The organism is Brevundimonas sp. NPDC092305 (assembly GCF_044755415.1).
GTDB lineage: Bacteria > Pseudomonadota > Alphaproteobacteria > Caulobacterales > Caulobacteraceae > Brevundimonas.
This window is the reverse complement of the sequence record NZ_JBIVQY010000001.1, coordinates 1,722,237-1,833,674: the sequence shown is the minus strand read 5'-3', so window position 1 is coordinate 1,833,674 and position 111,438 is coordinate 1,722,237. Positions and strand designations below refer to the sequence as shown.

Below are 111,438 nucleotides of genomic sequence, written 5' to 3'. Positions count from 1 at the left end.
AAGCGGCCGCCCAGCATCCACTCGATCTCGCCCTCCGCGTCGCGGCGGTTGGGGCTGATGGCCACGCCCTTGCCGGCGGCCAGACCGTCGGCCTTGATCACATAGGGGGGCTTGAACACGTCCAGCGCCTGACGCGCCTCATGCAGCCGCTCATAGACGCCATAGCCGGCGGTCGGGATGTCGTGCCGCTCCATGAAGACCTTGGAGAAGGCCTTGGAGGTCTCCAGCTGGGCCGCCTTGGCGCTAGGGCCGAAGCAGGGAATGCCGGCGGCGTTCAGCATATCGGCGAGGCCACGCTCCAGCGCCGTCTCGGGGCCCACCACGACGAGGTCTGCCTTCATCTCACGCGCGAAGGCGGACATCCGTTCGGCGTCGGTGACCTTGATGTCCACCAACTCGCCCAGCTTTTCCATGCCGGGGTTGCCGGGGGCGATCACCAGCCGGGTCAGCAGGGGCGATTGCGCGATCTTCCACGCCAGCGCGTGCTCGCGCCCTCCGGAACCGACCAGCAGGATGTTCATGGACAGGCGCATTACCGCGCGTGCGAAGGGCGTCAACCCGTTGTGCGTCGTTATCCCGCCACGAGGGCCGAAATCACGTAAACCACAGCGCCCAGCAGGACGATCACGCCGATGATGAGCCACGGGCTGACGGACGGGCTGTCGCTACGGCGGCCCAGCCGTTCCTCGCGCGGATCGCGGTCTTCGGGATCGGTATATTTGGGATCGGCCATGTCTTGCCAACGATCCCCGACGACAGGACGTTCCCCCCGGACGGTTGGCCCGCTAGTCTGGCGGCATGACTGACGACTACGTCTTCGAAGGCCCGTCCGAGCCGGCTGCGGCGCGCGACAACAATCCGCCCCTGTCTATCTCGGAGCTGTCGTTCGCCCTGAAGCGGACGCTGGAGGACCGGTTCGGGCATGTGCGGCTGCGGGGCGAGATATCCAAGGTCAATCGCCACGCTTCGGGCCATGTCTATCTGACCCTGACGGACGACAAGGCCTGCATCGACGGCGTGATCTGGAAAGGCTCCGTCCGGGCGCTGGGCGCCCAGCCGGATACCGGGCTTGAAGTGATCGTCACCGGCAAGATCACCAGCTATCCGGCGCGGTCGTCGTATCAGATCGTCATCGAAACCATGGAGGCCGCCGGCGCGGGGGCCTTGCTGGCGCAGCTCGAGCGGCTGAAGGCGAAGCTGGCGGGGGAGGGGCTGTTCGAACCCGGTCGCAAGCAGCCCATCCCGGCCTTCCCGCGCGTCATCGGGGTGGTGACAAGCCCCACCGGCGCCGTGATCCGCGACATCCTGCACCGCATCTCCGAACGCTGGCCCTGCCGCGTCGTGGTCTGGCCGTGTGTGGTGCAGGGCGATGCGGCGGCCGGGCAGGTCGCGGCCGCCGTGCGCGGCTTCGACGCCATGACGCCTGACGGACCGATCCCTCGGCCGGACGTGGTCATCGTCGCCCGGGGCGGCGGCTCGGTCGAGGATCTGTGGGCCTTCAATGACGAAGCGCTGGCCCGCACCGTCGCCGCCGCGTCCATTCCGATCATCTCGGCCGTGGGGCATGAGACCGACACGACCCTGATCGACTTCGTCTCGGACAGGCGGGCGCCGACCCCGACCGGCGCCGCCGAGGTCGCGACGCCGGTGCTGGCCGATTTGCGCTACGCCATCGCCGATCTGGACAGCCGTCTGGCGCGGGCGGGCGGGCGGTTGCTGGAAGACCGTCGCACACGTCTGCGCGCTGTCGCTCGCGGCTTGCCTGTTCGGCCCGAGGACTTGCTGGCGTTGCCACAACAACGGCTCGATCTGGCGGGCAGCCGGCTGGCCTCGGGCCTGCATCGCAATGTGGCGGTGCACGAGCGTCAGTTCACGGCGGTGTCGGCGCGCCTATCCGACGTTCTGCTGCGCCGGGCGATGGAGAGACGTCGCGATCGCCTGTCGGCATTCAGCGATCGCTTCGCTCCGGCAATGGACCGACGGCTGGCGCAGGACTCAGCCCGGCTGGCGGCGCTGTCTCGCGCGCTCACGACCCTCGATCCAAAGCGGCCCAAGCCGGGCTTCGCGCGGGTGGAGGCCGAGGATGGCGCCATGATCGCCTCAGCGGCCGCACTCGCTGACGGGCAGGCCGTGCGGCTGGTGTTCGCCGACGGTGGTCGCAGAGCGCGGATCGAGGATGACGCCGGATCGACTGTTCCGACACCCCGGCCTCGTCCGACCCCGCCCCGCTCCAGGCCGGCCGGTTCGGATCAGGGCGATCTGTTCTAGCGTCGGCGGTTTCGCTAGAAGGCGGGCATGACCGACGCGACGACCGGAATGGCGACCCTGCACTACGGAGAAGGCGAATTCGCCGTGCTCAAGCCCGGCCGATTCGTCCTTTGCGCCGTTTCGGGCAAGACGATCCCGCTCGAAGCCTTGCGCTACTGGTCCCACAATCTGCAGGAAGCCTATGCCGGCCCGGCCGAGGCTTTCCAGCGTCTTGGCCAGCAACCCTGACGCGCTGACACCGGGCGCGTCGCCCGTCCCCGCAACTTTCGAGCGAGTCCGGTCGAACGGAGTCGCCTGAACGGCGGTCAGTCATGGACGGAACGGCAAAGCCCTCCTACTCTTCCCGAATCGCCATCTGTTCCGGCCGCCTGCCTCTCCATGTCATCGCTCCAAGCTATTCAGGTCCTGCTGGTTGACGACAACCAGCACATGCGGGCCATCACCTCGGCCGTTCTCGGGTCGGCCGGAATGCGCAAGGTCATAGAGGCGACAGACGGCTCTTCCGCGCTGGAGATGCTGCGCGAGCACGCCATCGATCTGGCGATCGTCGACTTCAACATGTTCCCGCTGGATGGGGTGGAGTTCACCCGTCTGGTCCGCAACAGCCCGGACAGCGCTAACCCCTATTTGCCGATCATCATGATGACCGGCCACTCGGAAAAGAGCCGCGTCTACGAGGCGCGCGACGCCGGCGTGACCGAGTTCGTGGTCAAGCCGATCACGGCCAAGGCGGTGCTCGACCGCATCCAGGCGGTCATCTGGCGACCGCGCCCGTTTGTCAAAACGGAGTCCTACTTCGGGCCTGACCGCCGCCGGCAGGCGAACCCGAACTACAAGGGGCCGATGCGGCGCTCTACCGATCAGTCTTCAGGGCCAGCAGGCGGCAGCGCGGCATAGACCTTGTCTGGCCACCGTTTGTGGACCCAGAACCAGTCGACGGGATGCTCGCGCACCCGATCCTCGACAAAGCTCGTCACCGCCTGAACCCCGCGTTTAATATCCGCCGCCCGATCGCCGGTCGGGACCAGCGAGATCGGCTCGTGGGCCGTCACGCGAAAGCGCACGCCCGGCAGACGCACCACCGACATGGGCTGCAGCACCGTGCCGAAGCGCAGGGCCAGGCGGCTGGGCCCCGGCGCGGCGTTGACCGGCTGACCGAAGAACTCGACCTCGGGGCCTTCGGAAAACTTCTGGTCATTCATCAGGGCGACCGACTCGCCGCGCGCCATTCCGGCCAGCAGTTCGCGCGCGCCATCCCCGCCTTTGGGCGCGAACAGCTTGACCCCGTACCGCGCCCGCGCGGCCCGGATCTGGGCGTCGACATAGGGGTTGTTCGCCGCGCGATAGGTGACTTGCACGGTGAGGCCGCTATCGACCAATACCGCCGCCATCGTTTCGATGTTGGCCATGTGGCCTGAGACGAACACCACCGGCGTGCCCGACGCCCGGATCGCTTCCAGCCGTTTAGCGCCGACGATGTCGATCCTTCCGGATGCGGGCGTGAGCCGGTCCATGATCGTCGTCTCGGCGAAGCTGCGGCCGGTCTGCTCCCACGCCGCCCGCGCCAGTCGTTCGCGCTCCGAGGATTCCATGTCCGGGAAGGCGATACGCAGATTGCGGATGACCGTCCGGTGAGTGCCGGTTCGCGGCCCCAGCGTCTTCAGCAGCCAGCCGCCGAGGTTGGACGCCCCCTCGACACTCAGCAGTCGAAGAAATTGGGTCAGGCCCGCGAAGGCGATCGCCTCAAGCCGCCAGCCGAGGTCCTGACCGAATGAGACCTTGCCTTCACCAGGCAATGGTCAGTCCGCCGTCGACCACAAGCGTCTGGCCAGTGACGTAAGCCGCGGCCGGACTGCACAGATAGACGGCCGTGCCCGCAATCTCGTCCGGCTGGCCGATGCGCTTCATCGGATTGGGCTCGACCGTCTTTTCGAGAATGGCCGGGTTCTCCCAGAGATATTTGGCGAAGTCGGTCTGGATCAGGCCTGGCGCGATGCAGTTCACCCGCACGTTTGACGGGCCGTACTCGACCGCCAGATTGCGGACCAGCTGCATGTCCGCCGCCTTGGAGACGTTGTAGGCGCCGATCAGGGCGTTGCCGCGCAGACCGCCGATCGACGAGATGACCAGGATCGCTCCATCCTTACGCTCCAGCATCTGCGGCGCGACCATCTGGATCAGCCAGTGATTGGCCAGCACATTGTTGTGGAAGATCTTCTCGAACTGCTCATCGGCGATGCCCGACATGGGCCCGGCGTAGGGGTTGGACGCCGCGTTGCAGACGAGGATGTCGATCCGGCCAAAGGCGGCGTTGGTCTCATCGACCAGTCGCTGCAGGTCGCTCTTGGATGAGATGCTCGCAGGAATGACGATGGCGCGACCTTCGCCGTGCTTCGCGTTGATCGCGTCGGCGACCTCCTGACAGGCGTCCGCCTTGCGGGACGAGACGACCACCCGGGCGCCATGCTCGGCCAGCCGCTCGGCGATGGCGCGACCGATGCCGCGGGACGAGCCGGTGATGACGGCGACCTTGCCGGTCAGGTCGAACAATTCCATGCGTTTCCCCGTCTCTTCTGTCGTTGTCTCTGGCGGTACAGCCTAGATAGCCCGATACTCGGCCGATTCCATCCGGGAAGGCCGAAACTCCGTCTTCATGCGCACGCTCACCCAGGGCTTCCTGTTCTTCGGCTACCTGTTCCTGGCGATGACCGTCGGGACCTTCATCTGGCGCGCCGGTCTGGGACTGGGCGCCGGAGCCGCGGGCGCGATCGGGGCGCTGGGTCTGCTGGCCGCTGTGCACACCTTCCTTTCCGCGCGCGCCGACAAGGCTGCGCTGCGAAAGGAGATCGCGCAGGTCCGCGAGGCGCACCGCCTCCTGGCCGATGCGATGGAGTCGACACAGGGCGCCTTGACCGAACTGGCCGAAGCCATTGAGGCCGGCGCCCTCAGCTCCACCGAAGCCCTGACCGGCGAGGTTCGCATGCTGGAGACGCTGGTCCAGCAGATGGGCGACTCCATCGAGCACCGGCTGTCGAAGCCTGACCCGGTAAACCCGTACGAAGCCCGGCATCTGGCGCAGTCGAACACCCTTCTGCAGACCATCCACGACGCCCTCGCCGAAAACCGCGTCGACCTCTACCTCCAGCCAGTGGTCAGCCTGCCGCAGCGGCGCACGGTGTTCTACGAAAGCTTCACCCGCCTGCGCGCCGCCGATGATCGCATCATGATGCCGGCCGAGTACCTGTCGGTCGCCGAGGACGAGGGTCTGGTCGCCTCCATCGACAACCTGCTGCTCTTCCGTTGCGCCCAGATCGTGCGGCGGCTGGCGCGACAGGATCGCAAGGTCGGGGTGTTCTGCAACATCGCCCTGTCGTCCCTGGCCGACGAGACCTTCTTCCGCCAGTTCCTCGATTTCCTCAGCGAGAACCGCGACTTGAACCAGGCGCTGATCTTCGAGCTTGGTCAGGCGGCGTTCGACGCACGCGGCGCGGTCGAGGCGCGGAACATGGCCAAGCTGGCGGACCTCGGCTTCCGCTTCTCGATCGACAAAACCCAGACGTTGGACCTCGATTTCGCCGACCTGCAGCGGTCGGACGTCAAATTCCTCAAGGTGTCGGCCGACCTGCTGATCGAACAGCTTCTCGACCTCGATGGCGGCCCGAGTGTGCCGTCGCTGCGCGATATCCATCCGTCGGACTTCGCCGCTCTGACCCGCCGCTACGGCATCGAGGTCATCGCCGAAAAGGTCGAGGCCGAGCGTCAGATCGTCGATGTTCTCGAACTCGACATCGGTCTGGGACAGGGACACCTGTTCGGCGAGCCCCGGGCCATCAAGGAAGACGTGCTGGCCGAGACCGATCCGCCCGCCAACTTCCTGCGCTCCAGCCTGCGCACCGCCGAGCGTCGCCGGTTCGGCTGAACTTGACGGTCCACGGACGGACTTAAGCTCTACCGTCGTCGAACAGCGCCAAAACAATCACTGAACCGTCAGCGTTCCGCCAACGTCCGCGCTGGCCGACCTCGGTTATCGCTTCCCCACATTCGATGCAGGGGGATCGCACATGACCGAGCAGATGCCGACCGGCCGTCACAGCGACGGCGATTTCGACCTCAACACCTCCAACAATCCGACCTTCGGCAGCATCGTGGATGCCCGCCAGTCGCGACGGGCGATGCTGGGCGGCATGATCGCCGTGGCCGGCCTGTTCGGTCTGTCGGCCTGTAGCGATGACGAGGCGCCGGCGTCGACCATCGAAGCCGGGCAGGCTGGCGCCAGCGCCACTGGCAAACTGGTCACCCTGTCGGGAACCAGCTCGAACTCGATCCGCACCTTCTGGACGCAGGTTTCAGGGCCAACCGCGGTGCTGAGCAGCACCGAAGGCGCCTCGGTGACCTTCATCGCGCCCGCCGTCACCGCCGCTACGCCTCTGGTGTTCCGCTTCCACGCTGCCAACAGCGAAGGCCAGATCATCACCGCGGATACGACGGTCACCGTAAGCCCGGCGACGCTCGACTTCACCGCCGTGCCGAAGAACCTGAACGACATCGTGACCGTGCCCGCGGGCTATACCGTCAGCGTCCTGTATCGCCTCGGCGACCCGATCACGGCCGGAACGCCCGCGTTCCTGAACAACGGCACGGACGCCAACTACGCCGCCCGTGCCGGCGACCACCACGACGGCATGGCCTATTTCGGTCTGGCGGCGACCGGCTCGGTCCGCGAGGACGGCAACTCGACCCGCGGTCTGCTGGTGATGAATCACGAGAATATCTCGGACCAGTATCTGCACGTCGCCGGCCCGACGAACACCGCCGGCGTCCGCCCTGAAGCCGAGGCGCTGAAGGAGATCGAGTGTCACGGCGTCAGCGTCATCGAGGTTTCGCGCGAAACCGCCGGCTGGAGCTACAATCAGGCATCGACCTTCAATCGCCGCATCACGCCAAACACGCCGATGGCGATCAACGGCCCCGCTCGTGGCGACGCCCAACTGCGCACCGTCTATTCGCCCACCGGCGTCGCCGGGCGCGGCACGATCAACAACTGCGCAAATGGCTATGCGCCCTGGGGCAGCTATCTGACCTGCGAGGAAAATTGGGCGGGCTACTTCCGCCGGCCGACAAGCGACAACGCCAACCGAACCCTCAAACAGGCGACGGCGCTCGCCCGCTACGGCGTGACGAGCACGACCGGCGCCAGCTCCTGGTCCACGGTCGTTCCGTCGACCGCCGGCGACACCCGCTTCGCCAAGTGGAACGCCACCGCACAGGCTGGCCTGGCCGCCGACGGGACCGGCGACTTCCGCAACGAGCCGAACCAGTACGGCTGGATCGTCGAGATCGACCCCTATGACCCCGCCTCCACGCCGCGCAAGCGGACGGCGCTGGGCCGGATGGGTCACGAAGGCGCCTGGCCCTCAAACTTCGTCGCCGGTCAGCGTCCCGCCTTCTACATGGGCGACGACAGCCGCAACGAGTATTTCTACAAGTTCGTCTCGGCCACGCCGTGGGACGCGGCGGACGCCCAGCGCAGCGATCGCCTCGCCATGGGCGACAAGTATCTGGACAACGGCACGCTCTACGTCGCGCGCTTCGATGCGACCGGGCAGGGCGTGTGGCTTCCGCTGGTCTTCGGGCAGGGCAACATCACCGCGGCCAACCCGACCTACGCCTTCGCCAATCAGGCGGACGTGCTGATCAACACCCGTCTGGCCGCCGACGCGGCGGGCGGGACCAAGATGGATCGTCCCGAGTGGGCGGCCGTGAACCCGGCGAATGGCGAGGTCTATCTGACCCTGACCAACACCAACGCCGCCTCGCGCCCGCTGGCCCAGACCGACGCGGCCAACCCGCGTCACTACAACGACCCCAAGGGCGCCTCGGCCCAGTACGGAAACCCGAACGGCCATATCATCCGTCTGCGCGAGACGGGTGACCGGGCCGACGCCACGACCTTTACGTGGGACATTTACGCCTTCGGCGCGGGGTCCGACCTGAACGCCGCCAATATCAACCTGTCAGGCCTCGACCCTACGAATGACTTCTCCAGCCCGGACGGCCTCTGGTTCTCGCGCGCTTCGAACCCGGGCGGACAGCTGTCGCCGCTGCTCTGGATTCAGACCGACGACGGCGCCTTCACGGATCAGACCAACTGCATGATGCTGGCCGCCCTGCCGGGCCGTGTCGGCGACGGCGGCGCCCGCACCCTCACCAACACCGACTCGACCGGCGCCACCCGCAGTCAGGCCACTATCGTGGGCCGGACGCCGGGCCTTTCCCTGAAGCGGTTCCTTGTCGGTCCGAAGGAATGCGAGATCACCGGCATCGAATCGACGCCGGACGGCCGCACCCTCTTCGTCAACATCCAGCATCCAGGTGAAGGCGGCAGCCCTGCGAGCCCGACCTCGATCTGGCCCGCCAGCCAATCGGGCGCGACCACGCCGTCGCGGCCGCGTTCGGCCACGATCGTGATCACCAAGAACGACGGCGGACTGGTCGGTCTCTGAGAGACAGCGGAGCGGCCCGGCCCGCCGGGCCGCTTTTCCTACCAACGTCGATCGTCGCGCCAGTACACCCGCTCACGGCCGTACCGATAATCGCGGTTGTAGCCGCCGAAGCCGTAGCCGCAGGGATCGTCCTCGGCGGACAGCTGGTTGCCCAGCAGGGCGCCGGCCGCCGCGCCGATCGCGGCCCCGCGTTCGCGATCTCCCGGGCCGGCGACCGCTGCGCCGATCACCCCGCCGAGAAATGCGCCAGAGGCCGTCGCCCGGTCGCGGTTGCGCTGATAGTCGCGCTCGCAGGCCGACGCATAGCCGTCAGTCGTCGCACAGGCGGTCAGAGTCACACCGGCGGCCGCCAGCGCGGTCATAGCCATCAGTCGTCGCATTACAGTTCTCCCACAGGGCCCCGCTGTCGAACTCCGTGCCCGGCCTTCCCGTTCCGAAGCCCAGACGCTATCTCCGGCGCATGAGCCTTCCCCATGCCCTGACCGGCCTCTCCGAGATCGCCGGCGACTACGACATCCTGCTGTGCGACATCTGGGGCGTGATCCATAACGGTCGGGAAAGCTGGCCCGAGGCCTGCGACGCCCTGACCCGGTTCAACCGGGCGGGCGGACATGTGGTCCTCATCTCCAACTCGCCCCGGCCCACGCCCGGCGTGGTGACGCAGCTGGACGCTCTGAAGGTCCCGCGCGAGAGCTGGAAGGCGGTGGTCACCTCTGGCGACGCCACACGGGCGGAACTGGCGAAGCGGGCGCCGGGACCAGCGTGGATCATCGGCCCCGATCGGGACTGGCCGCTCTATGAAGGACTGGGTCTCGAGACGGTCGACAGCGCATCCGACGCCGCCTTCATCTCGGTCACCGGGCCCGTCGATGACGAGGTGGAGACGCCCGAAGACTATCGCGATCGTCTGGCTGAGGGCGCGGCGCGGGATCTTGAACTGATCTGCGCCAACCCCGACCGTGTGGTCCAGCGCGGAGACAAGCTGATCTATTGCGGGGGTTCGCTGGCCGACCTGTACGAGAGCCTTGGCGGTCGCGTGACCATGGCGGGAAAGCCGTTTGGTCCGATCTATGAACTGGCTCTGTCCGAGGCTGAGACCTTGCTGGGGCGGCCTGCGGACCGGTCCCGCGTGCTCTGCATCGGAGACGGAGTCGTGACTGACGTGCTGGGCGCCAACCGCCAAGCGCTGGACTGTCTGTTCATCGCGCAGGGCATCCACGGCGACGCCGCGCGAGGCGCCGACGGACGGCTCGACCCGGCGAAGGCCGCCGATCTGCTCAAGGCCGAGACCACCTACGCCCGATACGCCGCACTCGATCTGGCGTGGTGAGGATGGTCATTCTGTCGCACCGGCGCTAACACCGGTCCATGGTTGATTTGGTCGGACAGCACCCCTCGGGCGGATATATTCTCGAGGAACTTCACGTCGGCATGGCGGCCGAAAAGGTCATCGTCGCCACGGAGGCGCGTATCCGGCTGTTCGCCGAGGCGTCCGACGACTTCAATCCTGTGCACCTGGACGAAGCGTTCGCGTCGAAGACCGCCTATCGCGGAAGGATTGCGCACGGCCTGCTGAGTGCGTCGTTCGGATCGGCCGTGGTCGGGACCATCCTGCCGGGCGCGGGCTCGATCTATGTGTCCCAGACCCTGCAGTTCCACCTGCCGGTCCGCATCGACGACGTCGTCACGATCCGGATCACCGTCGTTTCGGTCGAGCCCGAGAGCGCGCGGGTCGAGCTTAACTGCGAAGGCTTCGTCGACGGCAAGCTGATCATGGACGGCATCGCCACCGTCCGCGTGCCCCGTCGCCGCAAGCCGTCCAGCCGTTGATCGACGTCGTCACAGACTGGCGCGCCCTGCCTGACGGGCTGAAGGGCGCTGCCGTCGCTATCGGCGCCTTCGACGGGGTTCACCGGGGGCATCAGGCCGTGATCGGCGAGGCGAGGGCGGCGGCCGACCGGCTGGGCGCGCCGCTGGGCGTGGTCAGCTTCGATCCGCATCCCCGCCGCTGGTTCCAGCCCGACGCGGCGCCCTTTCGGCTGATGACGCCGGCCCAGATGGCGCGCGCCGTGCAGCCGCTGGGCGTGGACCGTCTCTATCTGCTGCCTTTTGACGCCGAGATGGCGGCGATGTCCGACGATGATTTCGCCCGACAGGTGCTGGCTGACGGTCTGGGCGTGCGTCACGCGGCCGTCGGCTTCGACTTCACCTACGGCAAGGGCCGCACCGGTTCGCCCGAGGGACTACGCCGGCAGGGAGAAGGAATGGGTTTCACCGTCTCGCGGGTCGATCGGGTGGACGACCCCGATGGTCTGAAGCTGTCGTCATCGGCCGTGCGCGAGGCGCTGAAGGCCGGCGACATGGCGCGCGGGGCGGCGATTCTTGGCCGTCCCTTCGCGATCGAGGGCGAGGTCGTTCACGGTGACAAGCGCGGTCGCACCATTGGCGTGCCGACGGCCAATGTGCCCATGGGCGACTACATGCGGCCCGCCTACGGGGTCTATGCCACCCGCACCCGCCTGCCGGACGGCCGTCTGATCGACGGCGTCGCCAATCTCGGCGTGCGACCGATGTACGAGCTGGACGCCCCGCTGCTCGAGGTCTGGCTGTTCGATTTCGAGGAGGAGCTCTACGGCCAGACGATCGAGACGCAGCTCATCGACTTCCTGCGGGGCGAGATGAAATTCGATGATCTGGATGCGCTGAAGGTGCAGATCGAGGCCGACGCCGCGGCCGCGCGTTCGGCCTTGGCCTAGGCCCAGGCGAATAGCAGCCGCCCTTCGCCCATCCGGTCGCGCAGGCGCGGCAGATCGGCGTGGCCAACCGAGAAGCAGCCATAGGACCGTCCCAGCTTGCCTTCGCGGGCGAGGAAGGCCGGGTCAGCGTAGTCGGCGCCGTGGATGATGATGGCGCGCTCGCGGGCCCGGTCGTTGGAATACTCCAGCCCGTCCAGCAGCACGTTCGGTCCCTGCTGGGCCCCCCAGCTGGCTCCGGCGGTCGCGAAGGCGCCAACCGAGGACATGTGGCTGTCGGGCGTGTTGCCGAACAGGGTCGGATAGCCGGTGTGCGTCGGATCGGAGCCGCGGCCGTGGCTGGTCCGCATCAGGGTGATCTGGCCGCCTTCGAGGTCGACCTCGTACAGCCGCTCTTCACCCGAGAATTTGGTGAAGTCGACCAGATACATGCGGTCGCGCTTGCTCACGCGATCCTTGTGGATGTCCAGCGCCGCCGTGGCGCGCTGCATCAACTCCTTGCGGACCTGACCACGGGGGTCGAGCAGGCGGGTCGAGTTCAGCTCGGCGGTGATCGCTTCGGGCGACTGGGCAGTCGTGGGGTCGAGGGCGGCGGTGTGAATGGCCGGAGTCGGCGGCGCCGGGATCGGCGAGACTAGGTTCGCAGCCATCTCGGGCTTCGCAGCGGTCGCGCAGCCCGACAGAAGGGCCGCGCCGCCAAGGATGAATCCACGTCTTGCTAGTCGCATGCGACGCCCTTCGCATGTTCACGAGAAGGGACGGTTTGTTCCAAAATGTTTCGCAGAAGACAACCTGAGCCTTGGTCTTCGACCGGGGTTGGCTAAGGTGCGGGACGATTTCGGGAGGGGTTTCGTGAAGAGCTTTGCAGGAATTCTGGCAGTTTTGGCCGCGCTGACGTCTGCGCCCGCCTTGGCGCAAAGCCCCTCGTCCGGGGGCCAAGCGAGTTCGGACCAGACCACGTTCGTTCAAGTGGGGCAGCTTCTGGCCGAGCCCGAACGGGGAATTGTGCAGCGCGATAAAACTCTCGTGATCAGAGGGAACCAGGTCGTCGAAATCCGCGAGGGCTTCGTCGGAGAGGGGCGGATCGTCGACCTGCGCGACTCATTCGTGCTGCCCGGCCTGATCGACAGCCACGTTCATCTGACCAGTCAGCAGAACCCGAACGGCCGGCTGGAAGAGGTCACGCAGTCCAACGCCGAACAGGCCTTTGTCGGGGCCCGCTACGCCCGTCGTACGCTGATGGCCGGCTTCACCACGGTGGCGGATCTGGGCGGATCGAACGAGTCGGTCTTCGCCCTGCGTGACGCCATCCGTCGCGGCGACGTACCCGGTCCTCGGGTGATCGCCTCAGGCTCGGCGGTGTCGGTCCACGGCGGTCATGGCGACATAAACGGTTACCGCGAGGACGTGATGCACATCCTGTCGCCCGAGAGCGTCTGCTCGGGCGTCGACGACTGCATGCGCGCCGTCCGCACCCAGGTTCGCGCCGGAGCCGACATCATCAAGATCACGGCCACGGGGGGCGTGCTGTCCAATACGGCCGCGGGTCTCGCCCAGCAGTTCTCCGACGAGGAGTTGGGCTCCATCGTCGCGGCCGGCCACCGCATGGGCCGTCAGGTCACCGCGCATGCCCACGGGGCGGACGGCATCAACAGTTTCCTGCGCGCGGGCGGCGACTCCATCGAGCACGGCACCTTCCTCGACGACGAGTCGATCCGGCTGATGCGGCGCGAGGGCGTGTGGCTGGTGCCGACCCTGCTGGCAGGCGATTTCGTTGCCCGCATCGCTTCCAGCCCCGACAACTTCTTCACCCCGGCCCAGTCCGCCAAGGCGCTGGAGGTCGGGCCCCGGATGGTCGACATGGCGCGTCGGGCACATGAAGGCGGCGTCCGGATTGCGTTCGGCACGGACACGGGCGTCTCGGCGCACGGAGACAATGCGCAGGAGTTCGCCCTGCTGGTGCGCGCCGGCCTGAGCCCGCTGGAGGCGATTCAGGCCGCAACAGCAGGGGCCGCGCAGCATCTCAGGATCACAGGCGAAGCAGGCCGGATCGCGACGGGCATGCCAGCCGATCTGATCGCGGTCAGCGGCGATCCGTTGAGCGATGTGACGGAGCTGGAGCGGGTGCGCTTCGTGATGAAGGCAGGCGTGATCTACCGTGAGGACTGATGCAGCAGGCGGGCGAACCCCGCCTCATCCTCGAAGGTCGCCTTCACCGGCCATGACGTAACCCGCTCGCGCCACTGCGGCGGCAGGCGGGACCAGTCTTTCTCGGTGGTGATCAGTCGGGCCCCGAACTGGTCGGCGCGTTCCGCGAGCCAGCTCAGGTCCTCGTCCCGGAAGGCGGCGTGGTCGGGGAAGGGGGCGAAGTCGGCCAGACTAGCGCCGGCGGCCTTCAGGGACCGTTCCACCTTCCACGGCTTGGCGATGCCCGCGAAGCCGACGAGCGGGCCGGTCGGCGGCGGATTTGCGGGCTCCAGACGGGCGATGAAGACGGGCAGGGCGCCAAAGGTCTCCACCAGCTCCGGGTCAACCTCCGCGAGATCCGCCGGCATCAAAATCACGACCGCATCGGCCCGTGCGAGCCCGGCCTTCAGCGGCTCGCGCATCGGGCCCGACGGAAAGACCGAGCCGTCACCGAACGGCCACTCGTCGTCCCGTGTTTCTCCGTCCACGACGATCAGGCTGAGCGTCTTCTTCAGCTTCGGGTTCTGGTGCCCGTCATCCAGCACCACCGCCTGCGCCCCATCGTCGGCCGCCGCCCTGGCCCCCGCGACCCGGTCCCGCGAAATCCACGCCGGGCTGTCGATCGCCAGCATCAACGGCTCGTCGCCAACATCCGCGGCGGTATGGACGGCCAGATCGACCCGCGTCGGCCCGTCCAGCTTGCCGCCATAGCCTCGCGACAGCGCGTGCGCCTCCACCCCGGCCGCCCGCATCAGCCGCAACACCTCACGCGCCACCGGCGTCTTGCCGGACCCGCCGACCGTCAGATTTCCCACCGAGATCACCGGTACGCCCGGATCGATCGGCGCCGTCGAGGCGATCCTCCGCGCCGTCACGCCCGCCCAGACCCAGGACAACGGCTTCAGCAGCATCCGCGTCATCGCCGCATGCCTGCGGTCGCGCAGGTACCACCACTTCGGCGTCGACAGGCTCATCGGCGCGGCCTCGGCGGCAGCAGCGGCTCGATCGCGTCCATCAGCCGCTCCAGCCCCGACCCGGCCTCGGCGGCGGCGCGGCGACCGCGCTCGCCCATGGCCTTGGCCGCGTCCTCGTCGGCCAGCAGGGGCGTGATCACCTCGGGTAGATCATAGGGCCCGCGCACGACGGTCAGCCCGCCCGCCCGAACCAGCGCCTCGGTCACCGCCGCCCAGTTGGTCATGTCGGGCCCCGTGATCGCCGGCTTGCCCAGCCGCGCCGGCTCCAGCGGATTGTGCCCGCCCACCGGCGGTTTGTTCAGCGCCTGCGAGAACGACCCGCCCATCACCACCACGTCCGCCAGCCGCAGGAACAACCCCATCTCGCCCAAGGTGTCGGCGATATAGAGATCGGTTTCGGCGTTCAGCTGCTGCCCCTGCGACCGCATGGCGAAGCGATAGCCCTCGCCGGCCAGTTCCGCGGCGATCCCCGCACTGCGCTCCGGATGGCGCGGGACGAGGATCAGGCACAGCCGCTCGGCCAGATGATCGAGCGCCCGGACAAGGGCGATCTCCTCGCCGTCATGGGTGCTGGCCGCGACGATCACCGGCCGGTCGCCGATGGCCGCGCTCAGTCGCGTGAAGGCCGCTCCGTCATGCGGCGGCGCATCGCCCGCCAGCTTCAGGTTCACCTGGCCATCGATACGCGCGCCGAGGCTCTCCAGCCGCATGGCCGAGCCTTCGTCCTGCGGCAGGACCAGATCGAACGCCGAAAGCACCCGCCGCACCGCGCCGGGGAAGCGGCGCCACCCGGCGACCGTCTTGTCCGTGATCCGCGCACTGGCCAGCACCAGCTTCACGCCACGCCGATGAGCCTCAAGGATCAGGTTAGGCCACAGCTCGCTCTCGACGAAGATCGCCATTGTCGGCCGCCAGTGATCGAGAAAGGCGCGAACCGTCTCGGGCCCGTCCACCGGCGCATACTGGTGGATCACGCCTGCCGGCAGCCTCCGCGCCAGCAGGCTGGCCGAGGTCACCGTGCCGGACGTGACGAGGATCGCCACATCCGGCCGCCGCGCCCTCAACTGCTCGATCACAGGCAGTAGCGACAGCGTCTCACCCACGCTGACCCCGTGCAGCCAGACCAGCTCGGCCGCCGGCCGCGCGACCGAGGCGACGCCCAGGCGTTCGTCCACGCGGACCGGGTCCTCCTTGCCCTTGCGCGCACGGGCGTCCAGCAGGCGTGGAGCCAGCGGCTCCAGCATCCGGGTCAGCAGGCGGTAAAGGATCAGGGCCGGGCTCATCTAGATGCGTTCCAGCCCGCTCAGCGCGTCGGCCCGCGCCTCTACCGCATTCAGCCGTTCGGTCCAGTCTGCGGCGACCTCGGCCAGTTCCGCATCCGGCGGATAGTCAGCCACGTCCCACACGATCGCGCCCTTGCCGAATGGCAGGGGCAGCACGGCCCGGTCCCAGCTGCCCAACCGGATCGCCGGATTGCAGGACATGCCGATGAACAGCGTCGGCGCCTTCGAGAGCTTGGCGAGCAGGGGCAGGCCCTCGGCCATTTCCCGTACTGGACCGCGCGGACCGTCCGGCGTGATCGCCAGCGCCCCCACCTTGAGCTGTTTCAGTCCATCCCGCAGCGCCTGCGTCCCGCCCTTGGCGCGGTCGGCCTTGTCCTTGTTGGAAGAGGAGCCGCGGATGGCGGGGAAACCCTGCCGCGCCACCGCCTTGGCGATGAACTGGCCGTCCGGGCTGAGTGAGATCAGCGCCTTGGCCGACTGCGCCCGATCCAGCGGCCAGCAGGCCGGCGACAGACCGATGCGCGAATGCCAGAAGGCGCACAGGACCCCGCCGCCCCGTTTCCACACCGCCTCGGCCACGGCCTCGTTCTCGTAGGTCCAGCGGATGGTCGCGAAACAGAACCGCATCCACGCCGCCAGCAGCCAGGCGAGGATCGCCTGAACGACCGGATTTCGTAGCGGCCTCACGAGACGGCGGCCACGACGTCGCCGTCCAGCGACTGTTGCCTGGCCAGTCGGGCATACAGACCGCCCTTCTTCACCAGCGCCGCGTGGGAGCCCTGCTCCACGATGCGACCGGCCTCGACGACATAGATGCGGTCAGCGTTTCGCACGGTCGACAGGCGGTGGGCGATCATCAGCGTCGCGCGGCCGGCCATCAGCCGTTCCAGGGCCGTCTGCACCAGCGCCTCGCTCTCGGTGTCGAGGGCGGAAGTCGCCTCGTCCAGCAGCAGGATCGGCGCATCCTTCAGGAAGGCCCGGGCGATGGCGATGCGCTGGCGCTGACCGCCGGACAGCCGCAGGCCGGCCTCGCCGGCGCGGGTGGCGTAGCCGTCGGGCAGGGCGGCGATGAAGTCGTGGGCTGCCGCGGACTTCGCGGCTTCGACGATGTCCTCGGCGGTCGCGCCGGGCCGGCCGTAGGCGATGTTGGCGGCGATGGTGTCGTCGAACAGGAAGGGCTCCTGCGTCACCAGTGCGATGCCCGCGCGCAGGTCATTCAGCTTCAGGTCGCGCACGTCGCGCCCGTTCAGAGTCACTGCGCCCGATGTGACGTCGTAAAAGCGCGGGAGCAGACTCAGGATCGTCGACTTGCCGCCGCCCGAGGGTCCGACGAGGGCGACGGTCTCGCCCGGCTTCACCGTCAGGGACACGTCCGACAGGGTCGGCGCTCCCCCCGCCGACGCAGGCGCATAGGCGAAGCTGACGCCCTCCAGCGCGACGGTCACGGGGCCGGGGGATAGCGGCGCGGCGTCGGCGGCCTCGCGGATTTCGGGCTGGATATCGAGGGCGTTGAACAGGCGGCGCGCCGCGGTGAAGCCCTCGGTCATCACGGTCTGCAGATTGGTCACCTGCCGCAGCGACTGGCCCGCCGCCATCAGCAGGCCGATGAAGGCCGCGAAGGCGCCCACGCTCATATCGCCCTGCTGCGCCCGCCAGCCGGCGTAGCCCATCACGGCCGCGACGATGATCATCGCCACCAGATTGGAGAAGGGCCCGGCGAAGGCGCGGCTGTCGGCGCTCTTGATCACATGACGCTGCCGGCGGGACACGACCTCGCCCACGCGGGCCTCTTCGGCCGCCTCGCGGTTCTCGATCTTGATCAGGCGGACGCCGTCGAGATTTTCCATCAGGGCGGTGGAGAGGTTTTCGGTCTCCTTCATCGCGCCGGTGGTGGCCTTGCGCGTCCGCTTGGAGAACCGGCGCAGCACCAGTGTCACCAGCGGCACGCCCAGCAGCACGATCAGCGTCAGCCGCCAGTCGATGAAGGCCATGGCCACGATCACTGCGAACAGGGTGATGCTGTGCTGGGTGTAGTTGACCACCCCGTTGGTGAAAGCCTCGCGCACCAGATTGGCGTCGAACAGCACGCTGGAGACGAACGAGCCCGAGTGCTGGCTGCGCAGACGCGCGAGATCGGCCCGGATCATCGCCCCGAACAGCCGCACCTGAATGTCGCCGACGATGCCGTGGCCCAGCCGGTTCACCAGCGCGGCCTGCCCCAGCGAGGCCAGCGTCCAGACGATGGCCACGCCGATGATGGCCAGCGGGATGGCGGTCAGCGCCTGGCCGGGCGCGATGTCGATGAAGCCCCACAGCTTCATGGGCGCGTCCTGCTGCAGGAAGAGCCCGTTGATCGCGGGCTCCAGCAGCTTAAGCGTCAGGGCTGAAAGTCCGCCCGCCAGAGCCGCGCACAGCATCGACAGGAATAGGGCCGACCGGTGATGCGAGAGATAGTCGCGCCAGATCCGCGCCAGCAGCGGGCGCAGAGGCTCCTTCTCGTCATGCGCGGCGGGCGTAGTCATCCGTCCGAGGTCGGACGGCGCGGGTCTCAAGTCAAGCCGGGATGACAGGCTCCGCTATTCCTTGAGGGCTTCGCCGGTGTCCGCATCGGTGATCAGGGTCGTTCCCGCGGCGCCGTCGATCTTGCGGGCCGGAGCGACGGTCGGGTTCGAAGGGTACCGGGCGCCGTCGAAAGCCAGCAACGCCTCGTGCGGTTCGGCCCCGCCGCCGCTTACGCCGACGGCGATATCGGGCCGTCCATTGGTCCGGGTTTCCAGAACCCTGATCGGCGCCTGTACGACCGTGACTTCGCCGAGCACGGCGAACGGATCGCCCTGCCGGCCGAGAATCAGAAGGTTGCAACCGCCGCTTCCGCAATATTCCGGACCGATCAGATAGACGAGCGTGAGTTGGTCGTCGCCTTCGCCGGTGGTTTTGGCGACGTAACGAAGCGGAGCCATTGCGTCAGCTGTGCGGGCCTCAAGGAAGGGTCTGAGTGCGGGATCCTCCACAGCTGCCGACGCCGCGGGCGCCTGTGCTGGCGTCGCCGCACCCGGTGCAGGGACAACCGCCTTCTTAGACGGCTCCGACGCTGGCTGACACGCGGTGATCGCGATCAGGCCCGCGGCGGCTAAAGGGATCAGGCTGGGTTTCATCGTCTGTTCTCCTTGTCGGTCAGAAGTATAGGTCATGGGGCGCAAATCCGCATCTGATGACGCAGCCGCCTCCAGACGCTATCTCCCCCTTATGTCCCGCTACGATCTTTCCACCCCCGGCGGCCGGTTCAAGACGCGGTGGGACTATGTCTGGAAGGATCACGCCTTTCTGCGCCGGTGGTTCATGAACGCCCACTGGCTTGGCCCGGACCTCGTCCGCACCAACCAGCCCTCGCCAAGACAGCTGGCGTTCTGGAAGTCGCAGGGGATCAGGACGGTCATCAACCTGCGTGGTGCTCGGGACGAGGCCTATTATGCGCTGGAGAAGGACGCCTGCGCGCGCCTGGGCCTGACGCTGATCGACGCGCCGCTCGACAGCCGCGATCCGCCCCAGCGGGACCGAATTCACCGGGCGCGGGAGCTGTTCCGCACGATCGAATATCCGGTGCTGATCCACTGCAAGTCCGGGGCGGACCGGGCAGGGATGATGGCGGTGCTGTATCGCCACTTCCATCTGGGCGAGCCGATCTCTCAGGCGATGAGTCAGCTGTCGAAGAAATACCTGCACCACCGCGAAGGTCTGACCGGCGTGCTGGACTACACCCTCGAGAAATACGTCGACGAAATCGAGCCGACCGGCGTCAGCTTCATCGACTGGATCGACAGCGACGCCTATGATCCCAAGGCGATCCGGGCGGAGTTCAAGGCCGGATGGTGGGGCACGATCCTGACCGACAGGCTGTTGCGGCGGGAGTAGGCCTCAGCCCCACGGGCCGCTTTTGTCGCCGGGCGTCGGCGCGCCCTGTTCGGCGGCGATCTCGGCGTCACGCCGGGCTTTGCGGTCAGCTTCCCAGCCCCGAAAGAAGCGGGCCCAGTTCCGCTCGCCGCGCCAGGCCATCACCCAGATGACCAGCGCGGTCAGCAGGGTGATCAGCCCAAATATCTCCTCGGGGGCGAGGGTGCGTCCGAACAGGGTCAAGGGGTGGTCAATCCTTGTTTGGCAGATCCGTCCGGGCGGGCTGGCCGGGCGTTACCGGGTCGTTCCAGCCGGTGTCGCCGTCTTGCGGCAGAACGCGCTCGGCCGGCGCTGCGGTCTTCTTGCGCGTGGCGAAATAGACGACCACCGCGGCGACGATCAACAGACCCAGAACGATAAGGGCGGTGGACATGGCGTTTCTCCGTCAGCGTTGCCGTTACCGACAAAGCGCGTCAGAGGCCGCGAGGGTTCCGGTCAGGCGTGTCCGTCGCCGTCCGGATCGATCAGCCGGTGCGCATGCAGGATGAAATACCGCATGTGGGCGTTGTCGACGGTCGCCTGCGCGCGGGCCTTCCAGGCCTTGCGGGCCTCGTCATAGTTCGGGAAGGCGCCGACGAACTCGACCTGCGACAGGTCGCGGAACTCCGCGCCGCCCAGCTGGCGCAGTTCGCCGCCGATCACGAGGTGGAGCAGTTGGGGAGAGTCGGTCATGGGCGCGGTCCGGGGCTGACAGGCGCGAGGGGAATAGACGCCGTGCGCCGCGCAATCAACGGGTGAAGCGCCGGCGCGGCGCAGATCAGGCTGGTTTGCCGCGGGTCCGGCTGGTTGAAAAGCCATGGCCGACCGTGATGATCGCTGACTCTGGCGCCCGCTTCAGTGGCGATCAGGGCGCCCGCACAGACGTCCCAGTCCCACTTGGGAGTCAGGGCGATGGCCGCGTCGAACGCCCCCGCGGCCACCAGCGCCATCCGGTACGCGATGGCGTTCCGCTTCTCGAACCGCATGGGGGGCCACGGTTCTGGCCACAGCGGCCCTTCCATCAGCCGCGCATCGGCCAGCACCGAGGCGTCGTCCAGATCGTCGGTGTCGGAGGCGGAGATCGGCTTGCCGTTCAGCGTCGCTCCGCCGCCCGATACCGCCTCGAAGGTCTCGTTCAGCGCAGGCGCATGGATGACGGCCGCGACCGGCCGCCCGTCCTCGACAACGGCGACGGGGATGCACCACCACGGCTTGCCCTTCATATAGGCCGCCGTGCCGTCGATCGGGTCGACCACGAACAGGCGACGCCTCGACAGGCGGTCGGGCGTATCGGCCGTCTCCTCCGACAGCCAGCCGTAGTCCGGCCGCGCGGAGAGCAGCGTGGCCTTGAGCATCGCGTCGACCGCCAGATCGGCGTTGGTGACGGGCGAGCCGCCCGGCTTGGCATGGATGTTCAGGCCCAGCTCGCGCTCCGCCAGCGCCAGTTCACCCGCCAGGAGGGCCGCCTCGCGGATCAGCTTCAGGTCGGCGGCGAGATCGATCATTTGCCCGCGATGGCGACGGCGTCGAACAGCAGCGACGGACTGTTGAATCCGCCCCTAAACTCAAGATCCGAACCGCGCTGCAGGCGGGCGTACAGGTCGATCAGCTTCCCGGCCACGGTGACCTCGCTGACCGGGTAGGCGATCTGACCGTCCTCGAACCAGAAGCCCGACACCCCCGCAGACCAGTCGCCGGTATTGGCGTTCAGCGACGGGCCGAACATCGAGGTGATCAGCAGGCCGGCCCCCGCGTCGGCCATCAGCCCGGCGAGATCGCGCTCACCCGGCTCGAGATGCAGGTTGTGGGTCGAGACTCCCGGCGGTCCCGCCAGCCCGCGCGAGGCATGGCCGGTCGACTCCAGCCCCAGCTGGGCCGCGGCGGCGCTGTTCAGCAGCCAGGTCGTCAGCACCCCGTCCTCGACCAACGCCCGTTTCGACACCTCGACACCCTCGTCGTCGAAGGGGGTGGAGCCCAAGCCGCGCTTGCGGAAGGGATCGTCGATCAGATCGACTCCCTCGGGCAAGACCCGCTGACCCAGCTTGTCTTTCAGGAACGAGACCCCTCGCGCGATCGACGGCCCGCCGATGGCGCCGACCAGCGGCGACAGCACCTGCGTCGCGACCCTGTTCTCGAAGATCACAGGGGCGGTGGTCGAGGCGATCTTGCGCGGTCCGGTGCGGGCGACGGCGCGTCGGCCGGCCTCGGCGCCGATGGAACGTGCGTCCGGCAGGTCGGACAGGTGGCGGGTCGAGCGGTGCTCGCCGCCCCGCTCCATCGCCCCGTCCTTCTGGGCGATCACGCCGACGCCCAGAGAGAAGATCGACCCGTGATAGGCGCCCTCGAACCCGTGCGAGGTCACCAGCCGCCAGTGGCCTGTCGAGGTCGAGGCGTGCCCGCCCTCCGACCGAACCACGCCGGGCACGGCGAGCGCGACCTCTTCCGCTTCGGCGGCGACGGTCTGCAGTTCGTCGGCGGAGCGCTCCGAGGCGTCGAACAGGTCGAGCTCGGCATGCGGGCCGCGCGCCAGCCGTTCCTCCGGCGCCAGACCGGCGTAGGGATCCTCCGGCGCCAGCCGCGCCATGGCGACGGCGCGTTCGACCAGTCGCGCACGGGTGGCGTCCGACAGATCAGACGCCGACACCGTCGCCTGCCGCCGGCCAACGAAGACGCGCAGGCCCAGATCGCGGCTCTCCTCGCGCTCGACATCCTCCAGCGCGCCGGTCCGCACCCCGACGGACAGGGCCGCGCGCTCTGCGGAGACCGCCTCGGCCGCGTCGGCGCCGGCCCTCAGCGCGGCGGCGACCAGATCGGACAGGATTTCGGAAGGGGAGGCGGCGTCGCGGGGCGAAGTCATGCCCCGATATGGCGGAGCGGCTCGCGACCCGCAACCGGCCTCAGACGGCGAAGACCGCCATCAGAAGCAGCACCGACGCCGCGATCAAAGGCAGCCACGTCAGCATCATGCCCACGATCCGCGCCCAGTTGGGGGCTTTCATCGTCAGGCCCAGCGGATGCACCAGCCGTCCGACGAAGAAGGTGACGCCGATGGCGTGCACCTCGGTCGCCGTAGACCCCAGCGCCGCCAGCAGGATCAGGGCGCCGATCGCAAGCGGCGTATACTCCGCCGCATTGCCGAAACTGCGCGTCAGCACGGTCATCGGCTCCAGCCCGCCATCGCCGAGCGACACTCGATGGGTCCGCCGGGCGAGCATCACCCGGACAGACAGGATCACCATCAGAAGTATCAGAAGGGCCGTCCACAGACCCGCCGCCTGGTACGCGCTCATCACCCCTCCCGCCCGATCGGATAAAGCCGATAGCGGTCATCATAGAACGGCGTCCGCTCGTAGAACCACTGCAATCGCGCGTCGCCACTGGCCGCGAACTCGGGTTCCGCCGCCAGTTTCGCCTCGAACTCGGCCTTCAGCGCCGGATCGGCCGCCAGCATGCGCTCGGCCAGAGGGGCGATGGCATAGCCCTCGATGTATTCCACCCGGCTCAGCACCTCCGGGAACAGGCCCCAGGCGAAAAAGCTCTCGCTCGACTGCGGCTCCAGCAGCAGGACGACGATGTCGCCCAGCGGCTGGTCGGTCGGCACCCGCACCGATCCCGCCGGGAAGGTCCAGTCGCGCGTCTCCGGCGTCACCTGCGTGACCGAAATCTGGACGTGGCCCTCGTTGGCGCGCGTCGCCAGCTTTGGATCGTCGAGCTTCAACATCTCCACGTTGACGACACGCGGTTCCGCCAGCGTCTGCATCGCCACGCCGTGCGCCCGGAGCCGCTCGATGATGTCCGTCCGGTACGACGGCACCCAGTAGGCCTCGGGCCGCTTCAGCGTCAGGGTCGAGTGCGAGCCGTAGAACGGCAGACGCCACAGCTCCGGATCGGCCTCGCCCGACCAGCGGATTTCGCGCCGCCCGGACGCGGGACTGTCGTACGTCTCGTACCGGATGCCCTTGAATTCTCTCGTCGAGGACGGCTCCGGGTCCTGTGCGAAGTTGGCGAGGATTTCCGCGGGCCTCAGCGCGCTGTCCGAAGCCGTCGCCGCACGCAGGTCGGCCCCCTTTTCGGCCAGCAGGCGCAGGCTCTCCTCGAGGAAAACGTAGGTCCCCAGCACCCGCTGCTCATGCGGCTTCAGGCTGTGGTTCTCGATCAGGATCGTCGGCACATGCGCCGCCGCGCCCCAGCCGTTCGAGAACCGCTCGCCCAGCCCGCCGTCGTTCAGACCGGCGCGCGGATTTTCGTCGTCCTGCCCGAACACCAGCTCACCCGGGATGTGGCCCTGACCCTCCAGCGCCGCGTTCATCGCCGGCTTCAGCACGCTGTCCAGCCAGGCCGAGGCGGCAGGCGAGCGCGAGAAGGCGCCGTTCTCGCCATTGAAGCCGTAAGTGACGTCGTATTGGTAATCCATGCCGTCGGTGACGTGGATATCGATGTACAGGTCCGGCCGGTACTTCAGGATCAGCCCGCGCACCGCCCGCATCTCGGGCTGGTCCAGCTTCAGGTAGTCGCGGTTCAGGTTCTGGTTGGTCGCCGTGTTGCGCCAGCCCTGAATGCGCGGACCACGCTGATTGGGTCGCGAGTAGGCTGAAGCCCGTTCGTGGCCATCCACCGACAGGATCGGGATCAGGATCAGGTTCACCCGGTCCAGCAAGGCGTCCTTGCCGTAGAAGGCGATGTCGCGCAGCAGCATCATGCCCGCGTCCTTGCCGTCGATCTCGCCCGGGTGGATGCCCGCCTGCGCCAGCAGCACCGGCTTGGATGGATCGAAGGTCGCGCCGTCTTTCGACGCGATCACCGCATAGATCGGTCGGCCCTCGGGAGATGTCCCGAACTGCTCGATGCGGATCAGGTCCGAGGCGGCGTCCAGCCGGTCGAACCATGCGCGGGTGTCGACGTAGTTCGGGCTGAAATCATGGGCGGCGTCAGCCTCGAAGGCCGTCACCCATGGGTCCGAGGCTCCGCGCAGCAAGGCCATGCTGGCCCCGTCCCACGGCGGTGCGGGCGGCAGGAAGGGCTGGTCCCACGGGGCGGCGTTGGGAACGGACTGGGACATGACAGGACTCGACGACAGGACCGCGGCCAACGCGGCGAGGATGAGGGCGGAGCGCATGGCGCCGTTCATCCGCCCTCCGACGCGGACTGGCAAGCCGTCATCCGGTCGGCGGCGACCAGCCTCCGGCCGCGACCAGATGGATCGCAGACTGGGAGACGGACCAAACGCTGTAGGCCAGAACCACCAGCAGGCTGCCGATCACCGCCGGCCGCCACGGCGCGAAAGCGGCGGTGGCGGTGGTGAAGAAGAAGACGGCGAACCCGAACCAGAGACGCGGCGTCGACAGGGCCGCGAACCCGGCGTCCACCCTCATCAGCCACATAAACAGCAGGCCCACGATCAGATTGGCCGCCATGATGCAGCCGAACACCAGCCGCCGGTGCTTCCAGAAATGCTCGTCCAGATCGATGCGATCATGCACGCCCTCGGCCGACACCCGCGGGAAGGTCACGCTGGCGGCGGTGTAGAAGACGCCCGCGATGATCAGACCGACGATCAGCAGGGCGTGATTGAACGGCGCGCCCCGGAAGATGCCCCAGGCCTGATTCCAGAACGTCGCCACATCCAGCGCCACGAACGCCGCCAACAAGGGCGTCAGCCAGCCGAACCGAACGCGCTCCCGTTCATGCAGCACCCGTGCGAACCCGCCGACCAGCTCTGCGACCGACAGGCCCAAAAGCAGGCCGTAGAAGCTGAAGAAGAACTCGAACGCGCTCATTGGATGGTCTCGGCCCTGACGTGCGCCAGCGGCGATTGTGGAGAGGGCGGCGAGACCACCGTGTAGACTGCGATGTAGAGATACAGCACCACGTGCAGGCCGAGGGCGACCGCGAACAGCCAGCGCCGCTTCGTCCACGCCGCCAGACCGACAAGCACGACATAGACGCCGATGAAGAGCCCGTAGGTTGCGACTATGAGCTGGCCGTTCTCACGGGCGAAGTTGACGGCCAGCTGCGCTGCCCCGCCCAGCAGATTGGCGAGGATCAGAAGGATCAGCACCGTCCGCTTGTGCGTCCAGAAATGCTCATCGAGCGACAGGTCTGCGTCCGTCTCGTCGGGAAAGACCAGTGATGCGGCGATGAAATAGACGACAGCGATCAACAGCCCGCCGACCAGCAGGCCATAGCTGAAAGGCAGCCCGCGGAAGTTGACCCACGCCGCGTCCCAGAAGGTGGCGATGTCCAGCGCCACAAAGGTCGCCAGCAGGGGCGTCAGCCACCCGACCTTTATGGCCTTGCGATGCTTGAACGCCCGCGCCGCACCGGTCGCCAGCACCGCCACCGACAGGCCCAGCAGCAGGCCATAGAAGCTGAAGAAGAACTCGAACGTGCTCACATGGCCCCCGGCGAATCGTCAAGCGAAGCCATATTGCCATATCGGCGATCTGTCTCGCGCGAGCGCGGGATCAGGGCGTGGTCCGCTCCGCGAGCGCTTTTCCGGCCGCCTCCTCAATCCAGCGCGTTCCCGACCATCCTGTGTTGAACAACGCGATCACCGTGGCGTCCTGATCTGGAAACCTGCGGAAGGTGCTGACGTAGCCGTTCACTCCGCCAGTATGGCCATGACTGGGAACTCCGGCTCGCTCCGAGACCATGAGCCCCAGACCGTAGGCCGATCCCGGGTTCGCGGCGGAGGTCGGCACGGATGACTTGATCATCAAGTCCCATGTTTCGGCGCGAACAATTCGGTTTCCGCGAATGGCCCGGTCCAGCGCGATCATGTCTTCCAGCGTCGCATGCACTGCCCCCGCCCCGAGTTGCACGAAGCTACGGCTTACCGCGGCCTCGCGTGGGCCGCTCTTGTCTTCGCGGTTCCACCCCGAAGCCAGCCGCGGGTCGGACTGGCTAGTCAGATTCCCTTCGACCCGACCGCCCAGTTCGACGATTGCGCCCTTCATTCCGGCGGGTGCGAAAACCCGATCCTCGAGCACCTTGTCGAAACTCCTGCCGTCCACCCGGGCGGCCGCATGGGCGAGAAGTTCATAACCGAAGTTGTTGTACCGCCACGTCGCGCCCGGAGGTGTCGACGGCAGAGTTTCCGCGATCGCCCGTTCCCGAAGCAGGGCCTGCATCGCGGTCGCATGATCCAGCCCGAAATGGCCCGCCAGCTCGTTCGTGTGATCGCCCAGACCGGAGGTGTGGTTCAGCAGATGTCGGATCGTGACTGTGGACCAGCCTACCGGCGCCTCCGGAAGGTAGCGAACGAGCGGAGCATCCAGCTCCATCCGGCCCTTCTCGACAAGGCTCATCACCGCCAGCGCCGTGAGCAGTTTGCTGGTCGAGAAGATCTTGTACCGCGCGGTCCGGGTTGTCTCCAGGCCGCACCCGAAAAAGTAGGCCGTCAGGCCACTGACCTGGACCGCGACCAGCCCTTCGAACTCGCCAGCATCACACTGGCGCTGCACCTCTTCACCAAACTCGGCGAAGCCGTGTTCCTGCGCTGAAGCCGGGACTGCCAGCGCAAGCGTCATGGCGAGGGTGCAAATTCTGATCCGGTTACGCATTTCGACCTCCCACTGGAGGAGGAGAGGCGACGCAATGGTCGCTCCAAGGCAAGCCTGCTGGTCGAAATCTGGTCGCTTTCGGTGCGCCAGGCGTCGTTCAGCGTTTCCAGATCGGCGTTCCGTCACCCGGCAATCCGAGGCGACCCCAAATCTCCGACACCCGATCGACCACGGCGTCGTCCATGCGGATTTCGTCGCCCCATTCCCGCTTCGTCTCAGGCGGCCATTTGTCGGTGGCGTCGAGGCCGATCTTGGAGCCGAGGCCGCTCTCGGGGCTGGCGAAGTCGAGGTAGTCGATGGGGGTGTTCTCGATGACGGTGATGTCGCGCGCGGGGTCCATCTTGGTCGAGATCGCCCACATGACCTGCTTCCAGTCGCGGGCGTCAATGTCGTCGTCCACGACGATGACCCACTTGGTGTACATGAACTGGCGCAGATAGCTCCAGACGCCCAGCATCACGCGCTTGGCGTGGCCGGGGTAGGCCTTCTTCATCGATACCACGGCGATGCGGTAGCTGCAGCCTTCCGGCGGCAGCCAGAAGTCGGTGATCTCGGGGAACTGCTGGCGGAGCAGGGGGATGAAGACCTCGTTCAGCGCCTCGCCCAGCACCGACGGCTCGTCGGGCGGGCGGCCGGTGAAGGTGGTCAGATAGATGGGGTCGCGCCGCATCGTGATGGCGGAGACCTGAAAGACCGGAAAGGTCTCGACCGAGTTGTAGTAGCCGGTGTGGTCGCCGTAGGGACCCTCGGGCGCGTGCTCGTCCAGCAGGACATGGCCTTCCAGCACGATCTCGGCGTTGGCCGGGACCATCAGCGGCACGGTCTTGCACGGGACAAGCTCGGCCTTGGCCCCGCGAAGCAGGCCGGCGAACTGGTATTCCGACAGGGTGTCCGGCACCGGCGTGACCGCCGCCAGAATGGTGCCGGGGTCGGCGCCAAGGACAATGGCGCAGGGCAGGGGTTCTTTCGATCCGGCCTTCCTGTGCCGGGCATAGTGCTGGGCGCCGCCGCGGTGCGCCAGCCAGCGCATGATCGCCTTGTCCTTGCCCAGCACCTGCATGCGATAGATGCCGAGGTTGAAGTCGTCCTCGCGCGCGTCCGACGGGCCCTTTGTCACGACGAGGCCCCAGGTGATCAGCGGCGCCGGCTCGCCGGGCCAGCAGCCCTGAACGGGCAGGGAGGTCAGGTCGATCTGGTCGCCCTGCAGCACCACCTGCTGGACCGGCGCGGATTTCACCACCTTCGGCCGCATCGCCATGACCGTCTGCATCAGCGGCAGCATCTCCATGGCGTCGCCCAGACCGCGTGGAGGGGTCGGATTGCGCAGGAAGGCCAGCAGTTCGCCGACCTCGCGCAACTCGGCGGCGGTCGTCCGGGTCTTCTTTTCCATGGTCACGCCCATGGCGACCCGCTTCACCGTGCCAAAAAGGTTGGCGAGGCAGGGGATCGGGCTGATCGAGCCGTCGGGCATGACCGGCTTCTCGAAGATCACCGCCGGGCCGCCGTTGCGCAGCAGGCGGGTCTGGATTTCGGTCATCTCGAGATGGGTAGAGACCGGCTCGGTCACCCGCACCAGCTCGCCCTCGGCTTCGAGGATGTCGATGAAATCGCGCAGGGACTTGTAGGCCATGGCCTCGCTTAAGCGGCGGCGAGCGTCCTGTCACGCCGTCCGAAGGCGCGATCGATCGCCGCGATGACCAATCCCGCAATCAGGAAGAACGCCAGCATCACCCCCGCCCAGAAAGCCGCCTTCGCCAGACCCAGCTCTGGCACGTTCATGAACCAGTAGGGCCACCAGCCCGAGGCGTAGCCGTGGATCAGGGTCCAGCCGGTGTAGATCAGCGGCATGGACAGCCATTTTACCGGGTCGATCCAGCGCAGCCGGCCCTTCGGCGTGAACAACAGCCAGTCGAGTACGAAGGCGGCGGGCATCACGTAGTGCAACAGGCCGTTCGAGATGAAGAGCAGGCCCTGCGGATCCCAGACGTGCGACAGCAGGAAGTGGTAGGTGACGCCGACCACGGCGATGTACATGGCGATCGCCGCGCGCACGCCTTCGCTGGCGGTCCATCGCCCGAAGGCGCTGTTCGGCGCCACGACCGGGCCGGTCAGGGCCAGCGCGACCACCAGATTGGTCAGGATTGTGAAGTAGCTGAAGAAGTTCAGCGTCAGCTCGCCCGCGCCAATGGCGGGATTGCCGGTGATCGTCAGCCAGTACTGCAGGCCGATGGCGAACCAGCCGACCAGGGCGAAGATGGCGCGGTACGCTCTCGCCGCCCCCTCGCGGGCCATCAGTACGCTCTCGTGTCCGATTGCAGCGCCCAGATCGGCAGGCGCAGGGCCCGCGTCGCGGCGCCGATGGCCAGACTGTCCAGGTGGGCGCGCCCGGCCTCGGCGCGTCGTTCTTCTTCAGGGGTGATGTCCAGCAGGCGCGCCATGTCTTCCACGCTCCAGCCGCGCTGTTCGCGCCACCGCTTCAGCCTCGCGCCGACCGCCGCATCCAGCGGATCGACGCCGGGAAATCCCAGCACCGAACCCATCCGCGTACCTCCGAACGGGCGGCCTCTAGTCGGGCCGCCTCACGCCCATTCTTCATCCCATTTGAACGCGGGATCAATCCAGTCTCCAAGACGGCCATCGGGACGGGCCAGCGCATGGATGCGATCCATGTCCTCGTCGGTCAGGGCGAAGTCGAAGATGTCAAAGCTTTCCTCGGCCCGGCTGACCTTGGTGGTGCGGGGAATGGCGATGACGTCTTGCTGGATCAGCCAGCGCAGGGTGACCTGACCGGCGCTCTTGCCATAGGCGTCGCCGATTTCTTTGAGCGTCGGATCGTCTGCGATCTTGCCCTGCGCCAGCGGGGACCACGCGGTGATCGACGAGCCCAGATCCCTGGCCGCCTTCAGCAGCTTCGTCAGCTTGAGGTAGGGGTGATACTCGACCTGATTGGTGACCAGCTTCGCCTTCGACAGCGACTGCGCCTGACGGAATTCCTCCGACGGGAAGTTCGACAGGCCGATGGTCTTCGTCAGTCCCTGATCCTTCGCCTCATTCAACGCGTCCAGCGTCGCCTCGAAGGTCGGCTGGGTCTTCGGCCAGTGGAGCAGCAGCAGGTCTGGCGTGAAGCCCAGACTTTCTGCCGACTCCTTCGCCTGTTTCAGCAGGGCGTCGCGCTCGAAATGCGCCACCCAGATCTTGGTGGTCAGCCAGATGTCGTCGCGGGCCACAGTCCCCGCCTCGATGGCGTCCCGGATGCCGTCCCCGACCGCCGCCTCGTTGTGATAGATCCACGCCGTGTCGATGTGGCGATAACCGATGCGCAAGGCCTCCGCGACCATGCGCCGGGCGTCCGCAGGCTCGAGGTTCCACGTGCCGAACCCCAGCAGGGGGATGGCGTGGCCGTCGACGGTGATCACAGGTTGGTCGGTCATGGCAGGCTCCGGACGGCGTTCGACAGGGGAGCGGCATACCTATGCCGTGGGTTCCATCGTTCAAGGCGGCCTTGGACAGTTCGTCGGCTTCGGCTAAAGCGCCGCCATGACCGATCTTCCCGACCGCCTCTCCGTCGACCCCGACAGCCCGTTCTACAACGCTGACGTTCTGCAACAGAACGTGGGCATCCGCTTCAAGGGCGAGGAAAAGACCAACGTGGAGGAATACTGCGTCTCCGAAGGCTGGGTCCGTCTCGCCGTCGGCAACCGCGTCGATCGTCGCGGCAAGGCCCTGACGGTCAAGCTGCAGGGCCCGGTCGAGCCCTACATCAAGAGCGAATAAGCCGGCTTCACCGGTACCGCCCTCCGGTCTAGGGTCCGCCTCCTGTCTGAGTCCGGAGCCGCCATGCGCCTGTCTGTCCGTCTTCTCGCCGCCAGCGCGCTCGCGCTTGCCGTCGCCCCTCCCGTACTGGCGCAGGACGCGCAGACGATCCAGCGCGCGCAGACGATCCGCGACGCCGCGATGCGCGAGAACATCGCCATGGACTACGTCACCCAGCTGACGACCCGTTTCGGCGCACGCCCGGCCGGCTCGCCGTCGGAACAGGCGGCCGCGGCCTGGGCGGCCGACTACATGCGCGCCCACGGCTTCCGGAACGTCCGGATCGAGGAGTTTTCGCTGGTTGGCTGGGATCGGGGCGAGGAGAGCGCCATGATCATGGGCGATCATCCCCAGCGTCTGGTCGTCGCCGCGCTCGGCCACTCGCCAGCCACGCCCGCGGACGGGGTCGAGGCGCCGGTCGTCTGGTTCAACAGCCTTGAGACCCTGAACGCCGCGCCGGCCGGCTCGCTGGCGGGCAAGATCGCCTATGTCGACGCCGGCCAGATGGTGCGGATGCAGGACGGTTCCGGCTATGGCCTGCTGTCGCGCATCCGCGGCGCAGGCCCGGCCGCGGCGAAAAGCAAGGGCGCGGTCGCCTTCCTGATGCGCTCGGCGGGCACAGACGAGCACCGCATGCCCCACACCGGCACAACCCGCTACGTCGACGGACAGCCGACCATCCCCAGCTTCGCCCTGTCGGCCCCGGACGCGGACCAACTGACCCGTCTGGCCGAGCTGGACACCGCGCCGGTGGTGCGTCTGACCTCGACGGCCCGCACCTACCAGACCGTCAGCCAGAACGTCATCGGCGACATCCCCGGCCGCTCGCGTCCGGACGAGGTCATCGTGCTGGGCTCTCACATGGACAGCTGGGACCTCGGCACCGGCGCCTTCGACGACGGCGCGGGGGGAGGGATCACCCTCGCGGCCGCCAAGGCCATCGCCGAGAGCGGTCGTCGCCCGGCCCGCACCGTGCGCGTCGTCCTGTACGGTTCGGAAGAAGTCGCCCAGCCCACCGACACCGGCAACGGCGGCGGCGCCTACCTGCGCGGCGTGCAGCAGGCGGGCGCGCTGGAGAAACACATCATCGCCGGCGAGAGCGACTTCGGCGCAGATAACATCTACGCCCTGCGCCTGCCGCCCGGAGGCCAGAACAGCGACTTCGCCCGCGCCGCGGCGCAGGTGCTGTATCCGATCGGTGTCCTGTCCTCGGCCACGCCCGAACTGCACGGCGGCGTCGACATCGGCCCGCTGGCCGGCGCGGGTGTTCCCGTCTTCGGTCTGGCGCAGGACGGCACGCGCTACTTCGACCTGCATCACACCGCCGACGACACCTTGGACAAGCTGGACCCCAAACAGGTCAGCCAGAACGTCGCCGCCTGGGCCGGTCTGGTGTGGCTGATCGCCGACAGCGACGTCGACTTCCGCGCCCTGCGCGCGGCCGCTCCGGCGACGGAGGCCCACTGACGATCCGCGAGCGTGGCGAAATTGGCAGACGCAGGAGACTTAAAATCTCTCGACCTAGGTCATGCGGGTTCGAGTCCCGCCGCTCGCACCATCGGCACACATAAAAATGGGCGGCTCGTCGGAGCCGCCCGTTTCTCATTGGCGTGCAGGCATTCCTAGAAGCGGAACACGGCGCCCACGCTGTAGACCATCGGTCCGATCTCGGCCTGACCGACGACCGGGGCTCCGGCCAGCGGCGGGCCGGCGGCGGGGCTGACGTTGCCGGTGGCGGTGGTCTCCAGCCAGCCCTTCTTTGCCTCAACGAAGAAGCCGTAGCTGTCGTTGACCATCAGGTCCGCGCCCAGTTCGACGACCGGGGCGATGTCGTTCTCCATCTCGACGTCGGTCAGGATCGAATCCTTGGTCGAGAACATGATCATGTAGGTGGCGCCCAGTCCGACGTAGGGGCGGAACCAGCCGGTGGTCAGGGGCTGGTACTGCACCGTCAGGGCGGACGGACCATATTTGACCTCGGCCAGCTTGCCGAAGGCCGCCGCCGTACCGCCGCCGCTGGCGTCGATCTCGGGCGGCAGGCCCAGCGTGGCCACGACGGCGAACTTGTCCGTTAGTCGGCGGCCCAGTTGCACGACCGGGGTCCAGTGCGGATCAGTCGCCAGACTGGCCCCGGCGAACGGAGCGCCGCCCACGGTCAGGGACAGGGTGTCGTCGAGTTCGAGGCGGGCGGCCCCGGCCCGCAACAGCCACTTGCCGTCGCCGTTCAGCGCCAGTGGCGTGACCGTCTTCGTCGGGCCGAAGCGCCATGTTCCGCCGACCTGCACCGTCATCGGGTCCAGCTTGGAGTCCGCATACAGCGGAGCGCCCAGCAGAATGCCGCTGCCGTCCGCGCGATACCAGGCCTTCTTCAGCTCGACGAAGACGCCGAACTGGTCCGTCAGGGCGACGTCGACGCCGCCCTGGATCATCGGGCCGTGGCTGTCCTCGATGCGGAAGTTCTGGCCGAAGCCGTCAACGTTTCCGGTCGTGTTCTGATAGACATAGCCCGCGCCGATATAGGGAGACAGGCGCTGGCCCCGCATCGGGTGCCATGTCGCCGAAACCGAGGTCGTCTGGAAGGCGTCCACGCCCAGATCGGGCAGGCCGGTCAGGCTGCCGCCCGGATAATTGTGGGTCTCGGCTTCCTCGGTCAACGAGGCCTCGATCGCGATCTTGTCGGTCACGAACCAGCCGGCGGTCACCGCCAGCGGGCGCACGACGTTGGTGGTGTAGTCCGAGCCGGGCGCGAAGGCGCCGTTCGAATAGACGTCGCCTTGGTCAGCCAGATGGGTCCAGGTCTGGCCCAGACGCACATAGCCGTCATGCTCGACCGACTGCGCGGCGACGACGCCCGGCGCGACCATGGCGCCGACGCTTGCGAGCAGTACGGCTCCGGTAGAATGATTACGCATCAAGAACACACCCCTGTTGCCCCGGCATAACACTGGGGCCTGAATGTCCGGTTAAATCAGGCCGCCGAGGACCGGAGCAGGACTGAAGGCGCCGCCTCCAGATTTACGCGCACAGGCGCACGATCAAGGGTTGTGACGTCGTCGAACGCCCGCACCGTGGGGATCGGCGTCGCCATCAGCTCGTTTAGCGACAAGCGGCCGGCCGTGATGGCTTCGTCCTCGGCCTGTGCGGCGACGATCGAACTGGTCAGGCGGTGAACCGTGTCTGCAATGTCACGATGGCTGTGGTTGGCCATGACCTGAAGACGGAAGCGGGCGCGCCCCTTGGGCACCGCCGGAAACTCCACCAGATTGGCCAGCAGGCCGTTAGAGGGCAGATGGCGGCTGCTGAGGCGGGCAAGGCTCTCGCGCCCCATCTTCACGCAGACGATCGGCGACGGGTCGCCGTAGACCTCGAGCCCGCTGTTCGCCAGCAGTTCGCGCAGCAGGGTGATGTTGCCCATCAGCTTCTGGCGCAGCTGACGCCCTTCCTCGGACGCCACGATATCGAAGCACTTGCCCACGATCGCGGCCTGCGCCGGCGACAGGGCGTTCGAGAAGGTGTTGGGCGAGGAATAGTAGCGCAGATACTCCTTCACCGCGCGGCTGCGGCAGGCCACGAAGCCGCCGTTCGACGCGAAGGTCTTGGAGAAGGCGCCCATGATCACGTCGACCTTGCCGATCATGTTCTGGATCCCGATGTGACCCTGTCCGGCGTCGCCCAGCGAGCCGAGATCGTGCGCCACGTCGACCACGAGGGTGGCGTTGAACTCGTGCGCAAGCTCCTGCAGGCCCTCGATGTCCGGCGTGTCGGAGTCCATCGAGAACAGGCCCTCGGTCACCAGCAGGATGCCGTTGGTCGTGTCCTTTGCGCGGATCTTGGCCAGCTTCTCCCGGGCCATGTCCAGGCTGTTGTGACGGAACAGGTGGACGTTCTTCGTGGCCGCCGCGGCACCTTCCTGCAGACAGGCGTGGGCCAGTACGTCCATGACGATGTGATCGCTGGACCGGACCAGTCCCTTGATCACGCCAAAGCCTGCGGCCCACCCCGTGGGGAAGAGGGCGACATGCTCGGCCTTCAGGAAGTCGCCGATCTTGCGCTCCAACTCAAGCGACAGCGAGGTGTTGCCGACCAGCGCGGGGGAGCCGGCGCTGTGCACGCCAAACTTCATGATGGTCTCGATGGCGACGTCGCGCACCTCGGGGTGTGACGACAGGCTGAGGTAGTCCTGCGAGGCGAAGTTCACGCCCTCGAACAGTTCACCCTCGTCCGTGCGCGCCTGACATTTGCTGTGCGGTCCATGCTCGGTCGAGCGACCCAGCGGCCAGACCCCGGACTGACGGCGCGCCTGCTGCCAGTCATAGAAGGCGCTTACGCGGTCAAGTAGATTGGCGCCGGCAATATAGCGGAAATCCCGCATACTACCTTCAAGAGCACTGAATGACTGGGCGTTCTTCTCGACCACGTCAGATACCACCGGTCTATATCTATTGGTATGCTACAATACAGGCGTGGCGATAAAACCCGGTTAAGCGGCAGCCTTTACAATGTGTTTCTCGATCTTCTCGACGAGGTCGTTGAGAGACACCGGCTTGGTTTCGAAATCGACGCAGCCGACCTCCATGCTGCGCCGACGGTCGCTTTCCAGCGCATGAGCGGTCAGGGCGATCACGGGGATGTGGCGAGTGCGTTCGTCGGCCTGAAGGATTAACGTCGCCTCCCACCCGTCCATGGCGCCCAGCGCCACGTCCATCAGGATGACGTCCGGCGTCAGCTCACGCGCGGCCTCGATCCCCGTCGGGCCGTCGACGGCCGAATGGACGGCGTAGCCCTTCCGTTCGAGGCGCCGGGTCAGCATGTCCCGGTTCATCTCGTTGTCTTCGACGATCAGCACGGTGGTCATGGGCGAACTCGCTTGACGCTACAGGGTAATCAGGCGGCGACGCGCAGGGCGTCGGGCTCAGCATGGGCCGGCGCGGTCAGGGTGAAGACCCGGCGGCCGTCGGCGCCGCGCGACGCGGTTACGTCGCCGCCGATCAGCTGGGCGAACTTCAGGCTCAGCGCCAGGCTGATGCCGGCGCCGCCGTATTTTGTCGCGCTCGCGTCAGAGGCAGCGGCGAAGGCGTCGAACAGGCTGGCGTCGTCTCCGCCCGCCATCTGATCAGCCGGATCGGATACCCGAACCGACAGGTCACCGCCCTCGTGACTGACGTCCATCAGGACCACGCCGCCCGGGCCCTCCGCGGTCACGCCATTGACCAGGTGTCCGATCGCCTTGCCAAGCGCCTGCCAGTCCATCCGCAACTCGGTGTCGTGCTCCGGCAGGCTGACTTCGATCGCGTAGTTCCGGGTCTCGGCCGTCGTCTTCAGGTCCGCGATCAACGCGCCGATAGCGTGGGACAGGCTGTCCGGCTGGGCTTGCACAGGCATCTTGCCCGCTTCGATCTTCGAAAAGTCCAGGATGTCGTCGACCAGCCCCAGAAGCTGGGCGCCCGCCGTGTGGATCTTCTGCACATCGCGCGACAGGGCCTCGTCGCCGTCGTCCTCGGCATCGTCGAGCAGCAGCTGGCTGTAACCTATCACGGCGTTCAGCGGCGTGCGCAACTCGTGGCTCATCGAGGCCACGAAATCGGCCTTGGCCGCCGTCGCCATTTCGGCCGACTGGGTCAGGTTGCGCAGGTTGTCGGCGGCGGCGACCAGATCGCCGAGCTGCCGTTCGAACTCGGTCTGCTCACGGAAGACGTTGGCGAAGTAGATCGCCATCATGGCCACATAGATTGAGGCCGACACGATCGAGATGATGCCGATGATCTGGAACTCATCGAGGTTCACCGCCGGGAATGGATAGCCGGTCACCACCAGCCAGGCGAAGACGCTGAAGCAGGCGACGATCTGGGTCAGGATAACCGCGCGTGTCAGTCCTGTGGCCGGCAGATACAGGAACGACAGCACCGGTATCACCAGCGTCCACGGCAGGAATGGGGAATAGATTCCGCCGTAACTGAAACAGGCCCATAGAATGCAGAAATTCAGGTTGGTGATCGAAAGCAGGGCCAGCGTCCGGTAGGCCTTCGTGTACCGAAGCACGAACGGATAGACCCAGAAGGCCGTCACCGAGACGAGGAAGGTCCAGAAGCGGAAGTCCGCCGGAATCCCGTTGATGAAGTACAGATACAGCGGGATGACATTGCCCAGGAACGGCCCGAACACGTGGCTGATCATGAACATGCGGGCGCGGCGGTGCGTATCCGGCTGGACCTGCAGCTCCATGGGAATGAAGTAGTCGAGGAAGGCGCCGAGACCGAGCTTGCGGTCCGCGTCGTTGTTCTGCACTGGCCGGCTCCGTCGTCGCTCTCCGCACGCCGGGCGCACGGATGTCGGTATCGCAGAGTGCTAACGGCGTGGCGGTTAATATCGACTAAAATTGATGGCGTCTTGGCCTCGCGAATACGTATTGAGGTGATGTTTACCACAATCATTATCCACGTTTCTTCTCAAAATCGGCCCGATTAACTCAGACTTATGACTTGCGTCGTACAGAGCCTGTCGAATTCGGGGGCGCTTCGATGCTGGCGACGGTTGGCCGGGCCATAGATTATTTCATTCCCGAGCGCGTGCGTCGGGACCAGTCCGACCTGATGAAGGTGCGCACCTTCATCTTCCTGCACCTGATGGGCCCGGCGATGGGCCAGTCGGTGATCCTGTTCCTGTGGCGCGCATCGGTCGACGTGCACTGGCAGTTCTGGCTGCTGGAAGCGGCGGTGACGTCTTTCTGGATCATCCCGTTCCTTGTGAAACGGTCGTCCAGCCTCGTCGTCCCGGCCTTTCTGTCCGTGCAGGTGCTGGTATTCATCAGCCTGTTCGGCTCGTTCCACTACGGCGGCATCAGCTCGCCCTTCCTGCCATGGTCGCTGATCGCGTTGCAGCTGGGCTTCTTCTATCTGGCCGAACGCACCCGGCTGGTGCTGGGCGGAGTGGCGGTCCAGCTGGTCGCCTTCATGGCGGCGCGTCTGGTGATCGGCGACTTCCCGGAACTGGTCCCCCTGACCAGCCTGAAATACGTGAACCTGATCTCGATTGTCGCGGCGCTGATCTACATCACCCTGCTGTCGATCTATTATGAGACCGTCATGCGGGCGAGCGCGGGGCTGGAAAAGTCCATGCTCGAGCATCAGGCCCAGGCCGACGGACTGCGCGAGGCGATGAAGAAGGCCGAACTGGCCAGCCAGCAGAAGTCCATCTTCCTCGCCAAGATGAGCCACGAGTTGCGCACCCCCCTGAATGCCGTGATAGGCTACAGCGAGATGCTGCGCGACGACCTCGAGGACACGCCGGCCAACAGCCAGCGCGCCGACGATCTGGACCGGATCAACTCCGCCGGCCGCCACCTGCTGGGTCTGGTCACCGACGTGCTGGACCTGTCGCGGATCGAGGCCAATCGTCTGGAAGTCGCCATCGAACCGGTGGCCATCGCGCCTCTGGTTCGCGACGTCATGGCCACTGCGGCGCCCTTGATCTCGAAGAAGGACAACCGGCTGATCCTGCAGATGCCGAACGACCCCGGTGTGGTCGGCGTCGACGGGATGAAGCTGCGTCAGTCGCTTCTGAACCTGCTCAGCAACGCCGCCAAGTTCACATCGCGTGGCCGCATCACTCTGACCGTCATCAAGCGTCGGACGGGCGGCATGGATCGTCTGATCTTCGAGGTGCGCGACACAGGCATCGGCATGAGCGAGGACGGGCTGAAGAAGCTCTTCAAGGCGTTCAGCCAGGCCGAGGACGACACGTCCCAGAAGTTCGGCGGCACCGGGCTGGGCCTCGCCCTGACCCAGCGCTTCTGTACGCTAATGGGCGGCGCGATCTCAGTTGAATCGAAGCTCGGTCAAGGCTCGGCCTTCACCATCGATATCCCGTGTCGGCCGGTCGACGTTCCCGTCGCGGAGGCCGCGAGCGCCTGATGGCCCAATCCTCTGACATTCTCGGCGGACGCCGTCGCGGCTTCCGCCTGTCGGTCGCGCGCCGGCTGGCCCTGTGGACCGGTGGTCTGAACGCGGTCGCGGGCGTCGCCGCGCTGGCTCTGTTTGCGGCTTTGAGGCCCGAGGTTCTCGGCGCCCTGACGCTGCTCGTCGTCTCAATCGTATGGCTGGGCGTGTCCTGCGTGGCGGGCGGGATCGCCGCTTGGCGCCTGTCGGCCCTGTTCGCCCGTCCGGGTGACACCCTGCTGGCGTTGAAGCGGATCGAGGGCGACACCGCGCCCGTCGACCGCAATGCTCTGGAGGGCGCCTATCGGGGTCTCGACGATCTGCTGGTCCGCGCCGCGCATGAGCGTCAGGGCCGCATCAACGAACTGGTCCGCGCCCGTGAGGCCGCCCGCGCCGAAAGCGAGGCCAAGGCCGGCTTCCTCGCGGGCATGAGCCACGAACTTCGCACGCCGCTGAACGCCATTATCGGCTACGCCATGCTGCTGTCCGAGGACGCCGCGGACCAAGGCAGTCCAGCCTCTATCCGCGACCTCGCCCGCATCCTGCAGTCCAGCCGCCACCTGCTGCGCCTGATCAACGACATCCTCGATATGTCCCGTCTCGACGCAGGCGAGGTCGCGTTCGAGCGCGCCGTGGTCGACGTCCAGAGCGTGGTGGAAGCCGTCGCATCTACCGTGGAGGCCGGCGAGGCCGGCGGCCTGATCGTATCGGTCGCGCCCAACGCGCGCGTCATGCTGGGCGACGCCATGCGCCTGCGCCAGTGCCTGATCGGTCTGGCGGGTCATGTCGTCGAGGCCAGCCGCGACAAGACTCCAGCCCTGTCAGTGGTGCTGGCCGATGGCGACGAGGGCCGCATCCAGTTCCGCCTCTACGATCCCGAGGGCCGCCTGCTTGCCGCCGCGCTGTCCGTTCAGGACGGAGAGGGCGGAGCGTCGAGGGGCGCCCTGAACGCCGGCGCCCTTGCGGTTACCGTCACCCGTCGTCTCGCCGGCCTGATGGGCGGCTCCCTGATCCAGGAGCCTCACGGGGACGGCTGCGTTTTCGTGCTGACCCTGCCGATGAACTCGGTCGCCGGCCACGACGTCGCGCCGGCCGCTGTCGTCGACGCACCGGTTGCACCGGCCTCGAACGCGTCCTTTGCGCGCACAGTACTGGTCGTGGACGACGACGACGCCACGCGGGACCTGCTGAAGCGCTGGCTGGGTGCGCAGGGCTATCGCGTGCTGACCGCGTCCAATGGTCCGCAAGGCCTGGCGCTAGCGCGCAGCCAGCGCCCGAACTTCATGGTGCTGGACATCTTCATGCCCGGCCAGTCGGGCTATGAGGTTCTGGCGGAGATGAAGAGCGATCCGGACCTGTCCGGCATCCCGGTCATTGTCGCCTCCAGCGACGACAACCGCCGTCTGGGTCTGGCCGCCGGCGCCGCCGAGGTGCTGGTCAAGCCGCTCTCCCGCGATCGCCTGCGCGATACGCTCGACATTCTCGGCCGTCAGGTGCCCGGCGACATACTGGTCGTCGATGACGACGAAGATGTTCGCGAGATCGTCCAGCGTTACGCCGGTCAGGCCGGCCTGACCGTCCGCCTCGCCGCCAATGGCGAGGAGGGATTGGCCATGGCCCGCCAGCACACGCCGGGCGCTATCGTGCTGGACCTGTGCATGCCCGAGGTCGACGGCTTCGCCATGATGGAATCGCTGTCCAGGGATCCATCGCTCAAGACCGTACCGGTCATGGTGCTCTCCCAACTGGACCTGAGCGTGCAGGAACATGCGCGCATCCGTGAGGCGGGCCACGTCTTCCATCCGAAATGGAAGGCCTCGCCGCTTCAGATTGTAGAAAACATCAAGACCATGGTCCGCCAATGAGCGACGTCCCCGCCCATACCCAGCGACGCATCCTCATCGTCGACGACATCGAGGACAACCGCTTCGTCCTCGACCGCCATCTGAAACGCGCCGGTTTCGCGACCGAGATGTCCGAGGACGGCATGTCCGCCCTGCGCATGATCGCCGCCTCGCCGCCGGACGTGGTCTTGCTGGACTGGATGATGCCCGGCCTGTCAGGTCTGGAGACCCTTCAGACCATCCGCGAGAAGCACGACGAGAACCTTCTGCCGGTCATCATGTGCACCGCCATCGGCGAGGAGAGCTCGGTGGTCGTCGCCATCAAGGCCGGCGCCAACGACTTCGTCATGAAGCCGATCAGCTTCCCCATTCTCATGGCCCGCCTGAAGTCCCAGCTGGCGCGCAAGGACGCGGTCGACGCCTTACGGCGCGAGAATAGCAACCTCGAGAATACTCTGGTGCAACGCACGCGTGATTTGATGAACTCGCAGCGAGACAACTGAGCGTCTCGGTTCGCGCATAAGTAATTTCTAAATCGCTCGACGGTAATGATCCCGTTGTGAACGCCCTGCTCAAACACCTCCGCGCCGACGGCGACCGCAAGTACAAGGTCATCATCGCCGGCTATCTCGTAGTCCTGCTGGCCATTGGTCTGGCGCTGGCCCTGGGCGATGCGGGGCGGATGGCGCCTGTCGCAGTCGCTCTTGTGGGCGTTTGCGTGGTCGCCTCGATCGGCCTGTTCGCCGCCAACCATCTGGCGCTGGCGATCGAGAACCACCGGCTGTCGAAGGAAGGCCGCAACCTCGACATCAAGGCCCACAGCGATCCGCTGACCGGGCTGATGAACCGCGTCGCCTTCAACAACGTATTGGCCGAGCACAGCAAGGCGCATTCGCTGGGCGAACTGGCGATCCTGTTCTTCGATCTCAACCGGTTCAAGGAGGTCAACGACAGCCTCGGGCACCGCGCGGGCGACGTTCTGCTGGCCGAGGTCGCGGCCGTCATGACCGAGAATCTGCCCGGCGCCGTCGCCGTGGCCCGCATGGGCGGCGACGAGTTCGCCGCCATCCTGCCCGTCACGCCCGAGGTCACCCCCGAGGCCTGCGCCACCGCCATTTCGGATGCGTTGCGCCAGCCTTTTCTGATCGAGGGCCATCTGGTCCAGAGCGGCTCGTCCATTGGCATCGCCTACGGCAACCTTGCCTATGACGACGGCGACGATCTGCTGAAGCGTGCTGATCTGGCCATGTACGAGGCCAAGACCGCCGGGTTGAACGGCTACCGGATTTTCGACGACGTGATGGAAGAGCGGATGTCCTCGCGCGTGAACATCCGCGCCGAGCTGACGAAGGCGCTGGACAACGACGAACTGGCCCTGTGCTTCCAGCCGCTGGTCAGCGCCCGCACCGGCGAACTGAAAAGCGTCGAGGCGCTGCTGCGCTGGAACTCGCCGCGTCTTGGCATCGTCTCGCCCACCCTTCTCATCCCGATCGCGGAAGAGAGCGGCCAGATCATCGAGTTGAGCCACTGGGTGCTGGATCGAGCGCTACTCGCTATCAAGCAGCTGGGCGACGTGCCGGTCGGCATCAACATCTCGCCTGTCCATTTTCGCCATAACCAGTTCGCCACAATGGTTGCGGACAAACTGCTGGCCGCCGGCATCCGGCCCGAGCTGCTCTACATCGAGATCACCGAGGGCGTTCTGATCTCGCACATGGAGGCGGCCAGAAAGACCATTTCCGCCCTGCGCAACATGGGCATCCGTGTCTACCTGGACGACTTCGGCACCGGCTACTCCAGCCTGTCATACCTGCAGAACTTCGAGTTCGACGGGATGAAGATCGACAAGTCCTTCCTGCGCAATCTCGGCGAACGCCAGCAGGCGACCCAGATCATGCGGTCGGTCATCGATCTGGGCCACAGCCTGAACCTGCAGGTCGTCGCCGAGGGCATCCAGTCCGACTGGCAGGCGCGCCTGCTGCAACTGCTGAACTGCGACCTGTTGCAGGGTTTCCACTTCGCAACGCCCATGTCGCTGGACGAGCTGATCGTCTATCGCGCGGCCCAGGCGGATGCGGTCGTGGCCGCCGCCGAAGAGCCCCTTCCGGCTCCGGAGCTGGCCCGACTGGTCGGCTGACGACCGTCACAGAACCATGATGACCGCGGTGACCGGATCGCGATAAACGCAGCGCCTCTATCGGGGTGTGCATGTGATGCGTGAGCTTCAACTGGATCGTCGGGGCGTCCTTGGCGCCGGCGCGGCGGCGGCGGCATTCAGCGGTTTCGCGCAGGCGGTGCGCGCGCAGACGGCGCCGACGCAGAACTCCGAAACCTATGTCAACGAAGTCCCCGGCTACGGCGCGCTGGTTTCTGACCCGAACGGCCTGCTCGATCTGCCGGACGGCTTCACCTACCACGTAGTCTCGCAAGGCGGCGAGACGATGGACGACGGTCTGCTGGTCCCGGGCCAGTTCGACGGCATGGGCTGCTTCCCCCTAGAAGGCTCTCTGGTCGCTCTGGTCCGGAATCACGAACTCAAGGCCTCGTCTCGCACCCACGGCAACTGGGGTCCGGGCGGCCTGAACCGCGAACGCCTGCACCTGCTCGACAAGACGAAGGCCTACGACCTCGACAAGCAGGGCCGGCCCCTGCCGGGCGGCACGACGACCGTCGTCTACGACCTGCAGACACGGAAGGTCGTCCGTCAATTCCTCAGCCTCGCCGGCACCTCGACCAACTGCGCTGGCGGCCAGACGCCGTGGGGCAGCTGGCTGACCTGCGAGGAATGCGAGGACACGCCCGCTAGCACCAACGTCAGCCGCGAGCATGGCTGGGTGTTCGAGGTCCCCGCCAGCGCCGCCGGCCTGGTCGACCCCGTGCCGCTCAAGGCCATGGGCCGGTTCGATCACGAGGCTGTCTGCATCGATCCGCGCTCGGGCGTCGTCTACCTGACCGAGGACAAGGAAGAGGGCCTCTTCTACCGCTTCATCCCTAACGTGCGTGACCGGCTGGTCGAAGGCGGCAAGCTGCAGGCGCTGGTCATCAAGGACTCGCCCGGCGCGAATACCTCGAACAACAAGGACCGCTTCTGGGCCGTCGGCGACTGGCGGGACGCGGAGTGGATCGATCTCGAAGACGTCGAGAGCCCCAACGGCGACCTGCGCATGCGTGGCCGGGCCGCCGGCGCGGCGATCTTTAACGGGGGCGAAGGCATACACTGGGGCGCGGACGAACTCTACTTCACCGCCAAGGACGGCGGCCCGATCGAGCGCGGGCAAATCCTCCGCTACATCCCCTCGACCGACGGTCACACCGGCCGCATCCAGCTGTTCCTTGAGTCCGAAGACGAGAAGGTCTGGAACATGGGCGACAACCTGACGGTCGCGCCGTGGGGCCATCTGATCGTCTGCGAGGACAACTATTCGGCCCAGATCCGAAACCACCTGAAGGGCGTCACGCCGGACGGCAAGTCCTACACGATCGCCCGCAACGCCTTTCAGGGCAACTCCGAGTTCGCCGGCTGTTGCTTCTCGCCCGACGCCTCGGTCCTGTTCGTCAACATCCAGTTCCCCGGCATTACCCTCGCCATCACAGGTCCCTGGGATCGCCTGACGACGGCATAAACTCGTGTTTCGCGGCCGGGAGCAGCCTTACCCGGCGCGCATTTCACAGGCACAAGGGGCCTGACGCTCCCCATAAGGCCAGTGAGATCATGAAAAGAGCCCGGCGCGCCCGCATCGTCGCGACCCTTGGACCCGCCAGCCGCGCCCCGGGCACGGTCAAGGCCCTTGCCCTTGCCGGGGTGGACGTCTTTCGTCTGAACTTCAGCCACGGCAGCCACGAGGATCACGCGGCCGCTCTCAAGGCCGTCCGCGGCGCCGAGATCGCACTGAAGCGCCCGCTGGGCGTACTCGCCGACCTGCAGGGTCCCAAGCTGCGTCTCGGCAAGTTTGCAAACGTCGAGATCGACGTGAAGCCCGGCCACACCATGCGCTTCGACCTCGACCCAACCCCGGGTGATGAGACGCGGGTGCAGATGCCGCATCCGGAAATCTTCAAGGCCCTGCGCACCGGTATGCTGCTGCTTCTCGACGACGGCCGGGTGCGCCTTCGCGTGGGCGAGCGTCACGATACCTGGGCCGATGTCACGGTCGAGAGCGGCTCCAAACTGTCGGATCGCAAGGGCGTCGCCGTGCCCGAGGCCGTGATTCCCGTCTCGGCCCTGACTCCCAAGGACCGCGAGGACCTCGCATTCGCCCTGCGCATCGGCGTCGACTGGGTCGCCCTCAGCTTTGTCCAGAAGGCCGAGGACATGGCCGAGCTGAAACAGCTGGTTAAGGGCAAGGCCGCCTGTCTCGCCAAGATCGAGAAGCCGCAGGCTCTGGCCCAGCTGGACAGCATCCTCGACTACTGCGACGGCGTCATGGTCGCCCGCGGCGATCTGGGCGTCGAACTGGAACCCGAAGAGGTGCCGGTCGCGCAGAAGCAGATCATCCGCGCCGCCCGCCAGCGCGGCGTGCCCGTGATCGTCGCCACCCAGATGCTGGAGTCGATGACGTCCTCGCCTGCACCGACCCGCGCGGAGGCCTCCGACGTCGCCAACGCCGTCTATGAGGGGGCGGACGCCATGATGCTGTCGGCCGAGACGGCGTCGGGCCAGTATCCGCTCGAAGCCGTCGGCATCATGAACCGCATCATCGAGCGGGTCGAAAACGATCCGATGTGGCCGGGCCTGATGGACGCCGAGCACGCCGGCATGGACGACATCGACGCCGACGCCCTCGTCGCCGCGGCCCGCAAAGCCGCCGAGGCCCAGTCGACGGCCTGCATCGTCGTGTTCACGACACTTGGCGGCACCGCCCGCCGCATGGCCCGCGAGCGGCCGCTGCAGCCGGTGCTGGCCCTCACGCCCAACCCGGATACCGCCCGGCGACTGGCGCTGGTCTGGGGACTGGAGACCCGTCTCGGCAAGGAGCCCGCGTCGCTGGAGGATGTCACCGACGACGCGATCCAGAGCGCCATGGCCAACGAGCTCGCCGAGCCCGGCCAGCGCATCCTCATCCTCGCCGGCACCCCCTTCGGCGCCCCGGGGGCTGCGAATCTCCTCCGTCTGGCCCATGCTCCGGCCAAGGCGAAGGGCAAGCGCTAGGCTCGCTCCGCCCGGAAGGGTCGGGATGATCAAATACATCGGCTCCAAGCGCGCTCTGCTGGGCCATGTGACCTCGGCGATCGCCGCCGCGCTGCCCGACGGCGGGACGGTCTGCGACCTGTTCTCCGGCACCGCGCGCGTGGGTCACGCCCTGAAGCGGCAAGGCTTTGATGTCTGGTCCAACGACCACAACGCCTACGCCCACACCCTTGCGACGGCCTATGTGCAAGCAGACCGGGACCGCTGGCTGGACAGGGCGGAGGCCGTCCTCGCTGAACTCCGCACCGTCGCCCCGCAGGCCGGCTGGTTCACCCAGGCCTACAGCCACGACGCCCGCTTCTTCACGGCGGAAAACGGCGCCCGTATCGACGCCATCCGCGATCGCATCGCCGCCCTGTCGCTTGAGCCTGAACTGGAGGCGATCGCCTTGGTCAGCCTTATGGAGGCGGCCGACCGCGTCGACTCCACCGCCGGCCTGCAGATGGCCTACATGAAGTCATGGGCGGCCCGGGCGCTGAAGCCGCTGGAGCTCCGCATGCCCGACATCCTGCCGGGGCAGGGGAGGGCGACCCGCCGCGACGCCGTCGAACTGGCGCCCGAGGTCGAGGCCGACCTCGTCTATCTGGACCCGCCCTACAACCAGCATTCCTACCTCGGGAATTACCACTGCTGGGAAAGCCTGATCCTGTGGGACAAGCCCCAGACCTACGGCGTCGCGAACAAGCGCATCGACGTCCGCACCCGCAAGTCAGCCTTCAATTCCAAGCCTGGTATCGGCCCGGCGTTGAAGGCGGTGATCGAGGGGCTGCGCGCGCCGAACCTCGTCGTCTCGTTCAACGACGAGGGCTATCTGTCCCGCGATCAGTTGACCGCCATGCTGTCGACCCGCGGCGAGGTGCAGGTGATCGAGATTCAGCACCCGCGTTACGTTGGCGCGAAGATCGGCATCCATAATCCCAAGGGCGAAAAGGTCGGCTCGGTGGGGCGGCTGAAGAACGTCGAATACCTGTTCGTCGTGTCCGACAGGCGGGTATCGCTGGCCGATGCGGCCTGAGTCCGGAACAGTACACAGCGTTCGCCGTTATCGAGGCATGGAAACCCTGCCGCTGACCCCTGACCAGCGCCTGCACGGCGTACGCACCTACGGCCGCGTCGCCCGCAACCTCGACATCGTCGCCTGGCGCGCGCCGGGCGCGATGCGGTTCGAAAGCCGGCCCGCGAACGACTTGCATGTTCACCGCGAAGCAGCGGGGCCCGGGCTTTCGGATATCCCGCACTGGATGATTGTCGTGGTCGGCGCCGTTGCAGTCGCCGTGGTCGGCGCGCTGCTGGGCGGAATGCTGGCGGTCTAGCCTTCCAGCAACGCCCGGATCGGCGCCCAGGCGCGCCGGTGCGCGGGGCATGGCCCCAGCGCCTTCAACGCTTCCTGATGGATCGGCGCGTTGTAGCCCTTGTGGCTGGCGAAGCCGTAGCCCGGGTACACCCCGTCCAGCTCGACCATCAGTCGATCCCGCGCCGTCTTGGCGAGGATAGAGGCCGCGCCGATAGACAGCGACAGCCCATCGCCGCCGACGACCGTCTGGACGTCGCAAGGCAGTTTGAAGCGATAGTTGCCGTCCACGAGCGCCGCGACCGGCTGAACGCCCAGCGCCTCGATCGCCCGGCACATGGCCAGTCCGGTCGCGTGGAGGATGTTCAACTCGGCGATCTCCTCGACCGAGGCGAATCCCACGCCCCACGCCACGGCGCGGGCCTTGATCTCGATCTCCAGCGCCTCACGCCTCGCCGCCGTCAGCGCCTTGGAATCATCGATGCCTGCGGGCAGGTCGTTCGGGTTCAGGATCACCGCCGCCGCCGACACCGGTCCGGCCCACGGCCCGCGCCCGGCTTCATCCACGCCGCACACCGGCCCGCCGGACGACTGGACCAGCAGGCTTTCCAGCGCCAGCGTCGGAAAGGCCCGGGCGGGCGCCTTCGGTCTGCTTTTCGATTTCGGAGACGCGGTCACCCGCGCTTCATGGCCTGAATTTCCCGATGACGGAAGCACTCGACGCCATGATCGTTGACCATGCCCACAGCCTGCATGAAGGCGTACACGATTACCGGCCCGCAGAAGGTAAAGCCACGCTTCTTCAAGGCCTTCGCCATGGCTTCGGATTCCGGCGTCGCCACCGGCCGCGCGTCGCTGTCCGGCCAGTGGTTGGTGATCGGCGCGCCGCCGACGAACGACCACAGCCATTCGCTGAAGTCCTCACCGCTCTCCTGCATCTCCAGCCAGATCCGCGCGCCCTTGATCGCGCTGTTGATCTTCGCCCGCGAGCGGATGATCCGCGCGTCGCCTAACAGCCTCTCGATATCGGCCTCGCCATAGGCCGCGATCTTCTCCGGATCGAACCCGTCGAAGGCGTCGCGCATCCCCTCGCGCTTCCTCAGGATGGTGATCCACGCCAGCCCGGCCTGAAACCCGTCCAGCACCAGCTTCTCCCACAGCGCCCGGCTGTCGTACTCGGGCACGCCCCACTCCTCGTCGTGATAGGCGACGTACAGCGGATCGATCCCGCACCAGGCGCAGCGATGGCGGGCTTTGGTCAGGCCCCCGCCAGAACCTTGCGCAGCTGGCTATGGATATCGGTATTGGCCGCGAGGATCTGCTTGCCCTGCTTGGGGTCGCCGTCGGCGTCGATCGTGGTCACCATGCCGCCGGCCTCGGTGACGAACAGGATGCCCGCCGCCACGTCCCACGGGTTCAGATTGCGCTCGTAATAGGCGTCGTACCGCCCCGCCGCGACCCAGGCGAAGTCCAGCGCCGCGCTGCCCAGACGGCGGATGCCCGCCACCCGCTGGCCGACCGCGTGGATGTCCTTGATCGCCTGCGCATGGCCGGTCTTGCCGATGAACGGCAGGCCGGTGGCGATCAGGCTTTCCGACAAATCCTTGCGGCCCGCGACGCGGATGCGGGTGTCGTTCAGATAGCAGCCCTTGCCCTTTTCGGCCCAGAACAGCTCGTTCATCACCGGGTTGTAGGTCACGCCCGCCACGATCTCGGACGATCCGTCCGGCGCGGTCCGCTGCAGGCCCACCGTTATGGCGAAGTGGGGCATGGCGTGCATGAAGTTGGTGGTGCCGTCGATCGGGTCGACGATCCAGGTGTGGGACTTGTCCGTCCCCTCGATCATGCCGCGCTCCTCGCCCAGGAAACCGTAACCCGGGCGGGCCTTCATCAGCAGTTCGTACAGGGTGTCCTCCGCCTTGATGTCCGCGGCGGTGACGAAGTCGCCGGGCCCCTTGCGCGACACCTGCAGGTTCGCGACCTCGCCGAAATCGCGCAGCATCGGGCGGGCGGTCTTGCGGACCGCGTCCATCATAACGGTGAGAAGGGCGGAGGCGAGGGCCATGGGAATCTCCTGGTCCGCATCTCCTGCAAAGGCGCGCGGCCCGGAGATGCGGAGAAGTTCAAACGCCGGGCTCCGTCATCGGAGCCGGATAGTCATTAGTCCGCGCGGCGGACGTATTCGCCGGTCGTGGTGTCGACGACGATCTTCTCGCCGGCTGACATGTACGGCGGGATCATGATGCGCACGCCGTTGTTGGCGATCGCGGGCTTGTAGGATGAAGAGGCGGTCTGGCCCTTCACGGTGGGCTCGGTCTCGACGACTTCCAGAGTCACCTGATCCGGCAGCGACAGGCCGATCGGACGATCCTCGTGACTCTCGATGACGACCTTCATGCCTTCCTGCAGATAGGGGATGCGATCGTCGCCGACCCAGTCCTTCTGCAGTTCGATCTGTTCGTAGTTCTCGTCGTTCATGAACACGAGGGAGTCGCCGCCGTCGTACAGGTACGAATAGTCGCGCTGTTCCAGCGTGACGCGCTCGACCTTGTCTTCCGAGCGGAAGCGTTCGTTCAGCTTGTTGCCGGTCTCGAGGTTCTTGGCCTCGACGTTGGCGAAGGCGCCGCCCTTGCCCGGCTTGACGTGGCTGGCCTTGGTGACGACCCAGAGGCCGCCATTCACTTGCAGGACCATGCCGGGCTTGATGGTGTTGCCGTTGATTTTCGCCATGAGATCTCGGAGGGGCTGAAAGCGCTGCCATCGCGGGCGCGCGAAGTGGCGCTGTCCCTAGAGTATGCCGGGCCTGCGGGCAAGGTCAGTGCACGGTCAGCCGGTCGTCCGAAACCTTGCGGTCGATGGCGTTCATCATCCGGGTTCCGCCGCCGATGGGCGAGGCCAGCTTGCCCGCATCGGGGTCCAGCCGCCGCGCTTCGTGGGCGAACGCCGCCGCCAGCCCGGCGGAGGCCATGGCCGCGCCGATCTGCATTGCTCGCCCCGCCGGTCGCGCCGCCAGCCACAGGGCGTTTACCGCCTGCGTCGCCGCCCACAGCGTCAGCGCGGCGTTCCGCCTCGGCTGCGAAGGCGCGTTCCACACGCGCACCGCAGACAGGCTGGTGGCCGAAAAGACGGCGGGGACGATCATGCTCATGGCTCCTCGCGGACGCTCGGTCACCGGTCGCGCGCCCTTGCGCAGGTCGGCGGCCGACACCCGCGGCGTCAGCGCCCGCTGCGCAAGAAACGTCGCCGCCAGCGCGAACCCCGCCGTAACCGCCACGCCAAGCAGCACATGGCCGAGGCTGCGATCTTCGCCGTTGACGAAGTCCAGCGCTGCGTCGCGTGCGTCGTCCATGAAGTCGTCGATGTCGGTCATTGGGGCGGCCCTTCCTGTTCATCGAACAATGGACCGCGCCGCGCTCCGGTTCCGCTACTCGTCGTCCGGCAGGGTCAGGTCCGCCGGATCGGCGTCATAGTCCAGCAGATCTCCTGGCCGACATCCCAGCGCCGCGCACAGCCGGGCCAGGGTGCGGAAGCGGATGCCTTTCACCTTGCCTGACCGAAACAGGGACAGCTGGGTCTCGCTCAGACCCACCTCCTGGGCGAGATCGCGAGCCTTGATCCCGCGCTTCACGATCAGGGCGTCCAGCGTCACGCGAACCGGCATCAGATCATCTCGTCCAGTTCGGCCTGCACCCGATCCGCCTGATCGATCACCCGCCCCAACAGGAACAGCGCGCCGCCGATCATGCCCAGCGTCATGCCCGCCACGTCGAAGTGCAGATAGCCGCCACGCGCCTCACCCATCAGCCGGATCAGGTTGCTGACCACGAACACGCTGACGACCCCGCCGACGCCGAGCGATAGGCCGACCCGACGCAAGGCGCGCGACAGAGTGGGCTGGATCAGTCGCCCCTTTGCCAGCTGGCCCAACGCCGACCCGATTGACCAGACGGCGAACAGATAGAACGCGCTGGGCAGACCCCACGTCGTCTGGGCCAACCATTGCACGGGCGTCGATCGGAAGTCGCCCCGCAACGCCAGCACGCCGGGTGCGATCACATACATGAGCGCCAGCAGGCTCCCGACGCTGACCACCATGAACACCGCCAGCCAGCGGAACTGCCCGCACATGCGCCGGAAACGGATGAGATCGGACTGGCTCAAAGCGGCCCCCAACGTGTCTGATCTTTAATCTTGACTTAAAGACGCACCGTTTGCAACTTTATCTAAGAGTTAAACGAACTGGACGCGCCGCCTATGACGCCTGCCATCGAGACCCACGCTCTCACCCGCCGCTTCGGGCGCCATCTGGCTGTCGACGCCGTGTCGATGACCGTGCCGGAACGCGCCGTCTACGGCTTCCTGGGCCGCAACGGGGCAGGGAAGACGACGACGCTGAAGATGCTGCTCGGCCTGATCCGCCCCGGCGGCGGCGCTGCCCGCATCTGCGGCCTCGATGTGGCCCGCGACCGGATGGCGGCGTCTCGCAAGGTGGGGGCGCTGCTGGAGGCGCACGGATTCTACGCCAACCTGACCGGCCGTGAGAATCTGGACCTGACCCGCACCCTGCTCGGCATCCCGGCGACCGAGGTCGACCGGGTGCTGGAGGTGGTCGAGATGCAGGCCAATGCCCGCCGCCGGGTCTCGGACTATTCGCTGGGCATGCGACAACGGCTCGGGCTGGCCCGGGCCATGCTGGGCGCGCCCCAGGTGCTGATCCTCGACGAGCCCACCAATGGCCTCGACCCCGACGGCATCGCCGACATGCGCCGCTTCCTCAAGAGCCTGCCCGACCGCACGGGCGCGACTGTCCTGCTCTCCAGCCACCTGCTCGGCGAGATCGAACAAACCGCCACTCACATCGGCATCGTCAATGAAGGCCGGCTGGTGCTGGAGGGCGAGCTCGCCCGCCTGAAAGCCGATCTCCGGCCCGAAATCGTCATCCGCACCGGAGACCAGACCCGGGCAGCCGGCGTCCTGCGCGCCCGTGACCTGACCCTGTCGGACGGCGAGGACGGTCTGATCGCGCGTCTCCGATCGGGCGACGACGCTGACCGCACGACCGCCGCTCTCAACCGCGCCCTCATCGAGGCCGGGATCGACGTCTTCGCTATCGGCCCGCGCGCCCGGTCGCTGGAAGGCATCTATCGCGATGTCGCCGCCCCTACCGTTCAAGCCCCGGAGACCGTCTGATGCTCGCCGTCCTGTCCGTTGAAGCGCGCAAGCTGAACCGCTCGCTGGCCGCCCTTCTGGCGCTGGCAGCCCCGACGCTGATCGCCATCTTCGTCTTCTTCAACATGCTTCGTGGCAAGGAAGCCGCGCCGTGGGACCTGTATATGCAGGGCTCGGTCGGCATCTGGGCTTTCTTCATGCTGCCCATGAGCGTCACAGCGCTGACCGCTCTCGTCGCTCACATGGAGCACGGCCCCCGGGCGTGGGATCACCTGCGCGCCCTGCCGGTGGCCCGCTGGAAGCTCTACGCCGCCAAGGCGATCTGCGTGCTTGTCGTCGTCGTGGCCATGAGCCTGCTCAACCTGCTGCTCACGTGGGGCGCGGTGTTGCTGGCCGCGACGATCAAGCCGGTGCTCTCGCCCACCGGCGTGTTCGACCTCGGCGTCCAGCTGATGCTGCTCGGCAAGGTCATGCTGGCGGCGACCCTGATGATCGCCATCCAGTTCTGGATCGCCATGCGGTTCGCCAGCTTCGTGCCGTCGCTGGCCGTCGGCATCGGCGGGACCTTCTTTTCGGTGGTCGCCACCGCGGCGAAACAGGGGGTGTTCTTCCCCTGGCAGATGCCGGTCAACATGCTGGCGACCGAGGCATGGCGAGTGCAGACCGCGCTCGCGCTGGGCGGGGGGCTCGGCGCGGTCGTGCTGATCCTCGCCGTGGTCCATCTGGCCCGGCGCGAGGTGCTCTAGTTGCCGGTGGCCGACTTGTCCGGGCTGATCTCGGTCATCGCGGACTGCAGATAGTTCTGCACACCCAGCTGTTCGATCAGCTTGTGCTGGGCCTCGAGAAAGTCGATGTGCTCCTCGGTGTCCGACAGGATACGCATGGCGATGTCGCGGCTGACGTAGTCCTTGGCGGCTTCGAACTGGGTCACGGCGGCCACGACGGTGTCGCGCGAGCCGAGCTCCAGCTGCAGGTCGGCGCCCAGGCATTCGATCGCGTTCTCGCCGATCTTCAGCTTGTGCAGGTCCTGCAGGTTAGGCAGTCCGTCGAGGAACAGCACGCGCTTGATCAGCATGTCGGCGTGCTTCATCTCGCCGATGCTTTCGTCGTAGATGATCTGGCCGAGGTGCTTCAGGCCCCAGCTCTCGAACATGCGAGCGTGCAGGAAATACTGGTTCACCGCCGTCAGTTCGTTGGTCAGGATCGCGTTCAGCGTCCGGATGATCGCGGGGTCGCCCTTCATGGCCCAGTCTCCAGTCGCGGCGGAGGAGTCGCCGTCTCAGGTGCTGGTCATAACACAGCAAAACGGCCTGTGTTCACTTGCGAACACTTATCACGACATTGAAATTGCGAGTAAAAATCGACCGCAGTTGCTGTTGCGACTGCTACTCAGCCGCCATCGCGAAGGACTGGCGGGTCTCCTGAATGATCTCGCGCATTTCGCAGACGCATTTGGCGCACTGGGCGGTGCACTGGTTGCGGGCGAAGACCTCGCGCGGACGGATCGCGCCCGCCTCGATGGCGGCGGCGACATCACGCTTGCGAAGACCGTTGCAGTTGCAGACGTACAAGAGACTCGCCCCGACTGAGAATGGTTCTCCATAGCAGGACGATTGTGGCGACTGCAAGTCGTTCTCAAACGGCCAGGCTTGCGGGATTGACGCAGGCCGCGGCCCGGCGCACCTCGCGGATATGGCCCGACCCGACATTCTCCCAGCCCGCCCGCCCTGCCAGCTCTACCTCATCACGCCGCCTGCGATCGCGGACCTGTCCGCCTTCGCGGAACGGCTGACCGAGGCGCTGGACGCAGGGCCCGTAGCGGCGCTGCAGATCAGGCTGAAGGATATCGATGACGCCGATGTGCTGGCGGCGGTTCAGGCGCTGAAGCCTTTGGCCGAGGCGAGGGGCGTCGCCGTGATCCTGAACGATCGGCCGGATCTCGCGGCCCGATCCGGCTGCGACGGCGTACATGTCGGTCAATCCGACGCCTCTGTCGCCGACGCCCGTCGGGTGATGGGGCCAAACGCCATGATAGGCGCGACCTGTCATGACAGTCGGGAACTGGCGATGGATGCGGCCGAGGCGGGGGCCGACTACGTCGCCTTCGGGGCCTTCTTCCCCACGTCAACCAAGGAGACGACGCATCGGCCGGAAGCCGAAATCCTGACCATCTGGCAGGAAACGGTCGAGGTCCCCTGCGTGGCCATTGGCGGGATCACGCCCGAAAACGCCGCTGATCTGGCCCGGGCCGGGGCGGACTTCGTAGCTGTCAGCGCGGCGGTCTGGGATCATCCACAGGGTCCGGCGGCCGCAGTTCGCCAGTTCAATCAGGTGCTTGCCGACGCTTTCTGACCTTCAGGGGATGTTAGGAAGGATCGTGTACGCCATCGGAACCAGTTTGCGTTCCGGAATCGATCATGACCATGAGCCGTGTCATCGGCACGCCAGAGCCGGCAGCGACCCGAAGGGTCGCGCCCGCTCGCGCGTCCGCCGGGGCGGGTGAGAACGACGCCGTCGCCTTCTTCCGCCAGCCGCTCGTTCCGGTACTGACCTGCATCGGCGTGCTGATCGTGATGGTGCTGTCCATCAAGTTCGGCCGCACCGCCGGCATGATTTCCGCCCTCTGGGGCGCCGGGGGGCTGGCCGCCGGCATGTGGCTGCGCAGCGGTCGTGGCCTTAGCTACGACATCTGCTTCGGCGGCCTGATCGCGGTCGGCATCGTCGCCGCCGAACTTCTCGTCGGCAACACAGCGGCCCAGACGGCCCTGTTCACGGTCGCCAATATGGCCGAGATCGTGACGGCGGTCTTTCTGGTCCGGCGCTTCACCCCGTACAGGCCAATGGCCACGGTGAAGGGCGCGATCCGCTTGCTCGTCATGGCCGGCGTTCTGGCGCCGCTGCCGGGCGCGATCATCGTGTCGGTCGGGCTGCAGCTGATGTCGGGCGGCGACCCCGCGGCGATGTTCCAGACCTGGTGGTTCGGCCACGCCCTCGGCTTCGCCGTCCTGATCCCGATGATCCTTGCGGCCGATCGCCGGTGGTGGGTCGAGACCCGCACCCTCGCCCGCCTCGCCGAATGGGCCGTGCTGTTCACGCTCCTGATCGGCGGCCTGTGGTTCGCCTATTTCGCCTCTTCAGCCCCGACCAGCTTCATCGTGCTTCCGGTCTTGATGATCATGGCCGCCCGTCTGCGCACGACGGGCGTGGCCCTCGGTCTTGTGCTGGTCGCGATCTTCCAGCTCACCGCTGTGGTTCAGGGCGCCCAGCCAAGCGACGACCTGCCGAACAAGGTCCTGCTAATCCAGCTGAACCTGATCTTCGCCTTCCTGCCCTTCATGCTGCTGTCGGTGCTGTTGAACGAGCGCGACGTGCTTGGCGAGAAGGCGGTTCAGGCGCAACGCCGGGCCGAGCGCGCGTCGCAGGCCAAATCCCGTCTGCTCGCCAACGTGGCTCACGAGATCAAGAGCCCCATCGGCGGCATCATCGGCATCGGCGACCTCTGGAAGTCAGGCCAGCTGGGCCCCGTCACCGCCACCCAGGACGAGATGGCCGGAATGCTGGTCGGCACCGCCCGCCAGATCGAGGGCCTCGCGCACGATCTGCTGGATGTGGCCCGCGCCGAGTCTGGCTCGGTCAAATACGAGCTTCGCCCCACCGACGTGGTCGGGGTGCTCGAGGACGTCAGCCGCGCCACCGCCATGCGCCCCGACGCACAAGGTCTGCGCTTCGACGTGTCAGGCGACGGTGAGGATCTGGTTGCGCTGGCCGACTCGCAGCGCCTCACCCAGGTCATCGCCAACCTCGCCACCAATGCTGTGAAGTACGGCTCCGACGGCGGCGTCGTGATCCTGAAAGCGATGCGCGCTGGAGCCTGCATTCGCGTTGAGGTTATCGACCACGGCGTCGGCCTGACCGCCGAGAAGCAGGCCCAGCTATTCGAGCCCTTCAACCGCCTCGGCCTCGAACGCTCGACGATCGAGGGCCACGGCATCGGTCTGGCCCTCGCCAAGAGCCTGATCGAGATGCAGGGCGGCTCCATCGGGGTCGAGTCCCAGCCCGGCCACGGCGCCACCTTCTGGCTCGAGCTCCCCGCCGCCTCCTGACGTTCAGCTTGCGGCGTTCCGCCGCGCGACCGATCGCATATGGACAAAGCTTTGGCGCAGGCGTAAGGCCCTACTATTCCTAGGGCTATTCAGGGGGTCCCGCCGTGGACGCCGACGCGCTTCTGCTCTCCCGCCTCCAGTTCGCCTTCACCGTTTCCTTCCACATCATCTTCCCCGCCTTCACGATCGGCCTCGCGGCCTTTCTGGCGGTGCTGGAAGGGCTTTGGCTGAAGACGCGGAACGAGGCGTTCAAGACCCTGTACCTGTTCTGGGTGAAAATCTTCGCGCTCAGCTTCGGCATGGGCGTCGTCTCGGGCGTGGTGCTCAGTTACCAGTTCGGCACCAACTGGTCAGAGTTCATCCGCCTGACCGGCGGCGTGATCGGGCCGCTGCTGGCCTATGAAGTCCTGACCGCCTTCTTCCTTGAGGCCTCCTTCCTCGGCGTCATGCTGTTCGGCTGGAAGAAGGTGGGCGAGAAGCTGCACTTCCTGTCCACCTGCCTCGTCGCCGTCGGCACCTCTATCTCCGCCTTCTGGATCCTGTCGGCCAACAGCTGGATGCAGACGCCGCAGGGTTTCGAGATCATGGCCGACGGTCGCTTCCAGGCGACCGATTTCATGCAGGTGATCTTCAACCCCAGCTTCCCGTCGCGCCTCGTGCACATGCTGCTGGCGGCCTTCCTGACCACGGCGCTGGTTGTCGGCGCGGCCTCCGCCTACCGCGTGCTGAAGGAGCGCCGCAGTCATACGAAAACATGGACCGAGAGCCGCATCGCACTGGTTATGGCCATCGGCATGATCGCCGTCGTCGCGCCGTTGCAACTGCTCGCCGGCCACTGGTCGGGCGAGGTGGCGCACAAGCATCAACCGTCAAAGACCGCCGCCATCGAGGGCTATTGGGAAACCCGCGCCGACCAGCCGTTGCACCTCTTCGGCATCCCCGACCGCGACGCGCAGAAGAACCACTTCGAGGTCTCGATCCCCGGCGTCGGCAACATGATACAGAACGTGCCGAAGGACGAGGTCATCAAGGGTCTCGACGCCTGGCCACGTGAGGACCAGCCCCCGCCGGTCATCCCCTTCTTCGCCTTCCGCATCATGGTCGGGCTGGGCCTGCTGATGATCGCGCTCGGCCTCGGCGGGGCCTGGCTGATCTGGCGCAAGCGGGTGTTCGACAGTCCGTGGTTCCTGCGCTTCTGCGTGGTCATGGGACCATCCGGCTTCATCGCCGTGCTGGCGGGCTGGATGGTGACAGAGGTCGGACGCCAGCCGTGGGTCGTGTATGGCGTGTTGCGCACGCGAGACGCCGTCTCTCCGGTCATCGCCAGTCAGGTGGCGACCAGCCTGATCGCCTACATCACCGTCTATTCGATCGTCTTCACCGCCGGCGCGATCTTCATCCTCCGCCTGATGGCCGAAGGACCGAAGGCGGTCGCCGCCGAACCCGCCCGTCAGGACCGGGCCCCCGGCTCGGCGCTGGCCGGCGCGCCCGATGACGAAGACGGGGGAGTGCTCTGATGGACCTGCCGCTGATCTGGGCCGGGCTGATCGCCACGGCCGTCCTGCTCTACGTCGTCCTCGACGGATTCGACCTCGGCGTCGGCATCCTGTTTCCGTTAGCGAAGTCGGCGGGCGAGCGGGATGTGATGATGAACACCATCGCCCCCGTCTGGGACGGCAACGAAACCTGGCTTGTGCTGGGGGGAGGGGGCCTGCTCGCCGCCTTCCCGCTGGCCTATTCCATCCTGATGCCGGCCCTCTATCTGCCGGTCCTGCTGATGCTGGCGGGCCTGATCCTGCGCGGCGTGGCGTTCGAGTTCCGCTTCCGCGCCCGCAAGCGGGGCCGCAAGTTCTGGACCCAGATGTTCGCCGCCGGCTCCATCCTGACCGCCATCGCGCAGGGACTGATCCTCGGCGGCTTCATTCAGGGCGTTACGGTCCAGAACGAGCGCTTCGCCGGTGGCCAGTTTGACTGGTTCACGCCCTATACGCTGCTGGTCTCCGCCGGCGTCGTGGCCGGCTACGCCCTGCTGGGCGGGGCCTGGCTGATGGCCAAGACGAAGGACAACCTGCACGGCGACGCCCGTCGCTGGACGCTGGTCAGCGCGGGTGTGGTCTCGGCCCTGCTGGTGGCCGTCAGCCTGGCCACGCTGGTCGTACACCATCGTATCGGCGTGAACTGGGGCATCGACCTGCCGGAATTCCAGATTCGCTGGGACCAGCTGGGACCGCGTCTTTTCATCCCGTTGATCGGTCTCGCCGGCCTGATCCTGATCATCGGGTCAGCCCTGCGCGGCTCGCACATGCGGCCCTTCATCGGCGCCCTGCTGGTTTTCCTGTCCGGCTATCTGGGTCTGGCGGTCAGCTTCATGCCCGACATCGTCCCCTATGGCATCGACTTCCGCCACGCGGCGGCGCCCGACAATGCGCTGGGCCTGATGCTGGTGGGGACGGTGGTCATCCTGCCGCTGATCCTCGCCTACACCGGCTGGGTTTACTGGGTGTTCCGGGGCAAGATCGACGAGGAGAGCGGCTATCAACATTGAACCCGTCCCCCCGCCCGAACCCGGCGAGGCGTCCGGCCCCCTTTGGCGCAAGCTGGCGTGGTTCGCCGGGCTCGCCGTCGCGGCCTCCGGCGTCACGGCGATCGTCGCCTATGTGCTCAGGGCCTTGCCGTTCTCGAACTGACCGGCGAAGGTCGCGGCCATGAAAGTTCTCGTCACCGCCGCCTCGCTCCTGCTCGTCACCGGCGCCGCACAGGCCCAGACCGCAACGTCCCCGGCGACCACACCGGTCCAGCAGCCCGCGCCGACAAGCAGCGTCACGCGTGACCTGAACAGTGGCCCGCCCGCCCCTGCGACCTATCTCGCCCCGGCTCCCGCGCCCCGCCCTGCCGCCCCGACGGCGACCGCGCCCGCCGCGCTGTCCACGCCGGCCCCGACGGCGTCGCCGCCTGCGAACCAACCTCGAGCGGCCACACCTGCCGCGACTCCCCCGTCCGCCTCGCCGCCGCGCACGTCGCCCCCGACCGCCACCCCGGCGCCCGGAGCCGCTGCGCCTGCGAGTCCAGCCCCGACGCCTCCCGCCGCCTCGTCGGCTGCGCCCACGACCGCACCCGCGCCTCGTGCGGCGACCCCGGCGCCGACCACGCCCCCGGCCTCAACCGCGCCCGCCCCCCGCGCCCCTGCCGCGACGACGTCGGCTCCCGTCGCAGCCCCGGCCCCTACACCCGCGCCCCCGCCGCCGTCCGCTTCGGCGCTGACGGTACTGGACGCCTCCGCCCGCGCCGCCCTGCCGTTCACTCTCGATCTGCCGCAGGGGTTTGAGCTGGTCACCGGCCGCCCCGGCCCCGACTTTCGCATCTACACCGTGCGTCGCGGCGACCGTTCGTTCGCCATGATCTACGCCGGCCCGGCCTCGCAGTTTCCGATCTACTCCGGCCAGATGGCGGAGGCCGGCGGCCGCGCCACCGTCGTCGTAGCCGAAGGTTCGGAACGTCACGCCGTCGAACACCTGTTCCAGCGTCAGACCGCCCCGCGCGAAATCCATGTCTGGACCATGTCGCTGGAAGGGGCCGACCGCGCCTTGGCCGAACGCATCGCCCAGTCGCTGGACGTCCGCTAGGACCGTCGAACCGGCGCGTCGGGCTCGCCCAGCCGGACGCCGCGCATCCCGGCGAAGACCAGCACTTCCTGACCCGGAGACGCCGCCCAGCGCCTCAGCGTCGCCTCATAGGGCGCGCGCCGCCAGTCATGCGGCCGCGTTGCGTCACATTCGACGATCAGTCGTTGGCCGCCCTGCTCGCTGTGCAGCACAAAGCCCGCCGTGCTCGGCTTCCAGTCGGCATCCAGCGCGTCGGTCAGCAGCCACAGGCAGTTGAACACCCGGCAGTCGTCCGGCCGGTCCGCATAGATCCGGCACCCGTCCGTCCTGCTGAAATGCCGGCACCACTTCCCGGCCGGCTTCTGCAGCGCGGTCACGCCCATCAGCTTGCAGCACAGGCCGCAGTCGCCGCAGCTCTTGCCCGGCTCGCTCAGTTTTCCGACCACACCGCCAGCACGTTCCCGGCCGGATCGCGGAAGTGGAAGCGTCGCCCGCCCGGAAACTCGAAGATCGGCTCCACGATCACGCCGCCGGCCGTCTCGACCCGCGACGCCATCGCTTCCAGATCGTGGGCGTAGAGGACGGGCAGGGGAGAGCCGCCGCGCTGCGCTTCGGAATCAAACCCGCCGTCCAATCCCTCTGAAAAGGCGCTGTAGCCCGGGCCGTAGTCCTGAAAGGTCCAGCCAAAGGCTTCGCCATAGAAGTCTCGCGTGGCGGTCATGTCGCCGCCCGGCATCTCCAGATAGTCCAGCTTGCCGTCTTCACGCATGTGTGTGCTCCCGTCGGAACGCCATCCGAAACCCACGCTTGCACGCGAAGTCAAACCGCGCAAACCTGCAAACGGTTCGCAATTGCAGGAGTCACCCATGATCGTCCTGAGCGCCGGATGCGCCGGCCTTGCCCGACTGATGGCGACAGAGCCACGTGATGACGGGCGGGGGTTTACCGGCTCAGCCAGCCCAGCCGTTCGCCCCACCGCAGCACCAGCTCCGGCCACACCTCGGCGGGCCTTCCCGCGATCAGCCTGATGCCGAAGCCGTGTCCGCCTTCCTGGAACAGGTGCGCCTCTGTCGTCACCCCGGCCGCCCTCAGGGTCGCCAGCAGCTGAAGGCTGTTCTCCGGCGGCACTGACGCGTCATCCAGCGCGTGGATCAGCATCGTCGGCGGCCGCCCGCGCCAGTCCATCTTCTCAAGCGAATAGCGCTCGATCTGCTCAGCGGACGGAGAGGGACCCAGCAATTCGGTCCGCGAACCGGCATGGACGAACGGGTCCGCCATCGTCGCGACCGGATAGAGCAGCACCGATACGTCGGGCCGATGCGAAACCATGTCCGCCTCATCCGCCGCCGCATAGGTCGCGTCAGCCCTCGCCGTCAGCAGCCCGGCCAGATGCCCGCCGGCCGACGCGCCCAACACGCCCACGCGCACCGGGTCCAGACCGTCCGCAGCCGCCCGCGTCCGGATCAGCCGTAGGGCGCGTTGCGCGTCCTGCAGCGACACATCCGCGCCCGCCGCCCATCCGTCTCCCGGCAGGCGATAGCGAAGCAGGAAGCATGTCACGCCCGCCGCCGCGAACGGTCGGGCGATATCCAGCCCCTCCTTGTCCACGACAGCCCATTTGTACCCGCCTCCCGGGATCAGCAGCATCGACGCCCCGTTTGGCCGCGCGGGCCGCATAACGGTCAGGATCGGGTCGGTCGTGTATTGGGCGAACCGGTCATGGAAGGACGGGTCGCGAGACCGCTCCGTCACCTGCGCCGTCACCGTCACCCGCTCGCCGCCGGGCGCGCCGTCCGGCCAAAGGCGGATCGTCTCCGTCGGATCGGGTGGAGCGACCTGGGTGCTCGACACCGGTGTCAACGCCTGCGCCGAAACCGGCGCTGCAGCCAAGGCGGCGAGCCCCAGCGCATCTCGTCTGTTCAGGGTCATGGGTAGCTCTCCTGAAGGGAGGTTATGGCGGCGGGGGCAGGGGGTGCAACGGTAGAGATCAAGCGCCGCTCGCATGGCTTGCCCCTTTCGCCCCGTCGCCGTAGAGACCAGACAAGGCCGCCGATATTCATCAGGTGGTGAAAACAATGAGGAAGCGATGCGGAAAATCTTCCCCGACGCGAACGCCGCGCTGGAGGGCCTGACGTTTGACGGCATGACCGTCATGTCCGGCGGCTTCGGCCTGTGCGGCATCCCCGAGAAACTCATCGCCGGTCTGCGCGACAGCGGCGTCAAGGGGATCACCGTCATCTCCAACAACGCCGGCGTCGACGGCTTCGGCCTCGGCCAGCTGCTGGAGACGAAGCAGATCGCGAAAATGATCTCGTCCTACGTCGGCGAGAACAAGGAGTTCGAGCGTCAGTACCTCGCTGGCGAGCTCCAGCTGGAGTTTAACCCGCAGGGCACCCTGGCCGAACGCATCCGGGCCGGCGGCGCGGGCATTCCCGCCTTCTTCACCGCCACCGGGGTCGGCACCCTGGTCGCCGAGGGCAAGGAAGTCCGCAATTTCGACGGCCGCGACTACGTCATGGAAACCGGCCTCGTCGCCGATCTCGCCATCGTCAAGGCGTGGAAGGCCGACGAGCGCGGCAACCTCGTCTTCCGCAAGACGGCCCGCAACTTCAATCCGATGATGGCCACGGCCGGCAAGGTCACCGTCGTCGAGGTCGAGCAGATCGTGCCTACGGGCTCGATCGACCCCGACCACATCCACACGCCCGGCATCTACGTCGACCGCATCGTCGAGACCGTGTCCGAGAAGCGCATCGAACAGCGCACGATCCGCCAGAGGGAGGCCGTCTGATGCCCCGCACCCGCGAACAACTGGCCGAACGCGCCGCGAAAGAGCTGCAGGACGGCTTCTACGTAAACCTCGGCATCGGCATTCCGACGCTGGTCGCCAACTACATCCCGGACGGCATGGAAGTGACCCTGCAGTCCGAGAACGGCATGCTGGGCATGGGACCCTTCCCGTATGACGACGAGGTCGACGCCGACCTCATCAACGCCGGAAAGCAGACCATCACCGAGATCCCCGAGAGCAGCTATTTCAGCTCCTCGGACAGCTTCGCCATGATCCGCGGCGGCCACATCAACCTGTCCATTCTCGGCGCCATGGAAGTGGCTGGGAACGGCGACATCGCCAACTGGATGATCCCGGGCAAGCTGGTGAAGGGCATGGGCGGCGCCATGGATCTGGTCGCCGGCGTCAAGCGCGTGGTCGTGGTCATGGATCACGCGAACAAGCACGGCCAGTCCAAGGTGCTGAAGGCCTGCACCCTGCCGCTGACGGGTACGGGCGTGGTCAGCCGCATCATCACCGACCTGTGCGTTTTCGACGTCAAGCCGGACGGCGCGGGTCTGGAACTGATCGAACTGGCCGACGGCGTCACGCTGGAGGAAGTCGCCTCGAAGACCGAGGCGACCTACACGGTGAAGGCGGGCCTGAACTAGTTCGCGTTCTGCTCGGTCCAGGCCACGATCTGGCTGTTCAGGTCGCTCGTGGCCCGATCGAACGCCTCGACGATGGCGCCCACGCGGTTCTCGCTCGCCGGTTGCTGGATGGTGAAGGTCCGTTCGGCCTTCACCTCTCGCCCGGGCAGGGCCAGCAGCTGCGCCCGCGCGCTGATCACCGCGGTCGGCGTGGCGCCTGGTGCGTCATAGCGGGCCTCGAAGGCGCGGATGTCGATGTCCAGCGTCTGGCCGCCCTGAACCACCTCTCGCGCCCCGATCGCCCGGACGCGGGTGGCCTGGGTCGCGAAGGCGTTCTCGAGGCTCTCGGAATAGAGGTCCTCGGCCGGCGAAACCCAGCGGGCGCCCTTGATGTAGGCCGTTTCCGTGCCGGTGACGCCGAGGATGCGGTCGCCTTCAACCGCGCTCGGGAACTCCACCCGTCGAAGCACGACCTGCGGTGTGTTCGGTCCGGGCTCAGCCGCAGGCGCGAGGCTGGGAGAGCCGAAGCGGTAGTTCTGGACCGGATCGGGCGAGGACAGCAGGGCGCAGCCGCCCAGGCTCGTGGTCGCGACAAGGGCGATCAGGGTCGAACGGATCATGGCTGCACCTCCATTTCCTTGGTCGGCGGTCGGCCGATGAAGTCCCGCGGGCTGGAGCGGATTTCGTCCACCAGTCCCTCCAGCGACCGTGTGGCCTCTTCCAGCCCGGCGATCGATTCCTGCAACTGCGGCAGGCCCGTCGTCGCGAAGTCGCTCAGCGGCCGCTCCAGCGTGTTGGCCGTCCGGTTAATGGAGCCGATGGCCTCCTGCGCGTCCTGCGCCGCCTTGTTGATGTTCGCCACGGCCTGCGTGCCATCGCCCTCGACGAGGCGTCGGGCGCTGGCGCCCAGCTTCTCGTACTCGGCGACCGCCGCGTTGGCTCGCGTCAGCGCCTGTTCCAGCTGCTCCAGCATGCCCTTGCGGGCTTCCAGTTCAGTGGTCAGCGCCTCGACGTTCTTCACACTGGTCGAGAAGCTGCGGATGTTGTCGTCGGACAGCACCCGATTGATCCGGTTCAGCGCGTCCACGGTCTGGGCCAGAACCGTCCCCGACCCGCTCAGCAGCTCCGCGATCGGAGACGGCTGGCTTTGGATGACGGGTACGACGTTGTCCGGATACTGCGCCTTCAGCAGCGCGCTTTCAGGATTGCCGGCGGTGATCTGGATGTAGTTCAGGCCGGTGATGCCCTGCGGCTCCAGCTGGGCGCGGGACGTCACGCGGATCGGCGTCGTGCCGTTGATGCGGATTCGGGCGATGACCTGATCGCCCTTGTTCGGGTCCAGATTCAGGTCGGTGACCTCGCCGACGCGGATGCCGTTGAAGTGCACCTCGCCGCCTTCAGACAGACCTCGGACCGGTCCGTAGAAGACGATGTCATAGATGTCGTAATCCTCGTTGAAGGACAGGCGGGCCAGCCAGATCGAGAACACCGCCAGGGCCGCCAGAAGGGCGACTGTGGCGATGCCGACGGCGGCGTAATGTGCGTCTCTTTCCATCTCGTCGGCTCTCCTCAGGCCGCCTTGGCGCCCGCGCGACCGCGCGGACCCAGGAAGTATTCCCTGATCCAGGGATGGTCGGAATGCTCCAGTTCGCGAACCGGGGCCTTGGCGACCACATGTTTGTCGGCCAGCACGGCGACGGTGTCGGTAATGGCGTAAAGGCTGTCGAGGTCGTGCGTGATCATGAAGACCGTCAGGCCCAGATCGTCGGACAGCTTGCGGATCAGCTCGTCGAACGCTGCGGCCCCGATGGGATCGAGGCCGGCCGTCGGCTCATCCAGAAACAACAGCTCGGGATCAAGCGCCAGCGCACGGGCCAGACCGACACGCTTGCGCATGCCGCCCGACAGCTCGGCGGGCTTGAGGTAGTGGCTCTCGGGCTTCAGCCCGACCATGGCGATCTTCATCTCCGCCAGTTCGCGGATCACGGTGCGAGACAAGCCCGTGTGTTCGACAAGCGGCGAGGCCACGTTGTCGAGCACGGTCAACGACGAGAACAAGGCGCCCTGCTGGAACAGGATGCCCGTCCGGCGCTCGACCTCGGCTTCCTCTGCCTTCGTCATCGCGCCACGCTCGTAGCCGAAGATCTTCACCGAGCCGCCTTCGGGCTCTTTCAACCCGATGATCGAGTTGAGCAGCACCGTCTTGCCGGTGCCCGACCCGCCGACGACACCCATCACCTCGCCGCGGACGAGGTCGAGGTTCAGGTTCTCGTGGATCGTCCTGTCCCCGAATTGGCTCAGCAGATCGCGGACCTCGATCAGATTTTCAGGCGACTTTTTTTCCGGCGCCGGGGCCGGCGCTTTCACGTCGGTCAAATGTTCAGCTCCAGGAAAATCAGGGCGAAGACGGCGTCCAGCGAGATGATGGCGAAGATGGCCTGAACCACCGCCGAGGTAACCCTCTGCCCGAGACTCTCGACGTCTCCCGCGACGGCCATGCCCTGCCGACACCCGATCGCGGCGATGACGATGGCGAAAACGGGCGCCTTGACCATGCCGACCATCAAATGGTTGCCCATCATCGGATCTTCGATCATCCGCTGGATAAAGAAGGACGGCCCGTAGGAAAGCTGGCTCCACGTCACCAGCAGGCCGCCGAACAGACCGGCGAGAATGCCCACGAAGGTCAGCAGCGGCATCATGACCACCATGGCGGCGAGGCGGGGAATGACGAGCGCCTGGAACGGGTTCACGCCCATCACCTGCATGGCGTCCACCTCCTGGTTCATCCGCATCGAGCCGATCTCTGCGGCGAACGACGAGGACGAACGGCCGGCCAGCAGGATGGCGGTGATCAGCACCGCCAGCTCCCTGAGCGTGGCCACGGCGACGAGCTGCACAGTAAAGACGCCCGCCCCGAACTGGGTCAGCAGATTTGCCCCGAGGAAGGCGATGACGGCGCCGATGAAGAAGTTCGTGACCATCACGATCGGAATGGCGTCGAGGCCCGCCCGCTCGCCCTGACTGAACCATGCGGGCCAGCGCAGTCGGCCCGGATGTCTGAAAGCCGCGCCGACCGCCACGATCAGCCGTCCAAGGAAGGCCATCGACAGAACGGCCTCCTCGAAGAAGTCGCGGACACCGCGACCGATCTTGGCGAAAGTCCGGATCCAGCCCGGCGATCGGCGAGGCGGCTCCGCGCTTTCGCGCTCCAGCTTTTCGACCATCGCATAGACCCGGCCGACCTCGGGCCGTTGCGTCCAGGCGGATTTCGGCAGAACCACATTGGACGCCTGAACGATCGCCAGCGCGCCGGCCGTATCGAAACGACCCAGCTCGGTCAGATCGACCGCCTGGATGTCGTGGTCGCTCAACTCCTGGTCCAGTCGACGCGAAATGCGGCCGAGCTCGGTCGCCGACCAGTCGCCGGTCAACCGGAGGGTTGTGCGCCCCTCATCCTCGTCGATTCTGAAGTCGGCTGCGGCCATACCCCTACCTAGATCGCGTCGTGAGCTTTGCCTATCGCCGCGAACGGCAAAGCTGAGCTGAGACCATAACGCGGCCGGAGCACAGTCGTTCACGCAACCCTAAAGAAGGGTGCGCACCTGTTTCAGATCGGCCACGAACCGCTCCCGCTCCGACGCGCGCGACGCCTCATCCGGCAGGCGGAGCAGGTAGGACGGGTGAACGGTCAAAAGCGCTGTCGAGCCATCCGCGAGTGCGAGAGGCTGGCCCCGCTCTTTCGTGACCGCAACCCGACGGTTCAGAACGCCCAGCGCCGCCGTGGCGCCCAGCGTCACCACGACCTTCGGCTTGACCAACCGCCGCTCCGCGTCGAGCCACCATCGACAGGCGCTGATCTCGCTGGTGACGGGCGTCTGGTGGATGCGGCGCTTGCCACGCGGCGTGTGCTTGAAATGCTTGACCGCGTTGGTGACGAAAGCGTCGTCGCGATCGATGCCCGCTTCTTCCAGCGCCGCATCGAGCACCTGACCCGCGGGCCCGACGAAGGGCTGGCCCGCCAGATCTTCCTGATCCCCGGGCTGTTCGCCGACGATCATCAGCTTTGCCTTTCTCAGACCCTGACCGCACACGCCTTGCGTGGCGTCCCGCCATAGCAGACAGCGCCGACAGGCTTGAACGGCATGTCCCAACTCGTCGAGAGTGGAAGGAACGAAGCCTTCCTCAAACGAATGATCCCGGTTCATCCGTGACAAGGTTTTCGCCAGACGCAGGTTCGGTTCGGCAGCAGGTGCGGCAACCATGGCCTCGGTTCGAACCGAAGACGCCGCGACCAGTTCCGGGATCAGCTGCGCCTCCGGCAGATTCTTCCAGTATCGCTTGGCCATCTCGCCCTGCATGGTCCGGGTCTTCAGTCGGGCCGGGTTGAAGGTCGAGGCGTAGTAGGTCTTCCAGAACTCCTCGATCTCGTCCTCGGCCGGGGCCATGTCGCGCGTGGCCGGTGGTCCGAAGGTCAGGGCATCCTCATCCCAGATCGCACTGCCATCTGGCGTCAGGATGGACCAGCGCATGTTGGCGAAGCGGCGCATGAAGAAGGGCGCAGTCTTTTCCAGCACGAAATGCGCCGGTTCGAACCACGCGACCCACGCGTCGCCTGTATCGTCCACGACCTGCCGAAAGCGGACGAAGGCCTTCATCTTGTGACTGGCCCTTGAGACGTTCTTCGCCCGCTCCAGCGCGTCCGCCACATCCACATCGCTGGCGACATGCATCAGGTCGGACTCATCACGCAGCCGCCAGAGCAGCCGATACATCAGGTCGAACCGATCGGCGGAGCGATGCAGGATCACTTCCCGCGCGAGATCGACAAACGCCTTCGGAGCCGAGAACGCCGGCTCAGTCGCGGGCAGCGCGGCGGCCTCGTCAAATAGTCCACCAACGGCGGCGCCAACACGAAACGCCGTCTGCTCAGGAGAAATGCCCGCCAGCCGAAAGGTCCGCGCCGCCTTACGCCAGCCGTCGAAGTCGACTTGATGCTCCAGCGTCGCGACGTGCATCAGAACAGGCTCAACTGCACGGGCGCCGGCTCGGGCGCGATGCGAGATCGAAGATCGAGCGTGTCGGTCAGACCGCCGGGAGACCAGTCGAGCGCAGTGATGAAGGAACGGACTTTTTCCACACTTCGCGTCAGGCGGCCGACATCCTCAAGCCTCAAGGTTCGATAGCGCCTGACGCCGACGATCCGATCAACCGCCTTTACGCCCAGCCCCGGCACCCTCAGCAGCATTTCGCGCGGCGCGGTGTTCACATCGACCGGAAACTGTTCGCGACTGTTCAGCGCCCACGCCAGCTTTGGATCAATGGCCAGATCCAGCATGCCGCCGGTCGTGCTTTTGCCGATCTCGGGCGACGAGAAGCCATAAAACCGCATCAGCCAGTCGGCTTGATATAGCCTGTGTTCACGCATCAGCGGCGGTTTCGACAGGGGCAGGGCGCTGGATGAATCCGGGATCGGGCTGAACGCCGAATAATAGACCCGCCGCAATCCATAGCCGCCATATAGCGAGGCCGACCGGTCGAGGATTTCCGTGTCCGGCGCCTCATCTGCGCCAACGATCAGCTGCGTCGACTGACCTCCAGGCGCGAACTTCGGCGGTTTGGCCTTGTCGCGCTTGCCCGGGCGAGCAGCCTCGACCTTCAAACGCACCTGACCCATCGCCTTCTTGATAACGTTGACGTCCTTTTGCGGCGCCAGTCGATGCAGCGCTTCATCGCGCGGCAGTTCGATGTTGGCCGACAGGCGGTCGGCGTACAGCCCGGCCTCTTCCACCAGCTTTGGATCGGCCTCTGGGATCAGCTTCAGATGGATGTAACCGCGGAAGTCGTGGACCTCGCGCAGTATTCTCGCCACCCGAACCAGTTCCTCCATCGTGTAGTCGCCGGAACGAATGATGCCGGACGACAGGAACAGGCCTTCGATATAATTCCGGCGATAGAAGTTCAGGGTCAGGTCGACCACTTCCTCGACGGTGAAGCGCGCGCGCTGGACGTTCGATGAGGCGCGATTGATGCAGTAGGCGCAGTCGTAGATGCAGAAGTTGGTCAGCAGGATCTTGAGCAGCGACACGCATCGACCATCCGGCGTGTAGGCGTGACAGATGCCCATGCCCTCGGTCGAACCCATGCCCTTTCCGCCGACCGAGTTCCGTTTTGACGATCCAGACGACGAACAACTGGCGTCGTATTTAGCCGCGTCCGCGAGGATCGACAGTTTTCTGCGGAGGTCGAGCTGGGCCATCTGTTCTCACTATGTTCCATAGCAAGAACGTCTGTCCAGCGTGGCCGTTGTAGTTTTTTCGCGTTATCTCAGCAGGTTGAGCAGGGAGGAGTCACGCAGGCTCGCGATCACCTGCGCCGAAGCCTCGATCGACTGCTGGGCCAGCTGCATGTCCGCGAACGCCTTGGCCATGTCGGCGTCCGTCCGGTCCGACACCAGCTTGTCGAGCGAGTTCAGTTGGGCCTGCTGGTTTTTCGCGACTGTTTCGATCTGGCTCGCCATCGATCCGCTGAGCGCGACCTGCTCGACGGAGTTTTGCTGGGCCGTGGACAGGCGCGCCACCTGCGCGGTCAGGAAGGTCTTCTGCGCGTCAGTCAGCTTGCCCGTCAGTGGACCGCTGGGGCCGGTGTGGAAGTTCTGGATATCGCGCAGGATGTCGGCGATCTCGGTGCCCAGATCGTCGGCGAGGAAGCCGGTTTCCAGCACGGTGTTCTCGGCCACCCGGCTGGCGCTCTTCACCTGATCGTTCTTGAACAGGTCCGCCGTCGTCGGCGCGGCGGCCAGATCGGCAAGGGTTTCGGCGTCTACCGGGGCGATCGAAACCGATGCGCCCGAGAACAGATAGGATCCTTGATACTTGGTGTTCAGGCCGCCCCTGATCTCCTGATAGTTGTTGCTGACCTCCAGCATCAGGGTGATCGCCGTGTCGTTGGCGATGGCGTTGTTGATGGCGTCCGCGATCCCGCCGATGCCTTCCTGCACCCGGTTCATGGCAAGGTCCTGGATCTCCAGTCGCCCGGTGACGGTATCGGCAGCATTGATGAAGCCCTGCAGTCGGCTTTGCGAGCCCTTCAGCGCGGTCAGGGTTTCGGACTGACGGCCGAAGCCGACGAGATCGGTCGCGTTCTTCTGGGTGGAATAACGCTCCTGCGCCTCCGCGCCGCGGGTCTGTGCGGTCATCAGGTTCGCCAGCGCGGACTGATAGCTGCCGTTGGTCGAGATGCGGCTCATCGGGTCATCCCCAGAAGAATGTCATACATGTCCTTGGCCGCCTGGATCAGACGGGCCGAGGCGTTGAAGGCTTGCTGGTAGGTGGTCATCAGCACCAGCTCCTCATCCAGATTGACGCCCTCATGCGAGACCTTGCGCGCGTTGGCCTCCTGATACAGGGCGGCGCTTGCGTCCGCCTGGTTCTCGACCGCCGCGGCGCGTCCGCCGATGTCGCCCGCCAGATCGGAGGCGTATCGGGACACGGTCATGGTCCCGCCAGCCGATCCGCCGGCTGCCGAGAAGATCGTCGCGCGTTCGCCGGCGTCGGCAAGGAGTAGTGCGCCACGCCCGTCGCCCGTGCTCAGCGCCGGCGTGCCGGCGGGGGCGGACAGGTTCAGCTTGGCGAGAGCCAGCTTCATCGGGGCCTGACGGATATCCTGCCTCACCGTGAATCCATCCGCTCGCGACGACCGCACGCCCCCGATGCCAAAAAGCTCGCTCAGGGAAACGCCGGACGGCGTCTGTGAGGTGTCGTCGCGGACCACGCTCATGGTCGGCGCCGGATTGCCGGTTCCGTTGAAGTTCAGACTGCCGTCCGCCGACAGGCTGAAACTGCCGAATCGACCGACGCCGGTCGCGGGATCGTTCAGGGCGGTCAGCAGGTCGTTTACGGTTCCGCCCGCAGGCATGGCGACCTGGATATCCCGGATGCGGGACCCGCCGGCGTCGTTGAAGCGGAAGCTGATTGTCTGGCCCGCCGTGAAGCCGTGCGTGGACGCCGGGGTCAGCCCGGTCTGATAGATCGCCGGCCGATCAGTCGACACCAGATCGTTCATGCCGAAGAAGTGCGAGAAGCCGCGTCCCGCCTTGTTGGAAGGGGCCGCAGCGTCGTCCGCGATGGCGACGCCGTCGTTGGCGTTGGTTGCGCGGATCGTCAGGCGGCCATCGGTGAAGCTGGCGGTCGCAGCGCCCCCCAGCTGACCGTTCAGGATCGTCAGGAAGTTCGCGGGAGTCGCCGCGACGCCGTTCACGGTCATGGTCGAACCGCTGAACACGATATCGGCGCGGGCGGTGATGACGCCAGTTGCATTCGTTACCGCGACGGTCGAACGGCCGCCGAAGCCGGCGATGGCGTCCTCGAACGTCTGGCCGACGTTGCGGCCCGTCAGGCTGTTGGGCGCCGGGACCGAGGAGTTGGCGTTGTGGGCCCGGTTCAGTTCGTCCGCCACACCGCTCATCAGCTCGGCGAGGCGTTCGGCGGCGGCGGGCGCGTCCACGTCACGGAGCTCGACCAGGCCCTTGATCTCGCCGGAGGTGATGGTTTCCAGCAGCGGACGCTTCTGGGCGCCGGGTTCGGTCACCCAGATCTCGTTGAAGACGGTTTCGCCGGTGACCGTGCCGGCGCGCGTGTATTCCAGCTTGGCCGCGCCCTGACCGGCCAGCAGCGCGCCGCCGCCGGTGCGGATGGTTACGCCGCCGGTGGCGCGGCCCGCGACGCGGATGTCCATCAGCTCGCCGAGCTGACCGATGAGCGCCGCCTGCGCGGTCTCGGCGCCCGAGGAGTCGCCGCTCAGCGCTTGCGCGCGCGTGATCTCCTTGTTCAGGTTCTCGATCTGCTCAAGCAGGGTATTGGCCTTCTCGACCGCCGACTGCAGGCGACCGTCGGCGTCCTGACGCACCGAATGAACCTGTTTCGAGATGCGGGCTGCCTCGTCGAACAGGGACTGGGTCTTGACCAGGGCCTCCTGACGAAGCGGCGAGGAGGCCGCGCTTTCGCTGACCGCACTGAAGGCGGCGAACAGACCGTCCACCTGCGAGAAGAAGCCGCTGTCCCCACCCGGATCGCCAAACAGGCTCTGGACCCGGTCATAAAGTTCGTAGCGCACGCCCTGACGCGAGGCGTCGGCGCCGGCGCTGAGGCTGGCGGCCTGCAGAAACTTGTCGGTGGCCAACCGAATGCGGGCGACATCGACGCCCGAGCCCATGCCGGCGCTGCTCAGGCTGACCTGATCGCCGATCTTCCGGACGTAGCCGGGGGTGTTCACGTTGGACACGTTGTCCGAGACGATCCGGAGCTGCGTCTGCGCGGCGGCCATGCCGGAGTTGGCCGTGTTCATGATCGCGTTCAGAGACATGCGCGAACTCCTGTCCGTCCGGCGCCCGGCAAGGCCTTCCGGCCACCGCGCGCTTTTTGCCCGGCCCCCGCGAACGACGCGGAGGGCAAGTTATTGAAATCAAGAGCTATCGTGTGTCGCGCCTGAGTCATGATGATTAGCCGGCGCAAGCCTTGGGCCACTGACCGACCGTCGAAGGGCGCCGGGCAAGATACGCCGCTACACGGCAAGTTTCGCCAACCGAACCTTCCGGGTGCGATACGAGGTCCGATCATTGATGTTGATAGAAATCAGTATGTTGTGCTGATTTCCGGCTGTGGCCCGCGACTTGCGCCGGGCTTTCCGAATGTCCCGGCGCAGCAGGCGCCCTTGTCACCTCCGCCCTGCGAAGACGCGCCCGGTCGATGTCAGCCCTGTCCATCATGTCCGTCCCCACGCCCGCCATTCAGGCCGCTCCGCAAGGCGCGACCAGCACGGTCGTGTCTGGCTTCGAGGGATTGCTGGCGGCGATGTTCCAGATGGCTGAAGCCGACGAGACCGTCGCAAAGCCTGCGGTCACGGCAGAGGTCGATGCGGACAAGGTGATCGGCTTCCTCGCCGCTCCGCCTTCCGTAGCGCCGCAAGCGGACGTTGTGGCGGCTCCTGAAGCGCCAGTGACTACGGCCCCGCCGCCTGTACCTGCCGAGCCGGCCCCGCCGTCGGAAGCGGCCCCAGCCGCAGCCGCTCCGGTGGCCTCCGACGCCGCTGAGATCGAAGCTCCGACGGTTGAAACGCCAGATGACGCCTCCACCGGTGCATCGTTGCCGACGGGCGAAGAGCTTGAAGCCGCCGTAACCGCCGGCAAAGCGGCCGAGACCGCAGCGCAGGTGAAGGCTGTGACCCAGGCGCCGCCGGCGCCCGCCGTCCAGCCGACCGCCCCGACCCTTCGCCCGCTCGCGGAACGAACATCGAAGCCGCTCGAGGAGGGGGCGAAGGAAACTGTTGCCTCTCCCGACGCCGGCAAGGGCGTCTCGTCGATCGATATCGCGCCGGCAGCTGGATCGGCGACTGATGTCGCCCCGGCGGCGTCACCGTCGGACGCGCCTGTCCCGGTGGTCGGGGCGGAGGCCGCGCCTGTCGACGCCGTGCAGGTCGGGGAGGGCGACGCCGCCGCGCCTCAGGCACAGACGGTCCACGCCGCACGCGACGCAAACCCGTCGACGATGTCGCGTGTCGCGGTCGAGGCGACCGCCCAGATAGCGGCCCAGATCAGTCGCCGTCTGGAAGGTCGCTCGACCCGGTTCGAAATGTCCCTGCTGCCGGAAGAACTGGGCCGGGTGGACGTCAAGCTGGAGATCGGTGCGGACGGTCGTCTCGCCGCCCGTCTGGCGTTCGACAATCCCCTCGCGGCGACAGACCTGCGGGGCCGGGCCGACGAGCTGCGCCGGGAACTGGAGGCGCAGGGCTTTCAGATGGCAGACGACGCGTTCGAGTTCACCGAGCGCGACAGCGGCTCGCACGCGTTCGACCGCGGACAGGATTCCCGCAGCGGCCATGGCCGCGCCTTTTCCTCCGCCGCGCGTCTGAACGCCGAGGCGGATGTCGTCCAGCCGCGCTGGACCCAACTCTCACTCTCGCCCACGGGCGTGGATCTGAAGGTCTGATCGAATGGTCGACGCCGTCACCAACAATGCGACAGCCCGGATCAGTTCCGGTTCGTCGATGCTGGCCTCGAACTTCGAGACCTTCCTCAGTCTGCTGACCGCCCAGCTGAAGAATCAGGATCCGCTGTCGCCGGTCGACTCCAACCAGTTCACCGCCCAGCTGACGCAGATGGCCGGGGTTGAGCAACAGCTCCTGACGAACGACCTGCTGAAGGGCCTGCTCGCCGCCCAGCAGGGCTCGGGCCTGTCGGGCGCCGCCAACTACATCGGACGGGACGCAACCGCCGTCTGGTCGGCCACCAAGTTCACGACCGAAGACAAGGCGACGTGGAGCTACGAACTCGCGACCAACGCCGGCACGGCCAAGCTGCAGGTGCTCGACGGTGCGGGCAAGGTCGTCTGGGAAGGCGACGCGCCGGACAAGACCGAAGGCGTGCACGACTTCACGTGGGACGGAAGCTCCACCACCGGCGCTCCGGCGCAGGACGGCAAGGTCTACACTCTGAAGGTCGTCGCCAAGACGACCTCTGGCCAGACCGTGGACGCCCAAGTGTTGACCCGCGGCCGGATCGGCGGCGTCGAGATGTACGACGGCCAGCCCTACCTCACGATCGGCAACTCCATTCTCCCGCTCTCCAGCGTGATCGCGCTGGAAGAGGCGGCCCAACAAAACCTGAATTCCTAAGGAGCCCACGCCATGAGCATCAACAGCGCCCTTCTGGCCGGCGTCTCCGGCCTCACCGCAAACTCCGCCGCCCTTGCCTCGATCTCGCAGAACATCGCGAACGTGAACACGGTCGGCTACAAGCGGACACAGGCCGAGTTTCAGACGGTCATCAACGCCCAGAGCCGCGGCACCGGCTACTCCGCCGGCGGCGTTCTGGCCTCGGCCCGACACTATGTCAGCCAGGAGGGTCAGCTTCAGCGGACCAACTCCTCAACCGACCTCGGCATTTCGGGTCAGGGCTTCTTCGTCGTCACCGAGAAGGCCGAGGATCTGGATATCTCGGACAGCCGCCTGTTCACCCGCGCAGGCGCCTTCCGGGTCGATGACTTCGGCTATCTGAAAAACACCGCGGGCCTGTTCCTGCAGGGGTGGCCGGTGGACGCCGAGGGCAACATCACGACCGATCCGTCGGACCTGACCCGGCTGCGTTCGATCAATGTCGGCTCGGTGGGCGGTACTGCCGAAGCCACGACGCGGGCGCAGGTCAATGCCAACCTGCAGTCCAGCCAGACCATCTCCGCCGCCGCCACGGCCGCCGGCGCCTCCCCGCCCACGGCGGGCGCCTACGATCCGGCGACCAACTCGATGGCCATGTGGAACCCGGCGACCTCGACAGGGGTGCGTCCGGACTTCGAGATCACCGTGCCGGTCTCGGACTCCAAGGGCGGCCAGCGGACGATCGCCATCTCCTTCCTTAAGAGCACCACGCCGAACCAGTGGTACGCCGAAGTCCGCGCCATTCCCGCCAGCGACGTCGTCTCTGGCGCGGGCCTGAGCAACGGTCAGATCAAGACCGGCATGGTGGCCTTCACCCAAGACGGTCGTCTGGACACTGCGGCCATGGCGGCCATGGGAGCGAGCGCCCTTTTCACCGATCCGGCCAACGCCACGCTCTCGTTCGGCGGCTCAGACCAGACCACGCCCGGCGCGGGTCAGGTCAGCTGGGCGGCCGGCCTCGGCATCGCCAGCCAGACTATCGCCTTCGACATCGGCGGCGCGACCGGCGGCCTGACGCAGGCGGACAGCGACTCCTTCGTGGACTCGGTCCTGACCAATGGTACGGCTTTCGGCAATCTGGCCAATATCGAGATCGACGAGCACGGCTTCGTCACCGCCAGCTTCGACAACGGCGTCAAGCGCCGCATCGCGCAGGTCGCCCTCGCGACCTTCCCGAGCCCGGACAACCTGATCGAATCCACCGGCAACGCCTACCGGGTGGGACAGGACTCCGGCACCTTCAACCTGAAGGCCGCCGGAACCGGCGGCGCGGGCCTGATCGGCGCCTCGCAACTGGAGGCCTCGACGGTCGACCTGTCGACGGAGTTCACGGGCCTGATCACCACCCAGCGGGCCTATTCCGCCTCGTCCAAGATCATCACCACGGCCGACGAGATGCTGGCTGAATTGATCAGCATCAAACGCTGATCGTGAAGTAACGAACGATTCAACTCGATGAAGACCGTCTTACGGAACAGGGGGGAGAAGGGGGTGGGTCTTAGGCTTTCCTTCACCACGACGCTTAAACGGCCCTTAGCCCGCCGTCGCTACGGTGCGAACCTTAGTGATGGTGGTCAATGAGGCATAAGCCCATGTTGCAAGAGCGTCGACTGAACAGCCGAGGCGAACAGTATGTGGTGGGGCCCACGGGCACGCCGCTGACGATGCGCGATCTGCCGCCGCCGAATACGGACCGCTGGGTCATTCGCCGCAAGGCCGAGGTCGTCGCCGCCGTTCGTGGCGGTCTGATCAGCCTTGAGGACGCGCTGGAGCGCTATCGTCTGACCGCCGAGGAGTTCATCGCCTGGCAGAAGGCGATCGACAAGTTCGGCATGCAGGGCCTGCGCACCACGCGCATCCAGCACTACGGCCGCGTCGACTAGAAAGCTTCTCCCCGAAGGCTCTGACGGCCGCTCCCGGCGACGGGGGCGGCCGTTTCCGTATGCGCGGTCTCGAAATCGCGCCGCTTTCACACTAAATGGCGCGGCATGACCCTGGCTGAGGACCTCTGCCCGATCCCCGACATCGCCCCCGCCAATCTGGACGGAGCGATCGAGGCCGCGCGCGCGGCGATCGGACTGCCGGTCGGGTCGCGGGTCGTAGCGGCCATGTCAGGCGGCGTGGACTCCACTGTCGTCGCCGGTCTGCTGCACAAGGCGGGTTATGACGTCGTCGGGGTGACACTGCAGCTCTATGACCACGGCGCCGCCCTGAAGAAGAAGGGCGCCTGCTGCGCGGGTCAGGACATCCACGACGCCCGGCTGGCGGCTGAGACGATCGGCATTCCGCACTATGTGCTGGATTACGAAAGCCGGTTCCGGGACGCGGTGATCGACCAGTTCGCCGACAGCTATCTGCGCGGCCACACGCCGGTGCCGTGCATCCGCTGCAACCAGACCGTCAAGTTCCGCGACCTTCTGGATGTCGCCCGCGATCTGGGCGCGGAGGCGATGGCGACCGGGCACTATGTGCGTCGGGCGGTCGTGGACGGGCGCACGCAGATGCGCAAGGCGGTCGATCACTCGCGGGATCAGTCCTACTTCCTGTTCGCCACGACGGCAGATCAGCTCGACTACCTGCGTTTCCCGCTGGCCGATCTGGAGAAGCCGCAGGTGCGGGGCGTGGCCATGGAACTGGGCCTGCGCATCGCCGCCAAGCCGGACAGCCAGGACATCTGCTTCGTGCCGGAGGGCGACTATCGCAGCCTTCTGGACAAGCTGCGTCCGCAGGGCCGCGAGGCCGGCGAGATCGTGCATATGGACGGCCGGGTGCTGGGCCAGCATGCGGGCGTCACCGACTATACGATCGGCCAGCGCCGGGGCCTGAATGTCGCCGTGGGCGAGCCGCTCTTCGTGACGAAGCTGGATCCGGTGAAGCGCCACGTCATCGTCGGCCCGCGTGACGCCCTGCTGACGCGGTCGCTGGTGCTGGAAGAAACCAACTGGCTGGGCGATGAAGCCACGATCGAACAGGCCGCAGCCGGGGAACGGCCTGTGCTGGCGCGCGTCCGCTCGACCCGTGCGCCGTCTCCGGCTCGTCTGACGATGGTCGATGGCGGCGTATCCGTCGTGTTCGAGGCGGGCGAAGAGGGGGTGGCGCCGGGTCAGGCCTGCGCGCTTTACGATCCGGCCGATCCCGACCGGCTGGTCGGCGGCGGCTTTATCCATTCGACGACCGCCGTTGACTGAGGCCCTCGACGACGCTCTGGCGACGCGGACGGGCTTGCCCGAAGCCTATCGCTTTCTGGTGGATGAACTGCCGCGAGCCCAGTGGACCAACCTGCCGGAGACCGCCGCCTTCTGGCTTCAGATGCACGGCAGTTTCCGCGGGCATCAGGCCTATATGGACGGGCTGGTCGACGGCTGGCGCAAGGATGCGGATCTGGGGGGGCTGCATCGCCAGCTGATCCCGGCGCTGCAGTCCTTCCTGCAGCATCTCGACGGGCACCACCGGATCGAGAGCGGTCAGTATTTTCCGATGTTCAAACGCATCGAACCGCGCATCGAGCGCGGCATCGAACTGCTGGACCGGGACCACGACGCCATTCACGAGGTTCTGGAAGCGCTGTTCCGCGACGGCATGGCTTTCCATCAAGCAGTGATGGGTCAGGCGCCCGATGCAACGGATCGCGCAAACCGGCTGGGTGATCTGATCAACCGCGCCGGGCGACCGCTTCTGCGTCATCTGGACGACGAGGAGGACATTGTGATCCCCCTGATCCAGCTGAGACGCCTTGAGGTCTAGGCGGCCTCGTCGCGGCCCATGACGTCGCCGACAGTCGGACGATCCGCCGTGACGATAGTCTCGATGTCGCGGCGCTTCACGATCTCGCCGCAGCATTCGCAGGCCAGTCGCGACTTCAGCTCGTGGCCGCAGGCCTTGTGTTTGAAGACCACGCCGGCGTCCATGTCGCCGTAGACGTGCTTCGAGCCCCAGCCGTGAAGGGTTAGCAGCACATCGGACAGGTCGCGGCCCTTCGGCGTCAGGACGTATTCGTTGCGGGGCGGACGCTCGGAATAGAGCCGGGGTTCCAGCACGCCGTGGGCGACGAGGGTCTTCAGCCTTGCGGCGAGTACGTTGCGGGCGACGCCTAGGTTTTCTTGCCACTGCTCGAACCGGGTCACGCCGCGGAAGGCGTCGCGTATGACGAGCAGGGTCCACGGGTCTCCGATAACCTCCAGCGTGGCGGCGATCGAGCAGCTCTGGCGAGAATAGTCGGCGGTGCGTCCCATGAGCGCAAAGGTGACCCTGCGTCAGCGGTTTGACAAGTGGGTTGCCAAAATGAACGGAGCAAGTCAGTCTTGTTTGGCAACGAACTCGTCGATCCTCGGCGTTTCCTGCATCCCTCGACTTCGGGCGGGAGCGCGTCTTCCGCCCGCCTTTCGAACCGGATACGCCCGCGTGATGAGTGAGACCATGTTGCAGAGTCTGGATCAGGCGCTGACCCTGACGCCCGGTGACGGCGGAGGTCTGGACGCCGTCCTGCATGAGGATTTCTCCAACGCCCGGATCGACCGGCCGCCGACCGAAGGCTTCCCGTTCGGCGGTCTGCTAGCGGCCCTGTGCGCCGGAGCGATGCGGCAGGGACTGGATCTGAAGCTGCCGCTCAGGACCCTGTCGGTGCAGTATCTGGCGTCCGCCGCCTATGACGCGCCGGTCCATTTCACGCCGAAGCTGCTTAGGGGCGGGCGGACGGTGACCTATACTGCTGTGGATGCGGAGCAGGGCGGGCGGGCGACGCATCATGCGACGGCGACCTGGGGCGGGGACCAGCCGGGCGTGGTGCTGGAGCCGGAGCGGGCCATGCCGCCGGTGCGGGACGCCATCGATCCGGCCCGGACGATCAGCGGACCGCTGAGCCCCAGGTTTTCGCAGCATGTCGACTATCTGTTCGACAACGGGCCGAACATTCTGGGCGGCAATGTCGGCAAGCCGGCGGTCGAGCGGGTCTGGATGCGGATCAAGGACGGCCGTCCGCTGGATGAGGCGCGGCTGTGTTACCTGCTGGACGCGCTGTATCCGCCGTCGTGGACCGCGTTCCGCCGGCCGCCGCCGATGACGACGATCGATCTGCGCTACGACCTGTTCGAGACGATTACGCCGGAGACGGCGCCGGACGGCTGGCTGTTCTTCGAGTTCCGGGTGCTGACGCTGGAGAACGGCTGGACGATCGATGACGCCGTCGCTCGGGCGGCGGACGGGCGACCGGTCGCGGCGTCGCGACAGAGGCGAAAACTTCTGGCCGACCGGCCGGCGAAGGCCTGAGGAGCGCGCATGACGGAGCCCGTCACCATCATCGGCAGTCCCGTTTCGCCCTATGTCCGCAAGGTTCTGGCCGCCTGCGCGGTGAAGAGGATCGCGGTCGAGATCGATCCGATGCCGCCGTTTCTGGCCAGGGACGGTTTCACCGATCTGAGCCCGCTGCGGCGCATTCCGGTCTGGATCGAGGGCGACGTGACGCTGTGCGACAGCAGCGTGATCGTCCAGTACATCGAGGAGACGCGGCCGGGCCCGTCGCTGTGGCCAGCCGATCCCGTGGAGCGGGCGAAGGCGCGGTTCATCGAGGAGTTCGCCGATACGCGGCTGTTCGATGTTCTGGGCTGGAAGCTCTACTTCCAGCTGGCGCTGAAGCCGATCTTCTTCGGCGGAGAGAGTGATGCGGCGGTGGTGGAGCGGGCTCGTGAGACCGAACTGCCGGCCATCTTCGATTACCTGGAAGGCGTGACGCCGGAGAGCGGCTTCCTGTTCGGCGAGCTGTCGCTGGCGGACCTCAGTCTGGCGCCGGCCTTCCTGAACGGGCGGGCGGTGCAGGTGAATGTCGATCCGGAGCGATGGCCGCGTCTGGCGGCGTGGCTGGAGCGGGTCGAGACGGAGACGCCGCTGGGCGAACTGAACAAGCTGGCCCGCAAGCTGATGCGGACGCCGCCCCACGCCCAGCGGGCGCGCCTCGAAGAGTTCGGCCTGACGCCCGCGACCGCCCACGATTGGGCCGGAGATGTCCCCCGGCCGGGGCCGATGACCCCGCAGTAAGCCAGAGCTTGCGTCCGCGACCGGAGCGGCGCATCCACCCGTCCGATTGTTTTCGTCGAGGCCTTCATGTCCGATCCCGTCGTCATCTGCTCCTTCGCCCGTACGCCCATGGGCGGTTTTCAGGGCGCCCTGTCCGGCGTGAAGGCGACCGAGCTGGGCGCGGTCGCGGTGAAGGCTGCGGTCGAACGGGCAGGGGTTCCGGCCGAGAAGGTCGACCAGATCTACATGGGCTGCGTTCTGCCGGCCGGTCTGGGTCAGGCCCCCGCGCGTCAGGCGGCGATCGGGGCGGGCCTCGGCCAGCATGTCGAGGCGACGACGGTGAACAAGATGTGCGGCTCGGGCCTGCAGGCCGTGATGATGGCTGCTGACTCGATCAAGGCCGGCTCGGCCGACATCATCGTGGCGGGCGGAATGGAGTCGATGACCGGCGCGCCGTATCTGATGAACAAGCACCGCGGCGGCGCCCGCATCGGCCATGACGTCATCGTCGACTCGATGATGATGGACGGCCTCGAGGACGCCTATCAGCCCGGCAAGCCCATGGGCTCCTTCGCGCAGGATACCGCCAACCAGTACCAGTTCACCCGCGAGGATCAGGACGCCTATGCGATCGAGAGCCTGAGCCGCGCCAACGCCGCCGTCACCGGTGGAGCCTTCGCCGGCGAGGTGGTTCCGGTCGAGGTGCAGACCCGCAAGGGGCCCGTGACGGTCAGCGAGGATGAACAGCCGGCCAAGGCAGATCCGTCCAAGATCCCGAACCTGAAAGCCGCTTTCGCCAAGGACGGCACGATCACCGCGGCCTCCTCGGCCTCGATCTCGGACGGGGCGGCGGCGCTGGTGGTGACGCGCGAGAGCACAGCGCGGGCTCTGGGCCTGCCGGTGCTGGCGCGGATCGTTGGTCAGGCGGCGCACGCCCATGAACCGGCCCTGTTCACCACCGCGCCGGTCCCGGCCATGCAGAAGGCGTTGCAGAAAGCCGGCTGGTCCGTCGCGGACGTCGACCTGTGGGAAATCAACGAGGCCTTCGCCGTGGTGCCGATGATCGCCATGCGCGAGCTGGGGATCGACCGGGCGAAACTGAACGTCAACGGCGGCGCGACGGCGCTGGGTCACCCGATCGGCGCATCCGGCGCCCGGGTGCTGACGACCCTGCTGGCGGCGTTGAAAACGCGCGGCGGCACGAAAGGCGTGGCCAGCCTGTGCATCGGCGGTGGCGAAGCCGTGGCGATGGCGGTCGAACTGGCCTGATCTGATTTTCAAAGACCCGTGCGGATTCGAAGGCGCGCGGAAACCCCGTCCGTTTCCGGTCGGTTGGGAAGGGGCGGAGCGCGGGCTTTCGGCCCGGAACCTGAGATGGCCGCCTGCTTTCGCGTTACGGCGGCCTGATATGTGTTTTCGGCCTTGAACTCGCGCTCCGCCGCGACCGGTTCACGCTGGCCGGCGGGGGCGGGTCTCGTGCAGCCGGGCCGGTGTGAGTGTTTCCTCCCGGACCGATATCGCCGCTTAGACCCTGTCCGCCGTACGCCCGCGACGGGCGGAGGCTCCAGACCTCCGGGCCCCGGGGTTTCTGCACCCCCCGGGCAATCGTCCGCCGACCCCGCCGCACGAGTCGGTACGGAAGAGTCAGCGGCCTTTCCCGCTCGATCGCATCCCTGCCGCGCGTTTGGCCCTGGCGCCAGACGCCCTTCCCCGCGACGAGACGAAGAGGATTATGGCGCCGGTTGCCGGGCCGGAGCCCAGGACGCTGGATAATTCCGGGTCAACGTTGATCGGATTGGCGAAATCCGGCTCAGGGATCACACCGGAGCGGTCTCAGGGATCAGGCGAAATTCCTTCTCCCGCAAGGGAGAAGGACGATGTCAGCGTTTGATGTCGAACCCGTCCGCGGCAATGGCGGCGTGGACTTCGTCTGCGGTGAACAGATTGAAGTCGCCGTGGACAGAGTGCTTCAGGCCGGCGGCGGCGAGGCCGAAGTCGAGGGATTGCTGGTCAGTCCAGCCGCTGTAGAGGCCGAACAGGACGCCTGAGGCGAAGGCGTCGCCGCCGCCGACGCGGTCGACGACGCCGGCCATGTGGATTGCTTCGGCCGTGGTTTCGCGGACGCCGGAGCCGTCGCGCGTCAGCATGACGGCGGACAGGGCCTGGTCGGCGACGCTTTCCTGAACACGCAGGGTGCAGGCGATGCGCTGAAGCGTCGGGAAGGCCTCGAAAGCGACGGTCGCGGCGGCGCGGCGGCGGGCGGCCGGGTCGGCGTCGTCGAACTTGCGGCCCAGAACGAGGGCGAAGTCGCGGTCGTCGGCGAAGGCCAGGGTGGAGGCGGACAGCATTCGGCCCAATGTGCCCTTGGGATCGCCGTCCCATTCGGCCCAGAGCTTGCCGCGGAAGTTGCCATCGTAGCTGATTTTCACTCCCGCCTTTGATGCGGCCTCCACGGCCTGCAGCGCGGCTTTCGTGCCGGTCGGGCCGACGGCGGGGGTTACGCCCGAGACGTGCAGCCACTCGACGCCGTCCAGCAGGGCGGGCCAGTCGAAGGCGTCGGCGGCGTGGGTCACGAAGGCGGACCCGGCGCGGTCATAGAGGACATCGGCGGGGCGTCGCACGGCGCCGGGCGTCATGAAATAGAGGCCCAGACGGCCGGGGCGGAACTGGACGGCGGACGTGTCCACGCCATGCCGGCGCACCTCGTCACGGACGCCGCGGCCCAGTGCGTTGTCAGGCAGGATGGTGGCGATAGCGGCGGGCGCGCCGAAACGGGCCAGCGAGACGGCGACATTGGCCTCGGCGCCGCCCGGACGGATGGCCAGTTGGGGCGACTGCAGCAGGAGTTCGCCCTCAGGCGGGCTGAGGCGCGCCAGCATTTCGCCGAAGCACAGGATGCGGCCGGGGGTGGTCATAAGCTGAGCCTAGCCGGGGATCAGCGCGCGAGCCAGCCGCCGTCGACCGGCAGGACGATGCCCTGCACGTAGTCGCTCGCCGCGCTGGACAGGAAGACCGCCGCGCCGCCGATGTCGGCGGGCTGGCCCCAGCGACCGGCGGGGATGCGGCCGAGGATTTCTTTCGACCGCACCGGGTCGTCCTGCAGGGCCTGGGTGTTGTCGGTGGCGAAATAGCCGGGGGCGATGGCGTTGGCGTTGACGCCGTGCTTGCCCCACTCATTCGCCATGAGTTTGGTCAGGCCGGCGACGCCGGACTTGGACGCCGTATACGACGGCACGCGGATGCCGCCCTGGAAGCTGAGCATCGAGGCGGTGTTGATGATCTTTCCGCCGCGGCCGTCGGCGATCATTCGCTTCACTGCAGCCTGGGTCAGGAAGAAGAGGACCTTGAGGTTGACGTTCATGACGTCGTCCCAGTCCTGTTCCGTGAAATCGACGGCGTCGCTGCGGCGGATGATGCCCGCGTTGTTGACGAGGATGTCGACAGGGCCCAGCGCGGCGGTCGCTTCGTCCAGCACGCGCTCGATCGGCTCCAGCGAGGTGAGGTCGGCGCGGATGGAGACAGCGCGGACGCCCAGCGCCTGCGCCTTGGCGACGGTCTCGTCGGAATCGCGGCGGGCGACCGAGGCGATGTCGGCGCCGGCGGCCGCCAGGGCGAGGGCGATGCCCTGACCGATGCCGGTGTTGCCGCCGGTGACGAGAGCGACCTTGCCGGTCAGGTCGAAGAGGGAAGCGGACATACGACGAGGCCTGTTCAGCTGTGACTTTGAACACCTGCGCAACGGTGGTCGTGAAGCGCAATGGGTTGTGCACGGGTAACCGGTGTCATATCTTTATGCAATCGGTCCGACGACGGCCCGGACGGCTTGACCTTCCCGACCGCAGCAGATGGAAAGCTCCGTCCGCTCGTCATCGCCATAACGAGGAAACCCATGAAGATCGCGCTCATCATCGAGAACAGCCAGGCCGCCAAGAGCGAGATCGTGCACAACGCACTGACCTCGGTCGCCGAGCCTCTGGGCCACGAGGTGTTCCACTACGGCATGTACGCGCCCGAGGACAAAGCCTCGCTGACCTACGTCATGAACGGTCTGCTGGCGGGCATCCTGCTGAATTCCGGCGCGGCTGATTTCGTGGTTACGGGCTGCGGCACGGGCACGGGCTCGATGCTGGCGGCCAACGCCATGCCGGGCGTCTTCTGCGGGCTGATCATCGATCCGACCGACGCCTTCCTGTTCGGCCAGATCAACGACGGCAACGCGATCGCCATGCCCTATGCCAAGGGCTTCGGCTGGGCCGCCGAGCTGAACCTGCAGGACGTCTATCGCAAGCTGTTCGAGGGCGAGCGGGGGCTCGGCTATCCGAAGGAACGCGCAGAGATCATGCGCAAGAACCGCGGCATTCTGAAGGACCTGAAGGCCGTGACCTGCCACGACATGCTGACGGTGCTGAAAAACGTCGATCAGGACCTGCTGAAGGCCGCCATCGCCGGCGAACGCTTCCAGGAGTACTTCTTCGCCAACGCGAAGGACGAGGGCATCCGCGACTATCTGAAGAGCGTCCTGAGCACGGCGCCGGCGCTGGAAAACGCCTGAATCCCATTGGGCCGCCGGGCTGCGCGTATCCGCGTAGCCCGGGCGGTCAGCCCGGGGTCGTAAGCGCCACGGCGGAGTCTCGGACGACCAGCGAAGGCTTGACCTCGGGCTGTTTGAGCGTGGCCGGATCCATGTCGCGCATCGGAGCCAGCAGCTTCTCGGCGGCCATGCGGCCCATGTCGCGGACAGGCAGGCGCACCGAGGTCAGGTTTGGCCAGACGCGGGCGGCCATGGGCAGGTCGTCATAGCCCACGACGGACAGGTCGCGTGGAATCTCGAGCCCCGCCTGACGCGCCGCCTGCATGACGCCGATGGCCATGTCGTCGTTAAGGGTGAAGACGGCCGTGGGGCGCGGCTCCATGGCCAGTAGCTCCCGGCCGGCCTCAAGTCCCGATTCGAAGGTGTAGGCGCCCTGGATGAAGTAGGCGTCGTCGAAAGGCACGCCGCGCTCGGCCAGCGCGTCCCGGAAGCCCTTGCCGCGCACGCCGGATGAGCGGAAGCCCTGCGGGCCCGCGACCATCGCGATGCGGCTGTGGCCCAGATCGGCGAGGTGATGCGCGGCCTCCGCGGCGCCCACCCAGTCATTGGTCACGACCATAGCGCCCGGATCATCAAGGCTGACCGAGGCGATGCGGACGTAGGGGCAGTCCAGTTCCTTCAGCAGGGCGATGACCGATTCGTCCTCTGACATCGAAGGCGGCAGGATCACGCCGTAGAGACGCTGGCGCTCCACGAAGGTGCGGATGTCCTTCAGCAGGGTCTCGGAGCCACGCGTGCAGGGGTGGACGACCAGCTCGAAGCCAGAGCCGCGCAGGGCGTCCAGAACGCCCTGCTGCATGTTCACGACATAGGTCGGGCTGGGGTTGTCGTAGATCAGGCCGACGAGGAAGGAGCGGCGGAAGGCGAGGCCGCGCGCCTGCGGGTCCGGGACGAATCCCAGCTCGTCGATGACGGCGTTGACGCGGACCCGCGTCTCTTCCCGCACGAACGGCGACTGGTTGATGACGCGCGAGACGGTCTTCTTCGAGACGCCGGCCAGCCGGGCCACGTCGTTGATGGTCGCGCGTTTGCCCGTACGGCCGGGCTTTGAATCCTCAGTTGACAAGCGGCGCCCCTCAAATCGTCAGACCAAGGCATACAACCGTCCGGGCGAGGACGCCAACCGTCACGTGCGAAGCGGATTGACACCGGTTTCCATCGCCGCCCATTATCGTCGTCCAAGTTACGGGGCGTCTGTTGACCCAATCGATCGATCTGAAATCGCCGGCCAGCGCCGTGCGGGCCGGTGACGTGGCGAAGAGCTTCGTCGATGCGCGGGTGGCCGCGCGGGCCGTGGACGGCTTTCCGGGCGGAACCATTCCGTCGGAGATGACCGAATCCTACGGCATCCAGGACATCGCCATCGACCTGTATCCCAGCGAGGTCGTGGGCTGGAAGGTGGGCGGCGTGGCGCCGGCGCTGCAGCCGAAGCTGGGCGTGCACCGGCTGGCGGGGGCGATTTTCGCCCGCAATGTCTGGCCTGACGCGCCCGAGGGCGTGAGCGTTCCCGGCATCCCCGGCGGCTTCACCGCCGTGGAATCAGAGTTCATCGCGCGCATCGGCGCGGACGCCGATCCGGCAAAGCTGGACTGGACCGTCGAGGAGGCCGCCGACCAGATCGACGCAATCTTCATCGGCGTCGAGATCGCAGGCAGCCCGCTGTCGGAAATCAATGATCTGGGGCCGACGGTCGTCGCCTCGGACTTCGGCAACAACGCCGGGGTGATCGTGGGCGAGGCGGTCGAGGACTGGCGCTCGCGACTGGACGACATCGAGGTCGAGACGATTATCGACGGCGTGTCGGTGGGGACCGGGGGATCTCGATCGCTCGCGGGCGGCGCGCTGGAATCGGTGCGCTTCCTGCTGGAGCACTGCGCCCGGCGGGGACGGCCGCTGACGAAGGGGACGCTGGTGTCGACCGGGGCGGTGACGGGGGTTCACCGGGTCGACATCGGGGCCCGCGCGGTTTGTGATTTCAAGGGGATCGGCCAGATCCTCTGCACGGTCGAGGAAGCCCGGCCGAAGGCGTAGAACAGATCTGGTCCAGCGTTCGCAAAGAGACGCACGACCCGGAAACGAAGGAATGGTGAGCAGATGACAGACACAACAGCAACTCCACGCGCGCCCTTCGCTGACGCAGGCGGGCGGCGGCGATGGATCGTGATGTGGCTGCTCTTCGCCGCCATGGTGATCAACTACGTCGACCGTCAGATGATCGGCGTCCTGAAGCCGACGCTGTCGACCGAGTTCGGCTGGTCCGAAACCGACTATGCGGACATCGTCTTCTGGTTCCAGGCGTCGTACGCCCTGTTCTACGCGATCTGGGGCCGGATCATGGACCGGATCGGCGCGCGGTTCGGCTTCGGCATCGCCTTCGCCATCTGGCAGGTCGGCCACATCCTTCATGGCGGCGCGCGAGACCTGTCGCACTTCATCATGGCCCGCGTTGTTCTGGGCGTCGGCGAGGCCGGCGGCTTCCCGGGCGGCATCAAGGCCGTGGCCGAGTGGTTCCCCAAGAAGGAACGCGCGCTGGCGACCGGCCTGTTCAACGCCGGCACCAATATCGGCGCCATCGTCACTCCGCTGCTGGTGCCGGCCCTGGTGCTGGCCTTCGGCTGGCAGATGTCCTTCGTCATCACCGGCATTCTGGGCCTGATCTGGCTGCCGATCTGGCTGCTGGTCTACCGCCGCCCGAGCGAGGACAAGAAACTCTCGGCGGCCGAGCGCGCCTATATCGAGCAGGACCCGGCGGATCCGGTCGAGAAGATCGGTTGGCTGAAGCTGCTGACGGTCAAGGAAACCTGGGCCTATGCGGGCGGCAAGTTCCTGATCGATCCGATCTGGTGGATGTTCCTGTTCTGGCTGCCGGACTTCCTCGGCAAGCGCTACGGGCTGGACCTCAAGACCTTCGGACCGCCGCTGGTCGCCATCTATCTGCTGTCGGACGTCGGTTCGGTGGGCGGCGGCTGGTTGTCGTCGCGAATGATGCACAGGGGCATCAGCCTGAACAGGGCGCGCAAGCTGACCATGTTGATCTGCGCCCTGCTGGCGGTGCCGGTCATGTTCGCCTCGTTCGCGTCGAACGTCTGGCTGGCGGTCCTGATCATCGGTGTCGCCACGGCCGCGCACCAGGGCTTCTCGGCCAACCTCTACGCCCTGCCGGCCGACGTCTTCCCGCGCTCCGCGGTGGGCTCGGTCGTGGGCATAGGCGGGATGGTCGGCGGCATCGGGGGCATGGTGTTCTCCAAATACGTCGGCCAGATCCTTGAGAAGGTCGGCACCTACACCCCGATCTTCATCGTCGCCGGGTCGGTTTATCTGATCGCCCTGCTGCTGATCCATGTGATCACGCCCAGGTACGAGCCCGCCAAGGTCTCGACCTGAACCTGACAATGGGGCCGCCTCGAAAGGGGCGGCCCTTTCTTCATCTGGAGGACGCGATGATCACGCGACGGTTGACGCTGGGCGGTCTGGCCGCCGGAGGGGCCGCGACGGCGGCGGGGCTGTTTCCAAATCTGGCGGTCGCGCAGGGTGCGGCGCCGGTTGTGCGCACGGCGCACGGGCCGGTGGTCGGCGCGCGGGATCAGGGCGTGCTGGTGTTCAAGGGCGTCCGCTACGGCGCCGACACCACGGGCCGCCGCTTCGAGGCGCCGCGCGCGCCGGAGCGCTGGGACCAGCCGGTCGAGGCGCTGGACTATGGCGCATCCAGCCCGCAGCGAGGCAATGATCCGAAGCAATCCGAGGACTGCCTGTTCCTGAACGTCTGGACCCCCGCGGCGGACGGCGAGAAGCGGGCCGTGATGTTCTACATCCACGGCGGCGCCTATTCGGGCGGGTCGGGCTCGTCGCCGCTGACGGACGGGACCAATCTGGCGAAGCGCGGCGACGTGGTGGTCGTCTCGATCAATCACCGCCTGAACGTGTTCGGCTACGGCTATCTGGCCCGGCTGGCGCAGGGCTTCGACGTCTCGGGCAATGCGGGCCAGCTGGACATCATCCTTGCCCTGCAATGGGTGAAGGCGAACATCGCGGCCTTCGGCGGCGATCCTGACCGGGTCATGGTGTTCGGCCAGTCGGGCGGCGGCGCCAAGATCGCCACTCTGATGGGGACGCCGGCGGCAGAGGGCCTGTTCCATCGCGCGATCAGCATGAGCGGCCAGCAGGTGACGGCCTCGGGCCCGATCAATGCGACGAAGCGGACGCAGGCCCTTCTGCGCACGCTGAACCTGACCGACGAGCAGGCGGGCCAGCTGAAGGCCCTGCCGGCGGCGCAGGTGCTGGAGGCCATGGGCCGGACCGAGGATCCGATCCTTGGCTACGGCGGCCTGTATTTCGGCCCGGTGTGGGACGAGCAGGTGCTGTTCCGCCATCCCTTCTATCCGGACGCCCACCCGCAGGGCGTGCCGATCCCCTTCATGATCGGCAATACGCACGATGAGACGCTGGCCTTCATGGGCGGCGATGCGGCGAACCGGAACCTGACCTGGGACACCCTGCCCGGACGCATGGGCTATTCGGCGATGCGCAGTGACGTGGCGCCCGAGACGGTGATCGCGGCCTATCGCAAGATGAAGCCGGACTGGACGCCGGATCAGGTGCTGATCGGCGCGACCACGGCCGGGCGGTCGTGGCGAGCGGCGGTGATCGAGGCCGAGGAGCGGGCGCGCAGCACCAACCCGGCCTGGGTCTATCAGTTCGATTTCCCGACGGTGCGCGCGGACGGTCAGGTCGGCGCCGGTCACGGCTCGGACATCGCCCATGCCTTCGACACGGTCGCGGCCGGACGGCGCGGCGGCCCGGAATCGCCCGGTGCAGCAGCCATGACCCGGCAGTTGAGCGAGACCTTCGCGACCTTCGCCAAGACCGGCGACCCCAACAACCCGACCATTCCGCGCTGGGACAAGTACGAGCTGCCGCGTCGTCAGACGATGGTGTTCAACGCCGAAAGCCGGCTGGTCGACGACCCCCGCGGCGACGAGCGGCAGTTCTTCGCGCAGGTGCCCTACGTCCAGCCGGGGACCTGAGGCCGGCGGTGGCTCCCGCTATCGAACGCGTTGTCTCAGCGAATGATTTCCATCGGGGTCATCCGGCAGTTCTCGCCCGCGTAGGGAATGCCGCGCGCCGCCAGATCGACCTTGATGTATTCGATCTCGGCGTTGTAGCCGCAGGGCAGGATGACGGTCATCGGGATGGCCTGCTCCTCAGCCAGCCCGATGAAGAACTTGGCGATGGACTGGCGCAGCATCTGGCGGTCGGCCTGTACCCCCCGCTCGCGTCCGGAACGAGAGCCGTAGCCTTCAGTGGAAAGGTCACCGTTCAGAACGTGGGGCCGGCGCGCCGGATAGTTTCCGAAGGTGTCGCCTTGGGCGACATAGTTCAACGGATGGATCACCGGAAGCAGGCCGAACAGAGACGCCCAGAGCGTGGCTTGATAGGCGCCGCGCCATGCAGCCCGCTGATCGTCAGCGCCGACATAATTCGAAAGACCGATGCGCGCGGTTGTCGTGGTGAGGAAGTATGCAGCGACGGCATCTTCCTCGGTCAATCCCACGAAGCGAGCCATAAAGCCGGCGTCGACTTCCTGCTGGGAAATTACTCCTCCAGTCCGACGGTCGACGATCCGATATATCGCCCGGCTCCGGCTGTCGAAATCCGTGCCGAAGAAGGAACCTTCGAGGTCGACGAACTCGATCTGCAGGGCGTAGCGCGCGGCGACGGGGCTCTTGGCGAGAAGTTTGGATCGGCGCAGCGCGTCCTCGAGCATCGGCCGGAACTGCCGCCGGTTCGCTTCAGCGAAGACGTACGAATACTCGGACATGCCGGAGATGTAGTCGATCGTCACAGCGCCCCGGAGCCGGTGGTGGGCCGGGACTTCAAATGCCTGACCCGTTGGCCGGTCGGGACGCTGAAGCGCGACCTGCGTCGCTTGCGAGGCGCAACCGGACAAAACCAGAGCCGCCGCCAGACTGGCGACGACAGACAAAACAGCAGGCTTGCGCATAAGAATCCTTGGAACAGCCGAGGCAACCATGAGGCGGTCGCGTAACCAACCATTTAACGCATAACGAGAACTTCGTTCGCCTAACGGTGGAATTGCGTTGGCGGACGGAGCGCCGCCTCAGGAGATCAGATGATGAAGATATTCATGCGCACACGCTTGGCGGCAATCCTGTCGCTCCTGTTATCGCTGAACGCCATGGCGGCGTCGGCGGCGGTCGGTTCTGACGATCCCCGCAGCCGCGTCATCGTCTCGACCGACATCGGCGGCGATCCGGACGATCAGGAGTCGATGGTTCGCTTCCTGCTCTATGCGAACGAATTCGACGTCGAGGGCCTGATCGCGTCCAGCTCGCGCCACCTGCGGACGGGCATCCAGCCGCAGCAGATCACCCAGCGGATCGACGCCTATGGCGAGGTGCTGCCTAACCTGCGAACGCATGCGGAAGGCTATCCGGATGCGGGCTTCCTGCGGGATCGGGTGAAGTCGGGCAGCGGCGACTTCGGCATGGCCGGGGTGGGCGAGGGGCGGGACACCGAGGGCTCGCGCTGGATCATCGAAGTGGTCGACCGGCCCGATCCGCGGCCGGTCTATGTGCTGCTGTGGGGCGGAGCCGTGCATCTGGCGCAGGCGCTGCATACTGTGCGGGCGACGCGATCGGAGGCCGAGGTCGCGGCCTTCGCCGGCAAGCTGAGGGTCTATTCGATCTCCGATCAGGACAACGCCGGGCCGTGGGTGCGGCGGTTCTTCCCTGACATCTTCTGGATCACCAGCATCCACGCGCACCGGCATTATAACCTGTCGACCTGGGGCGGGATGTCGGGCGACCAATTCTATTATTTCGAAGGCCCGGATTTCGATCTGGTCTCACGCCAGTGGGCGCGGGACAATGTGCGCAAGGGGCCGCTGGGGCTGCTTTACCCGCTGCCCGAGTTCATCATGGAGGGGGACAGTCCGTCGTTCCTCTATCTGATCCCGAACGGGCTGGGATCGCCGGAACATCCCGACTACGGCAGCTGGGGCGGGCGGTTCGGCAAGGTTTCGGAGTGGGACGGACTGTGGGCGGACACCAGCGACTATGTCGTCGATGGCCGGGGCCGCATCCATCAGGACAACAAGGCCACGATCTGGCGCTGGCGCGAGGCCTTCCAGAACGATTTCGCCGCGCGCATCCAGTGGACCTTGCATGAGTATCGTCGGGGCGCGAACCACAATCCCGAGCCCGTGCTGAACGGGATCGAGGGCCGGGCGCCGGTGGAGCTGACGGTGCGGCCGGGCGAGCGGGTGGCGTTGAGCGCGGAGGGCTCGGCCGATCCGGATGGCGACGGCACACCTATAGCTGGTGGCAGTATCGCGAGTCCGAGGCGGTGAACCGTTCGCCCGAGCTGACCCTGCAGACGCGCGACCCGATGCACACGCATTTCGTGGCGCCGGACGTCAGCGAGCCGACACGCTTCCACGTCATTCTGGAGGCGAAGGACGACCGGACTGCGCCGCTGTTCGCCTATCGTCGGGCGATCGTCACGGTGAGGCCGGATTGAGCGACGACTAGCCGAAAATCCCCGCCTTCCTCGCCCACGCCTCGAACGCATCCGGCCAGTGCGAGGCCGGCGCCTCGGGCGGCAGGGAGAAGCCGAAACCGTGGCCGCCTTCCTGATAGATGTGCATCTCGACGGGGACGTCGGCGGCTTTCAGCGCCTGGAACATGGACAGGCTGTTGGCGACCGGGACCGTGCGGTCGTCGGCGGCGTGGAGAATGAAGGTGGGGGCGAGGCCGGCGCGGACGCGCTCGGTCAGGGGCTGGGCGGCGGCGTTGAGCGGACCCTGAAACTGGCCGGGGCGGGGACCGATCGCCATGACGGCGTAGCCGAGGCAGGCGAAGTCGGGGCGGGCGGAGGTCTGGTCGAGGGCGTCGAGCGGCTCATAGACCGCGTCGTCGAAGCGGGTCAGGGAGGCGGCGGCGAGGTGGCCGCCGGCCGAAAAGCCCATGACGCCGATGCGGGCGGGGTCTACGCCGAACTCGGCCGCTTGGGCGCGGACGAGGCGGACGGCGCGCTGGACGTCCTGAAGCGGGGCGTCGTAGCCGGCGGCCCAGCCGTCGCCGGGCAATCGGTAGTTCAGCACGAAAGCCGTCGCCCCGGCCGCCGCCATGCGCAGTCCGCCGCCGGCGCCCTCCTTGTCGATGGCCAGACGGACGTAGCCGCCGCCCGGCAGGATGACCACTGCAGCGCCGTTCGGCCGGGCCGGCCTGAAGACCTCGAGGATCGGGCGGGTCACGTGCATGACGGCGCGGTCGTTCCGCTCGGGCGAGCCGCGCTGGAGGATCTTGCGCGTGACCGAGACGCCGGCCGAACCGGGGACGCGGCCTTCGGGCCAGAGCTCGATGGTCTCCTTGTCCAGAAGGCCCTTGGGCTCCGGATCGAACCCGATCTCGACCGGCGCCTGCGGCGTGCCCGTGGCGATGCGGGGCAGTTGCTGCGCGAAGGCAAGGCCGGAGGCGGCGAGGGCCGGGCCGGCGGCGAGGCCGGCGAGGACAGTGCGGCGGTCGGGGGTCATGGCAGCACCACCTGATTGTTCGTCCGGGCGATTTCCAGCGGATCGCCGGCGAGAGCCAGCCGGACGCGCAGCCCCTGTCGGCTGACGCCGGAGGGCAGGCGCAGGGCGACGGTGGTCGTCTTCGGCTGCAGGTCCAGCGGAGCGGCCAGCGCCGGGAAGGCCCCGCGCACGACCTCTCGTCCCGAAGCGTCCTCGACGATCACCTCGCCCGCGGGCGAGTCGACCGCACCCAGACCGTGGATGGTGACGCGCAGGTCGCGGCCGCTGCCGGCGACGTCCTGCGGATCGAGACCCACGTCGGGCCGGGTGGAGACGGGCTGGCCGGCCTCCGCGAGCTCGAAGGTCAGGACGGTGGCGACGCCGGGGGCGAAGGTCAGGCTCTCGCTTGCATTGGGCCCGAAGTCGATGGTCCGGGTCGAGGGGGCGTCAGCGGTATCGTCGCCATCGGCGTCGACGCCGCCAGCCACCGTCCAGCGGCCGGCGGTGACGTCCCAGCCGGTCATGGCGGCGCGAACGGGGTGGTCGGTGACGTTGAAGACGATGACCTTGAAGCGGGTCTGGGTCGCCTCGGGGACAAGGATGGCGACGCTCTCGCCGTTGTCCTCGCCCTCGAAGGCCCAGGAGACGACGTTGCCGGGATAGATCTGGCCGCGTCGGGCGGCGATGCCGCCGAGGCGCGAGCGCTGGAGCATCTCGCTTGGGATCTGGACGCGGTCGCTCCACAGGTGGCCGTCGGTCATGATCGGCATGCGCTGGGAGGCCGAACGGATCTCCTCGCCGTAGATGGTCTCGAGATAGCGCTTGTCACCGGTGGCCTGCCAGGCGCCGAAGCGGGCCATGGCCAGCGGGCTGCCGGCGCCGCCGGTGTTGGACAGCCGGTAGGGGTCGGATGCGCCTGCCTGCTGGATGAAGCCGGGTCCCCATTCGTCGCGGCGTCCGAGGATGGAGGTGACGTCGGCGTTGAGCGCGGTGAGGCTGCGCGGGGCGCCGTTCAGCAGGGGCTGGAGGTATTTGTCGTCGCCGGTCCAGCGGTACGCGGCCCAGAAGACCGAGGTCGAACCGCCGAGGCCTGCACCGCCGGCGCCGCCGCTGACGCCAGAGGGGGTGAACTCCCCGTCCGAAGGCCAGTCGATCTGGGCCGGCAGGGTCGCGCCGCCGCCGGTGGCCGGTTTGGCATGGGCCAGATAGCCGTCGGTGGTCGACAGGATCATGTCGCGCGCCGCGGGCGAGCCGTTCCACTGCACCAGCAGGATGCCGGGGTGGAACATCAGGAAGTTATTGCCGCGCTGACGCTGCCACGGCCCCTCGCGCCACATGTCGTCGTGGGCGTAGGAGTTGGAGACGAAGTGGCGGTGGCCCGCCGGGTTCACCTCGGTGATGTCGCCGTAACGGCGAGCCGTGGCCATCAGCTGTTCGACGGCGCGCGGGCTGCCCCAGTTGAGCTGGGCGTACTGGGCGACGGTGTTGATGCCCTCCTCGTAGGAATGCAGTTCGTCGGCGCGGATGGTGTTCAGGCCGTCGGTGATCATGCCCGAGCGGTAAATGGCGTCCATGGCGGCGCCGACGCTGTGGGTGACCTTGCCGGAATCGACGCCCATCAGCACCAGCGGCGGCCACTGGTTCAGCAGGTCTGAGTCGTCGGACAGGCCGCCGCCGAACTCGCCGTCCTCAATCTGGCGCTCGTCGATCCAGAAGTTGATGAAATGGCGGACCTGCTTCAGGTCCTCGATCTGGCGATGGGCCCACAGGGGGACGCCGGGCGCGGGATCGGTCTGGGCGAAGGCGGGGTAGGGCTGGCCGCCGTTCTGCTCGTTCCAGTAGACACGGGCGGTCTGGTTGTCGGGATCGACGCGCAGCAGGTCGGTGATGTCGCGGTCGAACCGCTCGTACACCGGCAGCAGGCGGTTGTTCGGCTGCTCCTCGACGAAGAAGGCGAGGTTGCCCTTCACCTGCTCCAGACGGTCGGCCACGTGCTGGACGGCGGCCTCTTCGCGCGGCTTGAAGACCAGCCGGATGCGCGCGCCGTCGAGGGCGGCGGCGTTGAAGTCCTGACCTGCGCCGGCCATTTGCAGATACAGGCTGCGGCCCTCGGGCAGGATGCGGTCGCGGGTGTCGAGCCAGATGGTGCGCGCCTCGCCCGGCTTGACCGAGACGTTGACGTCCATCAGGTCGCGGTCCGGCCAGAGCGGATCCTTGACCCTGATGTTCAGCGGGAACAGGCCGCCGTGGGTCGGGCGGACGTTCAGGGCCGGGATGTCGATGGCGATGCCGTCCAGACCATCGCGCAGATTGGCCCAGCCATAGTCGAAGCGGGCGGGCGGCCCGCCGGGCTCCACGGCGCGGAAGTCGGCGGGGATCAGGACGTGGACCAGCGGCATGCCCCCGGCCTGCGGCTGGGCGCGGGACGTCTCGGGCGCGCCGGCCGGCAGGGCGACGACGGTCTGGCGCTCATCGGCGACGAAGCGGCCGGCGATGTAGCTCTCGAGGTCGTTCAGGGTGGTGTAGGCCGGCGCGGCGTTGGGACGGATGACGTAGGACAGGCTGACCGTCCCCTCGGGCGCGTCGCCGGGGCGGACGTTCAGGAAGCTGATCTCGCGGATCGGCGTCTCCTGCGCGCGGTTCTGGAAGCGCACGGCGCCGCCGGTGCGGGCCTCGTCGAGCTGCAGGCTGGTGCGTTCCTGACCGCGCGGGCGACGACCGATGGTGCGATTGCCGACGCTGAAGGTTCCGTCCGCCGCGCCCTGGACCTCGATGCGGTTCCACGGTTCGTCGGGCAGGGTGACATCCAGCGCCTGACCGCCGGCCGAATAGGTGTCCCAGTCGGGGAGGACGAAATAGTCGCTGCGGCCTTCGAGGCGCGAGCGGTTGTAGACGCCGGGCCATGTCGTCTCGCGCAGGCCGTCGTCGCCGCGCCAGAAGCGCTTCTTGTGATCGCGGACGTCGGTGGGGACGACGGTGCTGACGGCGGTCGAGGGCGCGGCCAGATAGGGCGGGGCGTCGTCGGCGCGGTTGAAGCCGTAGCGCAGCCGCCATTCGTCGCGCCAGCGAGCCTCGCTCATGTCGCGGGCCGGGGCCGCGGGGACGACGGGGGTCTCGCGTCGGGCGAGGGCAGCGACGGCGTCGGCGCCCAGCATCTGGTCGAAGGTCGAGACCTCGTCGACGTCGCCGCCGCGCTGATAGTCGTAGGCGCTCTGGACCTGATAGCCGCTGATGATCCGGCTGTGCGGGCCGAAGGCGTACAGGGCGTTGTCGAGGACGGCCGTGGCGTCCTTCTTTCCGGCCAGCCGGCCGTTGACGTAAAGGGCGAGGCCCTGCGTCTCGTCCCAGGCAATGGCGAAGTGGGTCCAGGCCTCGGCGTCGGGCGTTGGAGCCTCGACCGAGATGCGGACGCGGGCGAGGCTGCCGTCGGTCACGAAGACGTCGTAGCCGTGACCGTTCCAGTCCATGCGCAGGAAGGCCATGTCCCAGCTGGTGTGATCCGGATAGCCGGCGCGGAAGATCACGAACTGACGCCGGCCGATCGGTTGATGCGAGCGCCAGAAGAAGGAGATGGTGCCGCGCTGGGCGTAGAGGTTGCCGGGGGCAGACCACGCGAGGATCTGGTTGTCCGCCGCGCGCAGGGCGCCGGCCTGGGCGCCGTCGGGGATGATGGAGACGTTGTCCACGAACAGGGGCGGGGCGATGCCGGTCGCCTCGGTCGCCGTCGCGGACGAATCCAGCGGCGCATGGAACAGGCGGCCGCTGTCGTCCTGTGCGAGGGCGGCGGCGGGCAGGGCGGCGGTGGTCAGCAGCACCGCGAGAGACAGACGGGAACGGCGGGTCATGAGCGGGCTCCAGCGCGGCGCGAGGCCGGGGGCGGTTCGACGGGATCGCGACCGCCGCGGAAGACGGCGACGGCGGCGGGCAGCAGTTCGGAGGTGCGGGCGGCGGACAGGGGCTCGCCCACGGAGTTGACCGGATTGATCACGGTCAGACGGTCGCCCAGCACGGCGGCGAGATCGGGCAGGTCGTAGCGGCGCAGAACGCCGGGCAGATTGACCTCGGCCATGTTGCGGCTGATCGGGCGCTCGACGAACTCGCGGTAGGACAGCAGGCTGGAGTCGATCCAGACCCGGCCGATGCGGTCATCCAGCACCGCCGCATGCAGGGCGACGGGGCCAAGGGCGCCGGAGGCCTGAAGCGCCACGCCGGAGGCATCGACGTCTTCGCGCGAGGCCAGCCAGTTGATCGCCGCGACGATGTCATCCGTGCGCATGCCGACCGGCGTCTTGCCCACCATCAGGGCGCGCAGGGACAGCAGGGTCCAGTCGCCGGTGAGGGGGGATTTGGCTTCCTCGGTTCCGCCCGCGCCGCGCGGCTCTACGACCAGCACCGCCCAGCCGGCGCGAGCCCAGGCGTCGGCCTGTGAGGCCTGAGGCATGGCGGAGGCGATGACAACGGCGGGACGGCGGCCCCGGCCGGAGGTCTGGATCAGGTTGGCGGAGACCGTGATGCCGGGCTCGACCTCGATCGTGACGGGCGTGCGACTGAGGCCGTCACGCTCAACCGTCGGGCCGGGCTGGGCGGAGGCCGGCGCGCCGGGGCGGACCGTGGTGCGGGCGATGTCGCGGACGGCCGTGCGCAGGCGCTGCAGCCGCGCCGACGCGCTTTCGCCGGCGGGAACGTCGGGACGGATGGTTGCGGCTTCGGCCTCGACGAGGGACTGGATGGTCTCGCTGCCGATCGAGGTCGACAGCTGGCCGGTGCTGGTCACAAGCAGTCTGGCGGGGTCGCCGGTGGGGGCGACCGCGACCGGGCGTTCGGTGGGATCGTCCCGCAGCCAGCGGGTGAAGAAGCCGACGATCTGCGGCGCCAGCGGGCGGATGTTTCCGTGACCGCCGGGCCCTTCGATCATGGTGATCCGGTCCGCGGCGCCAAACAGGCCGTAGAAGCGCTGGGCCTCGGCGAACGCCGCGCGGGCGCCGGCGATCGGGAACATGTCCTCGGTGGTGGAGATGACGGCGTAGGGGCGCGGCGCGGCGGCCTCGACCCAGTCGGCCAAGCCCAGACCGCGCTCGATGAAGAAGGGGATCGATTGCTCGGCGTCCTGCGGGCCGGTTTCGCCGGGCGCGAACTGATGATCGAAGTCGGTGATGTAGCAGGCCGTGGCGGCGGCCTTGATGCGTGGATCCAGCGCCGCGAGATAGGCGGTCATGGTGCCGCCGCCCGAACAGCCGAAGGCGCCGATGCGCTGGTCGTCCACGTCGGGCCGGGCCATCATATAGTCGACGCCGCGCATCGCATCCTGAATGAAGAAGCGCGAGACGTGGCCGCCGACGGGCAGGGCCTGCCCGAAGGCCATGCTGTGCTCGCCGGTGGGACGCCCGACCTTTGAGCCGCCGATGTCGGGGTCGTAGTGCTGAAGCCGCTCGCCCTCGCTGACGATGTCGATGGACAGGACTACGAAGCCGGCGCGGGCCAAGGCGACGGCGAAGGCGAAGTTGCCGATCTTGCCGTCCGGACCATGGCCGGGCTGGATGATGATGGCGGGGTGCGGACCACGGCCGTGCGGGACGTAGACGTCGCCGGTCACGCGATAGCCGGGCAGGCTTTCGTACCAGACCTTCTCGATGTCGTAGCCGTCCTCGCGAACCATGCCGGTGGTCTGCGAGACGACCGGGCCGGCGAAGGTCTCGAATTCGATCATCTCCGCCAGCAGGGAGCGGACGCGGACCTGACGCTGGCGAGCCTCCTCCTCCGTCGACAGGGCGGCGATAGTTTCCGCGCGTCGGGTCGAATGGTCGTGGACGAGACTGTTCAGCCACAGGATCAGGCGATCGCGGGCTGTGGGCGCAGCGGTCGTCTGGGCCATCGATGGCAGGGCGGAAGAGAGGGCGAGGGTCGCCGCGCCGGCGGCCAGCAGGATGCGGAAGGGGCGCATGGTCTGTCTCCGGTTATCCGTGGCGGCTGGCAGGGCGGACGACGGCACCGGGCTCTGGCCCCGTCGCGGGGCGGCCGTTGCGGCGGACGTTGGTGTAGGTCAGGCCCTGCACGTGGGAGACGATGTCCGGCTCGGCCGCGCGGACGATGTCGCAGTCGATCAGAGCGATCGAGCGGATGGGCGCGGCTTCGAAGCCCTGCAGGTCCAGCACGCGCTCGCAGCGGCCGACCACCATCCGCTGGATGGTCAGGGTTTCGAACTCGGGCTTGAAGGCCCCGTTCGCACCCTCGGCGTAGTTGTAGTCGATGGTGACGGCCGCCTTGGCGACCTGGCCCACGGTGATGTCGCGGACATGGATGTTCTCCAGCCGCCCGCCCCGCGCCGCGTTGTTTTTGAAGCGTATGGCGGTGGCCAGCTGAGGGCTGTCCATTCGGCAGTTCTCGACGAAGACGTTCCTTACGCCCGCGCTGATCTCTGACCCCAGCGTCACGCCGCCGTGGCCGTCCATCATGGTGCAGCCGGAGACGATGATGTTCTGGCAGGGCTTGCTCAGGCGGCGCCCGTCGGCGTTGCGGCCCGACTTGATGGCGATGCAGTCGTCCCCGGTGTCGAAGACGCAATCCTCGATCAGCACATCGGTGCAGGCCTCGGGATCGCAGCCGTCATTGTTTGGGCCGTGGGTGGAGATGGTCACGCGGCGGACGGTGACGTTCTCGCATTCGACCGGATGAATCTCCCACATGGGCGAACGCAGGATGGTGACGTCCTGGATCAGCACGTTGCGGCAGCGATAGGGCTGGATGAACTGGGGCCGGATGGTGGTCTCGGGTCCGAAGACGCGCTGGTCGACAGGGCGGCCTTCCTCGGCGAAGCGGCGCAGGCGGGCGGGGTCGCCTTCCTCACCATCGGCGCCGCGCTTGTGCGCCCACCAGTTCTCGCGGGTCGCATTGCCGTCGAGGATGCCGTGACCGGTGACCGCGACGTTCTCCTGACCGTAGGCGTAGATGAAGGGCGAGACGCCCATGAACTCCGTGCCCTCGTATCGGGTCAGCACCGGCGGGAAGTAGGCGTTGCGGTCCTGTGTGAAGCGGATCGTGCTCTCGCGGTCGACATGAAGTTCGACATTGGACAGCAGGTGGATCGGGCCGGTCAGGAAGACGCCGCCCTCGACGACAACCCGCCCGCCGCCGCGCGCGGCGGAGGCGGCGGCGACCGCCTGACGGAAGGCTGCCGTGTTGTCCGTCACGCCGTCGGCCACGCCACCGAACTGCTGCGGCGTGAAGCGGTTGGCGCGGGGGAAGACGGGTGGGCGAATGCGGGCGCGGATGGCTCGCGCATGCTCCCACGGATCGTCGGCGGCCTGCCGCGAGCGGGCAGTCACGGACGCGGGGAGGGCGGAGAGCGCAACGCCCGCCAGGGCGGCAAGGCTCACGTCGCGACGGGCCGGAGACCGCGGACTGTCAGACATCGACGAACCTCAAGAAAAAACGGCGACCCCGAAGGGTCGCCGTCCTGATTGGATCAGAAGCTGTAGCGGACGCCGGCGTAGAACTGCCGACCGCTCTGGAAGTAGTCGCTCAACCGTTCGGCTTCGGAGTCCGTGTAGGACACGTTGACCTCGTTGGTCAGGTTGATGCCTTCCAGGCTGAACGTGATGTTGTCGCCCCACTTGTAGGAGATGGAGGCGTCGACGTAGGTGGCCTCGCGAACGCCGGCGACATCAACCGCGTACGATGCCGGAACGGCGGTCAGATACGGGTCGCGGTAGTTGGCCGACACGCGGGCCTGGAAGGGACCGTCCTCGTAGTAGATCGTGCCGTTCCAGGCGTTGCGGGAAAGGTTCAGCAAGGGTCGGGTGACCGTCGACGCGCCTGCGGAGGACAGGAAGTACTCAATCTCGGACTCGACGAAGGTGTAGTTGGCGAGCACCCCGAAGTTCGACCACAGGCCCGGCAGGAAGCTGAACGACTGCTGGTAGTTCAGCTCGAACCCTTTCAGAGGGCCGCCGGGCGTGTTGATGACCGTCGTGCGCTGGAAGGTGTCCGTCGCAAGTGCGCCGGTGCCCGTCAGAAGGGAGTCCGGAAGACCCGTGTCCGCAAACACGACGGGCGCGACGATATTCTGGATGTAGGTCGAGATGTCCTTGTAGAAGACGCCGGCCGAAAGGATTGATCCGCGAGCAGGGTACCACTCAACGGCGAAGTCGTAAGTCTTCGCCCGGTATGGCTCCAGGAACGGGTTGCCCGAGGTGATCGTCTTCGACCCGCCCGCGACGTTGACGTTGGTGGCGGCCGAGATGCTGCCAAGGCCGGGACGGGCCATGACCTTGGCGACACCGGCGCGGATCAGCAGATCCTCGGTCGGCTCGAATACGAGGTTCACCGACGGCAGCCAGTCATCGTAGCTGCGGCCCACCACGGTCCACTCGAAGCCGGTCCCCACGGACGAGTAGAAGCCGGACTCCTGATCGGTGCGAACGTAGCGAACGCCCACGTCGCCCCGGATCGGGATGTTGAGGTCGCGGAAGTCGAACGCCGCCATGATGTACGCGCCGTCATCCTTTTCGGACACCGTCCGGTTGTCGCCGCGGGCGCTCGATACGGTCTCGGACAGGGCGAAGCGGCCCGAGTCGTTGTTGAACACGCCGTAAACGTCAGCGATTGCCTGAAGGTTGGGCGTCAGCCAGCAGTTCGGAGTGCCGGCGGGCAGGGCCAGGCCGCGGAAGCCGCAATACAGCTCGGTGACGTCAGCCACCGTCGTGCCGGCCGGCAGCGCGGGGATGTTGGTTTCGCCCGAAGCGAACCGCATGCCGCGCTGATCGGACTCGTACGACTTGGTCTGGGCGCCCCCTTGAATCTTGATCTGGTCAGTCCAGTCCCATTCCAGATCGAACTGGGCGCTCTCGTAGATATTGGTGTTCCAGTTCGGACGCAGACGGATGTCCGGGCCGCTGGGGCCTGTTCCGCCCGGCGCTGTGACCGTCGGTCCGATGTACCAGTTAGCTGGATTGGTGACGTCGAAGCCATAGTTGATGGCCGGGAAGTCCATGCCGCCGGGCCGGAAGTCGTAGGAATAGCCGTCGGAATTCTGACGGTCCATCTGGGCGATGTAATCTTTGAAGTTCTCGAAGTCGTTGTTCACGTATCCCAGCATAAAGCTTCCGCGGAACCGCTCCGAGAAATCATGCTCAAGCTTCAGGGTGTACTGCTGGAAAGTCGTCGAGTACTCGTCGACGTAGTTCTCCGACCGGATGTCGACGTTGTCGAGCGCCATGTAGATCGCAGAGCCGTTGTCATCCAGCAGGATGTCCCGGACCACGGTCTCGGGCTTGCCGCCTTGCGACGCTGCCCGGCTGAGGCCGATCGACTCCAGCTGGCGCTCGTTCCGGATGCCATCGAACTTCGAATACAGGATGTCGAGGCTGACGAGGGTCTGCTCGGTAGGCCGCCATTGCAGCGAGCCGGTCATGCCCAGACGTTCGGTTTCGAGGTTGTAGTCCTGGTAACGCAGGAAGCGCGGGTAGCGCGTGGTCGGCTGGGACGCGATGTCATATGCCGTCGGATTCGTCCCGGCACAGAGAACCGGACGCGTGGCGGGGTTGCACCAGCCGCCATCGACCTGGTTCGCCGCGACTGTGTAGGGCAGACGCAGGCTGCCCTGCTGCCACTGACCCGTCGAGGCGCCGTTCTGCAGCGTCGTCTTGGTCGAGTAGGCCAGCGAGAACGACGCGCCCATCTCACCCCACTGGGTGTCCCAGCGATTGCCGGCGAGGATGGCGAAGCGGGGGTCGTATTCCTGCGCGAGGTCGTTGTAGCCCATCTGCGCCGAGGCGGCGAAGGTCGGCCCGGACAGATCGAAAGGCTGGCCGGTCGACAGGTCGACGGTGGCGCCGAGCGAGCCTTCCTCGACATTGGCCGAGGGCGTCTTGCGGACGTCGATCTGGTTGAAAAGTTCGGAGGCGAAGACGTTGAAGTCGAAGCCGCGGCCGCGGTTCGAACCGGTCGTGGCCTGCGCCTCGACGCCGTTGATGCGCACGCGGGTGAAGTCGGGGCCAAGACCGCGGACCGAAATGCCGCGACCTTCGCCGCCGTCGCGGGTGATGGCGACGCCGGGGACACGCTGGATCGACTCGGCGAGGTTGTTGTCGGGGAATTTGGCGATGTCTTCGGCGACGATGCTGTCGACGACGGCGGTGTTGTTGCGCTTGTTGGACAGGGCGCGCTCGAGGCTGCCACGGAAGCCGGTGACGATGACTTCCTCAAGCTGGGTTTCGTCCTGCGGCTCGGCCGCCGGGGCGGTCTGGGCGAGGACGGGTGCTGCCGACAGCAGGACGGCGGCGGATGCGACAAGACCGGATGTGGCCAGCAGGCGCGACTTGGACGTGGTCAACTTTTGATCCTCCCCAGGACGATTTGATGATTTTCCCGGAGTTCCGCGCCTGCGGTGGAGCGCAGGCATGACACCGGTGTCTTTTGCCGAAGTGTTTAGCGATTAATCGCCCGTGTCAAATTGTTGTCGAACAATCTGACGGGCGGGTTGGTCCGGAACAGGAAACCGGTGTCGAAAACTTCCCGCGACTGAGACGATCAGCCTTCCGGCGCCCGCTCGGAGTCCATCTGGTCCAGAGCCGCGATCAGACCCTCGACGTCGGAGAGGGAAGGCGTTTCGCCCACGGCGATCGCATCGTCCAGAACGGCGGCGGCGGCGTTCAGGCGAGGGTAGCCGAAAGCGCCGGCGGCGCCCGCGAGGTTATGGACACGCCGCTCGGTATCCGGATCGTGCGGCAGGCCGGCGGCCGCCCAGGCCTGCACGGCGAGCAGGTCTTCGCGGGCCCGCGCGCGAAACCGCTGACGCAAAGCCTCCAGTCCTTCGAGGCTCATGCGTTCTGCGCCAAGGCGTCGCGGACGTCGCGGGCGAGGGTCATCGGATCGAAGGGCTTCAGGATCACCGCCCGTGCGCCCAGCGCGAGGTAACGGTTCTGCTCCTGCGCCTGTGCGCGGGCGGTCATGAACAGGACGGGGGTGTCCTCCTGCCCCGGGATCTCGCGCAGGCGGGAGAGGGTGGCCGGACCGTCGAGCATGGGCATCATCACGTCCAGCAGGATCACATCCGGGGTCAGGCCGGCGTAGAGGCGGGACAGCGCTTCCTCTCCGGACGGAACCGAAATCAGGGTGATCGAGGGGTCGAGCTGCAGCGACAGGGCCGCGACCTCGCGGATGTCGGGTTCGTCGTCGACGTGCAAGACGACCAGCGGGTTCATCGGCATCTCCCTGTCATCTGATCGTCAGTCGCCGGACCGTACGGGTGAGGGTGGTCAGCGACGCGCGGGACTTGGTCAGCACGGCGTCGACGCCGGTCTTGAGCGCCCCGTCCATGTCCTGCGCGGAATAGACCACGACCGGAATGGCGCGACCGGAGGCGTCTGTCAGGTCCTTCAGCAGATCCAGACCGGAGCCGTCGGGCAGACCGAGATCGAGAATCACCAGATCGGGCCGGCTGCGCGACAGGGACTGGCGGGCGTCGGACAGGGTGCGCGCGGCCTCGACATCGGCGACGCCGCCCAAGGTGGAGGAGACGACGGACAGTACATCGACGTCGTCCTCGACATGCAGGACCCGGGGCCTTTCGGCCTGCACGCCCATCGCCCCCGCCACGACATGGCGCAGACGATCGCCGTTGATCGGCTTGTCCATCCAGTCCAGCACTTCGAGCGCGGCGCCCCGCGCCTTGCCGCGCGCCGCGTCGCCGGAGATGACGATGATGGGGATGTCACGGGTCTGTTCGGCATCGCGCAGGCTCCGGATCAGGCCGATGCCGTCGCCGTCAGGCAGATTGAGGTCGACCAGCAGGGCGCTGTAGCCATCGCCGACGGCGGCGCGGTAGGCGGCGTCGGCGGTGCCGACGATGTCCGCCTGAAAGCCGTCGCGCTCCATCAGGTCGCGCAGGGTGTGGGCGGCGTCGAGGTCGTCCTCGACGATGAGCAGCTTCGGCCCCTCGGCGGACGAAGGTCCGGTTTCGGTCATCAGCGGCAGGTCAAGATGGAAGGTCGCGCCTTCGCCCGGGGCGGACTCGAACCACAGCCGACCGCCGTGGCGCTCTGCGATCTCACGCGAGATGGCCAGCCCCAGTCCGGTGCCGCCCTGCGTCCGCGAATCCGAACCGTCCGCCTGGGCGAATTTGGAGAAGATGCGCGAGCGGAAGCCTTCGGGAATGCCCGGACCGAAATCCCTGACGCTGAGGCGAGCGAGCCGACGTTCGGGCAGGACCGAGACCAGCACCTCTCCGCCCTGAGGTGAGAACTTTGCGGCGTTCGACAGCAGGTTGGTCACGACCTGAATCAGGCGGTCCGCATCGCCGCGCACCGGCGCGTCGTGCTCTTCGGCGAGCCGCAACTCGACGCCCAGGCTTTCGGAATAACCCCGGACGCCTTCGATGGACCGCTCGGCGATGTCGCGCAGGTTCAGGGTTTCGGACGCCAGCGACAGCTTGCCGGACTCGATCTTCTCGATATCGAGAATGTCGTTGATCAGTCGAACCAGACGTTGGCTATTGGCCTGCGCAATGGCGATGAGGCGGACGGCTTTCTCGGGCAGTTCGCCCGCGGCCCCGCCGGCCAGCAGGCCCAGCGATCCGGCGACCGAAGTCATCGGCGTGCGCAGCTCATGGCTGACGGTGGACACGAACTCGTCCTTCATCTCCTCGATGCGGCGGCGTTCGGAAATGTCGCGAACGATGGCGACCACGTGGATGCCCGTCGGCTGTTCCATCGCGCCCAGGGCGACGTCGACGGGGAAGGTCGAACCGTCCTTGCGACGCCCGGACATCTCGCGCACCAGCCGGCCAGATTCCAGCGCGCCCAGCTTTTCGCCGAGACGGGTCAGGAAGGGCGCGTCGCCGCCGCCGTCGCCAGCCAGATCGATCAGCAGGGAGATGTCCCGACGGTCCAGTTCGGCGGCCGTGTAGCCGAACATCTTGCGACCCGCGCGGTTGATGCTCTCGATGCTGCCGCTGGGATTGAGGGTGATGATGGTGTCGATGGCGCTGTCGAGGATGGCCTCCTGACGGGCGGCGTTGGCGCTGACGGTGGCCAGCAGGGCCTGACGCGTCGTCAGATAACGCCAGAGCAGAAAGCCCCCGCCCAGGGTCAGGACCATCAGGGCGAAGAACAGGGAGGACACCATCCATTCGGTGCGGCGCGTGCGGGTCTCGGCGAGAACGCGGGCCTGCTCGAGATGGCCCGCCTCGCGGTCCACCATGCGGCTGACGACCCGCCGGATATCGTCCATGGCCGCCTTGCCTTCGCCCTCGGAGACTTCCGCGCTGGCGGCAGCAGGACCCAGGCGGCGGCGAAGATCGATGGTTCGGGCGAGAATCTGACGTTTCCGGGCGATGTCGCGCTCGAGTTCGGCGATATCCGCGGTCTGCGAGCGGTCCTGCGCCATCTGTCGGCGAAGCATGGTCAGCTGGGCGGCCAGCGTCGCATTGGCGGCGTGATACGGCTCAAGGAAGCGATCGTCGCCGGTGATGATGTAGCCGCGCTGCCCCGTCTCGGCGTCCTGCATCAGGGAGAAGACGCGCTGGATCTGTGATCGGGTTTCGAATGAACGCGTCGCTTCCGCGCGATGGTTGCGGGCCCTGTCGAACTCTCGAGCAAGCTCGATGCCCGCGATGACGAGGATAACGACCAGAGCCAACGCCCCGACAGCGGCAAAAACGGGTGATCGGCTCTTCCGGATTTGACGGGACGGCATGGTTGATCCTAAGCCGATGTTCGCTGAACTGACAACCGAGGGCTGAGGTTATGAAGGTCTGCGTGATCGAGGACGACGCCATCATGCTGGATCACATCGCGGCCATGCTGGCCGAGATGGGGTGCGAGGTCGAGACGGCGCTGGATGTCGATACCGGCCTGAAGAAGATCGCGGCGTTCAAGCCCGACGCCATCGTCGCCGACATACTCATGCCGGACCGGGACGGGCTCAACCTGATCATGGACTTGCGGGATCAGCACGACGAGATCCGTATCGTGGCGATCACGGGCGGGGGTCGACTGGGCGCCGGGCCGGTTCTGAACATGGCCAAGGGTCTGGGAGCCCACGCAACACTGGTGAAGCCGTTTTCGCAGGACGAGCTGAGAGGTGCGCTTCAACTGGCCTGACGCGAGCGGTCGGGGCGTTTGATTTCATCCAGATACGGGCCGGCGGCCAGAATCGCCTGGGAGCGGTTCCGGACATCCAGTTTACGGAAGATGGCGTTCAGGTGCTGCTTCACGGTGCCTTCCGTGACGCCAAGGTCGTGCGCGATCTGTTTGTTCAGCTTGCCCTCGGCCAGACCGGCGAGGACGCGAAGCTGAGCGGCCGACAGGCTTTGCAGCCGACGACTGACGGCGCGCTGGTCGGCCCCGACCTCTTCGCGGGCGTCGGAAAACGGACGCTCGCCGCGCAGCATGTCTCCGACGGAGTTGACCAGCTTCTCGACCGGCTCGTTCTTGCCGAGGAAGCCCGCCGCCCCGAGCGACCGCGCCATGGCGACGGAATGGGGATCAGTCCGACCTGAGATGATGCAGATCGGGCAGTCGGGCAGACGTTGCTGAAGGCGCAGCAGGGCGTCGAAACCCTTGGCGTCCGGGAGGATCAGGTCGAGAAGGACCAGTCGAATGCGGCCCGCGCCGACGCGGGCGTGGTCTTCAGCTTCCGTCGCGCTGGCCGCCCGCGCGACGTCCAGATGAGGGTATGCGGCCCTGACGGCGAGTTCCAGCGCCTGGGCGACCAGGGGGTGGTCATCGACGATCAGGACAACCCAACGCATACGTAGCCGGACAAGTGAGTACGCGAACCGCAGTTCGATCAGCGCACCCTGAAGCTGTCTGGTTAAGCAAAGGTGCAACCTTCGGCGTCGGCCGGGGATTAGCGCCGAAAACGTATAACTTTGGTTCGATTTGCCCTGTTTTCGGGCTCCGCCGGTTGGACTTGGCGCATCCGATGATCGAAACGGCCGGCCAACGCAGCCACCCCTGCAGGAGACCGATCATGAACGTACGAGTTCTCGCCGCCGCCGTCGCCCTCGCCACCGTGGCTCTGGCCGCGCCCGCCTTCGCCCAGTCTGCGTCCACCACGGGCACGGGCTCGATCACCGTCATTCGTCCCCTGACGATCACCAAGAACGGCGACCTGAAGTTTGGCTCCGTCGTGCGTCCGTCGACCGGTTCGGGCACCGTCGTGGTGTCTACCGCTGACGCCCGCTCGGTGACCGGCAGCGTCGTCGGCCTGAGCTCGGGCGACACCCCGCGCGCCGCCCAGTTCACCATCGACGGTGAAGGCGGACAGTCGGTGTCGGTGACGATCCCCGCGACTTTCACCATGGCCAACGGCTCCGAGAGCCTGACCGTGACCACCTCGAACAATCTGACGGGTTCGGCTTCGGCCCAGACCCTGAGCAATGCGCTGGGCGCCGCCGGATCGCTGGCCTTCAAGGTGGGGGGCACCGTGCCGGTCTCCTCGACCACCGTAACGGGCGCCTATTCCGGCACTTTCACCGTGTCCGCAGCCTACAACTGAGCCGCGTAAGTTAACCGCCGCGAAACCTCGGCGTCGTCATCCTGAAACCCAATCTACGGATCGACGCCATGACTGACCTGTATGATCGCGTATCCCGGCTCGTCGGTTCACTCCTGGCCGTCGTGGGAATGATCGTCGTGGCGGCCAGTATCCCGGGGTCGGCCCAGGCTCAGATTGGGGCCGACCTCAACATTTCTCCCAAGCGGGTCGTCTTCGGTCCGGGCGAGCGCTCGGCCGTGGTCTACATCTTCAACCAGGGCGACGAGGCCGCGACCTATTCCGTCGAGATGGTCGACCGCGTGATGCTGCCGGACGGGCAGATTGCCGCCGTCGCCGATCATCCGGAAGCGGAGGTCGCCTCCGCCTCGCGACTGGTCCAGTACACGCCGCGCCGGGTCGTGCTCCAACCGCGCGAGAGCCAGGCCATCCGGGTTCGCGCCATGCCGACTCCCGGCGACGGCGGAACGGAGTGGCGCACCCATCTGACCGTCACCGCCGTGCCGCCCGAGAGCACCGGCCTGACCGCTGAAGCCGCCGCCAGAGGCGAGACGGGCGAACTGAGCCTGCAGGTCACGGCCCTGTTCAGCATCAGCATCCCGGTCATCCTGAGGGCAGGGGAGCCCGACGCCCGCGCCGCGATCGAGAACCTCGCCCTGACGCCGGGCGACGCTGAACGGCCGGGCGGAGTGCTGGCTCTGGATCTGGTCCGGCAGGGACCGAACTCGGTCTATGGCGATGTCGAGGTCCGGAACGGGGACGAGGTCGTCGGCCTTCTGCGCGGCGTGGCGGTTTATCCCGAGGTCGCCCGGCGCGCGGTGCTGCTGCCGCTGCAAACGCCAGTGGCGCGCGGGACGGTGCTGACCGTGACCTATCGCGATGACGACGCCCGCAAGGGAGACACGCTGGCGTCCGCCTCGCTCGCGGCCCCGTGAGGCGGGCCATGAGTCTGGCGCTTGTCATCGGCCTGACGGCCGCAGGCGGGGTCGCGCGCGGGGCGGAACCCGATGCGCCGACCGACGCCTTCGCGCCGCAGGGCGTGCTGTTCGGACCGGATGACCTGCTGTGGTTCGAGGTGCGCGTCGGCAATGACCAGATCGCGGAGTCGATGGACGCCTACGCCTCGCGAGCAGGGGTCTTTCTGCCGCTCGGCCAGTTCTCCCGGATTCTGGATCTGTCGGTCGGCGTGTTTCCGGCGCAGGCGAGGGCGGAAGGCTGGATCCTGTCGCGCGATCGCCGGTTGATCGTTGACCTGGACGCGCGGACTGCCCGGATCG

111 protein-coding genes and 1 tRNA gene (2 of these 112 running past the window's edge) are annotated in these 111,438 nt (G+C 67.0%); 49 read left to right on the top strand and 63 right to left on the bottom strand.

The window, feature by feature from the left end; translation table 11 throughout:
* Both purD and ACIQC9_RS09075 read right to left on the bottom strand, forming a co-directional pair.
* Positions 1-521, bottom strand: partial view of a phosphoribosylamine--glycine ligase gene (gene purD, locus ACIQC9_RS09080; RefSeq protein WP_400615448.1) — the 5' portion only. The gene continues 763 nt to the left of window position 1, outside the view; 521 of the gene's 1,284 nt are visible here — the first part of the coding sequence; it begins with the start codon at positions 519-521; its stop codon lies beyond the left edge, outside the window.
* 50 nt (positions 522-571) lie between these two features.
* Complete coding sequence (locus ACIQC9_RS09075; RefSeq protein ID WP_400614687.1) at positions 572-733, bottom strand: hypothetical protein; 162 nt, start codon at positions 731-733, stop codon at positions 572-574.
* A 65-nt stretch (positions 734-798) separates the two neighbouring features.
* Between ACIQC9_RS09075 and xseA the strand changes: the two genes are divergently transcribed.
* The 3 genes from xseA (at position 799) to ACIQC9_RS09060 (ending at position 3,165) form a co-directional block, all read left to right on the top strand.
* Positions 799-2,268: an exodeoxyribonuclease VII large subunit gene (gene xseA / locus ACIQC9_RS09070; RefSeq protein WP_400614684.1), complete on the top strand. Its 1,470-nt coding sequence runs from the start codon at positions 799-801 to the stop codon at positions 2,266-2,268.
* A gap of 27 nt (positions 2,269-2,295) precedes the next feature.
* A complete protein-coding gene (locus ACIQC9_RS09065; protein ID WP_400614682.1) occupies positions 2,296-2,496 on the top strand; it encodes a DUF2093 domain-containing protein in 201 nt (66 codons plus the stop codon).
* 150 nt (positions 2,497-2,646) lie between these two features.
* Complete coding sequence (locus ACIQC9_RS09060) at positions 2,647-3,165, top strand: response regulator (protein WP_400614680.1); 519 nt, start codon at positions 2,647-2,649, stop codon at positions 3,163-3,165.
* Here the strand turns inward: ACIQC9_RS09060 and ACIQC9_RS09055 are convergent.
* Positions 3,129-4,064, bottom strand: a complete 936-nt coding sequence (locus tag ACIQC9_RS09055; RefSeq protein WP_400614678.1) for a lysophospholipid acyltransferase family protein — start codon at positions 4,062-4,064, stop codon at positions 3,129-3,131. The two genes, ACIQC9_RS09060 and ACIQC9_RS09055, sit on opposite strands and share 37 nt — an antisense overlap.
* A complete protein-coding gene (locus tag ACIQC9_RS09050; protein ID WP_400614675.1) occupies positions 4,054-4,824 on the bottom strand; it encodes an SDR family NAD(P)-dependent oxidoreductase in 771 nt (256 codons plus the stop codon). Before ACIQC9_RS09050 ends, ACIQC9_RS09055 begins: the two co-directional genes overlap by 11 nt.
* Before the next feature lie 97 nt (positions 4,825-4,921).
* On the opposite strand from ACIQC9_RS09050, the gene ACIQC9_RS09045 reads away from it, so the two are divergent.
* Both ACIQC9_RS09045 and ACIQC9_RS09040 read left to right on the top strand, forming a co-directional pair.
* Complete coding sequence (locus tag ACIQC9_RS09045) at positions 4,922-6,187, top strand: EAL domain-containing protein (protein ID WP_400614672.1); 1,266 nt, start codon at positions 4,922-4,924, stop codon at positions 6,185-6,187.
* A gap of 142 nt (positions 6,188-6,329) precedes the next feature.
* Positions 6,330-8,771 carry an alkaline phosphatase PhoX gene (locus tag ACIQC9_RS09040; protein ID WP_400614669.1) on the top strand — a complete coding sequence of 814 codons (2,442 nt, stop codon included), beginning with the start codon at positions 6,330-6,332 and terminating at the stop codon, positions 8,769-8,771.
* Positions 8,772-8,809: 38 nt separating this feature from the next.
* Here the strand turns inward: ACIQC9_RS09040 and ACIQC9_RS09035 are convergent, their stop codons facing one another.
* Positions 8,810-9,139: a glycine zipper 2TM domain-containing protein gene (locus ACIQC9_RS09035; protein ID WP_400614667.1), complete on the bottom strand. Its 330-nt coding sequence runs from the start codon at positions 9,137-9,139 to the stop codon at positions 8,810-8,812.
* Positions 9,140-9,231: 92 nt separating this feature from the next.
* On the opposite strand from ACIQC9_RS09035, the gene ACIQC9_RS09030 reads away from it, so the two are divergent.
* The 3 genes from ACIQC9_RS09030 to ACIQC9_RS09020 are packed head-to-tail and all read left to right on the top strand — an operon-like array spanning position 9,232 to position 11,527.
* A complete protein-coding gene (locus ACIQC9_RS09030; RefSeq protein WP_400614665.1) occupies positions 9,232-10,101 on the top strand; it encodes a TIGR01459 family HAD-type hydrolase in 870 nt (289 codons plus the stop codon).
* Between the two features lie 38 nt (positions 10,102-10,139).
* Complete coding sequence (locus tag ACIQC9_RS09025; RefSeq protein ID WP_400614663.1) at positions 10,140-10,601, top strand: MaoC family dehydratase; 462 nt, start codon at positions 10,140-10,142, stop codon at positions 10,599-10,601.
* Complete coding sequence (locus ACIQC9_RS09020; protein ID WP_400615446.1) at positions 10,601-11,527, top strand: bifunctional riboflavin kinase/FAD synthetase; 927 nt, start codon at positions 10,601-10,603, stop codon at positions 11,525-11,527. The genes ACIQC9_RS09025 and ACIQC9_RS09020 overlap by 1 nt, the downstream gene beginning before the upstream one ends.
* Here ACIQC9_RS09020 and ACIQC9_RS09015 read toward each other — a convergent pair.
* Positions 11,524-12,174 carry a murein L,D-transpeptidase catalytic domain-containing protein gene (locus ACIQC9_RS09015; RefSeq protein ID WP_400614661.1) on the bottom strand — a complete coding sequence of 217 codons (651 nt, stop codon included), beginning with the start codon at positions 12,172-12,174 and terminating at the stop codon, positions 11,524-11,526. The genes ACIQC9_RS09020 and ACIQC9_RS09015 overlap by 4 nt on opposite strands.
* A gap of 232 nt (positions 12,175-12,406) precedes the next feature.
* Here ACIQC9_RS09015 and ACIQC9_RS09010 point away from each other — a divergent pair, with 232 nt between their 5' ends.
* Complete coding sequence (locus ACIQC9_RS09010; protein WP_400614658.1) at positions 12,407-13,693, top strand: amidohydrolase family protein; 1,287 nt, start codon at positions 12,407-12,409, stop codon at positions 13,691-13,693.
* On the opposite strand, the gene lpxK is transcribed toward ACIQC9_RS09010, so the two are convergent.
* The 5 genes from lpxK to ACIQC9_RS08985 are packed head-to-tail and all read right to left on the bottom strand — an operon-like array spanning position 13,678 to position 18,928.
* Positions 13,678-14,685 (bottom strand): tetraacyldisaccharide 4'-kinase, encoded by a 1,008-nt coding sequence (gene lpxK / locus ACIQC9_RS09005; RefSeq protein ID WP_400614656.1) that lies wholly within the window; start codon positions 14,683-14,685, stop codon positions 13,678-13,680. The two genes, ACIQC9_RS09010 and lpxK, sit on opposite strands and share 16 nt — an antisense overlap.
* Positions 14,682-15,968 (bottom strand): 3-deoxy-D-manno-octulosonic acid transferase, encoded by a 1,287-nt coding sequence (locus tag ACIQC9_RS09000; RefSeq protein ID WP_400614654.1) that lies wholly within the window; start codon positions 15,966-15,968, stop codon positions 14,682-14,684. The genes lpxK and ACIQC9_RS09000 overlap by 4 nt, the downstream gene beginning before the upstream one ends.
* A complete protein-coding gene (locus tag ACIQC9_RS08995; RefSeq protein ID WP_400614652.1) occupies positions 15,969-16,655 on the bottom strand; it encodes a lysophospholipid acyltransferase family protein in 687 nt (228 codons plus the stop codon). It lies immediately after the preceding gene.
* Entirely contained in the window at positions 16,652-18,490 is a 1,839-nt protein-coding gene (locus ACIQC9_RS08990; RefSeq protein WP_400614649.1) for an ABC transporter ATP-binding protein, read from the bottom strand. The genes ACIQC9_RS08995 and ACIQC9_RS08990 overlap by 4 nt, the downstream gene beginning before the upstream one ends.
* A gap of 54 nt (positions 18,491-18,544) precedes the next feature.
* Positions 18,545-18,928 (bottom strand): hypothetical protein, encoded by a 384-nt coding sequence (locus tag ACIQC9_RS08985; RefSeq protein ID WP_400614647.1) that lies wholly within the window; start codon positions 18,926-18,928, stop codon positions 18,545-18,547.
* Positions 18,929-19,214: 286 nt separating this feature from the next.
* Here ACIQC9_RS08985 and ACIQC9_RS08980 point away from each other — a divergent pair, with 286 nt between their 5' ends.
* On the top strand, positions 19,215-19,880 hold the full coding sequence (locus ACIQC9_RS08980) for a tyrosine-protein phosphatase (protein ID WP_400614644.1): 666 nt from the start codon (positions 19,215-19,217) through the stop codon (positions 19,878-19,880).
* Between the two features lie 3 nt (positions 19,881-19,883).
* On the opposite strand, the gene ACIQC9_RS08975 is transcribed toward ACIQC9_RS08980, so the two are convergent.
* From ACIQC9_RS08975 to ACIQC9_RS08910, 14 genes are all read right to left on the bottom strand, one after another.
* Positions 19,884-20,102, bottom strand: coding sequence for a hypothetical protein (locus ACIQC9_RS08975; protein ID WP_400614643.1), 219 nt, complete (start codon positions 20,100-20,102; stop codon positions 19,884-19,886).
* A 7-nt stretch (positions 20,103-20,109) separates the two neighbouring features.
* Positions 20,110-20,292 carry a hypothetical protein gene (locus ACIQC9_RS08970; RefSeq protein ID WP_400614641.1) on the bottom strand — a complete coding sequence of 61 codons (183 nt, stop codon included), beginning with the start codon at positions 20,290-20,292 and terminating at the stop codon, positions 20,110-20,112.
* Between the two features lie 62 nt (positions 20,293-20,354).
* Positions 20,355-20,591, bottom strand: a complete 237-nt coding sequence (locus ACIQC9_RS08965) for a DUF4170 domain-containing protein (RefSeq protein WP_400614638.1) — start codon at positions 20,589-20,591, stop codon at positions 20,355-20,357.
* On the bottom strand, positions 20,588-21,403 hold the full coding sequence (locus ACIQC9_RS08960) for a 3'(2'),5'-bisphosphate nucleotidase CysQ (RefSeq protein WP_400614635.1): 816 nt from the start codon (positions 21,401-21,403) through the stop codon (positions 20,588-20,590). The genes ACIQC9_RS08965 and ACIQC9_RS08960 overlap by 4 nt, the downstream gene beginning before the upstream one ends.
* Positions 21,400-22,755 (bottom strand): TldD/PmbA family protein, encoded by a 1,356-nt coding sequence (locus ACIQC9_RS08955; RefSeq protein WP_400614633.1) that lies wholly within the window; start codon positions 22,753-22,755, stop codon positions 21,400-21,402. Before ACIQC9_RS08955 ends, ACIQC9_RS08960 begins: the two co-directional genes overlap by 4 nt.
* Positions 22,756-22,795: 40 nt before the next feature.
* Complete coding sequence (locus tag ACIQC9_RS08950; RefSeq protein WP_400614630.1) at positions 22,796-23,188, bottom strand: MAPEG family protein; 393 nt, start codon at positions 23,186-23,188, stop codon at positions 22,796-22,798.
* Positions 23,188-25,014, bottom strand: a complete 1,827-nt coding sequence (locus tag ACIQC9_RS08945; RefSeq protein ID WP_400614628.1) for a M14 family metallopeptidase — start codon at positions 25,012-25,014, stop codon at positions 23,188-23,190. The genes ACIQC9_RS08950 and ACIQC9_RS08945 overlap by 1 nt, the downstream gene beginning before the upstream one ends.
* 40 nt (positions 25,015-25,054) lie before the next feature.
* The gene (locus ACIQC9_RS08940; protein WP_400614625.1) at positions 25,055-25,675 is read right to left on the bottom strand and encodes a hypothetical protein; all 621 of its coding nucleotides are present in this window, start codon (positions 25,673-25,675) and stop codon (positions 25,055-25,057) included.
* On the bottom strand, positions 25,672-26,292 hold the full coding sequence (locus tag ACIQC9_RS08935; RefSeq protein WP_400614623.1) for a hypothetical protein: 621 nt from the start codon (positions 26,290-26,292) through the stop codon (positions 25,672-25,674). Before ACIQC9_RS08935 ends, ACIQC9_RS08940 begins: the two co-directional genes overlap by 4 nt.
* A gap of 70 nt (positions 26,293-26,362) precedes the next feature.
* Complete coding sequence (locus ACIQC9_RS08930; protein ID WP_400614621.1) at positions 26,363-27,586, bottom strand: serine hydrolase domain-containing protein; 1,224 nt, start codon at positions 27,584-27,586, stop codon at positions 26,363-26,365.
* Entirely contained in the window at positions 27,558-29,090 is a 1,533-nt protein-coding gene (locus ACIQC9_RS08925; protein WP_400614619.1) for a UbiD family decarboxylase, read from the bottom strand. Before ACIQC9_RS08925 ends, ACIQC9_RS08930 begins: the two co-directional genes overlap by 29 nt.
* A gap of 8 nt (positions 29,091-29,098) precedes the next feature.
* A complete protein-coding gene (locus tag ACIQC9_RS08920; RefSeq protein WP_400614617.1) occupies positions 29,099-29,752 on the bottom strand; it encodes a Pr6Pr family membrane protein in 654 nt (217 codons plus the stop codon).
* A complete protein-coding gene (locus tag ACIQC9_RS08915; protein ID WP_400614614.1) occupies positions 29,752-30,000 on the bottom strand; it encodes a helix-turn-helix domain-containing protein in 249 nt (82 codons plus the stop codon). Before ACIQC9_RS08915 ends, ACIQC9_RS08920 begins: the two co-directional genes overlap by 1 nt.
* A gap of 39 nt (positions 30,001-30,039) precedes the next feature.
* On the bottom strand, positions 30,040-30,891 hold the full coding sequence (locus ACIQC9_RS08910) for an aldo/keto reductase (protein WP_400614611.1): 852 nt from the start codon (positions 30,889-30,891) through the stop codon (positions 30,040-30,042).
* Positions 30,892-30,997: 106 nt separating this feature from the next.
* On the opposite strand from ACIQC9_RS08910, the gene ACIQC9_RS08905 reads away from it, so the two are divergent.
* From ACIQC9_RS08905 to ACIQC9_RS08895, 3 genes are all read left to right on the top strand, one after another.
* Positions 30,998-31,234 carry a DUF3297 family protein gene (locus tag ACIQC9_RS08905; RefSeq protein WP_400614609.1) on the top strand — a complete coding sequence of 79 codons (237 nt, stop codon included), beginning with the start codon at positions 30,998-31,000 and terminating at the stop codon, positions 31,232-31,234.
* A gap of 63 nt (positions 31,235-31,297) precedes the next feature.
* Positions 31,298-32,740: a M20/M25/M40 family metallo-hydrolase gene (locus tag ACIQC9_RS08900; RefSeq protein ID WP_400614606.1), complete on the top strand. Its 1,443-nt coding sequence runs from the start codon at positions 31,298-31,300 to the stop codon at positions 32,738-32,740.
* 6 nt (positions 32,741-32,746) lie between these two features.
* Positions 32,747-32,831: transfer RNA gene (locus tag ACIQC9_RS08895), tRNA-Leu, on the top strand.
* A 64-nt stretch (positions 32,832-32,895) separates the two neighbouring features.
* Here ACIQC9_RS08895 and ACIQC9_RS08890 read toward each other — a convergent pair.
* The 4 genes from ACIQC9_RS08890 to ACIQC9_RS08875 are packed head-to-tail and all read right to left on the bottom strand — an operon-like array spanning position 32,896 to position 37,558.
* Positions 32,896-34,185 carry an OmpW family protein gene (locus ACIQC9_RS08890; protein WP_400614604.1) on the bottom strand — a complete coding sequence of 430 codons (1,290 nt, stop codon included), beginning with the start codon at positions 34,183-34,185 and terminating at the stop codon, positions 32,896-32,898.
* Between the two features lie 56 nt (positions 34,186-34,241).
* Positions 34,242-35,702 carry an aminotransferase class I/II-fold pyridoxal phosphate-dependent enzyme gene (locus tag ACIQC9_RS08885; protein ID WP_400614602.1) on the bottom strand — a complete coding sequence of 487 codons (1,461 nt, stop codon included), beginning with the start codon at positions 35,700-35,702 and terminating at the stop codon, positions 34,242-34,244.
* 51 nt (positions 35,703-35,753) lie between these two features.
* A complete protein-coding gene (locus ACIQC9_RS08880) occupies positions 35,754-36,128 on the bottom strand; it encodes a response regulator (RefSeq protein ID WP_400614599.1) in 375 nt (124 codons plus the stop codon).
* Positions 36,129-36,157: 29 nt separating this feature from the next.
* A complete protein-coding gene (locus ACIQC9_RS08875; protein ID WP_400614596.1) occupies positions 36,158-37,558 on the bottom strand; it encodes a sensor histidine kinase in 1,401 nt (466 codons plus the stop codon).
* A gap of 233 nt (positions 37,559-37,791) precedes the next feature.
* On the opposite strand from ACIQC9_RS08875, the gene ACIQC9_RS08870 reads away from it, so the two are divergent.
* The 8 genes from ACIQC9_RS08870 (at position 37,792) to ACIQC9_RS08835 (ending at position 47,552) form a co-directional block, all read left to right on the top strand.
* Positions 37,792-39,183: a sensor histidine kinase gene (locus ACIQC9_RS08870; RefSeq protein WP_400614593.1), complete on the top strand. Its 1,392-nt coding sequence runs from the start codon at positions 37,792-37,794 to the stop codon at positions 39,181-39,183.
* Positions 39,183-41,072 (top strand): response regulator, encoded by a 1,890-nt coding sequence (locus ACIQC9_RS08865; protein ID WP_400614591.1) that lies wholly within the window; start codon positions 39,183-39,185, stop codon positions 41,070-41,072. Before ACIQC9_RS08870 ends, ACIQC9_RS08865 begins: the two co-directional genes overlap by 1 nt.
* Entirely contained in the window at positions 41,069-41,554 is a 486-nt protein-coding gene (locus ACIQC9_RS08860; protein WP_400614589.1) for a response regulator transcription factor, read from the top strand. Before ACIQC9_RS08865 ends, ACIQC9_RS08860 begins: the two co-directional genes overlap by 4 nt.
* 56 nt (positions 41,555-41,610) lie before the next feature.
* The gene (locus tag ACIQC9_RS08855) at positions 41,611-43,188 is read left to right on the top strand and encodes a putative bifunctional diguanylate cyclase/phosphodiesterase (RefSeq protein WP_400614587.1); all 1,578 of its coding nucleotides are present in this window, start codon (positions 41,611-41,613) and stop codon (positions 43,186-43,188) included.
* 76 nt (positions 43,189-43,264) lie between these two features.
* Positions 43,265-44,674, top strand: a complete 1,410-nt coding sequence (locus tag ACIQC9_RS08850) for an alkaline phosphatase PhoX (protein WP_400614584.1) — start codon at positions 43,265-43,267, stop codon at positions 44,672-44,674.
* Between the two features lie 89 nt (positions 44,675-44,763).
* Positions 44,764-46,200 (top strand): pyruvate kinase, encoded by a 1,437-nt coding sequence (gene pyk, locus ACIQC9_RS08845; protein WP_400614579.1) that lies wholly within the window; start codon positions 44,764-44,766, stop codon positions 46,198-46,200.
* A 25-nt stretch (positions 46,201-46,225) separates the two neighbouring features.
* Complete coding sequence (locus tag ACIQC9_RS08840; protein ID WP_400614577.1) at positions 46,226-47,254, top strand: DNA adenine methylase; 1,029 nt, start codon at positions 46,226-46,228, stop codon at positions 47,252-47,254.
* A 37-nt stretch (positions 47,255-47,291) separates the two neighbouring features.
* Entirely contained in the window at positions 47,292-47,552 is a 261-nt protein-coding gene (locus tag ACIQC9_RS08835) for a hypothetical protein (RefSeq protein ID WP_400614574.1), read from the top strand.
* Here ACIQC9_RS08835 and ACIQC9_RS08830 read toward each other — a convergent pair.
* From ACIQC9_RS08830 to ACIQC9_RS08800, 7 genes are all read right to left on the bottom strand, one after another.
* On the bottom strand, positions 47,549-48,208 hold the full coding sequence (locus tag ACIQC9_RS08830; RefSeq protein WP_400614571.1) for a ribonuclease HII: 660 nt from the start codon (positions 48,206-48,208) through the stop codon (positions 47,549-47,551). The genes ACIQC9_RS08835 and ACIQC9_RS08830 overlap by 4 nt on opposite strands.
* Positions 48,205-48,792, bottom strand: coding sequence for a DNA-3-methyladenine glycosylase I (locus tag ACIQC9_RS08825; protein ID WP_400615444.1), 588 nt, complete (start codon positions 48,790-48,792; stop codon positions 48,205-48,207). Before ACIQC9_RS08825 ends, ACIQC9_RS08830 begins: the two co-directional genes overlap by 4 nt.
* Positions 48,789-49,595 carry an inositol monophosphatase family protein gene (locus ACIQC9_RS08820; protein WP_400614568.1) on the bottom strand — a complete coding sequence of 269 codons (807 nt, stop codon included), beginning with the start codon at positions 49,593-49,595 and terminating at the stop codon, positions 48,789-48,791. The genes ACIQC9_RS08825 and ACIQC9_RS08820 overlap by 4 nt, the downstream gene beginning before the upstream one ends.
* 95 nt (positions 49,596-49,690) lie before the next feature.
* Positions 49,691-50,260, bottom strand: coding sequence for an elongation factor P (efp, locus tag ACIQC9_RS08815; protein ID WP_400614565.1), 570 nt, complete (start codon positions 50,258-50,260; stop codon positions 49,691-49,693).
* 85 nt (positions 50,261-50,345) lie between these two features.
* The gene (locus ACIQC9_RS08810; protein WP_400614563.1) at positions 50,346-50,900 is read right to left on the bottom strand and encodes a tryptophan-rich sensory protein; all 555 of its coding nucleotides are present in this window, start codon (positions 50,898-50,900) and stop codon (positions 50,346-50,348) included.
* Positions 50,901-50,954: 54 nt separating this feature from the next.
* Entirely contained in the window at positions 50,955-51,191 is a 237-nt protein-coding gene (locus ACIQC9_RS08805; protein ID WP_400614561.1) for a helix-turn-helix domain-containing protein, read from the bottom strand.
* On the bottom strand, positions 51,191-51,691 hold the full coding sequence (locus ACIQC9_RS08800) for a DUF2975 domain-containing protein (RefSeq protein WP_400614558.1): 501 nt from the start codon (positions 51,689-51,691) through the stop codon (positions 51,191-51,193). The genes ACIQC9_RS08805 and ACIQC9_RS08800 overlap by 1 nt, the downstream gene beginning before the upstream one ends.
* Before the next feature lie 93 nt (positions 51,692-51,784).
* On the opposite strand from ACIQC9_RS08800, the gene ACIQC9_RS08795 reads away from it, so the two are divergent.
* A complete protein-coding gene (locus ACIQC9_RS08795) occupies positions 51,785-52,720 on the top strand; it encodes an ABC transporter ATP-binding protein (RefSeq protein ID WP_400614556.1) in 936 nt (311 codons plus the stop codon).
* Positions 52,720-53,445, top strand: coding sequence for an ABC transporter permease (locus ACIQC9_RS08790; protein WP_400614553.1), 726 nt, complete (start codon positions 52,720-52,722; stop codon positions 53,443-53,445). Before ACIQC9_RS08795 ends, ACIQC9_RS08790 begins: the two co-directional genes overlap by 1 nt.
* On the opposite strand, the gene bfr is transcribed toward ACIQC9_RS08790, so the two are convergent.
* Positions 53,442-53,942 carry a bacterioferritin gene (gene bfr / locus ACIQC9_RS08785; RefSeq protein ID WP_400614551.1) on the bottom strand — a complete coding sequence of 167 codons (501 nt, stop codon included), beginning with the start codon at positions 53,940-53,942 and terminating at the stop codon, positions 53,442-53,444. The two genes, ACIQC9_RS08790 and bfr, sit on opposite strands and share 4 nt — an antisense overlap.
* Positions 53,943-54,084: 142 nt before the next feature.
* Positions 54,085-54,270, bottom strand: coding sequence for a bacterioferritin-associated ferredoxin (locus tag ACIQC9_RS08780; RefSeq protein WP_400614549.1), 186 nt, complete (start codon positions 54,268-54,270; stop codon positions 54,085-54,087).
* Between the two features lie 121 nt (positions 54,271-54,391).
* Here ACIQC9_RS08780 and thiE point away from each other — a divergent pair, with 121 nt between their 5' ends.
* The 5 genes from thiE (at position 54,392) to ACIQC9_RS08755 (ending at position 60,425) form a co-directional block, all read left to right on the top strand.
* Complete coding sequence (gene thiE / locus ACIQC9_RS08775) at positions 54,392-55,051, top strand: thiamine phosphate synthase (RefSeq protein ID WP_400614546.1); 660 nt, start codon at positions 54,392-54,394, stop codon at positions 55,049-55,051.
* A gap of 65 nt (positions 55,052-55,116) precedes the next feature.
* Entirely contained in the window at positions 55,117-56,802 is a 1,686-nt protein-coding gene (locus ACIQC9_RS08770; RefSeq protein WP_400614543.1) for an ATP-binding protein, read from the top strand.
* Between the two features lie 104 nt (positions 56,803-56,906).
* On the top strand, positions 56,907-58,319 hold the full coding sequence (locus ACIQC9_RS08765) for a cytochrome ubiquinol oxidase subunit I (protein ID WP_400614541.1): 1,413 nt from the start codon (positions 56,907-56,909) through the stop codon (positions 58,317-58,319).
* Entirely contained in the window at positions 58,319-59,347 is a 1,029-nt protein-coding gene (gene cydB / locus ACIQC9_RS08760; RefSeq protein ID WP_400614539.1) for a cytochrome d ubiquinol oxidase subunit II, read from the top strand. The genes ACIQC9_RS08765 and cydB overlap by 1 nt, the downstream gene beginning before the upstream one ends.
* A 160-nt stretch (positions 59,348-59,507) precedes the next feature.
* Positions 59,508-60,425 carry a hypothetical protein gene (locus ACIQC9_RS08755; protein WP_400614537.1) on the top strand — a complete coding sequence of 306 codons (918 nt, stop codon included), beginning with the start codon at positions 59,508-59,510 and terminating at the stop codon, positions 60,423-60,425.
* On the opposite strand, the gene ACIQC9_RS08750 is transcribed toward ACIQC9_RS08755, so the two are convergent.
* From ACIQC9_RS08750 to ACIQC9_RS08740, 3 genes are all read right to left on the bottom strand, one after another.
* Positions 60,422-60,850, bottom strand: a complete 429-nt coding sequence (locus tag ACIQC9_RS08750; protein ID WP_400614536.1) for a YkgJ family cysteine cluster protein — start codon at positions 60,848-60,850, stop codon at positions 60,422-60,424. The genes ACIQC9_RS08755 and ACIQC9_RS08750 overlap by 4 nt on opposite strands.
* Entirely contained in the window at positions 60,835-61,173 is a 339-nt protein-coding gene (locus ACIQC9_RS08745) for a VOC family protein (protein ID WP_400614533.1), read from the bottom strand. The genes ACIQC9_RS08750 and ACIQC9_RS08745 overlap by 16 nt, the downstream gene beginning before the upstream one ends.
* A 173-nt stretch (positions 61,174-61,346) precedes the next feature.
* On the bottom strand, positions 61,347-62,333 hold the full coding sequence (locus ACIQC9_RS08740) for an alpha/beta hydrolase (protein ID WP_400614532.1): 987 nt from the start codon (positions 62,331-62,333) through the stop codon (positions 61,347-61,349).
* 157 nt (positions 62,334-62,490) lie between these two features.
* On the opposite strand from ACIQC9_RS08740, the gene ACIQC9_RS08735 reads away from it, so the two are divergent.
* Complete coding sequence (locus ACIQC9_RS08735; protein WP_400614530.1) at positions 62,491-63,195, top strand: CoA transferase subunit A; 705 nt, start codon at positions 62,491-62,493, stop codon at positions 63,193-63,195.
* Positions 63,195-63,845: a 3-oxoacid CoA-transferase subunit B gene (locus ACIQC9_RS08730; RefSeq protein ID WP_400614528.1), complete on the top strand. Its 651-nt coding sequence runs from the start codon at positions 63,195-63,197 to the stop codon at positions 63,843-63,845. Before ACIQC9_RS08735 ends, ACIQC9_RS08730 begins: the two co-directional genes overlap by 1 nt.
* Here ACIQC9_RS08730 and ACIQC9_RS08725 read toward each other — a convergent pair.
* From ACIQC9_RS08725 to flgK, 8 genes are all read right to left on the bottom strand, one after another.
* The gene (locus ACIQC9_RS08725; protein WP_400614525.1) at positions 63,842-64,444 is read right to left on the bottom strand and encodes an ABC-type transport auxiliary lipoprotein family protein; all 603 of its coding nucleotides are present in this window, start codon (positions 64,442-64,444) and stop codon (positions 63,842-63,844) included. The two genes, ACIQC9_RS08730 and ACIQC9_RS08725, sit on opposite strands and share 4 nt — an antisense overlap.
* On the bottom strand, positions 64,441-65,379 hold the full coding sequence (locus ACIQC9_RS08720; protein ID WP_400614523.1) for an MlaD family protein: 939 nt from the start codon (positions 65,377-65,379) through the stop codon (positions 64,441-64,443). Before ACIQC9_RS08720 ends, ACIQC9_RS08725 begins: the two co-directional genes overlap by 4 nt.
* A gap of 14 nt (positions 65,380-65,393) precedes the next feature.
* The gene (locus ACIQC9_RS08715) at positions 65,394-66,200 is read right to left on the bottom strand and encodes an ABC transporter ATP-binding protein (protein WP_400614521.1); all 807 of its coding nucleotides are present in this window, start codon (positions 66,198-66,200) and stop codon (positions 65,394-65,396) included.
* Complete coding sequence (locus ACIQC9_RS08710) at positions 66,197-67,312, bottom strand: MlaE family lipid ABC transporter permease subunit (RefSeq protein WP_400614518.1); 1,116 nt, start codon at positions 67,310-67,312, stop codon at positions 66,197-66,199. The genes ACIQC9_RS08715 and ACIQC9_RS08710 overlap by 4 nt, the downstream gene beginning before the upstream one ends.
* 99 nt (positions 67,313-67,411) lie before the next feature.
* On the bottom strand, positions 67,412-68,842 hold the full coding sequence (locus ACIQC9_RS08705; protein WP_400614516.1) for a UdgX family uracil-DNA binding protein: 1,431 nt from the start codon (positions 68,840-68,842) through the stop codon (positions 67,412-67,414).
* Positions 68,842-70,083 carry a putative DNA modification/repair radical SAM protein gene (locus ACIQC9_RS08700; protein ID WP_400614513.1) on the bottom strand — a complete coding sequence of 414 codons (1,242 nt, stop codon included), beginning with the start codon at positions 70,081-70,083 and terminating at the stop codon, positions 68,842-68,844. Before ACIQC9_RS08700 ends, ACIQC9_RS08705 begins: the two co-directional genes overlap by 1 nt.
* A gap of 63 nt (positions 70,084-70,146) precedes the next feature.
* Entirely contained in the window at positions 70,147-71,073 is a 927-nt protein-coding gene (locus ACIQC9_RS08695) for a hypothetical protein (protein WP_400614511.1), read from the bottom strand.
* On the bottom strand, positions 71,070-73,187 hold the full coding sequence (gene flgK, locus ACIQC9_RS08690; protein ID WP_400614509.1) for a flagellar hook-associated protein FlgK: 2,118 nt from the start codon (positions 73,185-73,187) through the stop codon (positions 71,070-71,072). The genes ACIQC9_RS08695 and flgK overlap by 4 nt, the downstream gene beginning before the upstream one ends.
* Positions 73,188-73,570: 383 nt before the next feature.
* Between flgK and ACIQC9_RS08685 the strand changes: the two genes are divergently transcribed.
* The 6 genes from ACIQC9_RS08685 to ACIQC9_RS08660 all read left to right on the top strand — a co-directional run bounded on the left by ACIQC9_RS08685 (position 73,571) and on the right by ACIQC9_RS08660 (position 79,277).
* Entirely contained in the window at positions 73,571-74,809 is a 1,239-nt protein-coding gene (locus tag ACIQC9_RS08685) for a flagellar hook-length control protein FliK (RefSeq protein WP_400614506.1), read from the top strand.
* Between the two features lie 4 nt (positions 74,810-74,813).
* Positions 74,814-75,494, top strand: a complete 681-nt coding sequence (locus ACIQC9_RS08680; protein ID WP_400614504.1) for a flagellar hook assembly protein FlgD — start codon at positions 74,814-74,816, stop codon at positions 75,492-75,494.
* 12 nt (positions 75,495-75,506) lie between these two features.
* Positions 75,507-76,961, top strand: coding sequence for a flagellar hook protein FlgE (gene flgE / locus ACIQC9_RS08675; protein ID WP_400614501.1), 1,455 nt, complete (start codon positions 75,507-75,509; stop codon positions 76,959-76,961).
* Positions 76,962-77,125: 164 nt separating this feature from the next.
* Positions 77,126-77,416, top strand: coding sequence for a DUF1153 domain-containing protein (locus ACIQC9_RS08670; protein ID WP_400614498.1), 291 nt, complete (start codon positions 77,126-77,128; stop codon positions 77,414-77,416).
* 105 nt (positions 77,417-77,521) lie between these two features.
* Entirely contained in the window at positions 77,522-78,721 is a 1,200-nt protein-coding gene (mnmA, locus tag ACIQC9_RS08665) for a tRNA 2-thiouridine(34) synthase MnmA (RefSeq protein WP_400614497.1), read from the top strand.
* Positions 78,714-79,277 carry a hemerythrin domain-containing protein gene (locus ACIQC9_RS08660; protein WP_400614494.1) on the top strand — a complete coding sequence of 188 codons (564 nt, stop codon included), beginning with the start codon at positions 78,714-78,716 and terminating at the stop codon, positions 79,275-79,277. The genes mnmA and ACIQC9_RS08660 overlap by 8 nt, the downstream gene beginning before the upstream one ends.
* Here the strand turns inward: ACIQC9_RS08660 and ACIQC9_RS08655 are convergent.
* Positions 79,274-79,765 carry a winged helix-turn-helix transcriptional regulator gene (locus tag ACIQC9_RS08655; RefSeq protein WP_400614492.1) on the bottom strand — a complete coding sequence of 164 codons (492 nt, stop codon included), beginning with the start codon at positions 79,763-79,765 and terminating at the stop codon, positions 79,274-79,276. The genes ACIQC9_RS08660 and ACIQC9_RS08655 overlap by 4 nt on opposite strands.
* A 172-nt stretch (positions 79,766-79,937) precedes the next feature.
* Between ACIQC9_RS08655 and ACIQC9_RS08650 the strand changes: the two genes are divergently transcribed.
* The 3 genes from ACIQC9_RS08650 to ACIQC9_RS08640 all read left to right on the top strand — a co-directional run bounded on the left by ACIQC9_RS08650 (position 79,938) and on the right by ACIQC9_RS08640 (position 82,811).
* A complete protein-coding gene (locus ACIQC9_RS08650; protein ID WP_400614490.1) occupies positions 79,938-80,798 on the top strand; it encodes an acyl-CoA thioesterase in 861 nt (286 codons plus the stop codon).
* A 9-nt stretch (positions 80,799-80,807) separates the two neighbouring features.
* Positions 80,808-81,563: a glutathione S-transferase family protein gene (locus ACIQC9_RS08645; RefSeq protein ID WP_400614488.1), complete on the top strand. Its 756-nt coding sequence runs from the start codon at positions 80,808-80,810 to the stop codon at positions 81,561-81,563.
* 66 nt (positions 81,564-81,629) lie between these two features.
* Entirely contained in the window at positions 81,630-82,811 is a 1,182-nt protein-coding gene (locus ACIQC9_RS08640; protein ID WP_400614485.1) for a thiolase family protein, read from the top strand.
* A 611-nt stretch (positions 82,812-83,422) separates the two neighbouring features.
* On the opposite strand, the gene ACIQC9_RS08635 is transcribed toward ACIQC9_RS08640, so the two are convergent.
* Both ACIQC9_RS08635 and kduD read right to left on the bottom strand, forming a co-directional pair.
* The gene (locus ACIQC9_RS08635) at positions 83,423-84,457 is read right to left on the bottom strand and encodes a PfkB family carbohydrate kinase (RefSeq protein ID WP_400614482.1); all 1,035 of its coding nucleotides are present in this window, start codon (positions 84,455-84,457) and stop codon (positions 83,423-83,425) included.
* 20 nt (positions 84,458-84,477) lie between these two features.
* Positions 84,478-85,239, bottom strand: coding sequence for a 2-dehydro-3-deoxy-D-gluconate 5-dehydrogenase KduD (kduD, locus tag ACIQC9_RS08630; RefSeq protein WP_400614480.1), 762 nt, complete (start codon positions 85,237-85,239; stop codon positions 84,478-84,480).
* 192 nt (positions 85,240-85,431) lie between these two features.
* Here kduD and ACIQC9_RS08625 point away from each other — a divergent pair, with 192 nt between their 5' ends.
* Positions 85,432-86,094 (top strand): RpiB/LacA/LacB family sugar-phosphate isomerase, encoded by a 663-nt coding sequence (locus tag ACIQC9_RS08625; RefSeq protein ID WP_400614477.1) that lies wholly within the window; start codon positions 85,432-85,434, stop codon positions 86,092-86,094.
* 46 nt (positions 86,095-86,140) lie between these two features.
* Here ACIQC9_RS08625 and ACIQC9_RS08620 read toward each other — a convergent pair whose 3' ends face one another.
* Positions 86,141-87,199 carry a LacI family DNA-binding transcriptional regulator gene (locus tag ACIQC9_RS08620; protein WP_400614474.1) on the bottom strand — a complete coding sequence of 353 codons (1,059 nt, stop codon included), beginning with the start codon at positions 87,197-87,199 and terminating at the stop codon, positions 86,141-86,143.
* A gap of 131 nt (positions 87,200-87,330) precedes the next feature.
* Between ACIQC9_RS08620 and ACIQC9_RS08615 the strand changes: the two genes are divergently transcribed.
* The 3 genes from ACIQC9_RS08615 (at position 87,331) to ACIQC9_RS08605 (ending at position 91,157) form a co-directional block, all read left to right on the top strand.
* A complete protein-coding gene (locus tag ACIQC9_RS08615; RefSeq protein WP_400614472.1) occupies positions 87,331-88,164 on the top strand; it encodes a 2-keto-4-pentenoate hydratase in 834 nt (277 codons plus the stop codon).
* A gap of 63 nt (positions 88,165-88,227) precedes the next feature.
* Entirely contained in the window at positions 88,228-89,517 is a 1,290-nt protein-coding gene (locus tag ACIQC9_RS08610; protein WP_400614470.1) for an MFS transporter, read from the top strand.
* A 56-nt stretch (positions 89,518-89,573) separates the two neighbouring features.
* Complete coding sequence (locus ACIQC9_RS08605) at positions 89,574-91,157, top strand: carboxylesterase/lipase family protein (RefSeq protein WP_400614468.1); 1,584 nt, start codon at positions 89,574-89,576, stop codon at positions 91,155-91,157.
* Between the two features lie 35 nt (positions 91,158-91,192).
* Here the strand turns inward: ACIQC9_RS08605 and ACIQC9_RS08600 are convergent, their stop codons facing one another.
* Positions 91,193-92,134, bottom strand: coding sequence for a hypothetical protein (locus ACIQC9_RS08600; RefSeq protein ID WP_400614466.1), 942 nt, complete (start codon positions 92,132-92,134; stop codon positions 91,193-91,195).
* A 144-nt stretch (positions 92,135-92,278) separates the two neighbouring features.
* On the opposite strand from ACIQC9_RS08600, the gene ACIQC9_RS08595 reads away from it, so the two are divergent.
* A complete protein-coding gene (locus tag ACIQC9_RS08595) occupies positions 92,279-93,502 on the top strand; it encodes a DUF1593 domain-containing protein (RefSeq protein WP_400614464.1) in 1,224 nt (407 codons plus the stop codon).
* Positions 93,499-93,672 (top strand): hypothetical protein, encoded by a 174-nt coding sequence (locus ACIQC9_RS08590; protein ID WP_400614461.1) that lies wholly within the window; start codon positions 93,499-93,501, stop codon positions 93,670-93,672. Before ACIQC9_RS08595 ends, ACIQC9_RS08590 begins: the two co-directional genes overlap by 4 nt.
* A gap of 7 nt (positions 93,673-93,679) precedes the next feature.
* Here the strand turns inward: ACIQC9_RS08590 and ACIQC9_RS08585 are convergent, their stop codons facing one another.
* The 8 genes from ACIQC9_RS08585 to ACIQC9_RS08550 form a co-directional block, all read right to left on the bottom strand.
* On the bottom strand, positions 93,680-94,687 hold the full coding sequence (locus tag ACIQC9_RS08585) for an alpha/beta hydrolase (RefSeq protein WP_400614459.1): 1,008 nt from the start codon (positions 94,685-94,687) through the stop codon (positions 93,680-93,682).
* A complete protein-coding gene (locus ACIQC9_RS08580; protein ID WP_400614456.1) occupies positions 94,684-98,511 on the bottom strand; it encodes a LamG-like jellyroll fold domain-containing protein in 3,828 nt (1,275 codons plus the stop codon). The genes ACIQC9_RS08585 and ACIQC9_RS08580 overlap by 4 nt, the downstream gene beginning before the upstream one ends.
* Positions 98,508-100,607, bottom strand: coding sequence for an acetylxylan esterase (locus ACIQC9_RS08575; protein ID WP_400614454.1), 2,100 nt, complete (start codon positions 100,605-100,607; stop codon positions 98,508-98,510). The genes ACIQC9_RS08580 and ACIQC9_RS08575 overlap by 4 nt, the downstream gene beginning before the upstream one ends.
* A gap of 13 nt (positions 100,608-100,620) precedes the next feature.
* Positions 100,621-102,075 (bottom strand): glycoside hydrolase family 28 protein, encoded by a 1,455-nt coding sequence (locus ACIQC9_RS08570; protein WP_400614452.1) that lies wholly within the window; start codon positions 102,073-102,075, stop codon positions 100,621-100,623.
* Between the two features lie 53 nt (positions 102,076-102,128).
* Positions 102,129-104,996, bottom strand: coding sequence for a TonB-dependent receptor (locus ACIQC9_RS08565; RefSeq protein ID WP_400614450.1), 2,868 nt, complete (start codon positions 104,994-104,996; stop codon positions 102,129-102,131).
* Between the two features lie 197 nt (positions 104,997-105,193).
* The gene (locus tag ACIQC9_RS08560) at positions 105,194-105,487 is read right to left on the bottom strand and encodes an Hpt domain-containing protein (RefSeq protein ID WP_400614448.1); all 294 of its coding nucleotides are present in this window, start codon (positions 105,485-105,487) and stop codon (positions 105,194-105,196) included.
* Complete coding sequence (locus ACIQC9_RS08555) at positions 105,484-105,867, bottom strand: response regulator (protein WP_400614446.1); 384 nt, start codon at positions 105,865-105,867, stop codon at positions 105,484-105,486. Before ACIQC9_RS08555 ends, ACIQC9_RS08560 begins: the two co-directional genes overlap by 4 nt.
* A gap of 13 nt (positions 105,868-105,880) precedes the next feature.
* Positions 105,881-108,358: a CHASE3 domain-containing protein gene (locus ACIQC9_RS08550; protein WP_400614443.1), complete on the bottom strand. Its 2,478-nt coding sequence runs from the start codon at positions 108,356-108,358 to the stop codon at positions 105,881-105,883.
* 50 nt (positions 108,359-108,408) lie between these two features.
* On the opposite strand from ACIQC9_RS08550, the gene ACIQC9_RS08545 reads away from it, so the two are divergent.
* Positions 108,409-108,765, top strand: a complete 357-nt coding sequence (locus tag ACIQC9_RS08545; protein ID WP_400614440.1) for a response regulator — start codon at positions 108,409-108,411, stop codon at positions 108,763-108,765.
* On the opposite strand, the gene ACIQC9_RS08540 is transcribed toward ACIQC9_RS08545, so the two are convergent.
* Positions 108,753-109,415, bottom strand: a complete 663-nt coding sequence (locus ACIQC9_RS08540; protein WP_400614439.1) for a response regulator transcription factor — start codon at positions 109,413-109,415, stop codon at positions 108,753-108,755. The two genes, ACIQC9_RS08545 and ACIQC9_RS08540, sit on opposite strands and share 13 nt — an antisense overlap.
* Before the next feature lie 221 nt (positions 109,416-109,636).
* On the opposite strand from ACIQC9_RS08540, the gene ACIQC9_RS08535 reads away from it, so the two are divergent.
* The 3 genes from ACIQC9_RS08535 to ACIQC9_RS08525 all read left to right on the top strand — a co-directional run.
* On the top strand, positions 109,637-110,164 hold the full coding sequence (locus ACIQC9_RS08535; protein WP_400614437.1) for a DUF4402 domain-containing protein: 528 nt from the start codon (positions 109,637-109,639) through the stop codon (positions 110,162-110,164).
* Positions 110,165-110,232: 68 nt separating this feature from the next.
* Positions 110,233-111,096, top strand: a complete 864-nt coding sequence (locus ACIQC9_RS08530; protein ID WP_400614435.1) for a hypothetical protein — start codon at positions 110,233-110,235, stop codon at positions 111,094-111,096.
* 8 nt (positions 111,097-111,104) lie between these two features.
* Positions 111,105-111,438, top strand: the beginning of a protein-coding gene (locus ACIQC9_RS08525) for a hypothetical protein (RefSeq protein WP_400614433.1). Its footprint extends 2,369 nt past the window's final position; only the first 334 of its 2,703 coding nucleotides appear in the window; it begins with the start codon at positions 111,105-111,107; its stop codon lies off the right edge, out of view.

Coding starts and splice junctions, on each gene's coding strand:
- ACIQC9_RS08965 (WP_400614638.1), bottom strand. CDS start 20,591: ATGACCGACTCTCCCCAACTGCTCCACCTCGTGATCGGCGGCGAACTG.
- ACIQC9_RS08740 (WP_400614532.1), bottom strand. CDS start 62,333: ATGACCCTGAACAGACGAGATGCGCTGGGGCTCGCCGCCTTGGCTGCA.
- ACIQC9_RS08860 (WP_400614589.1), top strand. CDS start 41,069: ATGAGCGACGTCCCCGCCCATACCCAGCGACGCATCCTCATCGTCGAC.
- ACIQC9_RS09065 (WP_400614682.1), top strand. CDS start 2,296: ATGACCGACGCGACGACCGGAATGGCGACCCTGCACTACGGAGAAGGC.
- ACIQC9_RS09045 (WP_400614672.1), top strand. CDS start 4,922: ATGCGCACGCTCACCCAGGGCTTCCTGTTCTTCGGCTACCTGTTCCTG.
- ACIQC9_RS08795 (WP_400614556.1), top strand. CDS start 51,785: ATGACGCCTGCCATCGAGACCCACGCTCTCACCCGCCGCTTCGGGCGC.
- ACIQC9_RS08990 (WP_400614649.1), bottom strand. CDS start 18,490: ATGACTACGCCCGCCGCGCATGACGAGAAGGAGCCTCTGCGCCCGCTG.
- ACIQC9_RS09030 (WP_400614665.1), top strand. CDS start 9,232: ATGAGCCTTCCCCATGCCCTGACCGGCCTCTCCGAGATCGCCGGCGAC.
- ACIQC9_RS08600 (WP_400614466.1), bottom strand. CDS start 92,134: ATGCGCAAGCCTGCTGTTTTGTCTGTCGTCGCCAGTCTGGCGGCGGCT.
- ACIQC9_RS08655 (WP_400614492.1), bottom strand. CDS start 79,765: ATGGGACGCACCGCCGACTATTCTCGCCAGAGCTGCTCGATCGCCGCC.
- ACIQC9_RS08650 (WP_400614490.1), top strand. CDS start 79,938: ATGAGTGAGACCATGTTGCAGAGTCTGGATCAGGCGCTGACCCTGACG.
- ACIQC9_RS09075 (WP_400614687.1), bottom strand. CDS start 733: ATGGCCGATCCCAAATATACCGATCCCGAAGACCGCGATCCGCGCGAG.
- ACIQC9_RS08940 (WP_400614625.1), bottom strand. CDS start 25,675: ATGAGCGCGTTCGAGTTCTTCTTCAGCTTCTACGGCCTGCTTTTGGGC.
- ACIQC9_RS08555 (WP_400614446.1), bottom strand. CDS start 105,867: ATGAACCCGCTGGTCGTCTTGCACGTCGACGACGAACCCGACATCCGC.
- ACIQC9_RS08635 (WP_400614482.1), bottom strand. CDS start 84,457: ATGACCACCCCCGGCCGCATCCTGTGCTTCGGCGAAATGCTGGCGCGC.
- ACIQC9_RS08945 (WP_400614628.1), bottom strand. CDS start 25,014: ATGCGCTCCGCCCTCATCCTCGCCGCGTTGGCCGCGGTCCTGTCGTCG.
- thiE (WP_400614546.1), top strand. CDS start 54,392: ATGGCCCGACCCGACATTCTCCCAGCCCGCCCGCCCTGCCAGCTCTAC.
- ACIQC9_RS08790 (WP_400614553.1), top strand. CDS start 52,720: ATGCTCGCCGTCCTGTCCGTTGAAGCGCGCAAGCTGAACCGCTCGCTG.
- ACIQC9_RS08540 (WP_400614439.1), bottom strand. CDS start 109,415: ATGCGTTGGGTTGTCCTGATCGTCGATGACCACCCCCTGGTCGCCCAG.
- ACIQC9_RS08960 (WP_400614635.1), bottom strand. CDS start 21,403: ATGATCGATCTCGCCGCCGACCTGAAGCTGATCCGCGAGGCGGCCCTC.
- ACIQC9_RS08925 (WP_400614619.1), bottom strand. CDS start 29,090: ATGGCCTACAAGTCCCTGCGCGATTTCATCGACATCCTCGAAGCCGAG.
- ACIQC9_RS08730 (WP_400614528.1), top strand. CDS start 63,195: ATGCCCCGCACCCGCGAACAACTGGCCGAACGCGCCGCGAAAGAGCTG.
- ACIQC9_RS08725 (WP_400614525.1), bottom strand. CDS start 64,444: ATGATCCGTTCGACCCTGATCGCCCTTGTCGCGACCACGAGCCTGGGC.
- ACIQC9_RS08735 (WP_400614530.1), top strand. CDS start 62,491: ATGCGGAAAATCTTCCCCGACGCGAACGCCGCGCTGGAGGGCCTGACG.
- bfr (WP_400614551.1), bottom strand. CDS start 53,942: ATGAAGGGCGACCCCGCGATCATCCGGACGCTGAACGCGATCCTGACC.
- ACIQC9_RS09040 (WP_400614669.1), top strand. CDS start 6,330: ATGACCGAGCAGATGCCGACCGGCCGTCACAGCGACGGCGATTTCGAC.
- ACIQC9_RS08595 (WP_400614464.1), top strand. CDS start 92,279: ATGCGCACACGCTTGGCGGCAATCCTGTCGCTCCTGTTATCGCTGAAC.
- ACIQC9_RS08745 (WP_400614533.1), bottom strand. CDS start 61,173: ATGCGTGAAGACGGCAAGCTGGACTATCTGGAGATGCCGGGCGGCGAC.
- ACIQC9_RS08950 (WP_400614630.1), bottom strand. CDS start 23,188: ATGAGCGCGTACCAGGCGGCGGGTCTGTGGACGGCCCTTCTGATACTT.
- ACIQC9_RS08910 (WP_400614611.1), bottom strand. CDS start 30,891: ATGACCGACCAACCTGTGATCACCGTCGACGGCCACGCCATCCCCCTG.
- ACIQC9_RS08640 (WP_400614485.1), top strand. CDS start 81,630: ATGTCCGATCCCGTCGTCATCTGCTCCTTCGCCCGTACGCCCATGGGC.
- ACIQC9_RS08700 (WP_400614513.1), bottom strand. CDS start 70,083: ATGGCCCAGCTCGACCTCCGCAGAAAACTGTCGATCCTCGCGGACGCG.
- efp (WP_400614565.1), bottom strand. CDS start 50,260: ATGGCGAAAATCAACGGCAACACCATCAAGCCCGGCATGGTCCTGCAA.
- mnmA (WP_400614497.1), top strand. CDS start 77,522: ATGACCCTGGCTGAGGACCTCTGCCCGATCCCCGACATCGCCCCCGCC.
- ACIQC9_RS08670 (WP_400614498.1), top strand. CDS start 77,126: ATGTTGCAAGAGCGTCGACTGAACAGCCGAGGCGAACAGTATGTGGTG.
- ACIQC9_RS08890 (WP_400614604.1), bottom strand. CDS start 34,185: ATGCGTAATCATTCTACCGGAGCCGTACTGCTCGCAAGCGTCGGCGCC.
- ACIQC9_RS08850 (WP_400614584.1), top strand. CDS start 43,265: ATGCGTGAGCTTCAACTGGATCGTCGGGGCGTCCTTGGCGCCGGCGCG.
- lpxK (WP_400614656.1), bottom strand. CDS start 14,685: ATGAGCCTGTCGACGCCGAAGTGGTGGTACCTGCGCGACCGCAGGCAT.
- ACIQC9_RS08955 (WP_400614633.1), bottom strand. CDS start 22,755: ATGACTTCGCCCCGCGACGCCGCCTCCCCTTCCGAAATCCTGTCCGAT.
- ACIQC9_RS08820 (WP_400614568.1), bottom strand. CDS start 49,595: ATGGCCCTCGCCTCCGCCCTTCTCACCGTTATGATGGACGCGGTCCGC.
- ACIQC9_RS09050 (WP_400614675.1), bottom strand. CDS start 4,824: ATGGAATTGTTCGACCTGACCGGCAAGGTCGCCGTCATCACCGGCTCG.
- ACIQC9_RS08645 (WP_400614488.1), top strand. CDS start 80,808: ATGACGGAGCCCGTCACCATCATCGGCAGTCCCGTTTCGCCCTATGTC.
- ACIQC9_RS08605 (WP_400614468.1), top strand. CDS start 89,574: ATGATCACGCGACGGTTGACGCTGGGCGGTCTGGCCGCCGGAGGGGCC.
- ACIQC9_RS08980 (WP_400614644.1), top strand. CDS start 19,215: ATGTCCCGCTACGATCTTTCCACCCCCGGCGGCCGGTTCAAGACGCGG.
- ACIQC9_RS08870 (WP_400614593.1), top strand. CDS start 37,792: ATGCTGGCGACGGTTGGCCGGGCCATAGATTATTTCATTCCCGAGCGC.
- ACIQC9_RS08755 (WP_400614537.1), top strand. CDS start 59,508: ATGAAAGTTCTCGTCACCGCCGCCTCGCTCCTGCTCGTCACCGGCGCC.
- ACIQC9_RS08560 (WP_400614448.1), bottom strand. CDS start 105,487: ATGAGCCTCGAAGGACTGGAGGCTTTGCGTCAGCGGTTTCGCGCGCGG.
- ACIQC9_RS08770 (WP_400614543.1), top strand. CDS start 55,117: ATGACCATGAGCCGTGTCATCGGCACGCCAGAGCCGGCAGCGACCCGA.
- ACIQC9_RS08805 (WP_400614561.1), bottom strand. CDS start 51,191: ATGCCGGTTCGCGTGACGCTGGACGCCCTGATCGTGAAGCGCGGGATC.
- ACIQC9_RS08710 (WP_400614518.1), bottom strand. CDS start 67,312: ATGGCCGCAGCCGACTTCAGAATCGACGAGGATGAGGGGCGCACAACC.
- ACIQC9_RS09025 (WP_400614663.1), top strand. CDS start 10,140: ATGGTTGATTTGGTCGGACAGCACCCCTCGGGCGGATATATTCTCGAG.
- ACIQC9_RS08545 (WP_400614440.1), top strand. CDS start 108,409: ATGAAGGTCTGCGTGATCGAGGACGACGCCATCATGCTGGATCACATC.
- ACIQC9_RS08585 (WP_400614459.1), bottom strand. CDS start 94,687: ATGACCCCCGACCGCCGCACTGTCCTCGCCGGCCTCGCCGCCGGCCCG.
- ACIQC9_RS08835 (WP_400614574.1), top strand. CDS start 47,292: ATGGAAACCCTGCCGCTGACCCCTGACCAGCGCCTGCACGGCGTACGC.
- ACIQC9_RS08705 (WP_400614516.1), bottom strand. CDS start 68,842: ATGCACGTCGCGACGCTGGAGCATCAAGTCGACTTCGACGGCTGGCGT.
- ACIQC9_RS08810 (WP_400614563.1), bottom strand. CDS start 50,900: ATGACCGACATCGACGACTTCATGGACGACGCACGCGACGCAGCGCTG.
- ACIQC9_RS08865 (WP_400614591.1), top strand. CDS start 39,183: ATGGCCCAATCCTCTGACATTCTCGGCGGACGCCGTCGCGGCTTCCGC.
- cydB (WP_400614539.1), top strand. CDS start 58,319: ATGGACCTGCCGCTGATCTGGGCCGGGCTGATCGCCACGGCCGTCCTG.
- ACIQC9_RS08840 (WP_400614577.1), top strand. CDS start 46,226: ATGATCAAATACATCGGCTCCAAGCGCGCTCTGCTGGGCCATGTGACC.
- ACIQC9_RS08970 (WP_400614641.1), bottom strand. CDS start 20,292: ATGTCCACCGCCCTTATCGTTCTGGGTCTGTTGATCGTCGCCGCGGTG.
- ACIQC9_RS08680 (WP_400614504.1), top strand. CDS start 74,814: ATGGTCGACGCCGTCACCAACAATGCGACAGCCCGGATCAGTTCCGGT.
- pyk (WP_400614579.1), top strand. CDS start 44,764: ATGAAAAGAGCCCGGCGCGCCCGCATCGTCGCGACCCTTGGACCCGCC.
- ACIQC9_RS08915 (WP_400614614.1), bottom strand. CDS start 30,000: ATGGGTTCGGTGCTGGGATTTCCCGGCGTCGATCCGCTGGATGCGGCG.
- ACIQC9_RS08535 (WP_400614437.1), top strand. CDS start 109,637: ATGAACGTACGAGTTCTCGCCGCCGCCGTCGCCCTCGCCACCGTGGCT.
- ACIQC9_RS08610 (WP_400614470.1), top strand. CDS start 88,228: ATGACAGACACAACAGCAACTCCACGCGCGCCCTTCGCTGACGCAGGC.
- ACIQC9_RS09000 (WP_400614654.1), bottom strand. CDS start 15,968: ATGAGCCCGGCCCTGATCCTTTACCGCCTGCTGACCCGGATGCTGGAG.
- ACIQC9_RS08625 (WP_400614477.1), top strand. CDS start 85,432: ATGAAGATCGCGCTCATCATCGAGAACAGCCAGGCCGCCAAGAGCGAG.
- ACIQC9_RS09035 (WP_400614667.1), bottom strand. CDS start 9,139: ATGGCTATGACCGCGCTGGCGGCCGCCGGTGTGACTCTGACCGCCTGT.
- ACIQC9_RS08550 (WP_400614443.1), bottom strand. CDS start 108,358: ATGCCGTCCCGTCAAATCCGGAAGAGCCGATCACCCGTTTTTGCCGCT.
- ACIQC9_RS09060 (WP_400614680.1), top strand. CDS start 2,647: ATGTCATCGCTCCAAGCTATTCAGGTCCTGCTGGTTGACGACAACCAG.
- flgE (WP_400614501.1), top strand. CDS start 75,507: ATGAGCATCAACAGCGCCCTTCTGGCCGGCGTCTCCGGCCTCACCGCA.
- ACIQC9_RS08900 (WP_400614606.1), top strand. CDS start 31,298: ATGCGCCTGTCTGTCCGTCTTCTCGCCGCCAGCGCGCTCGCGCTTGCC.
- ACIQC9_RS08695 (WP_400614511.1), bottom strand. CDS start 71,073: ATGAGCCGCATCTCGACCAACGGCAGCTATCAGTCCGCGCTGGCGAAC.
- flgK (WP_400614509.1), bottom strand. CDS start 73,187: ATGTCTCTGAACGCGATCATGAACACGGCCAACTCCGGCATGGCCGCC.
- ACIQC9_RS08580 (WP_400614456.1), bottom strand. CDS start 98,511: ATGACCCGCCGTTCCCGTCTGTCTCTCGCGGTGCTGCTGACCACCGCC.
- ACIQC9_RS08985 (WP_400614647.1), bottom strand. CDS start 18,928: ATGGCTCCGCTTCGTTACGTCGCCAAAACCACCGGCGAAGGCGACGAC.
- ACIQC9_RS08905 (WP_400614609.1), top strand. CDS start 30,998: ATGACCGATCTTCCCGACCGCCTCTCCGTCGACCCCGACAGCCCGTTC.
- ACIQC9_RS08530 (WP_400614435.1), top strand. CDS start 110,233: ATGACTGACCTGTATGATCGCGTATCCCGGCTCGTCGGTTCACTCCTG.
- xseA (WP_400614684.1), top strand. CDS start 799: ATGACTGACGACTACGTCTTCGAAGGCCCGTCCGAGCCGGCTGCGGCG.
- ACIQC9_RS09015 (WP_400614661.1), bottom strand. CDS start 12,174: ATGGCTGCGAACCTAGTCTCGCCGATCCCGGCGCCGCCGACTCCGGCC.
- ACIQC9_RS08575 (WP_400614454.1), bottom strand. CDS start 100,607: ATGCGCCCCTTCCGCATCCTGCTGGCCGCCGGCGCGGCGACCCTCGCC.
- ACIQC9_RS08920 (WP_400614617.1), bottom strand. CDS start 29,752: ATGGCCCGCGAGGGGGCGGCGAGAGCGTACCGCGCCATCTTCGCCCTG.
- ACIQC9_RS08880 (WP_400614599.1), bottom strand. CDS start 36,128: ATGACCACCGTGCTGATCGTCGAAGACAACGAGATGAACCGGGACATG.
- kduD (WP_400614480.1), bottom strand. CDS start 85,239: ATGTCCGCTTCCCTCTTCGACCTGACCGGCAAGGTCGCTCTCGTCACC.
- ACIQC9_RS08570 (WP_400614452.1), bottom strand. CDS start 102,075: ATGTCTGACAGTCCGCGGTCTCCGGCCCGTCGCGACGTGAGCCTTGCC.
- ACIQC9_RS08685 (WP_400614506.1), top strand. CDS start 73,571: ATGTCAGCCCTGTCCATCATGTCCGTCCCCACGCCCGCCATTCAGGCC.
- ACIQC9_RS08720 (WP_400614523.1), bottom strand. CDS start 65,379: ATGGAAAGAGACGCACATTACGCCGCCGTCGGCATCGCCACAGTCGCC.